The organism is Hyphomicrobium sp. 01T421, from assembly GCF_056398805.1.
Genome location: NZ_JBFTQC010000001.1, coordinates 572,628 through 687,970, shown reverse-complemented (window position 1 = coordinate 687,970; position 115,343 = coordinate 572,628). Strand labels below are relative to the sequence as shown.

The window sequence follows — 115,343 nt, the reverse complement described above, 5'->3', positions numbered from 1 at the left end:
CGCCCTCTTGGAGTCGTCCACATCTATGTGGGCGTGGACGATTTCCTGCTGAACCACGGCCGAGAAGAGTGCTTCCTTGGCTTCAAAGTAGCGATAGATCAGTCCTTTCGCGACGCCAGCGCGCTTCGCAACGCTTTCTATCGTGGCGTCGGCAAAACCCTTTTCGACGAACTCCGCCAGCGCCGCATCGACGATCGCTTGCCGCGTTTGAGCGGTCTTTTCCGGGCTCGCACCGCGGCGACGAACGGCCGTCCCACGGCGACGGTTCGCCGGACGCGTCTCCTGTTGTGCTGCCTTCTGCATGTAACCTCATGTTCTGCCCGAGCGAGCCTTGGCCGTCCAGCCCTTCGGTTTGTGATTGTGACCCATGCATTAGTTGCATGCTGAGCGTCACTGTACGCCTTGACAAAAGTGACTGTCGGGTCATTTATATGCAACCGCTGACGTATTCAAGATGTAATTTTGAGCCGCGAGGTATGCCCTTCGGTTTCCAGGAAATGCGATGGGCTTGCCCGCGACACAACAATGGCTATTCTCCATCAAGACGTTCGCGGCTGCCGTTCTTGCGCTGCTGATCAGTCTTTGGATTGCGCTCCCGAACCCGTACTGGGCCGTTGCCACGGTCTATATCGCGTCCAATCCGTTATCGGGCGCGACACGATCGAAGGCCATCTTTCGCGTTCTCGGAACGGTGATTGGTGCGACTGCCGCCGTCATCATGGTTCCCAACCTTTCAAACGCACCCGTGTTGCTGGTGCTCGCGATGGCAATCTGGACAACGGTTTGTCTCTATATTTCGCTGCTGGATCGTACGCCGAGAAGCTACGTGTTCATGCTTGCGGGCTATACCGCGGCTCTGATCGGGTTTCCGACAGTCGATGCTCCAGGCACTATTTTTGACGTGGCGCTATCGCGTGCAGAGGAAATCATTCTCGGCATCGTCTGCGCCGCCGTTGTCTCAAGCGTCGTCTTCCCCCGGCCTGTCGTTACGGCCGTCGCTCAAAGACTGAAGTCATGGCTGATGAGCGCCGACGCCAGTACGCGCGATGCTCTCGAAGCGAAGTCCGGACCCGAAGCCGACGCGCATCGGCTGCGTCTCGCGGCCGATACGGGCGAGATCGAAAATCTCGCGAGCCATCTCAACTACGATGCGGGCGGACATCCGGAACTGCCGTATCTCATCCAAGCCATCCGGCCGCGAATGCTAATGTTACTTCCGATATTGTCGTCCATTTCCGATGGGCTGCGCGAGCTTGCTTCGCTCGGCGGTGCGTCGCGTGCGGTACATGCACTTATCGAGCGCACGGAGCACTGGCTGACGCCGGAACATTCGGCCAAGTCGCAGGATGTCGACGCTCTGCGCAAAGATATCGATGCGCGCATTGAGGGCCATCCGGCATCACGGACGTGGCGAGATCTCATCGAGCTCACGCTCCTGATGCGCCTGCGCGATCTCGTTGCGATCCGCGGCGATTGCCAGCACGTGATGACTGCTATGGAAGGGAACACCGAGCCTCGTCCGAACGATTTCGCTTACCGGATCGCGGATCTTGCCGATCCAGTGCGCCATCGCGACCGCGGCTTGGCGCTCGCTTCCGCCATCGTCAGCTTCGCGACAATCATCGTGTGCTGCACCTTCTGGATTTTTCTTGCATGGCCAGAGGGCGGAGCGGCAGTCATGATGGCCGCCGTCGCGGGAGCACTGTTTGCGGCTCAGGACAATCCGGTGCCGTCCATTGTGGCCTTCGCCAAGTGGGCCGTGATCGCCGCGATCTTAGCCGGCGTCTACGTGTTCGGCATTCTTCCGCACGTGCACAATTTCGAAACTCTCGTTCTGGCGTTGGCGCCGGCGCTTTTGATGACGGGGTTGTTCATATCAAAGCCCGAAACGTTGCTGATCGGCCTTTCGCTGGGCATCAATTTTATGGCGACGCTCGGCCTCCAAGTCACCTTCAACGTCGATGCCGCCGCATTCATAAATTTAAGTATCGCGACGACTTTCGGTGTGGGACTCGCCGCCGTCATGACGTCTCTGCTGCGCACAGTCGGCGCCGAATGGAGCATTCGACGCCTCGAGAACGCGAACCGGGTCACGCTCTCGGAGATCGCAAATTCCGTTGACCCTTCCAATGATGGGCGTTTGACGGGACTGATGCTCGACCGGCTCGTGCTCTTGGCTCCGCGCGCAAAGGCCGCCGGTCACAGGCTTCCCGATGCGATCGGTCAATTGCGACAAGGCTTCAACATCGTCGACCTTCGGCGCGCGCGCGCAGATCTCACAACGTATTCGCGACGCAGAATCGATGCCGTCCTCATCAGGTTGAAGCGGCGCTATCGCGCTGGCCAAGAGGTTCAGGGGTCGGATCTTCTTCTGACCGCGATCAACAGCGCCATCGATGCCGTGCGCGACGAACAGGGCGTTTCGGCGCGTAAGGCGCTCCTTGGACTTGTCGGGTTGAGGCGCAGTCTCTTCCCGGGAGTTTTGCCACCGCCCGACTTGCCGCATACGCCCGAACTTTTGGAGGCCGCCGAATGAACGCCGAGATCAGCATCTTCGGTGTGCTCGTGCCATCCGTTCTCGTTTGCGCGGTCGTTGCCTATTTGGGGATGGCCATCGTTTCGCGCTGCCTGCGCTACGCCGGCGTCTACCGCTTCGTCTGGCATCAATCGCTTTTCAATCTCTCCGTTTTTGTTTGCCTGCTCGGCTTGAGCGTCCTGCTTCTTACGAAGGTTTACTAATGACTTCCCTATTGGCCAAACTCGGCCGCTTGATCGCTACACTCATGATTGTCGGGTTCGCCATATTCATCGGATGGCGGCTTTGGGTCCATTATGAACTCGAGCCGTGGACGCGCGATGGACGCGTCCGTGCCGATATCATTGAGATCGCCCCTGACGTCTCCGGCCTCGTCAGCGAGGTTCTCGTTCGTGACAATCAAGTCGTGAAAAAGGGAGACATCCTCTTCCGCATCGACCGCGACCGTTTTGAGCTGGCGCTGCGGCAGTCCGAAGCCAATGTCGAGGGCCAGAAGGCGACGCTCGACGCCGCCCAAAAGGACCTCGTCCGTTATCACAACATGAGCAACATCGCGGTCAGCCAGCAAAAGGTTGAGCAGGTGACCGCAACCGAGGCCAAAGCCGAAGCGGACTTACATCGCGCAGAGGCTGACAGAGACGTGGCGAAGCTCGATCTCGAGCGGTCCGAGGTTCGCGCGTCGGTCAACGGTCCGATCACGAACTTCGATTTGAAGCCCGGCAACTACGTTACCGCCGGCAAGGGTGTCGCTGCGCTCATCGATCAGGATTCTCTGCATGTCGACGGATATTTCGAAGAGACGAAATTGCCGCTGATCCACGTGGGCAACCGAGCGACGGTCCACATGATGGGTGAAGATCGCGACATCATCGGCCACGTCGAAAGCATCGCCGGCGGTATTGAAGATCGCGACAGAACCGATGGCACGAACATGCTCGCCAACGTTAATCCAACCTTCAGCTGGGTGCGCCTCGCGCAGCGTATTCCTGTGCGCATCGCACTGGACCATATTCCGGAAGGACTGAGGCTCGTGGCTGGCCGCACGTCGACAGTGGTTATCAATCCCTAACCAATCGGCTGAGACGGTTCGGCGCGACGACGCGTTATCGTTGCGCAGTTTTCGCCATTCTGGCCTTCGTCAGACCGCCTGTCGTCATTCCGCCGCCTCGCCGTCCAATATATCGTGAAAAGCCGAACGGCTAATATCGATGTAGACTGACTTTGTGTCGAAAGGGATGTTGATATGGCCGCTCACCCGCAAATCGCCTCGGACTTCATCGGACTCATTCGGCGCGCGTACCTTTCGAGACGGCGCTTTATGACAGCGTCTGCGGCTGCCGCAGCAGGCTATACGCTAGCGGCCGGCCCTGTGCGTGCGAACCCCATCACAACCAGCTCCAGCGGACTCGATACCGGGACCGCAAAGATCGACACGGCGGACGGTGTTATGCCGGTCTATTATGCGAAACCGGCGGGCGCGCATAATCCGCCCATTATTCTGGTCGCGATGGAGGTCTTCGGTCTTCACGAGTATATCAAGGACGTAACGCGGCGGCTCGCCAAGCTCGGTGCTTTTGCGGTCGCTCCGGACTATTACTTCCGGGTCGGCGACCTGACGAAAATCAGCGACATCAAAGACCTGATGCCGCTCGTCAATTCGAAGCCCGATGCACAGCTTATCTCCGACTTGGATGCGACCGTCCGCTGGGCCAAAGCCCAAGGCGGGGACGCAGAGAAGCTCGGCATTTTAGGCTTTTGCCGTGGTGGCCGGGCAGTATGGGTTTATTCCGCCGCCAATCCGAACGTGAAGGCCGGGGTCGCGTTCTACGGTTCCCTCGTCGACCCCGCCGCGCAAAAAGGGCTTTGGCCCAAAAGTCCGATCGAGCTTGCTTCAGAGATGAAGGCGCCGGTCTTGGGCCTCTACGGAGGCGACGACCAGGGAATTCCGCCGGCGCAAGTGGATATGATGAAGGCTGCCTTAGCGGCCGCGGGCAAAACTGCCGAATTCAAAATCTATCCGGGCGCACCTCATGGTTTCCATGCTGATTACCGTCCCAGTTACCATGAGGCGGCCGCGAAGGATGCCTGGATACAGGCTGAAAATTGGTTCAAGCGATGGAAGGTTCTGGCCTGAACCGTTTCATCTGAAATGGTGGTGCGCTGCCGGAACTTCGAAGTCAGGTCCCGGTTTTTCGAGATAGAGGCACAAACTGATGAGGTCAGACATGTGCGACTATTCTCTAGAGATGTTTCAGAGCAGGCCGGCGCGACAGGGCGAAGAGTACATCAGCAATAAGTTCCCGAGTGGTACCGTGGGTTTTGTGGCCCGCGGAGATCAGTCGGTCGCTATTTGCATGGCGTGCGATATGGAACTTCAGCTGTCCGGCATTTCTTCGTTCATTCAAGAGCATGCAGACGTATCGGACCGGGAACTGACGACGTTCACGCAGGTGGACGGTCCATTCCACCGGGACGCCGTCCGCTTCAGTAATGGCCGAGTGATAACACTTCAGGCCCTCGGACCAGGCGTCGTGGCGCGCGTTTGCGATACGCAAATCGAGCATCCGCTGACGTTGCCCACGAACGAAGCCGCCGAGAAGGAGGAAGCCCTCGTCTAGAGATAGACTCGGGGTTTCAACAAGTATTGCCGGGAGCACTCGAGCCATTCGGGTGCTCTCGTCGTTTCTGGTTTAAGTTCGGTATACGGAGATGACCGAATTTGCATAAACGCCGTACATCATTTCCAGGGCCAAAACGGCCAACCTGCGCCCCGGAGGCGTCAGCGGAAAAAGAACGGAATGACGTACGCGAGTTGTGATGGCGATAGGCCAGAAGGCGGCTCGCCGAATGGGGCTGCCCGGCGCACGGCATTCAGTGCAACTTCATCGAGCTTGGCGCTGCCGGACGATTCCGAAAGTCTCACGTAGCTCAATTCGCCCGTCGCATTGATGCCGAACGACACGCGGACTGTACCTCGTAAACCGTTCCCCGACGGTTTGTTGCGCTCAACCTGCGCGCGGACGCCAGCGGCGTAGCTCAGAGCATTACCGGCGCTCGCGGAAACGCGCCCGTCGACTGCGGCATGGGCGGTGCTCGACCGCGACGCCGAGCTGCCCGCGACCTGCTGATGCGATTGAGCCTGCTCGATCTTGCGCTCTTTTTCGACCTTCTTTTCCTGCTTCGCCTTTGCGGCGGCGTCCTCTTTGGTTTCGATCTCTTCGGGTGCTTCTTCGATCGGGTTTTCAGAGACCTCTTCGGCCTTGATGGCGCTGGCCGCGTCCGGCTCGCCGCCGCCGCGAAGAACGGGCAGCGGCTCGTCCGTTGGCGCGAGTGCCGACGGCGTCACGTCAGCAACCTTGATCGGCTTCGGCGGGGGCTGATCGGTGAGAGGCGTTTCCTTAACTTCTGTAAGTTCCTGAGGCGCGGATTCTGCCGCTTGCACGCTTCCGGCCTGGGAGTCCGCAGAAGAAGCGGACGCCATGTCGATGTCATGGGAAGAGATCGACTCGAGAACGATCGATTGGGTCGTGGAGAGACTGAACGTATCGGTTTTGCTCGACAGCATGCCGAACTGTTCGCCTGCATCGCCCGACATGACCGACGCGATCGCCGCCGCATGGACGGCCGCGGAAACGATGATCGTCGCAATCAGGATCTTGCGCGACTCGCGTTGCGTAGGCTGGGGATGAACCGGCGCCTTTGCCACTGCTACTGGTGGACGATCCTGTGCCCTCCGGTCGTGACCCGCGGCCTTCTCGAAAGCAAACGGGACGACGTTGCCTTGTATGGGCCAAGGTTCGAGCGTGCGGGATTGGAGGTCCGACGATCGCGTTTCGCGCGGCCGACGATCATGCCGTTCAAGGAACGTCAATTTCGCTCGTCTCCCTGGTTAACCCTGCTTTCCGCGAAACACCGGCGAGTAGAACCCGCCGGTGGGTCGTTTCTCGATGTCGTTCAACGGCAGATCAGAACTGCGCCTTGGCCGTCAGGAAGTAGGTTCGGCCCATTCCTGAGTCGTTGCAGCCCGGAAGGTTCGAGCCGTAGCAGTTCGGGCCATCGAAGAATGGGGTGGTCAGCGCCTCCGTGTATTCTTTGTCGAAGACGTTGTTGATGTTGAAGCCGACTTCGAAAGTTTCGGTGACCTTGTAGCTCGAGAACAAATCTACGAGCGTGTAGCCCGGCATGAATTGGCTCGCATAAAAGCCGCCGACATTCTGGGTACCGACATCGCTTTCGGAGAAGTGAGAGATTCGTCCGCCGAGCGTCAGCCTGCGGTCGAGCAGTCGTACGCCCCCGGAAGCGACAACCGTGTGCTCGGGAAGATTGCTATGAGCCCCGAGACCATCCGTTTGCGCGGGCAGGTCGGTATGTGTGTAGGTATAGCTCAGGCCCGCGAAGATATAGCCAGCATCGTATGTTCCCTGCAGTTCGACGCCCTGAACCGTCGAATTGCCGGGCGTATTGCAGAAATACATTTGGCCGCCAGTCGTGGCGCATGCGGCGATGTAGTCTTCGACATCCATGTGATAATAGTCTGCCTTCATGCGGAAGGCGTCGGCCGGCGTGAAAATTCCGTCGTGCTTGATGTTGGCGCCAATTTCGATGCCCCGCTGGCTTTCCGGAGCAAGAAACGGATTTGGCACGAAGGATATTCTTCCGGCGCCCGGATGGTTGCCGCCGATGAATAACTCCGCAGCGGTTGGCGACCGCATGGTCTCGGAATAGGTGATGTAAGGCTGCAGCCAATCGGTGACCTGTGCAGCAAGAGTGACCTTCGGGTCGAAGGCTCCGCCGTCTTTATCCACTTTGTATGGGCCAGGGTCGACGCCGGGCGGCAATGGGACGGCAGGTGCGGTGCCGCTGCCATTGATGCCGTACATATCGTACTTCAGCCCGACGATCAGATCGAAGATGCCCTTCGAAAATGTCGTCTCGGAGAATACAGCGCTCTTCGATTTGTAGCCCGACGGATTGACGCCGCCAGCCGCCGCAGGCTGAAAGCGATTGTAGGCTTCCACGTTGTCGCCGAAGAATTCGTAGCCATACTCCGACTTGACGCGAATGCCGCCAAGATGGAAGCGCGAGATATTCGAGACGTCGAAGCCAAGCCCCGTATCTTCCATGACACGGCCCCAAGCTGTTCCCTTCGGCGGGGTTCCGACGGTCGGGGTCGCATCGGTCCCGTATTTCATCGCGACGTCGTTGTAGTAGCCGTTGAGCCTGAAATCGATCAGGTCATTGCCTACCGGATTGTAGGCGTACTTGGCCGTGTAGGTTTGCTGGCGAACATTCTGGTTATAAGAGTTGGCGAAGAAGTCGTTGTCGTAGATCACGCCGCCGAAACGCAAAGTCTGGTCTTCGGTGGGCCGCAGGTTCACCTTGAACAGACCCGACGTGAGGTCCTGACCGGTTTCCGGAATTTCTACTCCGGCGCCATTTTGGTAATTACCAGGATCACGATGGCTGATTGCACCAGCGATGCCTATGCCGCGCGTTTGGACTGCGGCAGCAGCCGTTTCCGAGAACCCGACGTTGTTGCTTCCCCAGGTCGTCGTTACGAAGCCGCCGACATTCTGGCCCGGCCGAAGGATGTCTTCGACATCGAGCGTGCGGAGGTTTGCAACACCTGCAAGCGCGCCGGTACCGCCGGCTGTCGTCACGGCGCCACGCGCGACGTCTATGCCCGCGACAAGACCCGGATCGATATATGTGAAGCCCTGTGCTTCGTGGCCGGTGAATCCGAAGTTCTGCTGCACGCCGTCAATCAACGTATTCACGCGGCCCGATCCTTCGAAGCCGCGAATGTTGACAGCAAGACCTGCGTTCTGAGGGTTCATTCGCGTGTAGGTGCCCGGCTGTGAGCGGAGCGCGTTATCGAGATTCGTTCCGCCGTATGTGCTCAGGTCGCTTGCCGTTACGACGCTGATTCCAGCCGGTGTGTCATAGGGAACGTCTGAGGGCGCTACGCCTTGGCCCTGACTAGCGGCCAGCGGCGGCGAAACAGGCTCTGACTGAGCAGCCTGGACGGGCTTCGGCTTTGGCTTGCTCTTCGGCGCGCTGGCCTTTTTCGCCTGCGCTCCCTGGACGTTGATGCCGGGCAGCTGCGTTTCTTGCGCGAATGCCGTACCAGCCAGCGTCAGCGCTGCGGCCGATGCCGTTAGCGCGAGAGCGGCTTTACTGAATGATCCGCGAGTCTGAGATAGCCCCGAAGCCCCGACACCTATTGATCTCGAACTGAATACATCAAACCCACGCACAGCCATCGCCATAGTCCCCCGTGTTTCCAAATTGTTACGGGCTGGCTGGCTGGGCGCTGTTGCGCTCAATGGCGGGCTTGCCTCCTCCCTTGCGGAACCTCCCCCGGAGAGCACGCAAAGAAGACCCGGCCTCAGCCGGGATAAGCCACACTATTAAAGTGTACACCGTTAGTCAACAAATGACGAAAACGCCGGTTTATATGGGAAATTTCCGCACTCGGCGTCCCGCGAAGCTGGCTTGGCGGCGCTCATGCCGACTCGGAGCCAGCGGGGCGGTTCGAGATCGGCTAGTCCTTATGGCCTTCGGTCAGGAGAGATAGAAGCCGCCCGGTGCTGCCGCATAGACGCGTTGTAGGGCTCTGAACGTCTCTCTTTCGGTCATCCGTAAGAGGTAATTAAATCAAATCCTCAGCATAACGTTATCCATTTGCTTTTACCGTATGCGTCGCAACATCCAACTGGATCGCGTGGCCCATGTCGTCGAATCTCTCCCCAGGCAAAACCGTTAGCTCCCGGTCTCCAAGGCTGCTCGCGTCAGCTGTGCCCGAGTCGCCGGACGCCGCAGAGCTTGAAGCGGCGCGGGAGAGCGAGTTCACGGCGGATGTCCAAATCGCCTATCTCGAATCCGTCGTAAAAAGATGGCGGAGCGGCGGCCCGAGCGAAAATCCGGAACCCAGCGCCACACCCGTCATCGAACCCGCCGACGAGCCCGCCATAGCTTCCCGGACCGTTTCTCTGCCGGGCAATATCCGGCCCGCAACGATCGTCAAATCTCTATTGGCGGTCGCGATCGCGTTGGGGCTCGGCTGGCTTCCGGTTCAGCGCCTACTCGCAACGACAAGCGCCGAAGCGGTCGTCAATGCACGGGTGATTACGCTCAGGGCTCCGATCGAGGGCGAGGTCAGCATGGCGGATGCCGATACCGATGTCGGCAGCATGTTCCGTGTCGATCAAAGCATTCTCGTCGTCCGCAATCCGCGGGCCGACTCCTCGCATCTTGCGAACCTGATGAGAGATCGCAATCAACTCAGAACGACTATCGGCGCGCTCGAGGGAAAGAAGCAGCTTCTCCTTGCCAGCTTCGACGAACTCTCGATGCAGCAGGAGCGTTTTCGCATCGGGCGCATCGAGCAGCTCGAGCAGCGGTTACGCCAGGCGGACACGGATATGGCGGCCGCAGAGGCGCAATATTCCGTCGCGTCGGATGCGCTGAAAAGGGCCGAGACCCTGCGCAAGACAGACGCCGTCAGCCAGGCATTTCTCGATAAAGCCGCGGGCGAAGCTCATGTCGCTGAACAGACGGTCAAGGGACAAGTCGAGCGCCGCAAGGGCATGCTCGTCGAACTCGACGCCGCGAAAAGGGGAACCTACGTCGGCGACAGCTATAACGATACGCCTCAGTCCGCGCAGAGGAAGATGGAAGTTTCGCTCGAGCTGTCCGACGTGCAGGCGCGTCTTGTCGGCACCCGGGCCGAGCTCGAAAGTTTTGACGCGGAGCTCGTGAAGGAACAAGGGCGTCACGACGGACTTGCGAAAGTCGAGATCCGCTCGACCGTAAACGGGCGCGTGTGGGAAATGCTGACTGCTCCGGGCGAGCACGTCAACGCCGGTCAGGATCTCGTGAAACTTCTCGATTGCGGAAGCGCGCTGGTGACGGCGAGCGTCAGCGAAACTGCCTATCAACGACTGGCAGTCGGCCAAACGGCGACATTCAAACCGCGCGACGGCGGAGAAGAGTTGATGGGCACGGTCGTCAGCTTGAACGGCCTGGCGGCCGTCGCATCCAACAGCGCGATCCAGCAAAATGCGCTCACTCGCGAACCCTATCACGTCACCCTGCGCTTCCCGAACCTCTTGAAGCACGCCGACTGCCGCATCGGGCGATCGGGGCTCGTGCAATTCGACACCGCCAGCGCGGCCGCTTTTTCCAGCATGCATTGAGCGGGCGCCAGCATGACGTCCGCTTCTGGAATGAGCTATCTCGACGCTTTGATGCCGGCATTGATCATCGGCTTGCTCGCGACTGCGATACTTCCGTGGGTCAACCGAAACAATACGGTCGTCAGAACTGTCGCCATCGTGATCTGCGTCGGCCTCGGCTGGCGGTACATGACGTGGCGGATGTTCAGCACCATCCCTTCGGTGAACAATCCGGTCGACTTCATGGTCGGCTTCATCTTCACAGCCGTCGAAGCCATCACAATGGTTGGCGCCACGGCATCGCAAATCTTCCTGACACGCACGCGCAACCGCACCGCAGAAGCCAACCGGAACGTTCCGAAATTGCTTGCCCTGCCGAAGTTGCCGAAAGTCGACGTTCTCATCTGCACGTATAATGAAGACGAGAACATTCTCGAGCGTACGATCATCGGGACGCTGGCGATCAACTATCCCAACTTCCGGGTGTGGGTTTGCGACGATGGACGGCGCCCGTGGCTTCAGGCGCTTTGTGAGCGCCATCGCGTCGGCTATCTGACGCGAAGCGACAACGCGCACGCGAAGGCCGGCAACATCAACGCCGCATTGAAGAAGCTTGCCGCGCTCGACGAGAAACCGGATTTCATCTCGATCCTCGACGCGGATTTCGTGCCGCTCCCCGAATTTCTGATACGCGGGCTGTCTCTTGCGCTCAGCCCCGATGTGGGCGTCGTGCAGACGCCGCAGCACTTTTTCAATCCGGATCCGATCCAAAGCAATCTGGCATTGACCCGCGTGTGGCCGGACGAGCAGCGCTTTTTCTTCGATATCGTCATGGCGTCGAAAGACGCTTGGGGCGGCGCATTCTGCTGCGGAACTTCATCGATCATCAGGTTCGACGCGCTGCAAAGCATCGGCGGGTTTCCGACCGATTCCGTGACCGAGGATTATCTCGTGTCGCTGCGCCTGCGCGAGAAAGGTTTCGGCACGGTCTATTTGAACGAGGTTCTTTCGCTCGGTCTCGCACCAGAAGGGCTTGCGGAGTACACCGGTCAGCGCGCCCGCTGGTGCCTCGGCTTCGTGCAGATCTGCCGTGGTCCAAGCGGTCCCCTGAAAATCGGCAATGGGCTTCCTTTCGTCGATCGCATCATGCTTTGCGAGACGTTCTTGCACTGGTCGGCAACCCATCTGTTTCGCGTGCTCGGCGTCATCGTACCGGCGCTCTACCTGCTGTTCGGGATCGAAGCGGTTCACGCCAACGTCATCGATGCGATCTGGTATCTCGCACCGTTTCTTGCCGCCCAAATCGGCATCTTCCTATGGCTGACCGACGGGCGTGTGCTCCCGTTGATGTCAGATCTCTATCAAATGCTGTGCTCGACCGAAGTCTTGAAGGGCGTCATCTCGGGGCTTCTCAGACCGAAGGGTCAGAAGTTCAAAGTGACAGCGAAGGGGGGTGATCGGAGCAAGCAATTCATTCAATGGCCGCTTCTTAGAATCTTCGGTACTTTACTCGCCTTGACCGCGATCGGAATTGCCAACGCCTTTCTCATCGATCCAACTCGGCCGCTCGCTGAATCCAGCGCCATCGCGCTGTTCTGGAGCTGGTACAATATCGTTGTCCTCACTCTGTGCTGCTACGTTTGCAGCGAGCAGCAACAGCGACGCAAAGGCGAGCGGTTCGATGTTCGTGTGCCGGTGACGATAAGCGCCGGCGGTGTTTCGTACGCGTTTCGCGCTTCGGACGTTTCGGTCAGCGGCATCCATCTTCTCGGAGAACCGCCCTTACCTGTCGGAAGTCCCGTTCGCGCGCGCTTCGCGGACGTTTCGATCGACGCCTACATCCGGCGGAAGACCGAGCACGGATTTGGTCTCGAGTTCGAGAATTCCGCACAGTCGAAAGCGCATCTTCTCAGGTTCATTTTTTCTGGCAGAACCTCCACCACGGTCGGCAAGATCAAGCCCCATCTCGTGGCAACAGCATTGGCCGCACGCATTTTTCGATGAGCATCCACGGCTTCAGCGCTTTGAATTAAAAAGCTCAAATGCGAGGCATGCTGCCCGCCAATTAAAAATCAAATTGCTTAAACTCACGCCGTGCGTTTGCAGTGCACTCGCGCTAAGTGGCTGTTTTTATTCAGTCTATATACTGCGGTGCAGCATGATTTTGCGCACTGCATTATCGAATTCATGTTTCGTCTTACGAAAAAATGTTGACGCAAAGCTGCCTCCCTGCGTCACTAAATGTCGCAGAACGTAACCAACTCTAAGGGGCGAGCGGACCTCGGGCCGATCTCAGCATTGATCCAATCAATGCTTCGAAAGGGAACTCCTGCGGTCGGGAAGCGCCCCACGTTAAAAGGAGGGATAATGCAAAAGTTGAATACCGATCCTCGGATCGCCGGAAAATTTTCCGGTGATCGGACTTGGTCGCTGGCTGCTGTCGCGACTCTCTGGCTTCTCTACGCATTCGTTTTCTACGAGATCAAAGACTACGTCGGTTCGACGGAAGTATTTTGGGCTCTGGCTGTGGCCGGAGGCTTAGTGCTCTTGTTCAACACCGCGGCGATCTTCGCGATGGTCGCGCATCTCAGCGAAGAGCGCGACGAGATCTACGGTCTCGATTTGCATTATCTCGATTTATCCAAACGAAAATCCTGAAACCAACGGGTGGCATCGTGGAAAAACCTCATTATGAACCTCCGAAGCAATCCGCATTCGGGCAGCTATTCGACAGCCTATTCTTGCTGGTCCTCGTCTTCGCGGCGCTGTTCACGCCGCTTTATCTGAAGCTCGCCGGCGGCGGCAAAACCGATCTCGCGCTCGCCGACACAAAGACTTGGGAAGGGCTCGGCCAAAATGCCGTGCAGCAGGCCCAATGGGTGAAGTTGGGAATGACGCCCGAGACCGCGGCGCCAATGATCACTTCACGTTTCGACTACAGCTTCAACATGACCGAACTCGTCATCACGGCGGTCGTCGTGATCGGCTATTTCGCGTTGCTGTTCGCGTTTTCGAAACGTGAATATCGCGAAGTCCTCGAAGAACGCTTCGGCAGAAAGTGAGATCCAGCAATGAACAACTTTGAAATCATCGAATACGCTGCCTGGGCTTTGTCTGCCGCCCTCGGCCTGTGGATGCTCTTCGATATGATCAAAACCAACCTCGCATATAATGAGGACCTGCTGACGTCCTCAAAAGAAGGCGAAATCGACGACGCACTCGTCATCGACCCGACACATCAAGGGGGACACCGGTGAGCCAAACTACAGTTGTCCATGGCGAGAAAATCTCGCTTCTTCGCGTCCTCGGTCCAGCGCACGTCTGGGCTCTCGGCGTCGGCATCGTTCTCGTCGGCGAATACATGGGGTGGAACTTTGCCGTCGGCAAGGGCGGCGCCATCGCAGCGCTCATCGCATGCTGGGTGGCGGGCTTGCTCTACACATGCGTCGCAATGATCGACTCAGAAGTGACCTCGACGGTTGCGGCCGCCGGCGGTCAATACGCGCAGGCAAAACATATCGTCGGACCGCTTATGGCGTTCAACGTCGGTCTCTATCTTGTCTTCGCGTACACGATGCTTGAAGCGGCGAATGCCATCACGCTCGGGTATCTCGTCCAAACGGTCGGCCAGATGGCAGGCTTCGCGGAGGCGCACGACAAGCCGTTCATCGTTTTGTCGATCATGTTCCTGGCATGGCTAAATTACCGAGGTGTCTACGCGACGCTTACGGTCAACCTCGTGCTTACAGCAATCGCATTCATCGCGGTCGTCGTTCTCTTCGCCTGCGTCAAGCCGTGGTCGAATGAACTTCTAAACCATCGGGAACTGCTCACCGGTCTGCCTTATGGGTGGCTCGGGGTCGTGGCCTCGCTGCACTTTGGCCTTTGGTACTATCTCGGCATCGAGGGAACGTGCCAAGCGGCGGAAGAGGTGCGTTCGCCTGCGCGATCGCTGCCGCTCGGTACGATGACAGGCATCATCACGCTGCTTATTGCGGCGACGATGACTTGGTACCTGTGCACCGGTTTGATGCCGTGGGAATACCTCGGCCAAGCAACCACGCCTCTGTTTGACGCCGCCCGCCTGACGGACTCGATGCCGCTGATGGTGCTGCTGTTCGTTGGGACGATGTTCTCAACGCTGGCTTCGGCAAACGGCTGCATCAACGACGCATCGCGGGCATGGTTCTCAATGGGTCGCGACCGGTACCTGCCAACGTGGTTCGGCGCCGTGCATCCCAAGAATAGAACACCCTTCCGGTCGATCGTGTTTCTTGTTCCCGTGGCGCTCGTTTTTGCGTATTTCGCGCCACTCGATCAGGTGATCACGTTCTCGATCCTGTCGGGACTTCTTGGCTACACGTACATGTCAATCCAGGTGATCATGTTCCGCAAGCAGTGGCCGCTCAATACGATCAAACGCGGCTACATTCATCCCTTCCACCCATTGCCTGCACTCGTTCTCTTGGCGATCTGCTCGACGACGTATTTTGCGGTGTTCCTTGGTTACGGCACGCAGCTCGTTGCGATGATGATCTTCTTCGTCGTCGCTTCGCTCTGGTTCCATTTCCATCGATATAAATACGTGCGACGCGGCGATCAGTTCACGATGCAGTGGCCGCGGCCGGTAGGCTATTAAACCCCCGTGAAGAATGGCCGGCGACTCGTCGCTGGCCATTCTCTTTTCTCCTGCCGAAGGAAGACGATGTACTTATCCTTGACGTTTGCCGTCATCGGACTGGTGACGATCTTGATAGTCGCAATGCGCGAACACGCGAAGGTCTTGGCTTCGCGGCGGATCTTGCTCGACCGTTGCACGGGCATACTTTCGGAAGCGGTCATCACGCACGGAGGCGATGGATTTCCGAGCCTCGAAGGGTATCACGGCGACTGCTTCGTCCGCGTCGAACTCCTTCCCGATACAATGACCATCCGCAGGCTTCCTCAGCTCTGGCTGAAGATGACGCGAATTGAGAATCGCCCGGGGCTGCCGGAATTCTCGATGCTCACCCGGCCGACCGGAAATGAGTTCTATTCCCTGACGCACAATCACACGCGGGTTCTCGAACCACCTTCAGGGGTCCCGCAGGAAATCCTCGTAAAAGGCGGCGGTCCAGCCTCGCAGCAACTGCTCAATAGCCTCGCGCCGGTTATGCGGCGCATCTTTGCCGAGCCGCGCATGAAAGAAGCTGCCGTCACAGGCAAAGGCCTTCGCCTCGTTTGGCAGGCCGGCGAAGGGGACAGAGGTCAACATTTGATCCTACGGCAATCCCGTTTCGATAATGCTGCCGTCGCCCCAGAGGCGCTCGCGGCGAGACTGAAGGATTTCGACGATTTGAGCACTGCAATCGACAACACGCGGAACGCAAGGGCAGCATGAGCACCATCGTCCAACGCCCGCCATTAAACCCTTATCTGGTTCTGGCCATCGCCGTGGCGTTCCCGGGTGCTGGACACGTTGTGACCGGCTATCCGGAAAGAGGCTTAAGATTCGCTTTCTTTACGTTGCTGTTTGCGGCCTTCACCTGGCATTTCTCGACACCTGAACAGTCGTTCGTCGGACGTTCCGCCGGCGGCCTATTCGTCTGGGCTCTTTCGATCCCGGACGCCTACAAGCTCGCGCGTGTTCAATACGAAGTGTGGAAATCGAAAAGGTTTCGGGGCTAAATAACGGGCTCCGGCAAAGGAGCCTATCCGTGCCCGATTGTCTCCGCACTTCGGTGACCACCGCTCTTGTCGCTGCTTCCTGCTGCATTGCCTTGGCCAGCGATGCGCTCGCCAAAGTGCGCGTCTGTCAGGAACAGGAGCAACATTACGCTCAGATCAAGCAGGCGGCCGGACCGCTGGAAATCAACGCTGCACTTGCCGCTGCCGCCGACAAAGGTTGTATCGAACTCGCTCGCAGACTGCTCGACGATGGCGCTTCGCTCGCATCCCGCGATCGCTCCGGTGCGATGCCGCTCACCCACGCGGCAAGGACCGGGCATACGGATATTGTCGAGCTTTTCCTCGCACACGGCGCGGATAGCAATGCCCGCGACCTCGATGGAGGAACGGCACTCTTTGCGGCTTCCGAGCATGACAATCCTTCCGCAGTGCAAGCTCTCGTCGCGCATGGCGCGGCCGTGAACATTCCGGGTCGAACGGGTTTGACGCCAATCGCGGCAGCATCATTTGCGGGTAACGAGCGTGTTATCCGACTGCTGCTCGACAAAGGTGCCGATCCCAAAAAAGCCGACGCGACCGGCAAGGCGCCAATTTGCTACGCGGTCGCCCGCGGCTTCCCTCCCGTCGTGAATTTGCTTCTTGATCACGCCGTCGACGTCAATGCCCGATACGGCAACGACCTGACCGCCCTCATGTGGGCGGCGGGGCATGAAGATGCGGCGGGCTCGAACGACGTGGCGGACGTACTCGCGCTTCTGATCGATCACGGCGCGCGCATCAACGAAAAGGACAATCGCGGGCGCACGGCGTTGATGATCGCGGCTTCGCTCGGACACGACAAGGCCGTCGATGTTCTCCTCGCTCGCGGCGCAGACAAGACGTTGCGCGACTCTACCGGAAAGACTGCGGCCGACCTCGCCACCAGCGATGCGCTGCGCAGGAAACTAGCGGTCAGCTAGCTCTATCGGTCACTGTTGGCCGCCAATGACCTGAAGGCTCGCAAGATATTCGGCGATGGGCTTGAGGTCGGACGGCTGCACCGCTTTCATGAGATCCGACATGCCCGGATTATTGCCTCGTGATCCGTCACGAAATGCGGTCATGGTATTAAATAGATATTCAGACTGCTGGCCGGCAAGTCGTGCCGTCGTACCGTCACCTTGAAATTGATCGAGGTGGCACGAGGTGCAGCCTACCGAGCCGATGGCTGTCAGCGCCACCTTCGTCACATCCTTCGGCGGCGAAGGCTGGCCGAGGTTTGGCCACTTCAGGCCAGCGAAGTGAGCGGCCAAAGCCTTGAAGTCAGCCTTCTCTAGCCCGGCAACGACGGCGGCCATCTGCTCGTTTTTCCGCACACCGCTTTTGTAGTCTCGCAGCTGGAGATAGAGGTATCCTTCATTCTGACCCCAGATGATCGGGGTGGTTTTCTCTTGGGGGACACCGTTCTCGCCGTGGCAACCCGCACAGATCTGAGCGTTTTCCTCAACGCTCGCGGCGGACACTGCCGCCGGCATTAGCGGGAATACCGCAACGATGCCAGCAATCGCGATTCGGGCCGATCGCATCCAACTCATCATTTCTGATCTCCGGTTGACCGGTCTGGTCATGCATTTGAACGGAGGCTCGGGAGGGATCGTACGCGATCCTTCCGAGCCATCCTCGTTCGATCAGTCAAGCGTGAAGGCGATTATATTGTTGCCGCGCTTGAAATCGATCTGCGTGTTACCGCCTGCGCCAACGACGATGTACTCCTTGCCGTCGATCGCATACGCGGACGGCGGAGCGTTGACGCCGGCGCCCGCCTGGAACGACCACAGAATCTTCCCGCTGTCGGCGTTGTAGGCGCGGAACCAACCATCCGCCTCGCCGGTGAATACGAGATCACCTGCCGTTGCGAGCACGCCTCCCATCATCGGCTGCGGGGTTATCACCTTCCACTTGATCTTGCCGGTGTTGTAGTTCACCGCCGAGACATTGCCGAATTGCTCTTCACCCGGGATGACTTTGAATGCGCCGCCGAGCCAGAGCTTGCCATCCGGATAGGGGCTCGATTGCACCTGGTAAGTCATCGGCTGATGAAGGTTGACGGCGTAAGCAAGATTGAGCCTCTGATTGACCGCCATCGGCGACCATTCAACGCCGCCGTTTGCTCCGGGCAGCATCCGCGCGCCTTCCGGCGTCGGAAGCGTCCAGAAGTTCTCTTGAGCCACCATCGGTTCCGAGAAGCGGATCATGCTGCAGTCGTCGCGCTTGTTGACGTAGACGTATCCCGTCTTTCCGGCGTGGACCACGCCGGGTACGGTCTTCCCATCCTTGTCTTTGACGTCGATCAGGATAGGCGGACTAACGGAATCGAGATCCCATACGTCGTGCGGGATGTACTGGAAGTGGCAAATGTAATTGCCGGTATCGAGGTCGAGCGCAACGAGCGAGTCCGTATAGAGATTGTCGCCAGGGCGGAGCGAGCCGTCGAGATCAGGTGACGGGTTGCCGACCACAAAGTAGATGCGGTTCAGCTTGAGATCGACAGCCGGGTTCTGCCAGACACCGCCTCCGAGCGTTTTGTATGGATCGCCCGTCTTTGCGAGTTGCGCTTTTTCAGCCGCGATGTCGCGATGCATATCATGGCCGGTCGCATCCTTTGTCTCCCAAACGCCGACCGAATTTTCCGGGATCGTATCGAAATTCCAGAGCAGCTTGCCGTTGTTGGCGTCATACGCGCGGAAAAAGCCGCGGATACCGTATTCACCGCCGTTCGTGCCGATCAAAATCTTGCCGTTGACGGCCGTCGGCGCCATCGTTTCGCTGTAGCCCAATTCCGGATCTGCGATCTCCGTCTCCCAGACGAGGCTGCCCGTTTTTGCATCGAGGGCAACGAGCTTGGCGTCGAGCGTGGCGAAATATACTTTGTCACCGAGCACTGCGACGCCGCGATTGTTTGGACCGCAGCAGTACGTCGTGATCGGGCCCATCTTGTGCTTGTAGTGCCAGTGTTCCTCGCCGGTCTTTGCGTTGAGCGCGTAAACGTGATCAAACGACGTCGTGACGTACATGACATCGCCAACGATGATCGGCGATGTCTCGAGCGATTCCCTCACGTCCATCTGGAAGATCCATGCCGGACGCAGCTTCGATACGTTCGAGGCGTTGATCTGCTTGCCTGGATAGAAGCGCGTCTGCTCGTAGTTGGCGTTCGTGTGTAGAAACTGCTTGGCGTCGCTCCCGGCTTTCGTCAGCATTTCCTGAGTGACCGTTGGTGCGGGCGCGGCTGGTTTGACCTTCTCGTTCTTGTGGTGTTCGATTTCCTGGGCGGATGCGGGCAAAGCCGAAAATGCAAGCAACGTCGTCAGCGCCGCCGCATACGCGTGGCTACTTTTCATCCCGACCATATTGTCCTCGCTTGACAGGGGGCTCAGTTCGCGCGTCGACACCAAGCTTCGGGGGAAGCGAGAGCGGTGCCGGTCGTTTTGCTCAGTTCACGTTCCGATTAGTGCACTTGCCAGCTTTTCCCGGCAATCGGGCATGAAATTCTAGAGTATCAGGAATGTTATCGAGGCCTACATTCCGGCACACATAATGCCTACTGACTGTCCGTTAGCGGATCACAAGGTTAAAATAGACGGCTGCATGCTTGCCGAGCGAGCAATTCCCAAAGTCGCGGGAACTCAGTTTTTGATTGCTCTCAGCGTCCAGCGCAGCCCGTTGGAACTCAGCTCCACGACACTCAATGGCCCGATATCTATATGCCAAAACGATCCCGGCCCTGCCTTGATCGCCGCGAGGATGGCCGCTCGAATGACTGCCGGATGCGTAATTGCGATAACATTTTCCTGTCGCGGCAATACGTCGTTCAGCCAATTTGAAGATCGTGCGATGAGGCCGTCGACTGTTTCGCCGCCATGAGGGGCAGCGCCCGGATCGGACAGCCAGCTTTCGAGGGCCTCCGGCTCGGAGCCTGCAATACTATTCAGCGTGCGGCCGGCCCAGCGACCGAGATCCAGGTCCCGCAGCCCTGTGTCGATCGTTGCCTCGAATCCAAGCGCGGTTGCCGTTTCGACCGCGCGCGCGGCCGGGCTCGTCAGGACGATCCGCGAGCGGGGCATATCCTTCGCGCGCGCCGAGGCGTCTCGCCTTCCGAATTCGTCGATGCCCTCATCAAAGGGAAATGCGGCTGCCCTGACCGCCGGGGTCGAGGCGTTGGCGATGAGTGTGAGGCGAGACTGCATGCGGGCTGACTGCTTACATTGACAAAATTGCGGCCGGGCTTAATGTGACCGGCGCATCGTCATAGGCAGGAAACCGGTGAGATTCCGGCACGGTCGCGCCACTGTAATTTGGGGACGCTCATTGCGTCCATCGAAAGTCAGACCCTCCCTGTGATTACCGCAAAGCTTGAAACGGGACGCGTAATCCCAAGGAGGCATTTCCTCATGTCACAGTCTGCAATCATTTCGGGCACCTCGGCCGCGCCCATTCCTCTCAAAGAAATTTTGCCCTGGGCCGTTTTTGCCGGGTTGCTGTTCATTCTCGCCATGTACTTCGTCGGTGTCGAAGAAGGCGCTATGTCGATCTTCAATAGCATGTATGTGCACGAGTTCGTGCACGACGGACGCCATCTCCTCGGCTTCCCCTGCCATTAAGATCACCGGAGATTTGCAGCTATGGGAAATTTGCTCCTGCGCGGCATGATTGCCGGGCTGATCGCTAGCCTATTGGCATTTGGATTTGCGAGGATCGTCGGCGAACCACAGGTCGACCGCGCCATCGCGTTCGAGGAAGCGAATTCTGAGGGCGGCCACTCGCATTCCGCAGCGCCGGAGGCGCAGGCCGAGCATTCGCACGCCGCGGCGGCAGAAGAGCCGGAACTCGTCAGTCGCGAAATGCAGGCAAGCGTCGGACTTCTAACCGGCGTCGCGGTGTACGGGACTGCGCTCGGCGGCCTTTTCGCCCTTGCTTACGCGTTCATCAGCGGTCGCCTTCTTCATATGCCGCCGCGTAGCACGGCGCTCGTGCTCGCAGCGATCGGCTTTCTGGTGCTGTACTTTGTGCCCTACCTCAAATACCCGGCGAACCCGCCTGCGGTTGGACAAGGTGAGACGATCGGCTATCGCACGCAGCTTTATTTCGGGATGCTCGTCTTTTCGCTCATGGCGCTGGCGATTGCGGTGAGCTTCGGACGGCAGGCATTCGAGAAGCTCGGCGGCTGGAACGCATCGATCCTCGGGGTCGGCGTTTATCTGGTGTTGGTTGCTATTGCGGCCTACGCGCTGCCGGCGATCAACGAGGTGCCTGAGAAGTTTCCTGCAGATCTGCTTTGGAACTTCCGCATCGCTGCATTGGGCACGCAGGCTATCCTCTGGACTGCAATAGGATTGCTGTTCGGCTGGCTCGTGGTCGGCAGCCGCGAAAGATTTGCGCGCTGACTTTCGTGTCGATGTTCAGAATTCAAAGCGGAGGCGCGCAAAGTTTGCCGCCTCCGTTGCGATTTGATTTTCATCCCCTCTTCCGATCGAAAGCCGTTTGTCCTTGATACGTCACTCGCCATGTATTGGCATCTGCAAACTCGACGATGCCTCGGGTTACTGCCTCGGATGCGGCCGCACCAGCACCGAGATCGGCAATTGGATCTCGATGAGCGAAGGCCAGCGGGACGCGGTTTGGCTGACGCTGCCGGACCGGCTTTCGGCTCTCTCCGTTCGCGTGCGCTTGCTGCCGTGGACGCGTGACGAACTCATCAATTGGGTGGGCGATACCATCGAGGCGCGGCGCGGGACCTGGTGTACCGGTGCGCCGGGTGCCGTTGCGGAATTTCCCTGCACAAGGGGGCGCACGATAAGCGTGGCTCTCGAGCAAGATGAGCTCATCGCACGCGCGCCGGATGCTTCGTTCCGTTTGCGCGTCAGCGACAAGGTCAGGGCTTTTGCATTTTCCGAAGGCGGACCGATCGTTCTAGGTCTGCCCAAGGCGCGCGCCGCGATCCGTTCAACATCGGTGCTCACGCCGCTTGGTCCCGACTCAGATGCGATCGAAGCCGCGCACAAAACGGAGCAGCTTTTCGATTATGGCATCGGCCGGAAGAACAGCCGGTTCTGCGTTCGCACGAGCGACGATGCTCTTCTGTCCGCATTGTCGGATAACGCCGGCCGCCATTGGGCGGACGTGATGAAAGCGATCGGCATGCAGGTCCTTTCTGCCAGTCCGACACGCGTCGTCGAGAGTGCGGCGGCGCGCATCGAAGTATTCGCGAAAATACCTTCGCCGGGCGAGCAATCTCCGCCCGGAGCACACACGCATTTCCTTCCCGGTTACCTCGAGAGCGGCGAAGAAATTGCCTCGAGCCTTGCGCCGCCCGACTACGCCGCGCCGGTCGCTATATTTTATCCCGACGAAATGCGCCGTTAGAACGAAGCCAAGCTGCGGCCCCCGGGCATTCTTGTCCCCAAGTCTAAGGTCGCGCCAGGCGTTGTGTTATTGAGGGGGTTGCGGCGCCGTAGTAGTGACTTTTTTACGGACTACGGATGCCCAAAGACCAGTGAGGATCTCATGCGCAACATTGGCCCCGGACTCGCAATCGCCGCCATCACGTTTGCCGCCATTGGGGGATCGTTTTCTACCCAGGCTTCGGCGGACGAGCGCATGCAGTCCTCGTTTACTGCGCTCCTCAGCGAAGGCTTCGAGGTGAAGTCCGTAACGCTCATACCTCTCGAGGTCGCCAAACGGGTGACCGAGAAGGTCAAGACGGACAACGTGGTCGTCACACTCCAGAACAAAGACGCCGTCGCGGTGTGCTACGTCGCATTTGCGAATTGGGCCTTCATGAACAAGGCCTCACTCGACTCGGCGACGCTCTGTGAAGTCCGTTCAGCCGCAGTCGCCGAGAGCGCTGCTCCTCCGTCTGCGCCATCAGGCTCCGCCTCGAGCTCCGAACCTCCGGCGAGCGCGCCGCCGGCCGCTGAGCCGCCTGCCGCAACGACGCCGAACGCGCCGCCGCCCGGAACTACGCCTTAAGGCGCAGGTGGAAACCCGTTAGCCGCAAAATGTTCGTCGCGCGACTTTTCCAGGTCGTTTATGGGGTCGTTTGCCTTAGTCCCACCACGCACTATGGGCATATGCCGAAAACACTTCCCTTTCATCAGTGAGAGATCGTGAGAAAAGTGAAGAATTCGGGATTGCTCAACGCATCACTGGCCCTGGCGGGTTTCACGCTGATATTCGCAGTTGCGAGCGAGGGCTTCGCCCACAGCGGCACGCAGGAGGAGCAAGATGCGTGTACGCCGGACGTGTTCCGCTACTGCTCGGCGCAAATTCCCAATGAAGATCGCATCGTCGCGTGTTTGAACCGGCATCTTGCGAAGCTCAGCCCGGCTTGCCGCTCGGTGATGTCGGGCGGCCCGGCCACGCGGAAATCGCGTGAGGCACGATGAGCCCCGCTATTTGAGAAACGACAGTTCTTGCGAGGACGGAACCGTGCGAAGCAAAATTCTAATTCCGAACTTGCTCGTCGTCTGCATTGCGGGAGTGCTGATCACATTCGCTCACCCTCGCGCGGCCTTTGCTCACAGCGGAACAGCTGAAGAGCAATCTGCCTGCACCCCGGACGTGCTCAGTCTTTGCTTCTGGGACATCCCGAGCGAAGACCGCATCGTCGCGTGTCTCAATCGCAATATCAAGAAATTGAGCCCCGCTTGCCGCAAGGTCATCGAGGGACCGCCGGACGCTGCAGCCGACAAGAAACCCGATAAAACGAAGCGCTGAGCCGTTTCGTGCTGGCGCTGCCGTAATCCTTACAGCGAGCGCCCGCGTGTTCCGATAGAACTAGGCGCGACCGCGGACCGCCTTAGCCTTGTTCATTTGGAGCGCATCGCAGACCGTCTCGACGATTCCTTGGGCCGAGAGCCCCGCACGTTGATACATGACCTCGGGCTTGTCTTGATCCACGAAGACATCCGGCATGACCTTCGAGCGCACCTTAAGCCCGCGATCGAGCAGTCCATTCTCCGCCAGATAATGCAGGACATGGCTACCGAAGCCGCCAACTGATCCCTCTTCGATCGTCACGAGGACATCGTGATTTTCAGCAAGCTGCCGGATGAGTTCGGTATCCAGTGGCTTCATGAAGCGCGCGTCGGCAACCGTTGCGGAGAGGCCCAGCGCCGCCAGTTGATCGGCTGCTTTCAAGGTCTCTTGCAGGCGCGTGCCGAACGAGAGGAGCGCGATCGTCGTTCCCTCGCGTAAAACGCGGCCCTTGCCGATTTCGAGCGGGATACCGACTTCAGGCATGGCGATGCCCGTTCCCTCGCCGCGGGGATAACGGAATGCGCTCGGGCGATCGTCGATCGAAGCGGCGGTGGCGACCATGTGCATCAGCTCGGCTTCGTCAGCTGCCGCCATGATGACGAAATTCGGCAAGCAACCAAGGTAGGCCAGATCGAACGTTCCCGCGTGGGTCGCGCCATCCGCGCCGACGAAGCCAGCGCGGTCGATCGCAAATCTCACAGGCAGGCTCTGAAGCGCGACGTCATGCACGACCTGGTCATAGCCACGCTGCAAAAACGTCGAGTAGATCGCGGCGAACGGCTTCATTCCTTCGGTGGCGAGGCCCGCTGCAAAAGTTACAGCATGCTGCTCGGCAATGCCGACGTCGAACGTCCGATCCGGAAACTCGCGACCGAAGACGTCGAGGCCCGTGCCATCGGGCATTGCCGCGGTGATGGCGACGATCTTCTCGTCTTTCCTGGCTTCAGCGATCAAGCTGTCGGCAAAGACGCGCGTATAGGACGGTGCCGACGCTGCGGGCTTCGCCTGCACGCCAGTCACGACGTTGAATTTCGCAACGCCGTGATATTTGTCGGCCGATGCTTCGGCGGGCGCGTAGCCCTTGCCCTTCTGCGTCACGACGTGAACGAGGATCGGGCCCTCGCCGGCATCGCGAACGTTTTTCAAGACTGGCAACAGCTGGTTCAGATCGTGGCCATCGATGGGCCCGACGTAATGGAGTCCGAGTTCTTCGAACCAGGCGCCACCCTGCCAGAGGCTACGCGTATATTCCTCGACGCGCGCGGCGCGACGTTCCCAGCTTTTGGGCAGTCTCTTTGCCAGCTGCTTGGCGATATCGCGAACGTAAAAGTACGAGTCGCTCGAGCTAATCCGGGCAAGATATGACGACAGCGCGCCCGTCGGCGGGGCGATGGACATATCGTTGTCGTTCAGGATGACGATGAGCCGTTCGTTACGGGCGCCCGCGTTGTTCATCGCTTCGTAGGCCATGCCGGCGCTCATGGCACCGTCGCCTATCACGCAGACGACGTTGTTCGTGCCGCCTGACAATTCGCGCGCCACAGCCATGCCGAGGCCTGCGGAAATCGATGTCGATGAGTGAGCTGCGCCGAAAGGATCGTAATCGCTCTCGGTGCGCTTCGTGAATCCGGAAAGGCCGCCGGGCTGACGCAACGTCCGCATCCGGCTGCGACGGCCGGTCAGGATCTTATGCGGATACGATTGGTGGCTGACGTCCCAGATCAGGCGATCGTTCGGCGTATCGAAAAGATAGTGCAGCGCGACCGTCAGCTCGACGACGCCCAATCCCGCGCCGAGGTGGCCGCCCGTTTGCGATACGGCATCGATGAGTTCCGCGCGGAGTTCCGCAGCGAGCTGCGGAAGTTCCTGTTCGGACAGTTGCCGAAGATCGGCAGGCGTATCCACCTGGTCCAAAAGCGGTGTTTTGGATACCCGAGGTACTGCTGCATCCATAGACCGAACTCCCCCAAACCGTCTCTGCCCGAGTCCACAACCGTTCTAAATATGAACCCATGACACGGCGCAAAAAATGGAACATGCGAAACGGACCGGACTCTGCGGGGAAGTGTTGCAGCCAAGCCTCACAAATGGCAAACACCTGCGAGTGTAACGGCTAAATGCCGCCACCGTGTCCACCTAGGACACATTCCCGCCGCGGGAGACTCGCCGATGGCGAACGGTATTTGAAATCAATCAGGGGAGGGGCAATGGTCCCGGCCAGAAAATTACGTGTTTTGGGGGCGTCGATCGCCGCTTTGATGACGGCGCTTCTCGCCACACCTCAGTTTGCACACGCGCAAGCGGCCGACGCACCGGAGAAAACGATCAGCGGACTGAACGCCAAGCTTCTCGATACGATGAAGCAGGCGCAGGCCCTTGGCGTGCAGGGCCGCTATGACGCGCTCGCGCCGGTTCTGGCCACAACGTACGACATTGGATCGATGTCGCGCGTGGCAGTCGGGCGAAGCTGGGAGACGTTTCGGCCCGAGCAACAGGCGGCGGTTACCGAAGCATTCGGGCGCATGATGATCGCGACTTACGCGAAGCGATTTGACGGTTTTTCGGGCGAAACGTTCGAGATCGCCGAGATCACCGACCGGGCGCCGACCGATAAGATGGTGAAAACTCGGATCGTGCAGAGCAACGGCAAACCGGTCGCGATCAATTACTTGATGCGCAAGACGGGGCCGCAATGGAAGATCGTCGACGTCTATCTCGACGGCACAATCAGCGAACTCGCAAGCCGCCGCGCGGAGTTCACGTCGATACTGAACGCGGGCGGACCCGATGCCCTTATCGCCTCGCTCAAGAAGCAAGGCGACAGGCTGTTATCCGGAAGCTGATTTCGCGAATTCGTGGCCGGCCCGATTGCCATCGGGCCGGTCGCGCAAATTACTTTCGTTTATTACCTGGGCCTTCGTGCGCCGCTCTCTCGTCCGCCGCTCTACCCGAAGCTTCGAACGTTCGGCGAGCGCGCTATCCGAATCGGATCAAGCCTATTCACGTTGTGAAAACGGCGGGCCACATCGCTTCCGCGCGGTAAGTCCGGATCGACTTTAGCGCGTCTCGATCGGCGTCGGCGGGCCAACGACCACGATCGAACCGCCATGATCGGACGCACTCGACATTTTCGGTACGTCGGTCATCCGCCTCTTTTCGAGCATCGTCGGCGACGAGACGATCGTCATAACCGGCTCGATCGCGTTGGGATCGGGCGGGAGCGGCGTGCCCGTTAGAGCACTCGTTTCGAGCGCTTCCTGCAGCTCGGCCTGGCGCTTCTGATCCGTTACGCTGCGCAGCATCGAATAGAAGTCGATCGAGCTATCCTCGAGCGTCTGCATATCTTCGACTTTGCTCAAGTTCGAGAGCGGGCTGGTCACGCTGCCCGCGAGATTTACGCGGCTGGCAAGCGTTGCGGCCTTTGTCGGAATCAAAGCGCCCGCCGGTATTTGCGCGGCGAATTCGACGCCGGTGCCGATTGCGTCTCTGACGTTTGTCGGCCCGATAATCGGCAGCACCAGATAGGCGCTATCCCTGTAACCCCAGACATACATCGTTTGTCCGAAGTCACCGGACTGGTGAGTCATACCTTGCGTTACCGCAACGTCGAACAGGCCGCCGAGGCCCAGCGTCGAATTGACGGCGAAACGGCCGAATGTCGTTGCGGCGGCCTGGAGCCGGAGCTGCAAGATGTTATTCGCGAACGTCATCGGCTCGGAGAGGTTCGTCGTGAACGCGTCGATGCGATCGCGGACGTCCTCAGGCACGTTCTCGTTATAGGATTTCGCAGCCGGATACAGGACGTCGTGATTGAAGTCCTGGTTGGCGTCGAACACCGAGCGATTGAACTTCTCGTTGGGGTCGGCAATGGCTTTCGGCTCAGAGTCGTATTCGGCCGATGCCAGATGTTGCGCGGAAATTGAAGGCGCAGACGTGCTCGCGCAGGCCGACAGGCCCACACCGACTAAAATACAGCCGACCCAATTCAGGATAGCACTGACTTTCAAGTCCCGATATTCCCCCATGCTGGCCCCACGGCCGAGCAACCTCAGATCTATCGCAGCCACATGCAGAACGCTAGATTGCCCACCGATGCCAGTAGGCTTTCCCCCAGATCAAACCAGAAAGTAACGTCAGAATGACGTCCTGTCTGTGGCTTGTATGCACTCTCGTTGCCGTTATCGGCAGCGTTTACGCAATATTGGCTGCTTTCTTGGTGACACGATTTGCCTGCCGGCCCAAGTCGATTTTAGGGCGATCGGAAAATGTCGCGCTGATCAAGCCGCTTTACGGCGCTGAACCAGGGCTGTGCGCCAATCTCGGATCGTTCCTTCAGCAGAACTACCCTGGCGAAGTTAAAATAATATTCGGTGTTCAGAATGCCGCCGACCCGGCGATAGCCGTCGTGCGCAACCTTGAAGAGCGGTTTCCTGCAGCGGATATCGAACTTGTTGCATCCTCCCGGAATGCTGGCGGCAACCCGAAAATTTCCAACGTCCTCAACATTTTTCCGCGCGCGCCACACGACGTTCTGATCCTCAGCGACAGCGATATGCGCGTCGAAGATACCTACGTCCGGGATGTCGTCGCCACATTACAGCAACCCGAAGTTGGGCTCGTCACCTGCCTCTACCGCGGATGCGCGATCGGAGGGTTCTGGTCGCGACTCGCCGCCGCAGCAGTCGACCAGCATTTTCTTCCGAGCGTGCTCGTCGGCGTTCATTTCGGCCTCGCGAAGCCGTGTTTCGGATCGACGATCGCGATGCGCCGGAACACGCTCGCCGAGATCGGGGGATTCGAAGCTTTCGCGAACACGTTGGCCGATGACTACGCGATGGGCGACGCCGTCCGTCGAAAGGGCCTGAAAGTCGCGATTGCGCCTTTCACGGTCGGACATACTTTTTCGGAAGACTCATTTGCAGCACTTCTCGCGCATGAGCTTCGATGGGCGCGGACGATAAGGCTCGTCGACCCAATTGGTTATGCCGGTTCCGTCATTACTCATCCGCTGCCGTTCGCGCTGGCAGCGTTGCCTTTGAGTGGCTTCAGCGTCATAGCGTGGATGATGGTTTTTGGGACGCTTGCGTGCCGCCTTTTGGTTCCGTTACAAGTTGAGCGACTGCCTGGCGGGGGGAAGAGTTCGATTTGGCTCACACCTTTGCGCGATTTGTTGAGCTTTGCGATGTTCATCGCAAGCTACGCACCCGGAGCTGTCAGTTGGAGGGGCCGCCGCTACAGCGTCGGCGCCGATGGGACCGTTAAGCCGATATGAAAGGCGCCCACGATGCGCACACTATTTTTGCAGGCTCCTTCGTTCGACGGTTTCGACGGCGGAGCCGGATCACGATATCAAGCGCGTCGCGAAATACAGTCGTACTGGTACCCGACGTGGCTCGCGCAGCCGGCAGCTCTGGTCGAGAATTCCAAGCTCATCGACGCGCCGCCGCACCGTACCAGCCTGCAGGATGTTCTCGCCCAAGTGCGCGATTACGACCTCGCGGTGCTGCACACCTCGACGCCGTCGTTTGATTCCGACGTCAAGGTCATCGAGGCGATGAAGGCGACCAACCCGAACCTCAAGGTCGGATTGATCGGCGCCAAGGTCGCGGTGCAGTCCAACGAAAGCCTGGTGGACGCGCCGATTGTCGACTTCGTTGCCCGCAACGAGTTCGACTTCACGATCAAAGACGTCGCCGACGGCGTGGCCTGGAGTGACATCAAGGGTCTCTCTTACCGCAACGCGCAGGGCGTGATCGTGCACAACGAAGACCGCGCTGTGATGCACGATATGGACACGCTGCCCTTCGTTACGCCGGTCTACAAGCGCGACCTCGTGATGGAGAATTACTTCATCGGCTATCTGAAGCACCCGTACATCTCGTTCTACACGGGGCGCGGCTGCAAGAGCCGCTGCACGTTCTGCCTGTGGCCTCAGACCGTTGGCGGCCATCGCTATCGAACCCGCTCCGTTGGGCACGTCATCGAGGAGGTGCGATACATCCTCAAGGCGTTCCCGCAGATGAAAGAGCTGATGTTCGACGATGATACCTTCACCGACGACCTGCCGCGCGCGGAAGCAATCGCCAAGGAACTCGGCAAGCTCGGCGTCACGTGGTCGTGCAATGCCAAGGCCAACGTACCGCGCGAGACTCTGAAGGTGCTCAAGGACAACGGCCTGCGCCTGCTACTCGTCGGCTACGAGAGCGGCAACCAGCAGATCCTGCATAACATCAAGAAGGGCATGCGGGTCGAGGTCGCGGAGAAGTTCACGAAGGACTGCCACGAACTCGGCGTCAAGATCCACGGCACCTTCATCCTCGGCCTTCCGGGAGAGTCGAAGGAGACGATCGAGGAGACCATCAAGTTTGCGACGCGGATCAACCCGCACACGATCCAGGTCTCGCTCGCGGCGCCCTATCCGGGCACCTTCCTCTACCAGCAGGCGCTCGAAAACGGCTGGCTCGACGTCGACAATGCCGAACTCATCAATGCCAACGGCATCCAGATCGCGCCGCTGCATTATCCAGGTCTGTCGCACACCGAGATCTTCTCTTCGGTCGAGGACTTCTATCGCAAGTTCTACTTCCGGGTGCCGAAGATTGCTTCGATCGTCGGCGAGATGATAACGCAGCCCGACATGATGAAGCGCCGCCTCCGCGAGGGCGTCGAATTCTTCCAGTTCCTGCGTGAACGCCGCAACGTCGCATAGTTTGGGCTGCCGTCAGCTTGAATGGATCCCGGCCTTCGCCGGGATGACGGGGTGTGGGGCGACCTTTTTCCGAAAACGTCATCCCCGCGCAGGCGGGGATCCGCCCAAGTAGATAGTTCATCGCAAGGCTTGGCTTGAATGACTAGCTTGCGGGTTGGTTATGGCGCGGCTTGTTGGGCCGTTTCGTCTTCGTGCTTGGCCGCATTACGTGGCGGCCCCATCAGGATCGGCTGGAAGAGAACGGCCGCCGCGAGCGTCGTCACGAGCGACAGCGCCAGCAGCTCGCCCATGCTCGACGTTCCAGGATGACTTGAGAAGAACAAGCTGCCGAACGCGACGGCCGTCGTCATGGCGCTGAACATGACCGCGCGCGTCAGTGGTGACGCGAGCAAGCTTGTTTCGCCTTCGCGCCAAGCGAGCACGTAATAGATCTTGAAGGCGACACCGACGCCCAGCAGCACGGGCAGCGCGATGATGTTCGCGAAATTCAACGGCAGCTTGAGCAGCACGCACAGCTCGAGCGTGACGACGCCGGCGAGCAATAGCGGCACGAGCGTCAGCAGCACGTCCGAGACGCGGCGCAGGGCAACGAACAGGATGATCGTTATCGAAACGAGCGCCAGCAAGCCCGCCTGGATGAATGAGCGCACAACAGTCTTCGCCGATTCCTGGATGAGGATCGGCACGCCGGTCGCTTCGGGATCAACGGCGAGCACTGCTGACGCAAAGCGTCGAAGGTTCGCATTGTCGTTTCCATCGCCCTTCGGCCCGACTTCGACCCGCGCACGGCCATCGGCCGTTATCCAGTCGGCAATGATCTCCGGCGGCAGATTCTCAAGCGTTACCGGCTCAGCCTTGAGCGCCGCGCGAATTTGCGCGAGGCGCAGTTTGAGGCCGTCGAGCAGCGCTTTTTGAACCTTTGCCCGCACGCCGGCTGGCGCATCCGCGAGTTTGCGAAGCGTCGCCGCCATGTCGGTGGCCAGCGGCGGTGCGCCCGGCAATTTGGCGACGTCCTCGAACGCCTTGGCGGTATCTCGCAGCGTCGCCTGCGTTTCGGCGTCCGTCGGCGTCGCCGCAATTTCGTCGGGCTCGATGGTCGGGCCGAGCAGGTCCGCCGCGTCACTTATGATGGCCAGCTTTTCGTCCTGATGGTCGGGCACGAAGCTCGCCAGCGTTACCGTGTGGCCGACTTCCAGCAGCTTATCGAGCTTTGCTCCCAGCGCCTTCGCGTCGGTGAGGTTCGGCGCCAGGATCTCGATCGTGTTCGGAGCGGTCAACGGATCGCGCATCAGATCGTTGAAGGTCGAGACCGATTCGACCTTGTTGCTGCGCAAGTTGATCGGATTGAAATCGAACTCGAGCTTGGTGAGAAGTGGCAGTCCGGCTACGACGCCAATTGCCGTCAGCGCAAGAATGACGTGGCGGTGGCGCGCCATGAAGCGATCCACCGGCGCGAGAGACTGGTAACCGACGTCGTGCGGCTCGCCCGGAGGATTAAGAACGGAGAGCATCGCCGGCAAGAAAGTGATGCTCGTCAGGAACGCGATAATCATGCCGCTGCCGGCAATGAGGCCAAGCTCGGATACGCCGCGGTAATCGGTCGGCAGAAATGCGTAGAAGCCCGCTGTCGTCGCCGCGGCTGCGAGCGCCAAAGGCTTCCCGGCGTTCTTGCCCGCCGCGATCAAGGCGTCGCGGAGGCCATGTTTGTTGAAACGCTCGTGGCGGTATCTGACCGAGAACTGGATGCCGAAATCGACGCCGATGCCAACGAAAAGCACTGCGAACGCGACCGAGATAAGGTTCAGTGCGCCGACGAGGTAGAGACCCAGCGCGCCCGTCATCGCAAGTCCGGCGAAGAGGCTGACGAGAACGGCGAAGATGATGCGACCCGATCGGAGCGCCAGCCAAAGAATGAAAAGAACGGCTGCGATCGTGACGGCCGTGTTGATGGCTGCGCCTTCGGCAACGGTCCCGAATTCCTCATCCGCCATCGGGACGGATCCCGTCAGCCGAACCCGCACGCCGTTCTCGGGCGTCAATTCCAGGCGCTCCGCGGTTTTGCGGATCAACGCGGTTGCGTCGGCGCCGGGCTGCAAATCGGAATAATCGAGAACGGGCTTCACTTCGAGGAAGCGGCGAAGTTCGGAGGGGTTCGGGCGTCCGCCCGTCAAAAGTTGACCCCAGGAGAATGCCGTTTCCCGGCCCGCCATGAGGTCATCGATGGCGTTCGCCAGCGCGCCCAGCGGCTTGTCGAAGTCGGACCACTTGGCGCGGTCTTCCTTCACACCCAGAGGGACGAAAGAGAGCGCCTTCGCCAACCCGTTGAGCGTCGGATCGGCAGCGAGCGTGCCGAGCACGGGCTGCGCTTTGATCAGGCCTTCGGTCGTCTCCTTGAGCTCCGGCAGCGACAGATAAAGGAGGCCGTTCTTTTCGAAGAAGGGGCCGCCGTCACGCCGCCGGACGATTTGGAAAGGATCGGGCTTCGATTCGCTCAAGGCCGCCGCGAGACTGGCTGCGGCGGCTTCGGTCAGCTCCGGAGTTTTACCGTCAATGACTATATCGATGGTGTCGGTGTGCTGGGGAAAGGCGACGTCGAATTGGCGCTCGCGCTGCCGCCAATCGAGGTCGGATGCGATGAGCTGACTGGTATCGGTCGTGATGGCGAAATTGTTGACGACGTAGAAAATGGCGCCTGCCGTCAACGCCAAGCCCAGCAAAATGCTGGCCCAGCGCAGTCGCACAGAGATATCGACGATAGCGGAAACGACGCGCTCGATCATGTGCGCGCCGCCGGTCGTGCTGGACGGCGTTGGATATTGAGATCGCAATTGGACATTCTAGAACGGACTCATGGTACCCCGGGGGGGAGGGATCGTTTTCTCTCAACAGGCACCTACGATGTCGAACCTGTCGAGCGCATGAACAGATGACATCTTTCTGTGTGTTGCTTTTGAGACACGACACTTCAACAGCATGAACGGCGCGACGTTGCCTCGGCTGCCTATCGATTGAACTAGCGCATAAAGTCGTGGACGACCATGACCGACGCGCCGAACGTCATTAACGGGATGCGTTGATCCATTAGGTCTTTGACTGCGCGGAATATTGCGCATTCGCAGAACGGGGGTTTCTGCATGAAAGTGATTTTGGCGCAGCCCCGGGGTTTTTGCGCGGGCGTGGTTCGAGCAATCGACATCGTCGAACGCTCGCTCGCCCAACGAAACGGGCCTGTGTATGTGCGCCACGAAATCGTTCACAACCGTCATGTCGTCAACGACCTCAAAGCCAAGGGCGCCCGCTTCGTCGAAGATCTCGCGGAAGTCCCGAATGGCGCGCTCACGATCTTCAGCGCTCACGGCGTGTCGCGCGCCGTCGAAGCCGACGCGAAAACGCGCAGCCTCACGGTCGTCGACGCGACGTGCCCTCTCGTGTCCAAGGTCCACAAGCAAGGCCAGCGATATTCATCGCTCGGTCGGAGCGTGATTCTGATCGGACATGCCGGTCACCCGGAGATCGAAGGGACGCTCGGGCGCATTTCCGGGCCTGTTTACCTTGTCGAAAACCGCGATGACGTGGCGAAACTCGATATTCCGGACGATACGCCCGTCGCCTACATCACTCAGACGACGTTGAGCGTGGATGACACCCGAGCGACCATCGAGGCGGTGAAAGAACGTTTCACCGACGTAATTGGGCCGGAAACACGCGACATCTGCTACGCGACGCAAAACCGGCAAACGGCCGTTCGCGACCTGTGCCGCTTCGTCGAGGTTCTTCTGGTCGTTGGAGCGAGCAATAGCTCGAACTCGAACAGACTACGTGAAATCGGCGCCGAATGCGGTATTCCAAGCTATCTCGTCGCAGACGGGGGCGAGGTCGACCCGGTATGGCTTGCCGGAGTAAACCTAGTTGGCGTAACAGCAGGTGCTTCGGCGCCTGATGTGCTTGTCGAAGACGTCATCGCCGCCATCGGAAGGGTCTCACCGATCGAGATCGAAATCCTCGATGGCGTCGAAGAGAAAATAACATTCCGCCTGCCGCCTGAATTGCTCGAGGCATCATGATCGGGAATAATGCTGGTTCGAGCACCGCAAGAAGGAGCCCTGTCGGGTGGGAATTCCATTAAACCAAGCTTTGTCGGTAGGTGCCTACGTCATCAGACAGCACCTCATGGGGCGCAAACGCTATCCGCTCGTGCTGATGCTCGAGCCGCTCTTCCGCTGCAATCTCGCCTGCGCGGGCTGCGGAAAGATCGACTATCCCGACAAGATCCTCAACCAGCGCATCTCGGTCGCTGACGCGCTGCATTCGATGGACGAATGCGGAGCGCCGGTCGTCGTGCTGGCCGGCGGCGAGCCGCTGCTCCACAAGGAGCTGCCGGAGATCGTCGAAGGCGCGCTCAAAAAGGGCAAGTTCGTCACCGTCTGCACCAACGCGCTGCTGCTCGAAAAGAAGATCGATCTTTACAAGCCGCACAGCCGCTTCAACTGGTCGATTCATCTCGATGGCGACAAGGAGATGCACGACAGGTCGGTTTGCCAGAAGGGCGTCTACGACCGGGCAATCGAAGCGATCAAGGTCGCCAAGGCCAAGGGCTTCCGCGTCAACATCAACACGACGCTGTTTAGCGACGCTCAGCCCGAGCAGGTTGCAAACTTCCTCGACGAGATGAACAAGATCGGCATCGGCGGCATCACCATTTCGCCAGGCTATGCCTACGAGCGCGCGCCGGATCAGCAGCACTTCCTCAACCGCACGAAGACGAAGCAGCTTTTCCGCGACATCCTCAAGCGCGGTCGTGGCGGACGCGCATGGCCGTTCTTCCAGTCGGCCCTGTTCCTCGACTTCCTCGCGGGCAACCAGACCTATCAGTGCACGCCGTGGGGCAACCCCACGCGCACCGTGTTCGGCTGGCAGAAGCCCTGCTATCTGCTCGGCGAAGGTTATACGAAGACCTTCAAGGAGCTGATGGAAAGCACCGACTGGGACAAGTACGGCACGGGCAATTACGAGAAGTGCGCGGATTGCATGGTGCACTCGGGCTTCGAAGCGACAGCCGTTATGGATGCGGTGAAGAAGCCTTGGAAGATCGCGGCCGTCGCGCTGAGAGGCGTCAAGACGGACGGTCCGATGGCGCCTGAAATTCCGCTCGACAAGCAGCGTCCGGCCGAGTTCGTGTTCTCACGGCACGTCGAGAACAAGCTAACGGAGATCAGCGAAGCCGAGGCCAGGGCCAAGAAGCCGGTAGCAGCGGAATAATCCGCGCATCGCCCGGCGCGTTGCGTTGGCGGTCAGCAGCAGGCTCGGAAGCTGGCCCGGCCTAACCATCAATGACTTGAGGACGGCGGCAATGTCCGGCGTCCCATCCGGCTTCAGGCCGTTGACGGCTGCCGGCGGAAGCCGCTGCTTCGATGTATCGGCGATCACGCGGAGAACCGCGAACGGCAATTGATGCTCGGCGGCGAGGCGCGCAACGATGTGGCTTTCCATATCGGCCGCGAAGGCGCCGGTCGCCATGTAGAGCTTCTGCTTGTCGCCCGGTTCGGAGATGACCGCTTTCGCTCCGACGATTGCTCCGGATTCTGCGTTCGGCACCGCTTCGAAGAGACGATCGCTCCAGCGTTCGTCCGCCATGTAGGGCGTCCCGCCGCTGACGACGGACGTGCCGACGACAATCGTTCCGGACGCCAGGCCCGGCCTTAGGCCGCCTGCGATCCCGAAACTGATGAGACCGCGGATGCCGCCATTGGCGATGGACCGCTCGATCAGCGATGCGAGGCGCTGCTCATCGCCGCCGCCGGCCAAAGCTTTCACGAACCCAGATCGTTGCGCGACCCGAGCTTCGGCCCTCAGCCCTGTTGCTGCGACGACGACCCCCCTCATCCCCTCACATCATCCCCCAGATTGTCCCCTCAGCTTAGCTTATCCTCTCACATTCCAACCATAACTGATCGGGTATTTGAGGCTTTTAGATTGCGATAGCGCGCCAAAGCCCACATCGGGAAGAATTTCGGGTAGCCGTGGTAGCGAAGATAGAAGACGCGGGGGAAGCCGGTCGCCGTAAAGCGCTTCTCGTCCCAGAAGCCGTCCGAGCCTTGGGTCGCGGCGAGGTAGGCGATGCCTTTCTGGACGGCGGGATGATCGACTTCACCGGCCGCCATCAGCCCCATGAGCGCCCATGACGTTTGCGAGGCGGTGCTCGGTGCCGGGTTGTAGCCCTTGTAATCGAGGCGATAGCTTTCGCCGTCCTCGCCCCAGCCGCCGTCGCTGTTCTGGATCGCAAGAAGCCAGGCGACAGCTTTGCGGACGACGCTCGATGCCGGGTCGACGCCAGCGGCGTTGAGCGCGCACAACACCGACCACGTGCCATAGATGTAGTTCATTCCCCACCGGCCGTACCAGCTGCCGTCTTTTTCCTGCGTCCGCTCGAGGTAGGCGACCGCGTTATCGAGAACGTAGCTTTGGCCACGGCGTTCGCCGAGTTGTGCCAACATTGAAACGCAGCGCGCGGCGACGTCGGCAGTCGGCGGGTCGAGCAGCGCGCCGTGATCGGAAAACGGAATCTGGTTGAGGTATTCGTAGTTGTTGTCGGCGTCGAAGGCGCCCCAGCCGCCGTTCTTGCTCTGCATGCCTTCGATCCACTCGCGGCCGCGCGCGATCGACTCGCGATAAGCTTCCCCGTTTGGCTCTAAGCGGCCCTGGGCGCGGTCCATCGCCATCACGACCACGGCCGTGTCGTCGGTATCGGGATAGTGAGGATTTGCGTACTGGAACGCCCAGCCGCCTGGACGAATGCCCGGACGGCTCGCCGCCCAATCGCCGACAGTGTCGAGCACCTGCAACGGCTTCAGCCATTCGAGTGCGCGCGCCGCCGCAGCCTCGGCCTGCGGGTCGCCAACTTCCATAAGTGCGTGAGACGAAAGCGCCGTGTCCCAGACAGGCGACAGGCATGGCTGACAGTAGGCCTCGTCATCCTTGATCATCAGCAGCTTTTCGATCGAGCCGCGCGCGGTGAGGTAATTGGGATGATCCTGGGAATATCCCAGCGCGTCATAGACCAGCAAGGAATTGACCATCGCGGGGAAGATCGCGCCCAAGCCATCTTCGCCATTCAGCCGCTCGTCCACGAACGCCACGGCCTTGTCGATGGAGCGCTTGCGTAGCGACTTTGGAAAATACGGCTCGAAGAAGCGGAGCACGCGATCTATTGCGCCGAAGATTTCCGACCACGGCGATTTCTGATGCGGGCCTTTCGGCCAGACTTTGACGTCCTCCGGCGGGATCGTGAATAGCTCGGAGATGCCGACAGCTTTCGGATTCCGCGCCCTCGGCTTCAAGGCGTTCAGCACCGTCAGCGGCACCACAACGGTGCGTGCCCAGTAGGAGATCTTGTCGAGATGGAACGGGAACCATCGCGGCAGCACCATGATCTCCACGGGCATCACAGGGACGCCGGTCCAGGGAATGGCTCCGAAAAGCGCGAGCAGGTTGCGCGTGAAAACATTGGCGTGAGAGGCGCCGCCCTGGGAGAGGATCCAACCGCGCGCCTTCTTCATGTAAGGCTCTTCGGTGCCGACGCCGATCATCTTCAGCGCATAGTAGGCTTTCACGCTCGCGCTGATATTCGACGCGCCATCATGAAACAGCGGCCAGCCGCCATTCTCGGACTGGATGCGGCGGAGATAGTTGGCGATCTTGGCTTCGAGAGCGGCGTCTACTGGCTCGGCAAGATAGTGGCGCATCAAAACGTATTCTGCGGGGATCGTCGCGTCCGCCTCGAGTTCGAAAACGAAATGACCGTCGTCCCGCTGCAGCGCCAGCAGCGCCTTTTTGGCGGCGGTGATCGCGTTTTCGATGTCAGGCGTCGAGATCTCGCGCATCGCGCTATCGGACGGCAGGCGAGCGGAATGCGTCGCAGAGTCGAAATTCATAGAGGCTCTCCCAGAAGTTCGAGCGTCCTATCAGAAGTGCGCCGATGCCGCTAGTTTTGCGGCCCCTTCCCCCGACCTTATCGCGCCTTCAATCGTTGCCGGAAGACCGGTGTCTGTCCAATCACCCGCGAGAAGCACGTTTTTCCAACGTGTTTGCGCTTTCGGCCGCAGGGCATTCTGTCCGGGCGTTGCGGCGAAAGTTGCACGCCGCTCCTTCACGATCTGCCAGCGCGGAAGTTCCATTTCGAGGCCCGCAATTTTCGCAACCTCGGCCCAGATCTGGCGTGCAAGAGGTTCTCTCTCGGCCTCATTGAAACGATCCGCGGCGCTGACGGTGACGGACAGCCGGTTGGCGAATGCGAACAACCATTCCGTCGTCGCGTTGACGACGCCCGTGATCTTCGGAAGTCCGGCCGGGGGCGCGACAGCAAAATGAGCGTTCAAGATTGAACGGTATTCGTTCGGCGCGACCAAATCCGGTATCAGGGTGCGCGCAACCCATCCAGGCACGGCGAGGATGACATCGTCGGTGCTGTTCAGTTCGACGGCGCCGTCCGCGAATTGCAGCATGCGGGCACGCCCGTCCGAGAATTCAATCGCCCTCAACGGATGGTCAAACCGGACTTCGGCCCCGCGCTTTCCGAGAAACTGAAGGGCGGGATCGACCAGAGCCGGTCCCAGTCCGTTGGCTGCGAACAACGGGCGGCAGGCTTTGCCGCCACGTCCGAGCGTTTCGCGGATGATCGTGGCGGCGAGCTTTGCCGAGCCTTCCGACGGATCGCAGTTCAGAGCCGCGACCAACACCGGATTCATGAGACGAGCGAAGACCAACGAACCGGTATCCACTCGTTGAGCAATCGTATCGCTGTTTTTCGCTTGGAGCAGACTTGCAAGGCGAACGTAGTCGAGGGCGTGCGTGCCCGGCACGCGCCGGCGTTCTGAAAAAATCCACCACGGTAGCGGCCCGTCGTTCGGCCTCAGCGTCCATCGCTCGCCGGATGCGAAATCGCAGAATGCGAACTCGGCGTGCCGCGGATCATCGAGCAGATGCCTGCCGCCGATCGCGTTCAGATAGCCGAGCGCGCTCGCGTTGCCCGATAGGAGAAGATGGTTGCCGTTGTCGATCGTCAGTCCGAGGGCTGACTCGAAATACGAGCGGCAGCGTCCGCCGGCGTGGCGTGCGAGCTCGTGGACGACGACCTTGCGTCCTCGGCCGACAAGCGTGACCGCCGCCGAAAGACCGGCAAGGCCGGCCCCGACTATGTGAACAGTGCCGTCGCTCATTTAAAAAATGCCGTCACGCAGAACCGCCCAGAGGACGGTGCGCTTCGAACGGCGCACATCAACGCGCGGCGCGCCCCATCCTCGTGCGATCAGCTTCTCGAGAATGCCCCGATAGACCGTTGCCATCATGCGCGGCGATCTCACGGAGCGCCGCGATGAGCGCGCCATGATGGCTTCCGACCTTTCGTAGTATTTCCGCGCCTTGTCCGCGATGCCGCGGCACACGCGATCGAGGCGCGGATCAACGAGAACATCGGCGATGGAAAGTTCTGCGAGGCCGCACTCGCGCAAAGCCTCTTTGGGGAGATAAAGCCGGCCCATTGCTGCATCTTCATCGATGTCGCGCAGGATATTGGTCAGCTGGAGCGCGCGGCCGAGGTTGTAGGAAAGCTCGATCCCAGGCGTTTCCTCCATGCCAAAAATCCGTACCGACAATCTTCCGACTGCGGAGGCGGCGCGGTCGCAATAAAGGTCGAGAACCTTCCATTCAGGAGCGCGCAGGTCGCGAACGATATCCATTTCCATGCCGTCGATGACGGCGATGAAGTCTTCCTTCAGGAGACCGTATTGCGCAATCGGGCCCGCGAGATCACGCGTGCGCGATGTGCGGTGGCCCGTTGCGTAGAGCTGTTCGATGTCGTCGCGATATTGCACAAGGTCAGCGAGGCGCACATCTCTCGAGCCCCCGTTATCGGCGACGTCGTCAACTGCCCTGCAAAATGCATAGACGTGATACATCGCTTCGCGCTGCTCACGCGGCAGAACGCGCATCGCCGCGTAAAACGAGCTGCTGGCCGCGGCTGGCGTTTCGTCAGCGATCAGGGTGTCGACATTAGCGCTCATGCGGCATCATCCTTGACGACTTCGTAAACGCAGAGCGTGTGAAAGTGCGACCCGCAATAGTGGCAGCGGCCGTGCGTGCAGCAATCACCGCAGCGTATGGTTTTGAAAGGTGGACCGGCTCCGAGAGCGGATCGCGCGTCTTCAGGAGGCCAATGATCTTGCGCGCGAGCGCGACGATTACCGACGTTTCGACCGCAAGGCGCAAATCCGTGACGCTTGAGGGCAACCGCGCCGCTTCGGGAAGCATCGCCTCGGTCTTCGCGGCCAACGACTGCAGGCAAGCCCGCAGCTCCGGAGACGCCTTCGGCTCGCCCAGATCGCGAACGCCGAGCCCGCGGGAAGAAAGATCGTCGAGCGGAATGTAGACCCGGTCGATGTTGCGATAGTCCTTACCGCAATCCTGGAGATGATTGATTATCTGCAAAGCCGTGCACAATGCATCCGAGTGCTGCCATGTGGACTTCGGTTCGCCGTGGACATCGAGGACGAACCGGCCGACCGGCATTGCCGAATAGCGGCAATAGTCGAGAAGCTCGTCCCACGTGCCGTAACGGTTCTTCGTGACATCCTGGCGAAAGGCCTTGAGAAGATCGAGAGCGTGTTGCGCGCTGAGATTTCTCAAGCGCAGCTGTTCGCGAAGCGCGAGTGCGTCGACTGCGGCGTCGGACCGGCCGAGCAGCGTCGCTTCGAGCGCATCGAGGATCGAAAGTTTCGATTGTGCATCGAGGGTCGGATGATCGGCTGCATCATCGGCCGCCCGGGCAAAGCGATAGAATGCGAGGATCGGCGCGCGGTGACGCGAGGCAATGACTCGGGACGCGACAGGAAAGTTCTCGTCACGCTCCGACTTGCCGGATTTGTACTTTCCGTCGACCGTCATTGCCTTCCTACTTCGGCCTGAACCCGGCCCTTCCAGAGACCTCCACGACCGCGCATATGCTGATACGCCGAATCTAGCGTGAAACCCACATAGGCCGTCGCGATAACTGGTAGCGCAAGGCCCCAAAGTGGAGAACGGTTGTAAAAGCGCAACGTCGGTTGAAAGGCGATAACCATCAACGTGTATGTTGCGGCCGCGATCACGTTTGCCGGATAGTTCGAAAACAAGGCAAATGCGAGCGGCGCCAAGTAAATAAGGCCCATTCCGATGACAGTTCCGACCAGCAGCACGGGCGAATAGTACAGTTGGGCATACGCCGATCGCGCAACCATCCGGCGAATATCGTCAAACGCAGGATAAACGCGAAGACTGGTCACGCCGTTTGAAAGTCCGAGCCAAATCGGGCCCTGCTTTTTCAACAGTTTTCCGAGAGCACAATCGTCGATGAGCGCGCCGCGGATGGCGGCGATCCCGCCAGCGCGCTCGAGCGCGGCACGCTCGACCAACATGCAGCCGCCCGCTGCGGCCGCGGTCGCCGCCGTTTTGCTGTTTACCCACCGAAACGGATAGAGCATCTGAAAGAAAAAAATGAAGGCTGGGACAAGCGCTCGCTCGGCCCAGCTTTCGCATTTGAGCTTGGCCATCACGGATGTCATGGCGCGGCCGTTCGCGCGCGAACTCGTCACCAGCGATGTCAGCATTTCCGGCGCGTATCCGATGTCGGCGTCCGTCAGGAGAAGATAATCGGGCGCCTTCGATGACGTCGCCGCGGCTATCCCCTGATGCATGGCCCACACCTTGCCCGTCCAAGCGGCAGGAAGCGGCACGCCGTCGATGATGGTTACTTCCCTCGTCGAACTCGCGGCGATCTTTCGCGCAATTTCGGCTGTGCCGTCGGTGCTTTGGTCATCGACAAGCACGATTGAGAATTCGCCTGGATAGTCCTGAGCGACGAGCGATGTGAGAGACAGAGGAAGCATATCGGCTTCGTTGCGCGCGGGAATCACGGCTGTCACTGGCGGCCAACTGCCCGGGCCAGAGAATTTTCCGCGCTCGAACTCTTCGCGCTCGCTGGTGAGCCAAAACCCGCCGTTGAGCAGCAGCAGGTAGATCCACGCAACAAGGCCGATCGCGGCGACGAGATCGACCGCGGTCACTTCAGATACCCCGCGTCGCGAAACCAGCGATAGGCTTCTGCCAGAGCGTCAGCGGCGGGACGCGCGCGGTACCCGAGCTCGCGATCAGCTTTGGTGGACGAAAAAAACATTTTGTATTTGGCCATGCGCAGACCGTCGACAGTCGCGAAGGGTTCGCGTCCCGTGAAGCGGGCCATGGCTTCCGCGCCATAGGCAATTGGGTAGATCAGTTGGCGCGGGAGTTTGATCGACGGTGGTCTTCGGCCTGCCAGGCGCGCGATTACGGTGAGCATTTCTCCGAGCGTCATGTCCTGCCCCCCCAGAATATAACGCTCACCAATTCGCCCGCGCTTCAAGGCAGCAACGTGACCGTTCGCGACATCATCGACATGTACGAGATTTAGGCCCGTATCGACGTAGGCGGGCATTCGGCCCGACGCTGCCTCGACGACGATGCGTCCGGTCGGCGTCGGCCGGACGTCGCGCGGACCGATCGGTGTCGAAGGGTTAACGATGACTGCCGGCAGCGCCTCTTCCGCGATCATCCGTTCGACCAGCCGCTCAGCGAGAACCTTGCTTTTCTTGTAGGCGCCGATCGCATGCGCTTCATCGAGCGGCATGGTCTCATCCGAAGGCGAGCCATCACCGGTTAATCTCAGCGTCGCGACGCTGGATGTGTAAACGACGCGTTCGACGCCTGCCTTCCGCGCCGCCGCCATGACGGCGCGCGTGCCGTTCGTATTCGTTGCGATGATTTCTTGCGGGTCCGGTGCCCAGAGGCGGTAGTCCGCCGCGACAYGAAAAACGTAACGCGCGCCGCTCACCGCTTTGTCCAGCAGGGCGGCGTCGCGAATGTCGCCTTCAACGATTTCGAGGTCGAGCCCTGAGAGGTTCGCGCGATTGCTGGTTCGGCGAACGAGCGCGCGAACCGACATTCCTTCCTCGATGAGGCGACGCGCGACAGCCGTGCCCACGAAGCCCGAGGCGCCAGTCAGAAACGCGATGTCTTTTGCGGCCAATGTTCTCGCGCCCCCGATGCGTCGAAAGTATCGTCACCCCTTGTAAGCGATCCGCCAGATACGGCCAGCCGCGTCGTCGCTGACGTAAAGCGCGCCATCGGGTCCGACCGCAAGTCCTGTCGGACGATGCTCGGTTCCTGTTTTATCTCCGTCGCGGAAACCGTCGGCAAAGATGCTGTAAGGGCCTGATGCCTTGCCGCCTTCGAGCGGCTGAAACACGATGTTGTAGCCTTCCTGCGGGCCCTCGGAGCGGTTCCAGGAACCATGAAAGGCGATGAAAGCGCCGCCGCGATAGGTTTCCGGAAACGCCTTCCCTTTGTAGATCGTGAGATCGTTCGGTCCCCAATGTCCGGGGAATGCAGCGACGGGCGGAAGCTTTTCTGCGCATCGGCCTACGGCCTTGCCACCGTCGCCGCCGTACTCGGGCGCGAGAACGTTTTTTTGCTGAATGCCGTCGTAATAACAGTAGGGCCAGCCATAGTCGCCGCCTTGTTGAAGCGCGACGAGGACTTCAGCCGGCTGATCCGTACCTTGCTTCGAGGAATACAGCTTCGGCCAGTTCTCGTAGAGCTGATCGCGGCCGTGTTGGGTCGCGAAGATCCGGCCGGCATCGTCGAAGTCGATGCCTGCGGCGTTGCGAAGTCCGGTCGCGTACCGCTCGGCGGGTGAGAAGACCTGTCCTGTTTTGTTTGCGTCGAAGCGCCAGATTCCAGCGTGCGTTTTCAGTTCTTCGCAGGGATCGATGCCCGGCGATTCTTCCGCGCGATTGTCTTGCTGGCAGGAATTCGTTGCCGAGCCGAGATCGACGAAGAGGTTGCCCTTCGGATCGATTGAGAATGGCCGGGATTTATGATCCCCGTTGACCGGGATATCGGACACGACTGTTTCAGGTTTGCCCTTGGGTGCAATGTCGCCGGGCGCGAGATCGTAGCGAACGATTTTATCGCCCAGGTCTACGAAGAGGCCATTTTTATAGATGGCGATGCCGGTTCCGCCGCCGTCCGCCGGTCCGAACCGTTCGATGATGTCGGCGTTGCCGTCGCCGTTGCTGTCTTTCAAGGCGAGTAGCGAGCCGCCAGGCGACGGTTTGCGGTTGCGATTGTTGACGTAGACGGTGCCGTCGGGCGCGACGGCCATGTGACGCGGTGCGCCGACGTGATCCGCGAAGATCGTGGCGCAGAAGCCTTTAGGCAAAGTGGGGCCCGCATTGCCGTCGCAGGACTTCGCGTCGGCTGCGTGAGCGCGACTTTCGATCGGCAGCTGCATGAGGGCGAAGAAAGCGAACGAGAGGCCGAGAGTTCTCGCGATCAAGCCGCTGCCTAGTTTCCTGGCGACGCCAGTGCTTTGCAAGTAAGCCATCGAGGAACTCCGCAATGTAATCTCCACCAGATGATCGCGCTCACGGGAACGACTTGAGCATGCTCGTTGCCGAGCGTTCGCGGACGCCAGCTACAGGACCGCACGCGTGTCGACAACCCCGTGCCGCGGATTAGTTTTCCGCGGCCGCTAGACCTCTGATCGCCATGTCGGCGACAGCGTGGAGATCGGCGCGCGACGCTCCGCTGGCGGCCTGCACGGCCATGCCTTGCATTACGGCCATGACGTAGCGCGCGAGACTGTCGGGACCGGATGATCCTGGCCGAAGATCACCTTCGGCCTTGGCGCGCTCGAAACGCTCGCGAAGCGCCTGTTCTGCTTGCGCCCGACGCTGGCAGAGTTCCTTCTTGATCGATTCTGCAGCGTCGCCACACGAGAGCGCACCCTGCACAGCCAGGCAGCCCGGCGGGTTGGCCGGGTCCGTCAGACCGTCCGCCGTGGATTTCAACAGGCGCTCAACCACGGCTTTTGCGGTCGGCTCGGCGAGTGCCTCGCGATGGACCGCGCCCGGGCCCTTTTCGGCGTAGCGATCGAGCGCCAGGCGAAAAAGCTCTTCCTTGTTACCGAATGCCGCATAGAGGCTCGGGCGGTTGATGCCCATCGCCTCCGTCAAATCGGAGAGCGACGTTCCTTCGTAACCCCGCTCCCAAAACACGTGGAGGGCCTTGTCCAGCACCTGCTCCTTGTCGAATTCCCGTGGGCGGCCTTTTTGCACCGCTTCTCTCCCAGCGTTCGTTCTTTCCGTCTTACACCTATACATTTTCATACTCATCGATACAGATAGCAGTTGACAGCCCCGATCACCACCCTATATCGGTACCAATCAGTACATATATAGGGAAGTAGCGCATGATGAAAAGCTCCTTCAATAGCGCGACTGCGATCCTCAGGGGATTTGCGGGATGGGTTTCGAGCCGATCCTCCGACGATGTGGACGACGAGCGCCATGTTCCGTTTGTTGTATCTGCTTGTGGGTACCAATCGCGGCGCGAAGGAGACACTGCGGAAAATCCCGGGCAGTTCGACACATTGCGCGACCGATGGCCGCCAGGGCTCAGTCTCGACAACTTCTCCTAACGACGAGTAGCGCGGCCGGCGCCGCGTAAAGGCTCGCCGCTCTGTCACTTCCACTTCCACCACACGCTTCACGCTCCCCGCCAGCGACATCGCCGGCGAAACGGCAAGCGTTTGCCGCGAACATCCGAGGGGTTGACCATGAGATTTCACGCACCATCCCAATCTTCAAAAGGTTTGCTGGCTTCAAGAGGTTTGCTGGCTTCGGCAGCAATCGCGGCACTACTTGTGACAGCGCACGCTGGCGCGGCCCTTGCCCAGGAGCATGCAGCGGTACCCGTATCCATCGCGACCGTCGAGGCGCATGAGGTCGATACCTGGGACGAGTTCTCCGGCCGGCTCGAAGCGATCGAGCGTGTCGACCTTCGTCCTCGTGTTGCGGGCCAGATCGTTGCTATCCATTTCCGCGAAGGCTCGCTGGTGAAGGCGGGCGACGCGCTGGTGACGATCGATCCGGCGCCCTACGCTGCCGAAGTCGAGCGTCTGGAGGGCCTCGTCGGCGCGGCGCAGGCTCAGGTCGTATTCACGAAGGCGGACGTCGCTCGCGCACGCCAGATCATCGGCAACGCGCTTTCGGAACGAGAGCTCGATACCCGCGCGAACGCTTATGACGCGGCTGTCGCCAACCTGAAGAGCGCGCAGGCCGCGCTTCAAACCGCCAAGCTCAATCTCGCGTGGACCGATGTGCGTGCACCCGTGTCGGGGCGCGTCGGCCGGCACGAGATCACAGTCGGCAACCTCGTCGAAGGCGGCTCCAGCGCGCCGGTATTGACGACGATCGTATCGGTCAATCCGATTTACGCGAGCTTCAATGCGGACGAGAACGTCGTTGCCCGCGCGTTGGCCACGCTTTCGCCCGAAGCGAACGCAACGGCTCGTATCGAGCAAATCCCCGTGTCGATGTCGACAGCTGCGAATGAGGGCCAGTGGCGCCGCGGCACGCTCCAGCTGATCGACAATAAGGTCGACGTGGCGAGCGGCACGGTGCGGCTCCGCGCGACGTTCGACAACACCGACGGGCTTCTCATCGCCGGGCAATTCGTTCGCGTGCGGATGGCAAAACCGCGTACGGCTCCGATCATTGCGATCAGCGAGCGCGCCATCGGGACCGATCAAGACAAAAAGTACGTGATCGTCGTCGGCAAGGATAACAAGTCCGCTTATCGCGAGGTGAAACTCGGCGCGATGGCCGACGATCTGCGCATCGTCACGAGCGGGCTCGCGGCGGGCGACCGCATCATCGTCGCCGGCCTACAGCACGTGAGGCCGGGCGATGAAGTCACGCCGGAACCGGTGGCGATGAACGGGCGGCCATTGCCGGAGGAACATGCCGCCGCCGACAAGCCGTCGCCCGCCACGCCGCAATAGACTTTCACGCGAGAAGCCACCAGCGCGAGCCCGGACATGAATATCTCGAAATTTTTCATCGATCGTCCGATTTTCGCGGGCGTGCTCTCCACCCTGATTTTCCTGGGCGGCCTGTTGGCACTGCCTGCGATGCCGATTTCCGAGTATCCGGAAGTCGTGCCGCCGCAGGTCGTCGTGCGGGCGAACTATCCGGGCGCCAACCCTAAAGTTATCGCCGAAACGGTTGCGACCCCGATCGAGGAGCAGATCAACGGTGTCGAAGGCATGCTCTACATGAGCAGCCAGGCGACGACCGATGGTTTGATGACGCTTACCGTCACGTTCCGGCTCGGTACCGATCCTGACAAGGCCCAGCAGCTCGTTCAGAATCGCGTCTCTCAGGCCGAGCCCCGCTTGCCCGAAGACGTGCGCGCACTCGGCATCACGACGGTCAAGAGTTCACCTGACCTGACGATGGTCGTGCACTTGCTGTCGCCGAACGACCGCTATGACATGACGTACCTGCGCAATTACGCGGTGATCAACGTCAAGGACCGGCTTGCGCGCATCAACGGCGTCGGCGATGTGCAGATCTTCGGATCAGGCGACTATTCGATGCGGGTCTGGGTTGATCCGGCGAAGGCGGCTGAACTCGGACTTTCGGCAAGCGACATCGTCAACGCGGTTCGCGCTGAAAACGTGCAGGCCGCCGTCGGCGTCGTCGGGTCGTCTCCCTCGCTTCCTAATCTCGATTTCCAGCTCTCCGTCAACGCGCAAGGCCGCCTCGCGAGCGAAGAGGAATTCGGCGACATCGTCGTCAAGGCCGGCGCGAACAATCAGGTCACGCGCTTGCGCGATGTCGCGCGCATCGAACTCGGCGCGGCCGACTATTCGCTGCGTTCTCTGCTCAACAACAAGCAGGCGGTCGCGATCCCGATCTTCCAGGCTCCCGGATCGAACGCGATTGAGATCTCGGACAACGTCCGCGCGACGATGGCAGAGCTCAAGCAGTACATGCCGGAAGGCGTCGATTACAGCATCGTCTACGATCCGACGCAGTTCGTGCGTGCTTCGATCGAGGCGGTCATTCACACGCTTCTCGAAGCCGTGGCGCTGGTCGTGCTCGTCGTCATCGTCTTCCTGCAGACGTGGCGCGCGTCGATCATTCCGCTGATCGCGGTGCCGGTTTCGATCGTCGGCACGTTCGCGGTGATGCATGTTTTCGGATTCTCTATCAACGCGCTGACGCTGTTCGGTCTCGTGCTCGCGATCGGCATCGTCGTCGACGACGCGATCGTCGTCGTCGAGAACGTCGAGCGCAACATTGAAAACGGCCTAGCTCCGCGCGAGGCGACCATTCAAGCGATGCGCGAGGTTTCCGGCCCGATCATTGCTATCGCGCTGGTGCTGGTCGCGGTCTTCGTGCCGCTTGCTCTCATCACCGGCCTGACCGGCCAGTTTTACAAGCAGTTCGCGCTGACGATCGCGATTTCGACGGTGATATCGGCGATCAACTCGCTGACGCTATCGCCCGCGCTCGCTGCAGTTCTCTTGAAAGGTCATGACGCGCCCAAGGATCGGCTGACGCGGGGTATGGACTTTGCATTCGGCTGGTTCTTCCGCGGATTCAACCGCGCGTTCACCAGGGGATCGAATGCCTACAGCGGCGGCGTCAAACGCATCCTATCGCACAAGGCAGCGGCGTTTCTCATTTATCTGGTCTTGATCGGAGCGGCCGCTGCGATGTTCAAGGCTGTTCCTGGCGGCTTCGTGCCGGGCCAAGACAAGCAATATCTCGTCGGCTTTGCGCAGCTTCCGGACGGCGCCACGCTCGATCGCACCGAAGAGGTCATTCGGCAAATGGGCGACATCATGCTCAAGACGCCGGGCGTCAAGGACGCGGTGCAGTTTCCCGGGTTGTCGATCAATGGTTTCACCAACAGCTCCAATTCCGGAATCGTTTTCGCCGGCTTGAAGTCGTTCGAAGAACGGCGCTCGCCGGAACTCAGCGGTCCGGCAATCGCGATGAGCCTCAATCAGCAATTCGCGGGCATCAAAGACGCATTCATCGTGATGTTTCCGCCGCCGCCCGTTCAGGGTCTCGGCACGATCGGCGGCTTCAAACTGCAGGTCGAGGACCGTGCCGGACTTGGCTATGACGCCTTGAGCGATGCGATGCAGGCTTTCACTGGCGCGCTCTACAAGGCGCCGGAGCTTGCCGGGATTTTCACGTCGTATCAGGTGAACGTACCGCAGCTTTTTGCTGCAATCGACCGGACGAAGGCGCGCCAGCTCGGGGTCGCCGTGACCGATGTTTTCGCGACGATGCAAATCTATCTCGGATCGCTTTACGTCAACGACTTCAATAAATTCGGCCGGACGTACTCCGTTCGTGTGCAAGCCGATGCCAAGTATCGGGCGCGTCCCGAAGATATCGGGCTGTTGAAGGTTCGCTCCAACACCGGCGCCATGATCCAGCTTTCGGCGCTGCTCAACGTGAAGCAGGTCGCCGGGCCCGAGCGCGCCATGCGCTACAACGGCTTCCTGACGGCCGACGTCAACGGCGGCGCTGCTCCCGGATACTCGTCGGGACAAGCGAAGGCAGCGGTTGAACGCATAGCGGCGCAAGTCTTGCCGAAGGGCATAGGCTTTGAGTGGACCGAGCTAACGTACCAGGAGATCCTTGCGGGCAATTCCGGCGTTTGGGTATTCCCGCTGTCGATCTTCCTCGTGTTCCTCGTGCTTGCCGCACAGTACGAAAGTCTCGTGCTGCCGCTTTCGATCATCATGATCGTGCCGATGGGCCTGCTCGCGGCCATGACGGGCGTGTATCTCTCGCATGGCGACAACAACGTCTTTACGCAGATCGGTTTGATCGTTCTTGTCGGGTTGTCTGCGAAGAATGCCATTTTGATCGTCGAGTTTGCGCGCGAGCTCGAACTCGCGGGCCGTAATCCGGTGCAGGCAGCAATCGAAGCGAGCCGCTTGCGTCTCCGGCCGATCCTGATGACGTCGATGGCGTTCATCATGGGTGTCGTTCCGCTCGTGACCTCGATCGGCGCTGGTGCAGAGATGCGCCAAGCCATGGGCATCGCCGTCTTCTCGGGCATGATCGGCGTCACGATTTTCGGCATTTTCCTGACGCCGGTCTTCTACGTGATCTTGCGAAAACTCAGCGGCAACAAACCTCTCAAACATACTGGCGAGGTCATCTCGCCAGTCGTCGCGGCGCCCGGATCCCATGGCCACCTGGCACCAACAGCCGCGGAATAACACGGCCGAAACTTGGCGCTTCCACCCGAAGTCCAAATATGGAGAGAAAGAATGTCTGATCTCAAAGGTAAAGTTGCAATCGTAACGGGCGCTTCGAAAGGTATCGGCGCTGAAATCGCAAGAGCCCTAGCGGCTGCTGGCGCGGCCGTCGCCGTGAACTATGCCTCGAGCAAAGAAGGGGCCGAAAAGGTCGTCGCCGATATCAAGGGCAACGGCGGCAAGGCGATTGCTGTCAAAGGCAGCGTCGCTAATGCCTACGACATCAAAAATATATTTGCAGAGACGAAGAAAGCTTTCGGCTCCCTCGACATCCTCGTCAACAATGCCGGCGTCTACGCGTTTCAGCCACTCGAAGCCGTGACCGACGGCGAGTTTCAACGGCAATTCAACACGAACGTTCTCGGCACGATCCTGGCGGCACAGGAAGCCGCAAAGCATTTCGGTCCTGAAGGCGGCAGCATCATCAACGTCAGTTCGGTCGTCAGTCTGGCTGCGTTTCCTAACACCGTGGTCTACTCTGCGACCAAGGGCGCGGTCGATGCCGTAACGCGGGTGCTGGCCGCAGAGCTTGGGCCGAAGAAAATCCGCGTGAACACCATTGCTCCGGGTCTCGTCGAAACTGAAGGCGTTCATACGATGGGCGTTTTGGGAACTGATTTTGAAAAATCTGCAGTCGCGCAAACGCCGCTGGGACGCGTTGGCCAACCGGACGACATTGCGAAGGTCGCCGTTTTTCTTGCGTCCGACGAGTCCGGCTGGATTACCGGCGATAGACTGACGGTTTCCGGCGGAGCCCGTTGACAACGATAGCAGACGCTGCGATGCGTGCCCAATTAATGCCCGTCATCAGACAGAGTCTTATTGATGCCAGCAGTTATCCGTGTCGAACATCTTTCCAAGACGTACGCTTCGGGATTCACGGCTCTCAAGGACATCAATCTCGAGATAAGCCACGGCGAGATCTTCGCGCTCCTCGGCCCTAACGGCGCGGGCAAGACGACGCTGATCGGCTGCGTCTGCGGGATCGTCAATCCCACAGCGGGGAAAATCACCGTCGACGGGAAGGATATCGTTGCCGATTATCGCGCAGTGCGCGCGATGATCGGCCTCGTGCCGCAGGAACTCGCGACGGATATGTTCGAAACTCCGTGGGCGACGGTCAACTTCAGCCGCGGGCTGTTCGGTAAGCCGCGGAACCATGAATACGTCGAGAAGGTGCTGCGTTCGCTTTCGCTTTGGGACAAGAAAGACAGCCGGATCATGACGCTGTCGGGCGGCATGAAGCGCCGGCTGTTGATCGCGAAAGCGTTAGCGCACGAACCGCGCATTTTGTTTCTCGATGAGCCAACCGCTGGCGTCGATGTGGAGCTTCGGCGCGAGATGTGGGAGATCGTGCGGAAACTCCGCGCGGAAGGCGTGACGATCATCCTGACGACGCACTACATCGAAGAAGCCGAGGAGATGGCTGACCGCGTCGGCGTCATCGCCAAGGGTGAGATCATTCTCGTCGAAGAAAAGAACGAGCTGATGCGCAAGCTCGGCAAGAAGCAGCTCGTGCTCCAGTTGTCCGCCCCGCTGACGGAGATACCGGCAGGGCTCGGCGCCTACGATTTGCACCTCGGTGCCGACGGCAACGAGCTGACCTACACTTACGACACGCGGGCCGAGCGGACGGGTATCACCGCGCTCTTGAACGACATGCGAGCGGCCGGCGTAACATTCAAAGATCTCTCGACCATGCAAAGTTCGCTTGAAGACATTTTCGTCGATCTCGTGAGGGAAAAACGATGAACATCGAGGCTGTCCGCGCAATATACGGTTTCGAGATGTCCCGCTGGGGACGCACGCTGATGCAGAGCATCGTCTCGCCCGTGCTCTCGACGTGTCTTTATTTTATCGTCTTCGGCTCGGCGATCGGTTCGCGCATTTCGCAGGTCGATGGCATCGACTACGGAGCGTTCATCGTTCCCGGCCTCGTGATGATGCTGCTGTTGACGCAGAGCACTCTCAACGCCTCGTTTGGCATCTACTTCCCGCGCTTCACCGGGACCATATACGAGCATCTTTCCGCTCCGGTTTCAGCTTTCGAGATCGTTCTCGGATATGTCGGCGCCGCGGCGACAAAATCGGTCATCCTCGGGCTGCTCGTATTGATCACGGCGAGCCTCTTCGTGCCGCTTCGCATCGCACATCCCTTCTGGATGATCCTATTCTTGCTGCTGACCGCGATAACCTTCAGCATGCTCGGTTTCATCATCGGGATCTGGGCCGACGGGTTCGAGAAGCTTCAGATCATCCCGCTTCTCGTCATCACGCCGCTGACGTTTCTCGGCGGCACTTTCTATTCGATAAAGATGCTACCGCCTTTTTGGCAAACCGTGACGCTCTTCAATCCCGTCGTCTATTTGATCAGCGGCTTTCGCTGGAGCTTCTTTGAAATCTCCGACGTGAATGTCGGGGTCAGCCTTCTGATGACCTCGTTGTTCCTTGCTGTCTGCATGGCTGTCGCCTGGTGGATCTTCAGGACGGGATACCGTCTCAAGGCGTAACCCGGTTCGTCAGCCGCCGCCGCCCTTCAGATACCAGCCCCATGGCTCGCGGGTTGTGTAGGCGGTGATCTGCTTCGCCTCGAGGAAGTTGTTCAGGCCCCACGTTCCAAGCTCGCGACCGACGCCGCTTTTTTTCACGCCGCCCCAAGGTGGCTCGAGGAAATTCGGTTGCGAGCAATTGATCCAGATGACGCCGGCCTCGAAAGCGTCGGCGACGCGCTCCGCCCTCTTCAAATCGCCCGACATAACTGCTGCGGCCAAGCCGAACTCGCTATCATTGGCCAAGGCCAAAGCTTCGCCTTCCGTATCGAACGTCGTGACGGCGAGGACGGGGCCGAAAATCTCCTCGCGCCAAATTCGCGCTGAGGGTGCCACATCCGCGAATATCGTCGGCTCCACAAAGTAGCCAACGTTGAGATGCGCGGGCCGGGCGCCGCCGGTTACGAGCGTTGCCTCGCTCTTTCCGGCATCGATATAGCCACGCACCTTGTCGTATTGGTTTTCGCTGACGAGCGGTCCCAGTAGTGTGCCCGGTGCCATGCCGTCGCCGATCGTGATCTTCTTGGCTTCCACCGAAAGCCTGTCGATGAGCTTCGGCGCGATGCCCTTCTCGACGATCATCCGCGATGTGGCGCTGCAGACTTGTCCCTGGTTCCAGAAGATTCCGAACATCACCCATTCGACGGCCTGCTCGATGTCGGCGTCGTCGAAGATGATGATCGGCGATTTACCTCCAAGCTCCAGGCTGATGCTTTTGACGTCGCGCGCCGCAGCAGACGCAACGGCGATGCCCGTCGGGACGGAGCCTGTGAAAGCCAGCTTGCGGACATCGGGGTGCGACGCGAGACGCGCGCCGGCGTCGGCTCCATATCCCGTGACGACGTTCAAGACGCCATTGGGCAGGCCCGCTTCCGCTGCCATGCGCGCGAGTTCCAGCGCGCTCAGAGGCGTGTACTCGGACGGCTTCAGCACGACCGCGCAGCCTGCCGCGATCGCGGGCGCGACCTTCCATGCCGCCATCAACAGGGGATAGTTCCACGGCACGATGAGCCCGGCGACGCCTGCGGGCATGTATTTGACGCGCGACTGAAAACGCGCGTCGGGCACGCCGATGATTTCGCCCTGGCGTCCGTCCAATTCCTCCGCGTACGTTGCGTAGAGATTGAAGCAATAGGCGGCGTCACCGATATCCCATAGGGCCTCGGGCAGCGGCTTGCCGTTGTCTCTCACCTCTATCTCGGCGAGCGCCTGCTTTTGCTCTTCGATCGCCGCGCCTATGGCGCGAAGGAATACGGCCCGATCACGGCCGGTCGTGCGCGACCATGGGCCGGCCATCGCGGCTTTCGCGGCGGCGACCGCAGCGTCGATGTCCGATGCTGTTCCGGCAGCGCAGCGGTGGAAGGTTCGTTCGTTTGCCGGGTTGACGACGTCGAGCGTGGCGCCGCCCAGCGCGTCACACCACTTTCCGTCGACGAAAAGTTTCGATTGCATCATAGTTCCAGAAAAGCGTTTGCCCGATCGGGTTTCAGATGACCTTCGCCAATGTGCTTCTGAAGCCATCGATGAAGATATCGGCATGCTCCCGAGTAAAGCAGAGCGGCGGACGGATCTTCAAGACGTTGCCGTGACCGCCTGCTATCCCGATGAGGATATTGCGCTCGCGCATGCCGTTGACGATTCTTTCGGCAAGGGCGCGGTCGGGCTCGGCCGACGCCTTATCCCTCACAAGCTCGACGCCGATGTAGAGGCCGGAGCCGCGAACATCGCCGACCCGATCACCGTTTCCTCCGGCAATGCGAAGCTCCGAGCGCAGATAGGCACCAGTATCAAAGGCGTTTTCCTGTAAGCCTTCCTCGTTCAAGACATCCAAGACTGCCAACCCCGCAGCAGCCGCGACCGGATTGCCGCCGAATGTGTTGAAGTAACCCGACTTCGATCCGAATACTGCGAGCATCTCGGGCTTGACCGCGACGCCGCCCATCGGGAAGCCGTTGCCCATCGGCTTTCCCATCACGATCATGTCAGGCACCACGCCGTGGCGATCGAAGCCCCACATTTTATCGCCCGTTCGGCCGAAGCCCGGTTGCACCTCGTCGGCGATGTAAACGCCTCCCGCGTCGCGCACCGCCGAGACCGCTTCGGCAAGAAATCCGGGCTCGCCCGGGTAGACGCCGTCGCTCGAAAAAATGCTGTCGGCGATGAACCCCGCGAGGCGAATGCCAGCTGCCTTCATGCCCGCGATGGCTTTGCGAATATCCTCGGCGAACTGGTGTCCGACGGCTTCGCTCTTCTGGCGGTAGGTATCCGGCGCGGGCACGAGGAACACGCAGGGCGGCCGCGGCTCGGCGCTCGCGGAGGATGGCGATATCTCCGTCACGGCAGTGGTGTTGCCGTGATAGGCGTTCTCGGTAACGATAAAGCCGGTGCCGCCCGTAACCGCGCGGGCGATGCGAAGAGCAAGATCGCCGCTTTCGCTGCCTGTGCACGTAAACACGATATTCGAGATGGGCTCCGGCATCGTGGCCAGAAGGCGTTCGGCGTACGTGTAGATGTTGTCGTAGAGATAACGTGTGTGCGTATTCAGCGTGCCGAGCTGCCGCGATATGGCTTCGACGACGCGGGGATGGCAGTGCCCGACGGACGGCACGTTGTTGTAAGCGTCGAGATAGCGCGTGCCATCGGCATCGTGGAGCCAGACGCCCTCGGCCCTGACGAGGTTCAACGGCCGTTCGTAAAACAGCATCGAGGTCGGCCCGAATGTCTGCTTCCGGCGTTTGACGAGGCTCGTGACCGCGGGCGGCAACTTGTCGGCTGAGTTCATGTCGAAGGCGTTGAGATCGAGAATTTTTTGCGTAGCTTCCATAGGGCCCCTTGGGCATGCTCCTTGGCAGATGGGCTGCGTCTTCGCATCGGTTTCGTTTAATATAGGGCACGCCGCGGACTACAGCTTGACCCTTGGAAGCGGGGCCTGTTCAGTTTGACAGGAGCCCCGGCCGGTGAACCCCGTCAACTTCGGGGCCGCTCTGGTCAAATCCCGCGAGGGCACTCAGAGTAACGTCAGTTCCGATTGCAATCGGACTTTCCATCGTCGAGAACACAAGCATGACTGATGAAACGCAGGCACGGCCAAATCGCTGGAAGCGATTTTCCGATTGGGACGAGCGCCCGCTCAGGCTCGACAAATTCGCCGCCGAAGATCCTGCCAGCGGTTTTTCGGCGTTCAAGAGCCCCTTCGATCCTAAGCCGGGGTTGTCTCTTGGCGCTGGCGTCGTCGAGTCCATGGATGGCATCGCCGTCCGCGACTTCGATATGATCGACGTTTTCATTGCCCGCTATCATCTCGATCCCGAAATCGCGCCGGAAGCGATGGCGATGCCGTCTCTCGAAGTGGCGCGCATGCTCGTCGACATGAACGTGCCGCGAACGACGCTGGTTCGGCTCGCGCACGGCATGACGCCCGCCAAGCTCGCCGATGTCGTCAGTCATCTTTCATCCCTCGAGATCGCTTTCGCCTACAGCAAGATGCGGGCACGGCAGACGCCCGGCAATCAAGCGCACGTCACGAACGCGAAAGACGACCCGCTACAGATGGCGGCCGATGCCGCAACTGCCGTGGCATTCGGCTTCGACGAAATCGAGACGACGATGCGGGTTGCACGCAACTCCTGGTCAAACGCCGTTGCCTGCGCCGTCGGGGCTGCCGTCGGACGGTGGGGTGCGCTCTTTCAGTGCTCCAGCGAAGAAGCGGAAGAACTCAAGATCGGCATGGCGGGCTTCACGTCCTACGCCGAGACCGTGTCGGTCTACGGCACCGAGAAAAGCTTCATCGACGGCGACGATACGCCTTGGTCGAAAGCATTTCTCGCGGCAGCCTACGCTTCGCGCGGCATCAAGATGCGGTGTACATCGGGTGCGGGCTCCGAGTTGCTGATGGGCTTTCACGACCGCAAATCGCTGCTCTATCTGGAGGCGCGGTGCCTTTGCCTGCAGCGCGCGATGGGCGTGCAGGGCACGCAGAACGGCGGCATCGACGGGGCGCCCGTTACCTGCACCGTTCCCGGCGGCATGCGCGAATTGATGGCCGAGAACCTGATCGCCGTCTGGCTCGATCTCGAATGCGCGTCCGGCAACGACGCTCGCGCGACGGAATCGGAAATCCGCGTCGGCGCGAAGATCCTGCCGTATCTCATCGCGGGCTCCGATCTCATCTGTTCCGGCTTTGGCTCTATCCTCAAGTACGATAATTCGTTCAACGCCTCGCTGCTCAACGGCGAGGAACTCGAGGATTATCTGGTTCTGCAGCGCGACTTCGAGGCCGACGGCGGGCTTACTCCGGTCGGCGAGACGCGCGTCATGGAGCTTCGCTCGCGGGCCGTCGATGCGATCAGCGCGGTGCTGGAAGAACTCGGGCTCGCGAAGCCGACTGCCGACATGAAGCTCTCGGTCGTTGCCGCGTCCGGCTCGGATGAAACGCGGACGTTTTCGGGCCGCGACGTGGCGCTGATCAGCGAAGCCATCTACGAGCGGTCGATCACGGTCATCGACGTCATCAAGGCGCTTGCGGCTCGCGGATTCGCCGAAGAAGCGGAAAACCTGCTGAAGCTCGTAAGGCTCCGCGTTTCCGGCGATTACCTGCAGACATCGGCGGTCGTTCGTGACGGGCGCATCGTCAGCGCCGTCAACAATCCCAACGATTATCAGGGCCCTGGCACGGGCTACCGTCTCACTGCCGAGCGTCGCGAGGAAATCGTCGCCATTCGCGATGTGCTGACGCGCCAGGAAGTGCTGCGGGTCGAAGCGGCTTTCAGGCCTGGGGAGGTCACCCGCGTCGCCTACCGGCCGGCAGGACCTGCCGCCGCGACCCACAATCCGAAAGAGGTCGTGATCGGCATCAGCCCCGCCTTCGGCCTAAAGCTCTTTCAAACGGTCGCGGGGCATCCCCTCTCGGCCATTCTGCGGGTGCTGATCGGCGGGATAACGGAAGGCGGCTGTACGGCCCGCGTCGTCCGGATGCGCCATACGGCAGATACCTCGTTCCTCGGGCTTAGCGCGGCGCGGCTCGCGGGCTCCGGCATCGGGATCGGCATTCAGGCAAAGGGCACCGCCGTCATTCATCAGAAAGACCGGCTGCCGCACAACAATCTCGAGCTCTTCTCGAACTCGCCGATCACCAAGATCGAGCATTACAAGCGAATGGGGCTCAATGCGGCCGCCTATGCGCTTGGCGAAATGCCCGAGCCCGTCATCGTGCCGACACGCGGCGAGGCCATGGGCTCACGCTACCATGCCAGGGTTTCGCTCATCTACGCGATCGAGACGGAGATGACGTCCGAGGGCGCCGAACCAGAAGAGATCGATGTGATGTTCCTCGGAGCCGCCGCATGACCGGGAAGCCGCTCACCGTTGCCGATTATCCGCTCGCCGAGAACCGGCCCGACGTGGTCGAGACAAAAGCCGGCAAGAAGCTCGATGACATTACGCTCGAGGGCGTGCTGTCCGACCGTGTGTCGCTCGAAGATCTTCGCATCACAGACCGCGCGCTCCGCCAGCAGGCTGAAATCTCGACGGCGGCGGGGCGGCCGACCCTCGCCGCGAATTTCGAGCGCGGCGCCGAGCTCGTGGACGTTCCGCAGGACGTGATCATGCGGGTCTACGAGCTGCTGCGTCCCGGCCGAGCAGGGTCAAGGCAAGAGTTAATCGCGGTCGCGACGGATCTTCGCGAAACCTATGGCGCCGAGGGCGTTGCGGCCTTCATCGAGGAGGCGGCCGACGTCTACGAGCGCCGCAATCTCTACAAAAAGCGTTTCTGAAAGGGCGGGCATGAGCTGGAAGACGGGTTATCGATCCATCTATTACGACGGCGCTCCGGAGCCAGACGACCCGGATCTCTCCAAGTCTCACACCGCCCTCCTCGTCATCGACGTCCAAAACACTTACCTCTCCCGGCCGGACCGCGCGTCGCTTTCGCCGGAGGATCAACGTCGGTATGACGCTTGGACGCCTTTTCACAAGCGTATGCATGAAATCGTTCTGCCGAGAACGAAGGACCTTCTCGAAAGGTTTCGGCGGAACGGAATTGAATGCCTGTTCGCGCGCATCGCCTGCCATACCAAGGACGGCCGGGACCGCTCGCTGTCGCAGAAGATGCCGGGCTGGAACAACCTTCTTTTGCCTAAAGACGAGTTGCCGTCCCAGATTGTCCCGGAGCTTCAGCCCATCGGGGACGAGATCGTCGTTACAAAGACGACAGACAGTGCACTGACGGGTACCAACTTGCGGCTGATCCTAACCAACCTCGGCATCAAAACCGTGGTTTGCTGTGGTATTTTCACGGACCAGTGCGTCTCGTCGACTGTCCGGAGCCTCGCCGACGAGAGCTTCGCCGTCGTCGTGGTCGAAGATTGCTGCGCCGCCGGGTCCGACGAGCTGCACCACAAAGAACTCGAGATCATGAATATGATCTATGGGCACGTCATGTCGAGCGAAGAACTCAACGCCCTGATGAAGCTGGCGTAAACCGGCTTGACGGCGCTCAGAAGGTCAAGTTTCCATAGGGGACGGTCAAATCGACTTGGCCGCCGCAGCATACACTGATGCCATCAAAGAGGGGGAATCTTCCGTTACCGCGAACGACTGGCTGCATCGCTCCTTCCTACTCGTTTTTGTCCGTGGCCGGGCCCCGTCGATCGCTTTCGTTTCGCCCTGATAGTTTACGGGCAAAAACCTCATCATCCGCTCACCAGGAGTGACAGGCATGTTCGATAGCAAATTCTCACGCCGCGACTTCTTGAAAACGTCGGCGTCCGCGGCGGCCACGCTGGCCGCCACCCAGATGGGTCCGTTCGCAGGCCCCGCCCGCGCGGCCCGTGACAAGGAACTGAATATCCTCTGTTGGGAAGGTTACAACTCGGCTCAGGTGCTCGACCCCTTCCGTTCGAGCAAGGGCGCGACGGTCAAGGCCGAAAGCCTGACCAACGATCCGACGATGATCAACCGTCTGCGCGCAGGCGAGATCAACGTTTGGGATCTCATCAACGTCAACAATCCCTGGGCACGCAAAATCATGCTGCCCGAGAAGCTGATCAAGCCGCTCGATCGTGCGAAGTTCGAGCCATACTTCGAGAAGATGATGCCGCAGTTCAAGCCGCCCTATAAGTGGGCGATGGACGACTCCGGCAAAGATCTGCTCGGCATGGCCCAGCGGTTCGGGCCCTACTCGTTCGTCGTCAACACCGACAAGATCAGCCGAAAAACTGCAGAAGACCAGGGCTGGGATCTCTTCAACGATCCGAAGCTCGCCGGCCGCTTCGGCATTCTGGAGTCCGACGACTGGAACGTGTTCGGCATCTGCTGCATCGCCGGCTTCGATCCGTACAAGGCGCACACCGCCGAAGAAGTCGCCAAGTTCGAGGAAACAGCAAAGCGCATTCTGAAGAACAAGAAGGTCGTGGGCGACATCGCCACCATGAACCAAGCGATGATTTCCGGCGAAATCGATTGCCATCTCACGGGCGGCACGTATTCGGCGTCTCCCGCGCGAGCGGACGGACATTTGAATTTGCGTGGCATCACGCCAAACAAGGGACCTCTGGCCGGCGGCAAGGGCGGCATTGCCTGGATCGAAATTACCTCGGTCGTCAACAATCCGCAGGGCTCTCCGCTCGCCGAGGAGTTCCTGGAATACGTGCAGAGTCCCGAGGTCGCGCATTCCGTGGCGTTTGCCGAGGGCACGTTCAATCCGGTCGCTCAGATGGGCAACCCGGAATGCTTCAAGCTCTTCAGCAAAGACCAGCTCGAGGCCATTCAGTGGGACAGCCTCGAAGAAGAGATGGCGCGCTCGGCCGAGTACGATATCGTTCCCGACTACGACAAGCTGCTCGACATCTGGAATGCTGCGAAGAAATCCTGAGCCGCATGACGTTTGCGTCGTGACCTCAGTGAACGGCATGTAACGCTTCGGCCTTCCGCCGCTCGATAGGCGGAAGGCCCGATGCGTTTCTCATTAGCTTTCAAAGAAGTTGGAACTCCTACGTGACCGGAACTTCCGAACCTATTCTGCGATTAAAGAACGTACGCAAAGCGTTCGGCAATCTAGCCGCCGTCGACGATGTCAATCTTACCATCGGCGAAGGCGAGTTCTTCACGATCGTCGGACCTTCCGGTAGCGGTAAGACGACCTTGATCCGTATGCTTGCCGGTATGGACCGTCCGACCTCGGGCGACATCCTGCTGCGCGACAAGCGCATCAACGATACTCCGGCCAACGAACGGCCGACGTGCATGGTGTTTCAGTCGCTCGCACTCTTTCCGCATCGGACGGTTGGGCAGAACATCGAATTCGCCCTCAAGATTCGGGGCGTCGATCCGGCGACGCGCGAGAAGCGCGCACGCGAGTTGATGGGGCAATTGCAACTCCCGGCCGACTACTATTCGAAGAACGTCACTTTGTGTTCGGGCGGCGAGCGCCAACGCGTGGCCCTTGCCCGTGCGCTCGCGTTCGATCCGCAGATCCTGTTTTTCGACGAACCTCTGTCGGCGATCGACTACAAGCTGCGCAAGACGCTCGAAAAAGAGCTGAAGGACATTCACCGCCAGACGGGCAAGACGTTCGTCTACATCACGCACAGCCTCGAAGAGGCTATGGTGATGAGCGACCGGATCGGCGTGATGCGACGCGGCAAGCTCATCCAGGTGGGCTCGCCCAACGAAATCTATTCGACGCCCCGCTCTCGCTTCGTCTCGGAGTTCATGGGGGACGTCAACGTGATACCCGTCGAGGCCAACGGCGCAGGCTCGGTGCGTTCGCAGACACTCGGCGCAAGCTTCAAGGTGCCGCCGGCATCCATCGAAGGCAAAGCGCAGTGCCTGGTCGTCAGACCGGAGTTCCTTCGCTTCCTCGATTCTCCCAGCGACGCGCAGAACAGCCTCAAAGGCATCGTTTATAACGAGTACGCGCTCGGATCGCGCATCCAATACCAGGTGCGCGTCGGCGAAAAGGTGTTCCTCGTCGAAAAGCTTCGCCAGCAGCCGTTCAAGGGCTCGCTCGACGATGAAGTGCTGATTGGTTGGGATCCGGAAAATTCAATTCTGGTGGCCGACGAATGATCGAAAAGACCTCCGTCCTCGCCGAACCAGGACGGCGTGCGGCAATACCGATTATGGTATTGCTGGCGCTCGGGTTCGTTGCACCTCTGCTCGCGGTCGTGGGCTTCAGCTTCATGCCGGCCCGAACGTTCGGGCTTTGGCACGAACCCACTCTCGAAAATTACGAAAGAATCTTCAGCGACAACACCTATGTCTCGTTGCTGTGGTCGTTGGGGCTGGCTTCGGCCACCGTCGTACTTCTCGCGCTCATCTGCTATCCGGTCGCTTACGGTCTCGTTCGCGTCTTCGGCCGATGGTCGACGGTTTTGACGCTGCTCTTCACCATCCCGCTGGTGGTTTCGGAGAACATCCGCCTCTACGGCTGGGTGCTCTTCTTCATCAAGGGGGGCATCCTTCCCGGAACCTTGCGAACGCTCTTTGGCGTGGAGATGGGAGATTTCCTTTTCACTCCGGCCGCCGTCTTGTTCGGCATGGTCTACGTCTATCTGCCGTTCATGCTGTTTCCAATGACGCTCGGAATCGCGATGGTTCCGAACCAGATGCGCGAAGCCGCGAGGGACCTCGGCGCTTCGCGCTGGCAGGTTTTCCGCGAAGTTGAACTGCCGCTATCGACACCGGGTTTGATGATCGGCTCGCTGCTGACGTTCGTACTCGCGGTCGGCGCCATTGCCGAGGCAAAGGTTCTTGGCGGCCAGCGCATCATCCCGATCACGCACGACATCGAAATTGCCTTCACGTATGCGCAGAACTGGCCTCTCGGGGCTGCGCTCGCGGTGCTGCTGATGCTGGTCGTCAGCGTGCTCGTCCTCATCGTGCTCAGGCGCTTCGATCTCGATCAAATACTTGGAAAGCGGTGACGTAATGTCTGAGAACAATGGCAGCATTCGCCACATCCTTATCGGCGTCTGGACTGCAGCGGTCCTGCTCTTCGTGTTTCTTCCCAGCGCGACGATCTTCCTCGCGTCGATGACCTCCAGCCGCTACTTCACCTTCCCGATTTCGTCGTTCGGCCTCGATTGGTGGTCCAAGGTCCTCAACTCGCTCGAAGTCAGGGCGCTGGCCTACACGTCTCTGTCGATCGCGCTGACGGTAACCGTCATCGCAGTCGTGCTCGGCTTCTTCGGTGCGCTGGCCTTTGCCCGTTACGATTGGAAGGGCCGTAAGCTCTACCAAAAGTTCATTCTGCTCCCGATCTTCTTTCCTCAGTCGGTACTTGGGCTCGCCCTACTGCTTTGGTTCAACGCCTTGGGCTTCACCCTATCCTGGAAGACGGCCGTGCTCGCGCACCTCGTCTGGATCGCGCCGGTCGTAACGCTGGTCATGGCCATCCAGGTCTATTCCTTCGATCCGTCTCTCGAGGAAGCGGCGACGGATCTCGGCGCATCGCGTTGGCAGACTTTCCGTGAGGTGACGCTGCCTGTTCTCATGCCCGGGATCTTTTCGGGAAGTCTGTTTGCCTTCCTATTGTCGTGGGGCAACTTCCCCCTGTCGCTCTACACAACGGGCGCTGACAACACTTTGCCCAAGTATCTCTACGCAAAGATGGTCGCGGGCTACACGCCGGGCGTCCCAGTCCTCGGCACGATTTCGACGGCGGCCGCCGCAGTCCTCCTCTTTGGCGGTTACGCGGCAATGCTCTTTCTGACACGGAAGCGGAACGCGGCAGCCTAAAACAAACTCTCAATCTCTGAATTCGAACAAGAGCAACAACGCGGCCCCTAGGGAGGTTATGTCCATGTTCACGTCTATCGCAGGCCGGTCCGTCATCGTTACGGGCGGAAGCAAGGGGATCGGCAAGGGGATCGCGCGCGTCTTTGCAAAGAGCGGTGCAAAGGTCGTCGTCGTCTCGCGGAATCTCGCTGAAGCAAAGGCTACGGCGGAAGAGTTGTGCCGCGACGGTGGCACCGCAATGGGCCTCGCCGCAGACGTCACGAGCATGGGCGACTTGCAGGTTCTCGCCGATGCGACTGCCACGGCTTACGGCGGCATCGATATCCTGTGCGCCAACGCCGGCATTTTTCCTCAGACAAAGATCGAGGAATTGTCGCCCGAAGATTGGGACTTCGTTTCCGATACGAACCTCAAGGGAACGTTCCTGTCCGTCAAAGCCTGCCTGCCGTATCTGAAGAAATCCGCCCAGGGGCGCATCATCATCACGTCGTCGATCACGGGCCCGGTGACGGGATTTCCGGGATGGTCGCATTACGCTGCGACCAAAGCCGGTCAGCTCGGCTTCATGCGGACGGCGTGCATGGAGTTCGCGAAATATGGCATCACCGTCAACGCGGTTTTACCGGGCAACATCGCAACGGAAGGTCTCGCGGCGCTCGGGCCTGAGTACGAAAGATCGGCGGCCGCTTCCATCCCGCTGCAGAAGCTCGGAAAGGTCGAGGATATCGGTTACGCGGCGCTGTTTTTCGCGTCCAAGGAAGCCGCCTACGTCACCGGACAGACGATTATCGTCGACGGCGGTCAAATCCTGCCCGAAAGCATGGATGCGCTGGCGCAGGCCTAGCGCATTGCCTAGCGAGGCGAATTCCGGTCAGCTTTGATTGTGCAATACCTCCGCGCGCAGCGCGCGCGGAGAAAGGCCGGTCCATCGCCGGACGGCACGGCTGAAAGCCGAGAGTTCGGAATAGCCGACGAGGAAGGCTATTTCAGAGAACGACAGCTGGCGCTGGCGCACATAGGACAGCGCCAAGTCGCGGCGCGTGCTTTCGACGAGGGTGCTGTAGCTCAGTCCGTCGTAATGAAGCTCGCGCTGAATGGCGCTGAGCGGAAGCCGCAGCTCGGCGGCCACGCATTCGATTTGCGGAAAGCCTTCAGGCAGTCTCGCGCGCACGGCGCTGCGAACGCGATCAGTAATGCTGAAGCGCACATCGCGGCGCTCGGAGAGCCTATCGAGACAAAGCTTCATTGCGCACATGAGGCGTGGATCGGCTGAGGGCATTGCCTGCTTGAGGATTTGCGGCCGGAACACGATCGCGTTGGTCGGCTGCGAGAAGAAAGCCGGTGCCGCGAATGCGCGCTCGTGCTCGCGCCAGCCTTCGGGCTTTGGATGCTCGAAATGAACTTCCTCGGGGGCCCAGCTCTGGCCCATCGCTTCGCGAATGAGATTGAGGAACATGCCAAGCGACAGTTCCGCGTCTTGCCGACGTTCGATGATTTGCGGCGCGTCGATGCGATATTCGAGCCGGGCGAGGCCATCGGGCGTCGTCTGGAGCCCCATCGACGACGATTGCTGGTGCAGCGGAAAGAGCTCCACGAGCGTTTCGAGAGCGACGCCCAGTGATGGAGCGGAGAGCGAGGCATACCCCCAAAGACCGAGGTCTCGCGGATCGAACGCATTGCCGAACCACAAGCCGAAATTGTCGTTTCGGGTTATTCGGGCGCTTTCCTCGAACAGGCGGCAATAGGAGCTGAGGCTCAACTGCAGAGTCGGAGAGCCGGCCATTTCAGGCGAGATGCCGACGCTGCCAAAAATACGATCGACGTCGCCTCGCTGTCGCTCGATGAAGTTCACGATCCCGGTGGCTGCCGAGGCTAGAACAGAAGGGTCGGTTCCCCGGCCGATAGTGCTACCGGCGCCGCTCGCTCCGAAGTCGCTAATGCCGAGTGCCATCGTTTCCTGGTGAGCAGATGCCAATATTCCAGAGAAAAAAGGCTAGCAGAAGCGTCCCGCCGGTCAACCCGTCATGCGCGATGAATTATTCGGCAGCCGCCGAAAATACCGGCATAATTGCGGTGCAACATTCAGCCAAAAAGGCGTTTCAGGAGACCCTTCTTCGGCGGTGCAGCAACGTCTTTTCCGGCGGCGCCACCATACGAAGAGAGGTACTGCTCGCAGAGCGGGATGGAACCCTGCGTGTACTCGACGCCCATCGATTTCGCCAGTTCGGTTTCCGAATGCGATCCGATCCACGCAACGAGGAGAAGTCTCCGCAGCATGACAAACGTCGCGATTTCGCTTTCTTCCGCCTCGCTCAAATTGCCGATGCGGCGATAGCCTCGGACCCAGGCTTTGAGCAGATCCGGCACCTCGGGCAAATGCTCGAAGAACGACACCGTCGTCGCGCAATCATAAAGGAGCCAGGAAAAACCGCAGTCGTCGAAATCGATGGCCTTAACGGTGGACCCGTCCATCAGCAGGTTGGCGAGACGCATATCGCCGTGCACGAGATTGAAGCGATCGGGCGATTTGCCGAAGTTCTCGAGACGCCGTCCGATCAACGCGACGGCTTCGGTGATGGCCGCCGTCGCCTCCGGCGTCATCCCCATGCCGTCCTTCCAGTAGCCCCAATGGGGACGACTTCCGAGGCTGGTCTCGAAGTCCCAGGTGAAGCGTTCGAACCAGGCCGGCCGCTGCCACTTGCGAACATGGGCGTGCATGCGGGCCGCCGTTTCGCCAAGCATCTCGAAGCCAGCAACGTCGGTACTCGATGGCTCCGAGCCATTCTCCCATTGGAACAGCACGACGTTGCGCGCGTTTGGCAGCCCCGGGGCCGCAACCGTCTGGATGTATTCGCCGTCGAGGCCTCTCAGCGCCGTCGGCGTGGCAACGCCGCCATTTTCGCGGAGTGCCGAAAGCCACGCGAGCTCGGAAGCTATGGCTGTCCGCGAATGATAGTTTTCGCGATGGACGCGCAGCGCCCACCTTTGCCCGGTGCTGCTATCGACGCGATACGTTGCATTCTCGGAGACGTTTATGAGCTTGACCGTGCAGTCGCCCGGAAGGCCGTAGCGCCTTACCGCGCGCTCGGCCAGGAGCTGCAAGCGCTGCAACAGCTCTTCGTGTGTCGCCTCATGGGTACCCGTCATGCCTGCTGCCTTGACTCCCGTGCGCTTCATTGAGAGGCGGCCTTTCGACCGCTTCTCTTTTTGCAAACACTACGGGGCGACGGGAAAGCGAACTTGACCTCGCCGCCGTGTCAGTTGACAGGGCGAGCCGCGTGCTTTGGCGGTGCTCTTCGCAACTCGGGCTAGAGCTTCACCATCACGTGACGCGGTACGGTGTAATCCTCGAGCGCGTACATCGAGAGATCCTTGCCGTAGCCCGACATCTTCATGCCGCCGTGCGGCATCTCGCTGACGAGCATGAAATGGGTGTTGACCCACGTGCAGCCGTACTGCAGCTGGGACGCGACCTTCATGCCCCGGGCAATGTCCGACGTCCAAACCGAGGACGCCAGCCCGTAATCGCTGTCGTTGGCCCAGGCGATCGCTTCATCCGTGTCGTCGAACGGCGTGATCGAGACGACGGGACCGAAAACTTCCTTGCGGACGATCTCATCGTTCTGCGTGGCGCCCGCGACGACCGTCGGCTCGAAGAAGAAGCCCTTCCCTGCGGGGGCCTTGCCGCCGGCTGCCATCACGATATGGTTTTGCAGGCTTGCCCGTTCGACGAACGACTTCACCCGCTCCTTTTGAGCCGACGAGATCAACGGCCCGAGGTCGTTGTCGTCGTCGTTGGCTTGGTTGTACTTGAGTTCCTTCACCGCGCTCGAAAGATCGGCGACAAGGTTGTCGTAGACTTTCTTACCCGCATAGATGCGGCACGCCGCAGTGCAATCCTGGCCCGCGTTGTAGAAGCCGAAGATCTTCACGCCCTCGACGACCGATGCGATGTCGGCGTCGTCGAAAACGATGACGGGCGCTTTGCCGCCGAGTTCAAGATGCGTGCGCTTGATGTTCGTGGATGCTGCCTGCAGGACCTTCTGGCCGGTTCCTATGCTTCCCGTGAGCGAAACCATGGAAACCTTCGGATGGTTGATCAGCGCGGAACCCGTTGTCGAACCTTTGCCGACGACGATGTTGACGACGCCTTCGGGGAAAATATCGGCGATGATCTTGCCGAGCTTCAGAAGCGTCAGAGGCGTCTGCTCGGACGGCTTCAGCACGATCGTGTTGCCGCCTGCGAGCGCCGGGGCAAGCTTCCACGCCGCCATCATCAGCGGATAGTTCCACGGTGCGATAGAGCCGACGACGCCGACGGGATCACGGCGGATCATCGACGTGTGGCCGGCCATGTATTCACCGGCGACGGGGCCGTGCATGTTGCGAACCGCGCCTGCGAAGAAACGGAAGCAATCGACAATCGCCGGCATTTCATCCTGCAGAACGCGAATGCGCGGCTTGCCGGTATTCAAGGCCTCGAGCGTGGCGAAGCTTTCGGCGTCACGTTCGATTGCGTCGGCGAGCTTTAAGAGCAGCGTCGAGCGTTCACCGACAGTCGTTTGCGACCAAGCCTTAAATGCCTTGTCCGCAGCATTGACTGCCGCATCGACCTGGGCTGCGGACGCGTCCGGCAGATTGGTGATGACGTCTTCCGTCTTCGGGTTGACGACTGGCTCCGGCGCATCTGTCCCGGCAACGAAGTCAGAGCCGATCAGCATGTTGGTGTCGAGCATCTTATCCTCCAGCATTTAAGTCCGTTACTTTGAAGAGCCGCCGGTGTGTTCGCCTTCTCGCGTCAGATAATAGGCTGCGAGGATCGGCAACAGCGTTACGATGAACACGAATACGGCGACGACGTTCGTCACCGGCCTTTGACGTGGCCGGATGAGTTCGGAAAGCATCCAGATCGGCAGAGTCGTTTGCTGACCGGCGGTGAACGTGGTGACGATCACCTCGTCAAATGAGAGCGCAAATGCGAGCATGCCGCCGGCGAGCAACGCCGTCCCGATTTGCGGAAGGATGACGTGGCGGAAGGTCTGGAACGAGTTGGCGCCAAGGTCCATCGAGGCCTCGACGAGATTGCCGTTCAGCCTCCGAAATCGCGCGACCGCGTTGTTATAGACGACGACGATGCAGAACGTCGCGTGGCCAAGAATGATCGTCCAGACCGAGAACGGTATGGTCATGATGTCGAAGGCGGAACGAAGCGCGATGCCCGTGATGATGCCGGGCAGCGCAATCGGCAGGATGAAAAGAAGCGAGATTGTTTCGCGGCCGAAAAACCGCGTTCGGGAGAGGGCGGCCGCGGCCAGCGTTCCGAATATCAGAGCGAGCGCCGTCGCAATGGCTGCGACCTGCAGGGATAAATAGAGCGGTCCCCAAATATCCGGCCGCGACGACCACGCCACTCCAAACCACTTCGTGGTGAGCCCCGGGGGCGGAAACTCGAAGCTCTTTTCCTCGGTCGTGAACGCGTAGAGGAAGATCAACGCGAGCGGAAGATGAAGGAATAAAAGCCCCGCAATCGCCGAGATCCGCAAGCCGAGCGGGGTCTTGCTGTTCGCGTTAGAGGACATCGAACGCCCCCATGCGTTTCGCCATCCAGAGATAGACAGCCATGATCAGCATCGGCACGACGGTAAAGGCCGCGGCGAGCGGGATGTTTCCGGCGGTTCCCTGAAGCGTGTAGACGGCCTGCCCGATCATCAGGCGCGAATTGCCGACGATCTGCGGGATAATGTAATCGCCGAGCGTCAGGGAAAACGTGAAGATCGATCCGGCGACGATCCCGGGAAGCGCGAGCGGAAAGATCACTGTCCGGAACGTCTGACGGGGATCGGCGCCGAGGTCGGCCGACGCCTCGATGAAGTTCGCCGGCACGCGCTCGAGCGCTGCTTGCGTCGGCAGGATCATGTACGGCAGCCAGATATAGACGAAGACGAGAAACGTGCCGATATAGCTGAACGAAAGCGACGGGCCGCCTACTACGGGCAACGCCAGAATGCCGTCAAGCAGCCACCTGAGGTGCAGTTCGTTCGCGAACCAGGTGATGATCCCCTCCTTGGCGAGGATCAGCTTCCAGGCATAGACCTTGACCAGGTAGCTCGACCAGAGCGGCATCATGACGGCGAGATAGAAGAGAGCCTTCGTCCAGCCGCGCGCGTACCGCGCCGCATAGTACGCGATGGGGAATGCGATGATCGCGCTCGCGACCGTCACGAGCGCCGCCATGGTGACGGTGCGCAGAATGATCTGGGCGTTCGACGTTTCGAAAAGCTGTTCGTAGGTCGCGAGGGTGAACTCGTGAACGACGAGGCCGGAGAAATCGTCGAGCGAATAGAAGCTCTGAAGCAGAAGCGCGAACAGCGAGCCGATGTAGACGACACCGATCCATAGCAGCGGCGGCGTCAGCAACAGGAACGTCACGAGCTGCGGGCGCGCGAAGAACAGGTCCGAGATCGCGCCGCCGATCCCTCTCTGCCTTTCTGCTACGGCCACGGTCACGCGCCCTCTCCCATCGCCACCATTGCGGACTTCGGCCAGATGAGAGAGACGCTGTCGCCCTTGCGCACATTAGTTCCTGCGGGCGTCGACGCGATGAGCGCCAGTTTTTCCGTCGCGACCGTGATGCGCGTTACCGCACCTTGATAGCTGATCGCGGTGACTATTCCTTTGGCGTGCGCGCAGGCGGCGGGCACCAGCGCATTTTGAGACGCGATCTGGATTTTCTCGGGCCGGAGACTCGTCCACCTGGCGCTGCCGCCGTGAGCGGCTGCAAATTCAGGTGGCAACACGTTCGACGAGCCGACGAAATCGGCGACGAAGCGCGAGGTCGGACGTTCGTAGACGTCGGATGGCGTGCCGACCTGGACGATCTTGCCGTCGTTGAAGATCGCGACCCTGTTGGCCATCGACAGCGCCTCGCCCTGATCGTGCGTCACAAACACGAACGTGATGCCGAGGCTCATCTGCAGCGTTTTCAATTCTTCCTGCATCTGCTCGCGTAGCTTCAGGTCGAGCGCGCCGAGCGGCTCGTCGAGCAAAAGCACTTTCGGCCCGTTGACCAGGGCGCGGGCGAGCGCAACGCGCTGGCGCTGACCGCCTGAAAGCTGCGCCGTGCGGCGGCTTTCGTAGCCCGCGAGCTTAACCATGGCGAGCGCGCTTTTCGCTTTCTCTTCGCGCTCGGCTTTGCCGACGCCCTTGATCATCAGACCGTAGGCGACGTTTTCGCCGACCGTCATGTGCGGAAACAGAGCGTAGTCCTGAAACACGGTGTTGACGTTGCGCCGGTAGGGCGGCACGCCGTCGGCGATCTCGCCGAATATTTCGATGTGGCCCTCGTCCGGCTGCTCGAAGCCGGCGACGAGGCGGAGGCACGTCGTCTTTCCGGAGCCCGATGGACCGAGAAGGGCGAAGAATTCTCCCGGCTCAATGTCGAGAGACACGTTGTCGACGGCGCGCACAGAGCCGAAGCGACGCGATACGTTTTGAAAGCGAACTGCTGGAGACATGAAACTCATCGGATGCCTGCGGCCGACCGGCTGGCCGGCCGACCGCAGGGAGTGTCGATTACTTGCCGAGAATGGCGATGTAGTCTTTCGCCCATTGCGAATAGGGCACGCAAGAGCTTTCCTTCTCGCACTTTGCCGTCGGCGTGCGCCAGAACCAGATTTTGTCGAAATTTTCGAAGCCGTTCGTCGAACAGCCCGTTTCCGTCAAGAGTTCGTTGCCTTTGCAGGCGGACGGAACCGTCGGTACCGAACCAAACCACGAAGCCAGATCGCCCTGAAGCTTCGGGTTCAAGGAGTGCTCGAGCCACTTGTACGCGCAGTTCGGATGCTTGGCGTCGACGTGCATCATCGTCGTATCGGCCCAACCGGTCGCGCCTTCTTCGGGAATCGTCGAGGCGATGGGCTTCTTGTCGGCCTGCAGCAGGTTCACCTGATAGGGCCACGAAGACGATGCGACGACCCCCTCGTTCTTGAAGTCATCGACCTGCACGGTCGCATCGTGCCAATAACGGCCGATGAGAGCGCGTTGTGCCTGTAGCAGCGCAACGGCGGCGGCATACTGCTCCTTGTTCAGCTCATAAGGATTCTTGATGCCGAGCTCCGGCTTCTTCTTGCTGAGGTAGAGCGCTGCGTCCGCGATGTAGATCGGGCCGTCATAAGCCTGTACACGGCCTTTGTTGCTCTTGCCGTCGGGAAGGTTCTGTTCCTCGAACACCACCGCCCAGCTCTTCGGGGCTTCCTTGAAGACGTTCGTGTTATAGGCGAGCACGTTCGGACCCCACTGATAGGGAACGCCGTAATGGACGCCGTCAACGGTATGCCAAGGCGCTTCCTGCAGCCGCGGATCGATCTTCATCCAGCTCGGGATCAGCTGAATGTTGATCGGCTGGACCTTCTTGCCGGCGACGAGCCGCAGCGATGCGTCGCCCGATGCGGTGACGAGGTCGAAGCCACCCTGGTTCATCAGCGTGACCATCTCATCGGAGGTCGCTGCTGTCTTGACGTTGACCTTGCAGCCGGTTTCTTTTTCGAAACCCGTCACCCAGTCGTAATTCTTGTCGGATTCTCCCCGCTCGATGTAGCCGGGCCAAGCTACGATATCGAGCTGTCCTTCTCCTTCGCCGACGGATTTGAGCGGATCGCCCGAGACGGCGAAGCTGCCCATAAAAAGAAGCGCTCCGGCAGTAACAAGTGTCTTCCGACTGGGCATCATGTGTGCTTACTCCTCCGATTGCCACCCCACGGCGAAGGCTCGGAGATGCACCCCTCGCGCCCCGTCACGGATACCTTGTTGATGTTAGTTCAGGAATGGGCGACACGCTAGGGAAGCATGATCGGTTCGTTCAAATGGCGCCGGAGCAAGCGGCGTGCCGGACCAGATGCACAGAGTTTGATCAGCACAGGGTCGAGGGGATTGCATTTCCGGTCCCAATTCGTAAAGGGGAACAGCAGATTGGTCACCGGTCGCGATTGGTTTGAACCGAAGGTTTTACCAATGCCGCCCGGCAGACGGGCGGAAACATCCCTGAGAGAGCACCCGGCGCAAGGGACCGCCAAAACTGGTTTTTGAAAAAGCGGAGCGGGAACGAATGACGGTCATCAAAATCCGCATCGACTTTGAAGGCGAGCGCTATATCGGTCACGGACGCATCCAACTTCTCGAATTGATCGGGGAGCATGGATCCATCGCTCAGGCCGCCAAGGCCATGGGCATGTCCTACAAACGCGCCTGGTATTTGATGGATGAGTTCGGCGCGATGTTCGCCGATCCGCTGATCGAACGCCAGCACGGCGGCCGTGGCGGCGGCGCTGCGAAGCTGACGCCGTTCGGCGCCGACCTCGTTCGGCAGTATCGCAATATGGAGGCTCAGGCACTCAGCGTTTTCGCCAAGCCGCTGGCGTCGATCGAGAAGCATCTTGCGCGCCCCGGCAAGAGCGATCCCAAACCAGGCAAGAAACCGCCTCAATCCGCACGCGCATGATCGCGCGCTCAGCTCATCGCGGAGCTATGAGCCCAGAACCTCGGCGGCGGTTCCGGTGGAGACGACACGCCCGGCGTTGATCCGCACAACGCGCAATGCGAGGCGGCGCACTTCTTCGACATTGTGGGTGACGTAAACGATCGGCACTCTGAACTCGTCACGGATCCGTTCGATCAGGCTCATGATCTCGCCTCGGCGCGCATCGTCGAGTGCAGCCAGCGGTTCGTCCATCAGCAGGATGCGTGGCGCGGATAACAGGGCCCGCGCCAACGCAACGCGATGCCTTTCGCCGCCCGAGAGCGTCGCCGGGCGCCGCTTCATCAGTGAACCGATGCCGAGAACTTCGACGATCACTTCAAGCGGAAGGCCTTGATCGTGCGTACGCGTGAACCATTGCCCGAACTTAATGTTCTGCTGGACCGTCAAATGCGGAAAGAGTTGCGCGTCCTGAAAAACAACTCCAACGCGGCGCCGGTGCATCGGGATGAAAATTCCGGCGTCCGTATCCGTCAGCACGTTGCCCGCGACGACGATGCGCCCGCGAGCGGGCCGCTGGACGCCAGCAATCAAATTGAGAATGCTCGTCTTGCCCGAGCCCGAGGGACCGAACAGCGCGGTCAGAGTGCTGTTGCTTTCGAAGGCAACGTCGAGGGTGAAATCCGGCCGCTTTTGCAAAGCCCGGAAACTGAGCAGTGGTGACTTTTCCTTCATTCGAATACGGCAATGCGCCTTTGAATGCGGCGGTTCAACACTTCCGACAGGATGAGCGCCACCATGGCGATGGCGACCGATACCAACGATAGCCGAAGTGCTTCCGTCTCGCCGCCCGGAACTTGCGTATAGGTGTAGATCGCCGACGGGATCGTCTGCGTCTCGCCGGGGATGTTCGAGACGAACGTGATCGTCGCGCCGAATTCGCCCAGCGCCTTGGCGAAACAAAGAATTGCGCCAACCAGAACGCCTGGAAGGGCCAACGGCAACGTCACGAGAAGGAACGTCCAGTACGGGTTGGCGCCGAGCGTACCGGCCGCCGTCTCGAGCCGCCGGTCGATCGCTTCGAACGAAAGCCGTATCGCTCGCAGCATCAGCGGGAAGCCCATGATACCGCAAGCGAGCGCTGCACCCGTCCACCGAAACGAGAACGTGATGCCGAAGATATCGTAGAAAAACTTTCCGAAGGCGCCCTGCCGTCCGAACGTCAGCAACAGGAAGTAGCCGGTTACGACGGGCGGCAAAACGAGGGGCAAGTGCAGGATGCCGTCAAGGATGATCTTCCCGGGAAAGCGCCAGCGCGCCAGCGCATAGGCGGCGAGAAGCGCGATGGGAAGACCGACCAGCGTTCCGACGGTAGCGACGCGTAGACTGAGTTCTATCGCCATCCACGCCTCGGGAGAAAATCCGAACACTGATCTGCCTTTCGGTTCGCCGCTACCCGCCGTTCGCCTTGTGGTGCGACGTCGTTACTTGACGATCGTGAACCCTTGCTTCGTGAAGAATGCCTGCGCTTCAGCGGACTTCAGATAGTCAAGGAAAACCTTGGCCGCATCACCATTCTTGGTCGCGCCGATAACGGCAACGGGATAGATGATCGGCGGGTGCGTGTCTTCAGGGAACACGTCGACAATCTTAACTTTGGGTTCGGCGCTTGCGTCCGTCTCGTAGACGATGCCAAGCGGCGCTTCGCCCGTCGCGACGAGAGCGAGCGCTGCACGTACGTTGTCGGCCTGGGCGACTTTCGATTCAACGGCGCTCCATACGCCGAGCTTCTCGAGTGCGGCCGAGCCATATTTTCCGGCCGGAACCGACTTCACGTTCGCCATAGCAAGATGRTTATCGCCGAGGGCTGCGGCGAGCGGGAAATCCTTGCCGATTTTCAGGGAAACCGTGCTCGACTGCGGTGCGATCAAGACGAGGCGATTGCCTAAGAGATTGCTGCGCGTGTCGTCCTTGATGAGCTTTGCCTTTTGGACGTAGTCCATCCAGTCGAGGTCGGCCGAAACGAAGATGTCGGCGGGCGCGCCCTGCTCGATCTGCTTCGCGAGCGCGGACGACGCGGCGTAGGAGATTACGACTTTATTGCCCGTGCTTTTTTCATACGCTGCGGCCGCGCCGTCCAAGGCGTTCTTGAGGCTGGCCGCCGCGAAGATCGTGACCGTGGTCGCGTCTGTCTTCTGGGCCTGAGCCTCGACGAAAAGCGCCGAGACCAGCATCATTCCTGCCAGCGCTATCTTGAGAGATAGCCGCGAAAAATTGAACGCTGCGTGCATTGCGACCGGTTCCTTTATCGGATTCGATATAGTCGGAAGGATATCTAGCTTGAAACCGTTTGCAACGGGCTGTTTGAAGGCCGGACGAGGGCCGCGCGTGACACATTGGCGGAAAGACGACATCCGACGGCCGGCGCAGCCGCTCCGGCCTCGATCATACGCGCCTCGTAACCGTGATAGCGGCGGAGATGAACTCGCGTTGCCGTCGCTAGACGATTGCCTTCGCGGTGACCGGAGGCTGGGAGAGAAGCCCGGCAAGCTGCTTCAAAGCATGAAGAAGCGCGTCGCGATCGGGTGCGACGCCGAGCGACAGGCGCAGAGCTTCGGGCTCCTTGGAGCCGATGGCGAAGGCGGCTCCCGGCACAACCGAGATCCCCAGACGCCCTGCTTGATCAACAAAATTGGTGGCGCGCCATTGAGCGGGCATGCGCATCCAGATGTGGGAACCGCATTTATCCGCTGCGATGTGCGCGTCCCCGAGCGCCGACTTTGCGAGCTTTTGGCGGGCGATGTTTTCTTCGCGGATTGCGAGGGCGACGTCATCGAGGATGCCGGTCGCGATCCAACGCGATGCAAGGGCCGCATTCAGCGGCGGCACCATGAGGTTGACGGCCCTGATGACAGCTGCAAGCCGCGTCGCCTCAGCCGCCCCTGGCGCAACGACATAGGCGATGCGCAAAGCAGGGCTTGCGCATTTCGATAACGTCGCGATGTGCCAAGTGATGTCCGGCGCCAAAGCCGCAATGGGCATCAACGGATCGATTTGCACCGGCGAATAGGGATCATCTTCGATGATCGTTACGTTGTACCTGCGTGCGATCGCGATGATTTCGTGACGCCGCTCTTCCGATAGCGTCGCCGTCGTCGGATTGTCTATCGCGGGTATGACGTAGAGAAGTTTTGGCGGCGCAGTCGCGCAGCATGCTTCGAACGACTGCGGATCGATGCCTTGCTCGTCCATCTCCAATGGCGTCAGCGCGAACCCGCGTTGCTGCGCGATGGCTTTCAGGCCGGGATAGGTCACAAAGCCAGCAGCAATGGAATCTCCCGGCGACGCGAGACATTCGCAGATCGCGAAAAGCGCGTTTTGAGCGCCGTTGGTTAGAACGATCGACGCCGGTATCAGGTCGGGAATACGCTGTCTCAGCCACACCGCGGCTGCAGCGCGATCGGACTCGCTGCCCGTGCTCTCCTGATAATGAAGGTTCAGCATCCCGCCCTCCTCAGAGAGGAGATTGGCGATGGTTTCGGGAATGAGGCGTTTGAGGTTAGCGGCGGCCGGCTGCGGTGGGATATTCATGCTGAGGTCAACGGCCGGCGCAGAGGCGGCGCCTAGAATACGGCCGTCGTCTATGCGCCGTCGAATGAAAGTGCCGCGTCCGGCATTTGCCTCGACGAGGCCCCGGCGCCGCGCCTCGTTGAATGCGCGCGTGACGGTCGTCAGGTCGACACCGAGGATTTCCGCAATCATTCGCTGCGGCGGCAGCCGGTCACCCGGCTGAATACGCCCCGACTTGAGGTCGACCTCGATGGCTTCGACGATGCCGCGGTATTTGAGCTGTCCGCCCTCCGCCAACCAGGGCTCCCAAGATGACATAGCTGGAGGGTTCTCCTTCGATGATCCATACATTAAATAACATGTATGGCCATGCAGGGATAGGTAGATTTTGTCGATCCCTTTATGGCGGCGGCGGATGTTATCGTAAGTCTTTGATATAATCTTATAATGTCGCGAAAATCGCCATTGTGGCGCAGGACGCATACAATGCTTTTCCTGCCCGCCAAGTTGCCATACAATGGCCAGACATTCATTAATGAAAGGAAACATCATGTGCGGGGAACATAAGTGGCCGAAACTATCTCCGCTGAAGACGGGGATACGCGGCCTCTGCCCCCGATGCGGCAAGGGCAAGATCTTCGACGGCTTTCTGACGCTGAAGAAAGAATGTCCTGCCTGCGGACTGAGTTTCTCGTTCGCCGATCCGGCGGATGGCCCTGCGTTTTTTGTGATCTGTTTCGGGTGCATCCCGAGCGCGGCTTTTGCCTGCTGGTTCGAGGTCGTCTACGGCCCTCCATTCTGGCTGCACTTGCTGACCAGCCTCCCCATTATCCTGCTGACGTGCATTCCGCCGCTGCGGCCATTGAAGGGATGGCTCGTCAATTGCCAGTACTTCCACAAGGCCGAGGAAGGCCGTCTCGTCTTCGACAAACGAGAACAGCTGCGTCAACGTCAGGCGAGCTTGTAGCATCACGCCGCTCCCTCCCCGTTGGGTCAACGGCATCGGCCGCCTATAATAGGGCCGATGCCAAGACGAGTGGATTCACGTCCGACCGTACTGCTGACCGGGTTCGGCCCTTTTCCGGGCGTTCCGATTAATGCTTCGGGCGAACTCGTCCGGAAGCTCGCGCGGACTGCGCGCAGGGCTCTTCCAGAATTTTGCTTCACCGTCGCAATCCTTCCGACGGAGTGGAATAAAGCGACACGGCTCATCGCCAACCTGCATGAGCGCCACCGGCCTCTCCTTGCCTTGCACTTCGGCGTCGCCGGTGCGGCCAAGACCATTCGGCTCGAGACTGAAGCGGCCAACATTTGCCGAGCGGCTCCCGACGCCGCAGGCACGCTCCCCGCTTCAGCGCAATTGACGGAGGATGGTCCTGCGGTACGCCGATCGTCGATCGCCGCTCCGGCAATAGCTGCGGCGTTGAACGCGAAGGGCTATCCCTCCTCCATTTCGAACGACGCCGGTGGCTATCTCTGCAATGCCGTCCTCTATCACTCACTGGCGGCGGCGGAAGCGCGAGGAAATCACCGCGTCGGATTCGTGCATATCCCTCAGGATCTTTCCGAGCCGCCGCTCGACATTACGACCGTGTCGGCGGCCGCGCTCGAAATCATCAAAATCGCGCTGGATACTGCCCCGGCCAAGATTTCGTTAACCCTGGCTTAACGACTCTCACCGCTCGCTCATTTCATTATTTTATTCGATGCGAAGCCGGGAACGGGGAGCCGCCTATGACCTTCGATCGTCGTTCCGTCTTGGGAGCCGGACTTGGATTGGGTGCGGCGGCGACAGTCGTTCACGCGGCAGACAAGCGCCCAGTTGCGTCTCCTGGCGCGCCGCCTGCTGCCGCGAGCGATCTTGCGCCTCGCCTCGTACCCAATGACGTTCAGGATCAGACCGCCGCGCTGCAGGCTGTCATCGACGCTGCGGCCAACACGGATACGCCGATCATCCTGCCGTCCGGGACCTTCATCGTCAGCGACCTAAGGCTTCGCATGGGAACGCGGCTCATCGGCAGTGCGCGGACGACGATCCTCGCCTACGGCGGCGGCGACGCCTTCGTGACGGCAGACAACGCTGACGGTCTCGCTATCAAAGGCATCGTCTTCGACTGCGCGTATAAGACCTTCGACAGGACGCGTGCGGATGGCGCCGTCACGATCTCGCGTTCAAAGGACCTCCGCCTGAGCGAACTCGAAATCCGCAACAGTGCCGGCAACGGGCTTTCGCTCTTCGCGTGCAGCGGACATATCAACGACGTCACGATAACGGGCGCCCTCGACGCCGGACTGAAAAGCCTCGACGCCCTTGGGCTCGACATCAAAGGCAACACGATCTCGGACTGCGGGAACAACGGCATTCTCGTCTGGCGGTCCGCTGCCGGCGAAGACGGCTCGATCGTTTCCGGCAATCGCATCTCGAAAATTCGCAGCGCTTCGGGCGGCACGGGCGAATACGGGAACGGCATCAACGTGTTTCGCGCCGGCAGCGTGCTCGTCAGCGGCAACCGCATTTCGGATTGCGCGTACACGGCCGTCCGAGGCAATTCCGCCTCGAATATCCAGATCATCGCCAACAGTTGCGAGCGGCTCGGCGAGGTCGCTCTCTACGCCGAATTCGGGTTCCAGGGCGCCATCATTGCCAACAACGTCGTGGATACCGCCGCGACGGGCATTTCGGTGACGAATTTCAACGAGGGTGGCCGCCTTGCGGTCATTCAAGGCAACCTCATTCGCAACCTCTTCCGGCGCGAACAGGAACCGCAAGACAAGCGCGGCGAGGGCATCGGTGTCGAGGCCGATGCGGTGGTCTCGGGCAATACCATCGAGAATGCTCCGACCGTCGGCATTCAGATCGGCTGGGGCCCGTTCATGCGCGACGTCGCGGCGACCGGGAACGTCATCCGCCATGCGCGCGTCGGCATATCGGTCACCGGCGCGGGCGACGCCGGGAAATGCCTCATCGCGAACAATCTGATTTCAAACGCCCAGGACGGCGCCATCCGTGAAATGGAATTTGGCAAGATGATGGGGCCGGATCTCATCGATCGGCAGGGGGCCAGCAATCGCGTGCAGCTCGCGGGCAACATCGCCGTGTAATGGCGACGGGCGGCGGAAAAGCGCGCCGCAGGTTCGAACGATTTTTTGACTGGATTTGTTCTTAGGGCTGGCCCGGCCAAGGGGAAGACGGGGGGATGTCTTGGGGCTTGGCCGGGCTCAGCAGGTTCTGGTGTTGCACGGGGGGAAGTGTCATCACCAGCTTGAGGACACACTAGCCCAACAAAGATGAACTCATTCTGAACGTGGGATTAAAAAGTCGCAACGTTCAGTTGTTTGAAACCTCCCAATTGAATCAACGGGTTTTTCGTGTTGCAGCGGCGGAAGCTGCAACTGCCACAGTCGAATCAGGCTAGCGTCCCGGCATCGACGTTCTGAGCATAGGTTTTCCCGATGCCGGCCACTGCCGAGCCGCTTTCCCTGCCCTTTTCGCCAGTTGCAGATAACGACATGGCGACGGCGCGCGCGACGCTCGAAGAGGTGTTCGGATACAAGGGCTTCCGGTCGCTTCAGAGCGACATTATCGCGACACTGCTTTCCGGCCGCGACTGCCTGGCTCTTATGCCGACGGGCGGGGGTAAATCGCTTTGCTATCAGATCCCGGCTCTCATCCGCCGCGGCACCGGCATTGTCGTCTCGCCGCTCATCGCGTTGATGCAGGATCAGGTCGACGCGCTGCTCGACCTCGGCGTCAAGGCAGCCTTCCTCAACTCGACACAGGATCGCGCGACGCAGGACAAAATCGAGCGTCAATTCGCGGCCGGCGCGCTCGATCTTCTGTACGTCGCGCCGGAACGACTGGTGCAGGAGCGCACGCTCAATCTCTTCGAGCGCAGCGATATTGCGATTTTCGCGATCGACGAGGCGCATTGCGTTTCGCAATGGGGACATGATTTCCGGCCCGAGTATCGCCAGCTGAAGGTTCTCGCGAAACGGTTCCCGAACGTGCCGCGCGTCGCGCTGACGGCAACGGCCGATGAACGCACGCGCCAAGATATCATCTCGGAGCTGTCGCTCCAGGATGCGGCTTGCTTCATTGCGAGCTTCGATCGGCCGAACATCCGCTACACCATCGCAGAACTCGGCAGCTTGAGCGCGAAAGAGAAGCTTTGGCAGTTCATCGAAACCGAACATCCGACGGACGCGGGGATCGTTTATTGTCTTTCGCGCAAGTCAGTCGAGGAAACAGCTGCGTGGCTATCTTCCAAGGGGCGTAAGGCGCTCGCCTATCACGCGGGTCTCGACGCTCCGATCCGCGCCGCGGCACAGACGAAGTTTCTGTCCGATGACGGACTTATCATCGTTGCGACGATTGCCTTCGGCATGGGCATCGATAAGCCGGACGTGCGCTTCGTTGCGCATCTCAATTTGCCGAAGTCGATCGAGTCCTACTATCAGGAGACGGGCCGCGCGGGGCGCGATGGCGAACCCGCAAACGCCTGGATGGCGTATGGCTTTCAGGACATCGTGCAGCTTCGGCAATGGATTTCGCAATCCGACGGCGCGGAGGCGTTCAAGAAAGTTCAGCGCCAAAAGCTCGATGCGCTGATCGGGCTCGCCGAGATGCCCGGTTGCCGGCGGCAAGCTCTGCTTGCCTATTTCGGCGAAACGCGGCCCGAGCCTTGCGGCAACTGCGATAACTGCCTCAACCCGCCGCATACGGAAGACGGATCGGTCCTCGCGCAGAAGGCGCTCTCGGCTGTCTATCGCACGGGTCAGCGGTTCGGCGTCACGTATCTCGCTGACGTCTTGGGCGGGAGCGCCGACGAACGGATCATCCGCAACGGTCATGACCGGCTCACCGTCTACGGCATCGGTAAAGATGTTCCGCAGACGACGTGGAAGGGGCTTTTCCGTCAGCTTACCGCGCAAGGGTATCTCAGCATCGATGACGAGGGCATGGGCTCGCTCGTTTTGACGGAACGGGCGCGGCCGCTGCTCCGCGGCGAAGAGCGTTTCCTTTTGCGCGTGACGCGGCAAGTTTCGAAGGGCTCAAAGCGCGCGGCGTCCTCTGCTGCATCGCGGGTGGCACGTGAAAACCAGCCGCTGTTTGATGCGCTTCGCGCGCTCCGGCAGAAGCTCGCGGCCTCGGCGAAGCTTCCGCCTTACGTTGTCGCTCAGGACAAAACGCTGATCGAGCTTGCTGAAAAGCAGCCGACGACGGAAAGCGCGCTGCACGACATTCTCGGGCTCGGCGCCAGCAAGATCGCGCGCTATGGCGTGGCTTTCCTCGACGTCATCGGGCAATTCAAGAAGCATCCGGCGCTCAACAACCGGCTGTCCGCGACCGTGAACGCGACGCTTGCGGCGCACTTACGCGGCCTCGATGCCGAGGCGATTGCCACCGAGAGAAGCCTCGAGATATCGACTGTATACGGCCACTTGGCAGAGGCGATCGAAGCCGGACTGATCACGGCCGAGGACGCGTTGAAGCTCGACGCTGCGGATTACGACGAGATCGAAGAGGCGTTCGAGCGATGCCAGACGCGCGAAACGGGTAAACTCGGGCCCGCTTTTTCGGCGCTTGGCGGACGCTACGACTACGGCATCCTGAAGTGTCATCTCGCCGATAGCATATAGCTACACGCGAGACGTTGCTTTCACTGGCACGGATGCCGAGAGTGCTGCGGTGAGCTCGGCGCAGATCTTCTCGAATTCCGGCGTCCAAGCGGCGGCGTTCGAGGCGCAGAGGTTCGCCTGCGATTTCAGAATGACACCGTCGTCGAGGATTTTGAGGCCGTTGGCGCGCAGCGTTTCGCCAGTCGTCGTTATATCGACGATCAGCTCGGCCATGCCTGCCGCCGGTGCGCCTTCCGTTGCGCCCGCACTCTCGATGATACGGTAGTCGCCGAAACCTTTGGAGCCGAAAAACCGCCGCGTCAGGTTCACGTATTTCGTGGCGACGCGCGGCCACCGCCCATGCAGGCGGCGAAACGGCAACGCGATGTCCTCGAGGTCGTGCACCGTCGCGACGTCAACCCAACACGCCGGCACCGCCACGATGACGTCGGCGAAGCCGAAGCCGAGCGCTTGCAGAAAACGTATGCGGGTCGCTGCGTCGGAAATGTTCTCGCGGATCAGATCTTCGCCCGTGATGCCGAGGTGCACGCTTCCGGCCTTCAGGGCGGCCGCGATCTCGCCTGACGAAACGTAGGCGACGTCGATCTCCGGAAGGCCGTCGATCTCGCCGCGATAGCCACGCACGTGACCGACTTTGCGCACAACCAATCCGGCGCGCGCAAACATATCGGTCGTCTGCTCCATCAAGCGGCCCTTCGAGGGTATCGCGAGTGTGAGCTTGCTCATTGCGCCCCCTTGACGGTCGCGGCGAGCAGACGCTCGGAATGGATAGCTGCGCCGACGGCCGGAACTTCGGCTTGCGCTCCGGCGGCGCGCATCAGCCCATCGTACCGGCCACCGCCTGCGATTGGACTTTTTTCTTCGAGCGACGCTGAATTCACCTCGAACACGAGCCCCGAGTAATAGGCGAGCGTGCGACCGAATTCGGCTGAAAACGTTACGCGATTGAGATCGATGCCCGCGTTGGCAAGGAGGGCCAGACGCCGGTCGTACGTTTCCAAAGCGGCGCCCGCACCGTTCGCCGCGCCTTCGAGGAGAGCTGCGATCTTTTCGCCGGCCGTCGTCGCCGGACCCGTGACGCCGACATAGCGTTCGATCAACTCGATGGCGCTCGCGTCGAGAGGCTTTTCCTTGCGATCCTCGGCTATCACCATGAGGTGTTCCGTGATGTCTGCAAGCGAGCGCGTGCCGAGCAGCTCGATAGCATTTTCTTCGAGGTAGACGGCGACAGCGGCTTCGCTCTTTTCCCATTCGTCGCGCCGCATGGCGGAAAGCAATTCTTCCGGAACGCCGGGAGACGCGACGCGCGCGGCCGACGCGAAGTCTTTCAAGGCTTTGCGAAACGAGAGCGGCTTCAGGAACGCATCGTCGAGCCGTTTTTTCCAATTGGGAGAGACGTCGGCCGCGTCGAGAACACTCGAGAACAATCCGAGGTCGCCGAGCTTCAGCGTCCAGTCCCTGAGGCCGACTTTTTCGATTGCCTTGACGACGATGGCGACGGTTTCCGCTTCGGCTGCTTCGCGCGACTTGTCGCCGAAACGCTCGATGCCGGCCTGGCGAAATTCGCGCGGATGCGAAGCCGTCGCGCCTTGCGGCTGAAAGCGGAATGCGGGGCCGTTATAGCAATAGCGTGCCGGCGTCACCGGATCGGCGTGGCGTTCCAAGTGGAGGCGGCACGTCGGCACCGTGATGTCCGGCCGGAGGCATAGCTCGGCTCCGTCCTGGTCGGTGAAGACATACGTCCGCGCGCGCAGGCCTTCGCCGATGACGTCGAGGAACACGTCAGCCGGCTGAATGATGGAGGGTGCAACGGCCTCGTAGCCGGCTTTGGTGAAAACCGACATCATCGTCTGCGCTTGCGCTGCCAGCGCCTCGAGGTTCCGCGTCGTCTCCACGGTCATTGCGTGTCTCCCGAGCGCAGGTATTTCGCCACCCCCACCCCTAACCCCTCCCCGCGGAGGGGGAGGGGAACAGAAGAGAGCGCAAGGCAACCTCGACCCCGTGTGACGGGAAGATAAGAAAATGGCCCACTTCCCCCCTCCCCTTGACGGGGAGGGGTCGGGGGTGGGGTGAAGACCGACAATGAGATCAGCACCACGCTAGGCCTCATGCCGCTGGATGAGCTTGTGAACTTCCTGGATGAGGTTTGCCTCGGAGACGGAGAACTGCGCCGGGCGCGCCTCCTTCCATTCTTTATTGTCCTTGATCGCGGCTGCGGCTTTCGCGCCTTCGATCAGGTCCTTGATCGTCACCTCGCCTTTGGCGCGCTCGTCGGAGCCTTGGATGATGACGCACGGGCTGTTGCGCTTGTCGGCGTATTTCATCTGCGCCTTCATGCCGGACGAGCCGAGGTACATCTCGGCGCGGATGCCGGCGTTGCGCAGCGCTTGCGTCATTTTCTGGTAGGTCGCGATCTCCGCCTTGTCCATCACGAGGACGACGACGGGGCCGAGAGCTTTGGCTTTCTTGTCGCCGATCAGAGACAGAGCCGCCTGCAGGCGCGAGACGCCGATCGAGAAGCCGGTCGCCGGAACTTTTTCGCCCGTGAAGCGCGCGACGAGATCGTCATAGCGACCGCCGCCGCCGACGGAACCGAAGCGCACGGGCTTGCCGTCATCGTCTTTGACTTCGAACGTCAGCTCGGCTTCGAAAACGGGACCGGTGTAATATTCGAGGCCGCGAACGACCGAAAAATCAACGCGGATCCGATCCTCATAGCCTGCCGCTGTGACAAGCGAGTTCAGCTCAATGAGTTCGGCGGAGCCATCATCATAGAGAGCTGTTGTTTTCAAACCCTTTTTCTTCGCGTAGTCATCGAACGTGGGTGTGGTGACAAAGATGATCAATGCCTCAATCTGATCACTATTGAGACCGGCGCCCTTAGTGAAATCGCCGGACTCGTCCTTGCGGCCCGGCCCCAGGAGAAGCGCGACATCTTCCTTAGAAAATTTGTCGAGCTTATCAAGCGAACGGAGCACGGCTAAGCGGCGCGTGTCATCAGTGAGATCGATGCCGACCGTCTCCAGGATACCATCGAGTATTTTGCGATTATTGACCTTGATCACGTAGTCGCCGCGTTTCACGCCGAGGGCTTCGAGCGTGTCGGCAGCGAGCATGCACATCTCGGCATCGGCTGCCACGCCTTCAGCGCCGACCGTATCGGCGTCGAACTGCATGAACTGGCGGAAGCGGCCCGGACCCGGCTTTTCGTTGCGATAGACGTTGCCGAACGCGTAGCGGCGGAAGGGTTTGGGCAGGAATTGGAAATTCTGCGCCACGTAGCGGGCGAGCGGCGCGGTCAGATCGTAGCGCAGGCTCATCCACTGCTCGTCCTCGTCCTGGAACGAGAAGACCCCGGCGTTGGGGCGGTCCTGGTCGGGGAGGAATTTGCCGAGCGCGTCGGTGTACTCGATTGCGGGCGTCTCGAGCGCTTCGAAGCCGTAGCGCTCATAGACCTCACGGATCTTACCCGTCATGTCGGTGAGGCCCCGGAGCTCTGCCGCCTCGATATCGCGGAAGCCTTTGGCGAGGCGCGCTTCGGGGCGCGTGCTTGTATTCACTTTGGACATGAGGATGTTGGGGACCAGACCGCAAATAGAAAAGTTGCCGTGACACCTTACGGCGCCCGGCGTGCGAGCCAGCCTTATATCGGATGGACCGGCATCAGGAAAGTCGCCCTAAAATCCCTAAAATCAACGCAACTCAGCCACTTGGTCTATCCCGGCTGCGGCCCGGCGAGCCCGTTTGCCCCGGAAGTGTCCCTTGAGGACGTGTAGGAGAGCCGCCGGGAGGGCAATCCCGTCCGTCGGCACGACCAGATCGTAGAGCGGCACGGGCTTCGCACCGAAGCCGCGCGCGAGGGGGTGCTCGGCCACACCCATATCGAAGCGGCGCACGCCCCGGGCGGCGAAATATTTCATGGCTTCGATCACGACGAGCCGGCCCGGCGAGAGGTGGCCCCACTCTTCTCCGCCCGTCGAAATGGCGAGGCGTGTGAATGCGCCGTCATGGACGATGCCGAAAAGGGTGGCGACGATCTCGCCGTTTGCTTTGAGCGCGAAGAGGGCGCTCAAGCCTGCATCGGAGCCGTCGATCGCCAAGCGTTCGTAAAAAGAGCCATAAGCCGGTTCGTCGAGGATGTTTTTGCCATGGAGTGCAGCGCGCCGCCGCGTCCGCTGTTCTTCGAGCGCCAGATAGACGTGGGCGATTTCCTCGGCGGTCGTCGCCCGATAAAAGCGCGGCGCAGGTTCCTTCCTCCACAGGCGATAACAGCGTTCGACTTCCTTGCGATATTTCTTGCCGATACCCCGAGGGAACGCATCCGGAGTGTCCGTCACGAATAGCTCGGTTCCGGAACGCAACGCGGGCGAAACGCCTAAACGCGTGAGGAGCGGATTCGGGCGGCTGCCGATTTCGGCTGGCATGCGTTCGAAGCGGATAAGATCGATATCGCGCATGGCGCTGCGCACCTGACGCCACACGCGACGGATCGAACGTTTATCGGTGAGGCGCACGGGGCCCAAAATAGGGCCGCCGTAATCGGAAACGCCGAGGTCAGCGAAGCTCGCGACGCGCAGCATTCCTTCTTTCGCGACAACGAGCGGGAGAACGAGCGCAACATCGCCGCTGGCCTGTTCGGTCACGACCACGAGACGCGGCATCGCTTTCCGCGCGGGCGCCAATTCTTCGTAGAGGACCGTCAGCCAATCGAGCGTTTGAAAACCGTTGGAGACGAGGCCGGTCTCGACGGCTTCGAATGCCGCGAGCGCTTCGTCGGCGCCGTCGAAGATTTCGGTAATGAAACGGCCACCGCGCGAGTTGAGCACTCGCGACCAGCCACCCCCGGCGCGCAATATCGCGCCGCTCCCTGTTTCCACCGTCGCCATACGCAATACACTCTGCGGCGAGCTTCTTATTTTCGGGAATATTATCCCGGACCGGCGATTATGGCCACGGCGATTATAAAGAACGCCGTTTCGTAAATCTGTTCGACCGCGCCCAGGACGTCGCCGGTGTAGCCTCCGATTTTCTGGTGGGCAATCAACGCGACGATGGTTGCTGCTACGCCTGCAAACAGGGCCGACGCCAAGAAAACGACGGGGCTCAAACAAAGAAATCCGAAAATCAGAGCGGTTATAACCGTTACCGCGATCTCGTTTCCGGTCATTTCCGAGGTCGTTCGGCTGACCTTTGCCGCTTCGCCGCCCGCATAAGAGAGACTTGCCAGGGCCAGCACCGCCGCCGCGCGCGCACCCGCGAACCCAGCGATCACGACCTTCGCGGCAGAGAGCGGATCGACCTGTGTAAGCGCCGTCGCCTTGAGCGCCAGAGTGACGATCAGGGCGAGCACGCCGTATGTGCCGATGCGGCTATCTTTCATGATTTCGAGGCAGCGTTCGCGGGTGTATCCGCCGCCGAATGCGTCGGCGGTGTCCGCCAAACCATCCTCGTGTAGCCCACCGGTCAGCAGAATTGCGAACGCCAGACCCAGTATGATCGGTAGCGGCTGCGGGAAGACGAACGACGTCAACAGAATGACACCGCCCGTGAAAACGCCGACGAGACCGCCAACCAGCGGCAAATATTTCGCGGCCCGCACAAGCCAATCGCCCGGCAAGGGATCGATGTGCTTCAGTGGAATGCGCGTCAGGAATTGCAACGCAACGAAGAAGCGCATCCGTTCAAGCGAGATCATTCGGGATGTTCGCCCGGCAGGTCCGCCATTTCGCGGAGCATGAGTTCGGCCGCTCGAATGATCGGCATTGCGAGCGCGGCGCCGGTACCCTCTCCGAGGCGCATTTCCAATTCGAGCAGCGGCTTGACGCTCAGATGCTTCAGCAAAGCCGCGTGTCCGGGTTCGGCCGAGCAATGAGCGAAAACGCAATTATCGATCGTTCCCGGAACGAGCGCTTCCGCGGCGATGGCTCCGGCGGTTGAAATGAAGCCATCGACGACGATCACGCGTCCGGCAGCGGCCGCCGCCGTCATTGCGCCTGCCATCATCACGATCTCGAACCCGCCGAACTGGCGAAGCACTTCGAACGTGCGCTTCTCCGAGGTCGACGGCGCGATCGCGGCGCGGGCGATCGTATCGCTGAGGATCTGATATTTATGTTCGAGGCCGAGTGCCGGTGCGCCCGCTCCCGGACCGACGAGCGATTTGAGATCGAGGCCAGTCAACGCGTGGGCGACCAAGGCGGCGGCGCTCGTGTTGCCAATGCCGATTTCGCCGTAGCCGACGATACCGACGTTTTCAGCGCCCAAGTGCGCGTCGACGGCGCGGCCGGTTTCCAGCGCCGCTGCGCATTCCTCGATCGACATTGCTGGCTCGCGCCGGGCGTTCTTCGTGCCGTTTGCTATGCGGCGGTCGAGAAGGAGATCGTGCGGCGGCAATGGTTCGAGCATTCCAGCATCAACGAGTTCGACGCCGACGCCTGCGGCGCGCGCCAGCACGTTGACGCCCGCGGTGCCCGCCAAAACGAATTTGGCGATCTCGCGCGTCACAACGGAGGGATAGGCCGTCACGCCTTCGGCGGTAATGCCGTGATCGCCCGCGAAAACCAGAATTTTCGCGAGGCCGAGGTCGGGGTTCGTCGAGCCCGCGATCAAGCCGATTTGGACTGCGAGATCCTCGAGCCGCCCAAGCGAGCCGACCGGCTTCGCCTTGCCGCGAAGGCGGGCGCGAAGCTCATCGGCGAGCAAAGTCTGGGATTGTTTGACACCGGATTGGACTGTCATGCGCCTATGTAGTCCTCAACGCTGTGTTTGGGTTGCGGCACGTTTGTCGAATATTGAGCGTAGTTTTCGAGACCCGGCGGAATAGGACCACCATGCGCCCAATCGAGCAACTCGACCGTATGGACGACCGGCACATCGAGCGCCCGCTGGAGCTGGTTGATGCAGCCGATGTTGCCGGCCGCCACGATATCCGGCCGCAATGATTTGATGTTTGCGGCCTTGCGATCGCGCAGCGCGCACGAGATTTCGGGCTGAAGTATATTATAGACGCCGGCCGAACCGCAGCAGAGATGCGCTTCCGGCACATCCATGACGGTGAAGCCGGCTTTCTTCAGCAACGACTTCGGCTGGCTCGTGACGCGCTGGCCATGCTGCAGCGAGCACGCCGAATGATAGGCGACCTTGAGGCTCGACCAGCGTTTCGGCGCGCCGATGTCGTACTGATCGAGGAACTCGCTGACATCCTTGGTCATCGCCGCGATGTCCTTGGCGCGCTTGGCGTACTCCGTCTCGTGTTTCAGGAGATGACCGTAGTCTTTCACCGTCGTGCCGCAGCCGGACGTGTTGATGATGATGGCGTCGACGCCGCCTTTGGCAATTTCCTTGCTCCAGGCGTCGACGTTGATCTTGGCGGCCTTGATCGCTTCTTCCTCGCGGCCGATGTGCTGGCTCAAGGCTCCGCAGCAGGCGGCGCCGGCCGACACGATCACATCGATGCCGCCGCGCGCGAAAAGCCGGATCGTCGCGTCGTTGATCTCGGGCCTCAGAACTTGCTGGGCGCAACCCGCAAGCATGATGACCCGGCCAGTTCGAACGCCCGTCGGAGACGCGCGGCCCGGCCCGCGGAAGCGGCCGGCGCGAGGCGCCTCGGGGGGGGCCAGATCCACCATCGCGGCAAGCTCGGGAAGATTGAGCGCCTTGAATGCGCCAGCCATCCGCCGGCCCAGAGGCGCGGCCTTCATTGCCCACCGGAAGCGGCGCGGATAAGGCACGATTTCCGCCAAGGCGCGCCGGATGAGCCGATCCTTCAGACTGCGGCTGCCGGTTTTTTCGATGTGCTTCCGCGCGATCTCGACGAGATGCATATAGTCGACGCCCGAGGGGCAGGTCGTCATGCACGAGAAGCACGACAGGCAACGGTCGATGTGAACCGAAACCTCGGGCTTCGCATCGAGCCCTTTCTCGAGCATGTCCTTTATGGCGTAGATGCGCCCGCGCGGACTATCGCGCTCGTCGCCCAGCACGACGTATGTCGGGCACGTCGCGGTGCAGAACCCGCAGTGCACGCAGCGTCGAAGGATTCGCTCGGCTTCCCTGATCTCCGGATCGTCGAGCTGCGATTTCGAAAAATTGGTTTGCATTGCGCCTTATGTCGAACTGACGTGTCTAGAAATTGGCGTACATGCGCCCGCGGTTGAGCAGGCCGCTCGGATCGAAGGCCGACTTGATCCCGCGTGTCAATCTTTCGATCTCGGGCTTCAAGGGTTCGAAAACTTCGACGGTGTTGCGAATTTCCCGCTCTGCACGGATCAACGTCGCGTGGCCGCCACGAACGGCAACGGCGCGGCGCACGTCGGCTGCACCGGCATCGGCTGCTGCCGGAACTTCCAGCCAGACGAGCGCTCCCGACCAATCGTAGAGCGCAACCACATCCATGAACTTTTGGATCGCGGCGACGATTTCAGGCGCCTTCGTCGGAAGGGTGGAAATCCGCCACAGGCTCGTCTCGGTGGAGAACGGCATCATCGAAAGCGTGCGGAATTCGCTCCAAAGACTGAAGGTGTCCTCTGCATCGAGTTCGATCGGCTTGCCGTAAACCTTGAGCGCGGTCTTGAGCTTCTCCCTGCGCTCGTCGATCGACGTTGCAAACGTCTCGAGACGCAGAAGCGTCAGCGATTGTCCGACGCCTTTGAGCTTCGGCACTTTGAGCCTGTCGACGCAATTCTTCGGGAGATGGACCGCGCCTGAAATTTCGAGCGGCGTCGCCATCGCGATGCTGAGCGCTTCGATCGCCAAATCGTCAGGCAGGCCGACGAAGGCCAGCGTCTGCATGGTTTGCGGGAGCGGCGCGACCTTGAAGGTCACTTCAGTCATGACGGCAAGCGTTCCCCAGCTGCCGGTTAATCCGCGGGCGACGTCGAGGCCGGCGACATTTTTCATCACGCGGCCGCCGGATTTGAAAAGCTCTCCGCGGCCGTTCACGGCGCGGACGCCCAAGAGGTTATCCCGGGCGCTTCCTGCCGAAATGCGCCGGGAACCCGAAAAATTCGTCGCGAAGACGCCGCCGATGGAGAGCGCGCCGCCCGGCGCGCCGGTCGCCGGTCCGAGATCGACGGGCTCGAAGCTCAGCATCTGACCGCGCGCCGCGAGGATCGCCTCGATTTCATAGACGGGCGTGCCGGACCTGGCCGACATGACGAGTTCCGTCGGCTCATAGAGCGTCACGCCCTTGAGGCCGGAGGTCGTCAATACGACGTCCGCTGTCGCGACGCGGCCGGTATTGCGAAGGGCGCCATGCCCCACGACCTCGATGCCACGCTTCTCGCGCGCAAGCCTCGCAATCATGGACTGCAATTCCCACTCGGCGGCGGGGCGAAAAAGCTCAGTCATGATCGCACCATCTGCTAAGCAGCCTCCGGTGTGCTGGCGGCGTCGCCAGCGCGCATGACGTTGGTAATGGCGAGCGGGAACACCTTCGCCGGGTTCAGCCGCCACGTCGGATCGAAAACGGTTTTTATCCGCATCTGGACGGCTAGATCCGTCGGCGTGAACTGCGTCGTCATCAGCTCGCGTTTTTCGATGCCGACACCATGCTCGCCGGTGAGGCAGCCGCCGAGCTCGACGCACAGCTTCAGAATAGTTTCGCCCGCAAGCTCGGCGCGTTCCGCTTCCTCGGGACTGTTCGCATCATAAAGGATGAGCGGGTGCAGGTTGCCGTCGCCGGCGTGGAAGATGTTGGCGACCTTCAGACCGTACTCGGCGCAGATCTGGCTGATCCGGGTCAATGCGTGTGGCAACTGCGCGAGCGGGATGGTGCCGTCCATGCAGAGGTAATCGGAGATGCGCCCAATCGCGCCGAACGCCGCCTTGCGACCCGCCCAAATCCGCGCGCTCTGGTCGGCGTCCGCACTGATCTGCACCGTTTTCGGATCGAAGCGAGCGGCGATTTCGGCAATGCGTCCGAGGAGGATGCCGATTTCGCTTTCGGAGCCTTCGACCTCGACGATCAGCAATGCTTCCGCATCGAGCGGATAGCCTGCGCCGGCGAATGCCTCGCAGACTTCGACCGCCGCGTGGTCCATATATTCGATCGCTACAGGGATAATACCGGCCGCTATGATCGCCGAGACGCAACTGCCCGCTGCCTCCGGCGAACGAAAGCCAATCATCATTGGCCGCGCGCCTTCCGGCGCCGGGACGAGCTTCACAGTTGCTTCGGTGATGACGCCAAGCTGGCCTTCGGAGCCGATGACCAAGCTCAAGAGATCGTAGCCGTTGCGTTCCAGCGACGAGCCGCCGATCTCGACGACGGTGCCGTCGATCAGCACCATTTTGACGCCCAAGACGTTGTGCGTCGTCACTCCGTATTTGAGGCAGTGCGCGCCGCCGGAATTCATCGCGAGATTGCCTGCGAGCGTGCACGCAAGTTGCGATGATGGATCGGGCGCATAGAAAAAGCCGCCCGCCGCGACCTCTGCCGTGATCTGGAGATTTGTTATTCCGGCTTCGAGCCGCGCCAAGCGATTGGCATAATCGATTTCGATGACGCGGTTCATCTTCGAGATGCAGAGAACGATGGCGTCCTCGGTCGGCAACGACCCGCCGCAGAGAGACGTGCCCGCGCCGCGGGGAATGACCTTGACGTCGTTCTCGTGGCAATACTTCAAGATCTTGGAGACTTCTTCGGTCGTGCGCGGGAGAACGACCAGCATGGGCACGCGGCGGTAAGCCGTGAACGCGTCCGTCTCGTAGGCCCGGCGTCCATCTTCGTCGACGATCAGAAGATCCTGACCGACACGGCTTTTCAGGCCTTCGATCAGAATGGGTAGCCGCCGCAAGACGCCAACATCGGGCTCAGGCAGCTCGATATGCGGCATCGTCTTCAGTCTCCAAGCCAATAATCATGTCGGCTGTTTCGCTCTTAGGCCGTCAGCTTACATCGCTCGCGACGCGGCGGCCCAAATTCGATCGCGCCTGCGGCAACCTCGGCGCGTAGCCGCGGGCGTTAATCATCCTCGCACGTGCGCCGGTGACCGGCAATATGGGCGCCGTCGTTGCACATGTGAAGAAAGCGCGCTCTTCAGTGGCGGTCGCCGGCGCCGAGCCAGCGCTGGCCGCCCTGATCACGAGGATCGTGAAAATCACGAGGCGGGGGGCCGCGCTTATCGCGGGGGTCGCCCATGCCGCCGCCTGCGCCTCGCGGCTCGTTCATGCCGCGGGGGTCTGGTCGCATATCGGGTCGCATCTCGCGCGAACTGCGGCTGTCGCGGTCGCGGTCGCGGTCCCGGGACCGCGCTCCAGAGAAGCATTGGGTGATGCAGCTCTGCAACTGAGCGTCGCAATGTGCCGAATATAGGAGTTTTGCGGCCATCCGGCAGGAATTGTGCTGGGACCGGCAGGAATCGGCGCAGGGATCGGCGCTTGCGTCACCGGCAGCAAAAGCCAACACCGCCAGAACAGCCAGCACGGCCATTCCAAACGATTTTATCGACACTGATGCAGCCTGAAACAACTACCGCCTCCTCATCCCCGGGCCGTGCTGGGCGGCTGAGCCTAGGCAAGCGGCGGAAGCTACTCGCGCGACCATGAACACGGCCTGAACCGGTGGTTGAACCCGGGGCAACGGGCTCGCCTGGGAATGGGCGCCATCAGAATGCAAACTCCTCGAAGATCCGATCAACGTTGCCGTTCCACTCCCCGGAATAACGCCGCAGCAATTCGTCCGCCACGGTCTGGCCGTTGCCTGCAATCTTCTCAAGCGGGGCCAGAAATACCGTCTCGTCCTGGTTTTTGGCGTTGATGCGGGCGCGGTTCTTGAGACCGTGGCGCGAGATGCGCAATGCTTGGCGGGCGATGCTGGCCACCGTCGCCGTGCGGAAAGGCGTCGCGAGTGCCGTTTTCGGAACGGCCGCGCGCAGATTTTCACGCTCTTCGCTGGTCCAGTCGCGGACCAGCGTCCAAGCCTGGTCCAGCGCGGCCTCGTCGTAAAGAATACCGGTCCAGAAAGCCGAGAGCGCCGTGATCGTTCCCCAGCGCCCCGCATCGGCGCCGCGCATCTCCAGGAACCGTTTGAGGCGGACTTCCGGAAAGAGCGTGGTGAGGTGGTCCGACCAATCATCGGCGGTCGGCAGCTCGCCTTTCAATCCCGGCAGGCGGCCTGCCAGAAAATCGCGAAACGACGAGCCCGCGACGTCGATGTAATTGCCGTCGCGGTAGACGAAATACATCGGCACATCGAGCGCGTAATCGACGTAGCGCTCGTAGCCCATGCCGTCTTCGAACGCGAACGGGAGCATGCCGGTCCGGCGCTTGTCGGTGTCGAGCCAGACTTCGCTTCGCATCGACTGGAAGCCGTTGGGGCGATCCTCGGCGAACGGCGACGAGGCGAACAGCGCGGTCGCGATCGGCTGCAGCGCGAGCGATACGCGGAGCTTCTTCACCATGTCGGCTTCGCTCGAAAAATCGAGGTTCACCTGGATCGTAGCGGTCCGGTACATCATGTCGAGACCGCGGCTGCCGACGGTCGGCATATAGCGGGTCATCACCTGATAGCGCTTCTTCGGCATGTGCGGGATCTGGTCGAGCCGCCACTTCGGAGAAAATCCGACGCCCAGAAAACCGATGGCGAGATCCTCGCCGACGTCGATGACTTCGCGCAGATGCTCGTCAGTTTCGGCTGCCGTTTCGTGCAGCGTTTCGAGTGGCGCGCCGGAAAGCTCGAACTGGCCGCCGGGCTCAAGGCTGATCGTGCCGCCCTTTTCGCCATCGGGGCGCTTCAGGGCGATGACGTTGTCGCCTTCCTTGATGGCGACCCAGCCGTAGCGGCGGATGAGTTCTTCCATCAAGGCGCGGATGCCATCGGTACCGCCGTATGGCACAGGATCCAACGTGACAGTGCGAAAGACGAACTTCTCGTGCTCGGTGCCGATACGCCAATCCGCTTTCGGCTTCTCGCCAGCCGCAATCCAGCGCACGAGATCATCTCGTGTCTCGATCATCGCGCTCGCAGCGCCTTGTTCTCGCGTGGACATTACCGAGCGACCCAGCCTTGCTTAACCGGCGCGGGTGCGCCCCGCGGCCTGAGCCTTATGGCGAGGACCGGCGGGAACGGCAAGCGTCCCCAACAACCGGGACTAACGGCGGCGCCAATCGCCGAGAACGGCATTGACGATCGCAAGCGCGGCAACGGCTGCGGTATCGGCGCGCATGATTCGGGGCCCGAGCGACAGCGGCACGACATATGGCTTGCCGACGAGGCGTGCGCGCTCGCGCGGGGAAAAGCCACCTTCGGGTCCGATAAGGACTGCCAGGGGCCCGGCTGAGAGCTTATCCAAAGCCCTGATCGGGTCAGACAGTTGCTCGTGCTCATCGCAGTAGATCAGGCGTCGCGCTTCGTCCCAGTCGTCAAGAACGTCATCGAGTTTGGCGGGTGGCTCGACGGCCGGCACTTGCAAAATCCCGCACTGCTCCGCCGCCTCGATCACGTTGGCGCGCATCCGCTCGCTGTTAACTCTTTCCGCGACCGTTCTTTCGGTGATTACGGGCCGGAGGCGCGCGGCGCCCATTTCGGTCGCCTTCTGCACCATGTAATCGAGCCGCGACCGTTTGAGCGGCGCGAACAGGTAGTCGATGTCGGGCCCACTTTCCTGGGGACGCGTCTGTTCCTCGACTTGCAGCGTGACGCGCCGCTTGTGCGTCTCGGCGAGGGTCGCAACCCACTCGCCATCCCGGCCGTTGAATACCAACAGCTTTGCCCCCGCCCGCAGGCGCAGGACGCCGGTCAGGTAGTGCGAGTGCGGCGGCTCAAGCTCCAAGAGCTTGGCGGCTGCAAGATCGTCGTCGACAAACAGTCGTTCTGAAGTCAGGTCACGGATAGCCATGATGCGGTCTTATCGAAGCCGCGCTTGCAGTCAAACGTATGTCGCATCCATGGGCCGGTATTGCGTCTTCCCCCAGTATTGCGTCGGGGCGACGGGCCGGATAGGTCTTTGCCAAAGTTGCCGGAGAAACATCAATTGACGACGGGTGCCGAGATTTCGCCCAAGCCGACATTGCGTGTTGCGGATGCACTGCCGTCGAACTGGGTCGATCGATGGGCGCCGGTATCGTGGCAGCCGTACCTTCGGCTCGGGCGATTGGACCGGCCGATCGGCGCGTGGCTGTTACTGTTTCCCTGCTGGTGGTCGCAGACCCTCGCCCAGGTCAACTCCGGCGATCACCTGCCGGATGTCGGCTATCTCGTGCTTTTCGCCATCGGCGCTCTCGCGATGCGCGCCTGCGGCTGCGCCTATAACGACTGGGTCGACCGCGACATCGACGGCCGTGTCGAGCGGACGGTCAATCGTCCTCTGCCGTCAGGGCAAGTTTCGCCGGAAGCCGCGCTTGGCTTCGTCGTTGCGACGGCCCTCGTCGGGTTGGTCGTCCTCCTGAACTTCAACAGCTTTACGATCTGGCTGGCGATCGCGTCGCTTTTCATCGTCGCGGCTTATCCTTTTGCGAAGCGCTTCACATCGTATCCGCAGCTGGTCTTGGGCCTCGCGTTCAACTGGGGCGCCCTCGTCGGATGGGCCGCGATCAAGGGATCTATCGGCCTTCCGGCGCTCGCCCTTTACGCGGGCTGCGTGTTCTGGACGGTCGGCTACGACACGATCTACGCGCACCAGGACAAAGAGGACGATGCGCTTCTGGGGCTCGGCTCGACGGCGCTGCATTTCGGCGAAGACACAGTCTCATTCGTCGGCGCGATGTACGGGCTCGCCGGAATTCTGTGGCTTGCGGCTGGCGCGCTTGCGGGCGCCCACCTCGTCTATTTCCTAGCGGTCGTCCTGGTGTTCCTGCAAATGTCGTGGCAGGTCGCGACGCTCGATATTCACAATTCCGCCAACTGTCTCTGGCGATTCAAGTCGAACCGGGACGTCGGCCTCGCCGTCTTCGCGGGCCTTGTGGCGGATATGGCGCTGTCGTGGTTTGCCGGGCTCAGTTAAGAGGCGCGGCACAGACGAGAACGCGGCCCGAGAGGTCCCGTGCCGCGCTGTTCCGTCTCACTGTCGAACTTCCGAGCCGCTTTCCGCGGCTTTGTATGAGATCTTGGCAGAATTCTCTTCCGATGAGCTTAAGAAATAGCGTAAACAAATGCTTACGCGGAAGTTATGCCATTCCTGGATTGGCCCGAGGACGCTTTGCGCCGTTGACGGCCGTCACACACGCGGTTTTTAAAAAATCGCTCGGAGCATTTGTTCAGGAGACGAACAGTCGTCCATGTCCCAGACCTCATCTTCATCCGATTCAAAACCGCAGCTCCTGCATCTCGTTTTCGGGGGCGAACTCGAAACGCTCGAGGGCCACGAATTTCGCGATCTCGAGGGACTTGATATAGTCGGCATCTATCCGGACTATCAGTCCGCTTATGCAGCCTGGAAGAACGCAGCCCAGCGCTCGGTCGACAACGCGATGATGCGGTATTTCATCGTGCATCTGCACAGGCTGCTCGAGCCGAATGGCCTGAAGTCTGCTCAGCCGGCAACATCCGCCACGTGACGGCTAATCTTCTCAAACCCGAAAAGAAACGGCGGCCGACTCTTCGGCTCGATGCGGCTTCGCGCGCGCTGCTTCGCCGTTTCGTCGTCGACTGGGTTTGGCCGCGTCGATTGGAGCTCGGCTGGACACTTTTTCTGACGGCGTGCCTTGCCGCGGTGACCGGCGGCTATCCGGCCGTCATCAAGAAATCATTCGACATGCTGATGGGCAATCAGCACGGCGCGCTACCGTTCGTGCTGACGGCGATCGTCGGCATAACGATTGCGCGCGCGACATTGCTTTTTGCGCAATCCGTCGCGACGAACCGTTTCATTCTGCGCCTCACCTCCGACATGCAGAAGGTCGCGTTCCGGCATCTGATCAGCGCCGATTTCGCGCGGCTGTCGCGGGAGACGCCCGGCCGGCTGATGTCGCGGCTGACGAACGACATCGGCTTCGTGCAAGGCGCGATGATGGCGGCGCTGAACTCGATTTTCCGCGACACCTTCTCGGTCATCGCGCTCGTGATCGCGATGCTTTATCTCGACTGGGCGATGACGCTCGTGGTCTTGAGCGTCTATCCGCTCGCGGCTTTGCCCGTCGCCGCGATCAGTCAACGGCTCCGCCGTGTCGCCAAGCAGACGCAGAGCGGCCTCGGCGATATGACGTCCCTTCTCGCGGAGAAGCTCGCCGGCGCGCGCTTGATCAAGTCGTTTCAGCTCGAGAATTACGCGGCCGACCGCCTCGACAACAGCTTCGAGCAGATCTACTCGCTGAAGCTGAAGTCGGTGCGGACGCGGGCGCGGATGGATCCGATCCTCGAAGTGCTCGGCGGCATTGCGATCGCCGGCGTCGTCGGATTTGCCTACTTGCGCATTTCCAACGGCATTTCGACCGTCGGCGATTTCATGGGGTTTATCACCGCGTTGCTCATGGCGGCGCAGCCCATTCGCGCGCTTGGAAACCTTGCCGGCCGGCTTCAAGAGGGCCTTGCTGCCGCTGAAAGTTTCTACGGCTTGCTCGACGAGATGCCGACGATCGGCGACAAGCCGGACGCGAAGCGTCTCAGCGTTTCGAAAGGCCAGATCTCTTTCCGCGGGGTCGGGTTCGCCTACGACGCGGCGTCGGAAGAACGCGCTGTGCACGACGTCACGCTCGACGTTCCGGGCGGATCGACCGTCGCCCTCGTCGGCCGCTCGGGCGCGGGCAAGTCGACGATCATCAATCTCGTGCCGAGGCTTTTCGATGTTACCGAAGGCCAGATCCTAATCGATGGCGAGGATGTTCGGGACGTCACGCTCTCGTCGCTGCGCGATCAGATCGCGATCGTCAGTCAGGACATCACGCTGTTCGACGACACGATCGAAGCGAATATCGCGCTTGGGCGCCTTGGCGCTAGTTCAGAAGACATCATCGAGGCTGCGAAAGCGGCGGCGGCTCACGACTTCATCATGGGGTTGCCTCGCGGCTATCAGACGATGATCGGCGATCGCGGCAGCCGACTCTCGGGCGGGCAGCGCCAGCGTGTCGCGCTCGCGCGGGCCATCCTGAAGGACGCGCCGATCCTGCTTCTCGACGAGGCGACGAGCGCGCTCGACAACGAAAGCGAGCAACTCGTTCAGGAGGCGCTTGCAAAGTTCACGCGCACGCGCACGACGCTCGTCATCGCGCATCGGCTTTCGACGATCCAGAACGCGGACATGATTTGCGTGATGGATGGCGGCCGCATCGTTGAGCGCGGGAAACATTTCGAGCTGATCGACCGCAACGGCGCCTATGCCCGGCTGAACCGGTCTGCGCACGGGCCTCAGGCGATGATCGCCAATTGAAGATTGCCGGCTGAATAGCCGACGGTCGCTCGCGCGGGCTTCGGCTATTCGCGGTTAAGGATGTTGTTCACGAGCCTGTTGGCCCAACCGCGCGCCTTGAACGTCGAGTTCACTTCGCGGGCATCGTAAACCGTTTCGACCCAATCCCAGAACGCGATGCCGGTGCGGGCCTCATCAGCCAGATAGCGGTGGAAGACGGCATCCAGCACGCCCGTGTCGGCGCTGCGGACGTGACCGTAGCGCAGGGACAGCTGCTTCAGCGCCTCTCGGATCGGCTGCCCATCGTGCAGATGACTGATCATCACGCTCATCAAACCGGCGCGGTCGGCGCCCGATTTGCAATGAACGAGGATGGGATATTCGGCTTTTGCCAGCACATCTTTCATTGCCTGAAATTCGGCGAGCGAGGGCGCGGCGCGCGATCGCAAGGTCAGATCGACGAGCGTGAGCCCATGGCGAGCGCACGCCTGCTGCTCGAGCCAGCGCGTGCCGTAGGACTGCTCGCCGCGCAGATTGATGACTGTCTTTATGCCCCGCCTGCCGGCCCAGGCGATGTGATGGGGGGCAGGCTGCGCCGAGCGCCACGCATCCCTGCCCACGCGATGGCGATTATTGTAAACAGTCCGCACGAGGCCATAATCGATCAGCAGCATTTCGGCGTAGCAAAGGGCCGATGCGAATCGCGTTCCAAGCCAGGATGGGGGAGAATGCACTGCACTGTGCAAAAGTGCACCGCTCGTACGGCGTAATCCACGCTTTGCTTCTTTGAGAGGGCTTGCCATCAGGAGTTGTCTCGATGCTCCCGATTCGCGGGCAGCCTTGCGGATAGGGCCAGCTTTAATCCTACTCGTTGTTCACAAGAAGCCGCGGTCCATCGTGATTGAACTTGCTAGTTATTAGCTATAGCAACGACCCGCAAGGGGCTAAACACAATCGAGCTTCGTCCTGCACTTTCTCGCGTTACAACGATAAGGCAGCCATTGCCGCATGGCAGAAATTAAGAAGAGGCTTGTGCGACTTGGCGGCTTGACGCTGGCGCGCCTTATCCGCCACGTGGCCAATTCGTCTCAGGTTATTCACGAGCCGCCGGACCTGATGGACCGGCTTAGCGATACCCACCCCTGTATCGTCGCGTGCTGGCACGGCCAGTTCATGATGGTCGCGACGCTTCGTCCTGAAAACGTCAGGATCTCCGCAATGGTCGCGCGGCACGGCGACGCCGAGATCATCAGCGAAACATTGCAAGCCATCGACGTTGAACTCATTCGCGGCGCGGGGGCCGGCTGGCGCAAGAAGGATCGCGGCGGCGCGGCGGCTCTTCGCGCATCGCTGCAGGCACTTTCCGAGGGCTCGTCACTCGTCATGACGGCCGACGTCCCGCCGGGTCCGGCGCGGGTTGCGGGCGCGGGCATCGTCACGATCGCGCGCATGTCGGGGCGGCCGATCGTACCGGTCGCGCTCGCCACGAAACGTTTCGCATCGTTCGATACCTGGAGCCGGCTGACGATCAATCTGCCGTACTCGAAACTTGCAGCCGTCGTCGGCGAACCAATTCATGTTCCGAGCGAGGCGGACGCGGAGCTGCTCGAATCAAAACGCGTCGAGCTCGAGACCGCGCTCAACACCGCGACGCTCCGGGCGTACGAACTTGCGGGTGCCGATATCAAGCGAGCGACACCGCTCGATGTGCTTGCGGCGGCCTCGGCGCCGACGCCAGGCCTCGTGCTCAAGGCTTATCGCGCCGGAACGGCAGCGTTGCGGCCAGCGGTGCCGCTGCTTCTCAACATGCGCGGACAGCAGGGGAAGGAAGATCCGAACCGCCGCGGCGAACGATTGGGCTTTGCGGGCCGGCCGCGCCCCGCGGGACAGGTGGTGTGGGTTCATGCGGCAAGCGTCGGCGAGACGAACGCAATCCTTCCGCTCATCGACAGCCTGCTCGACGCCAATCCGCACATTCACATTCTGCTGACGACGGGGACGAAAACATCTGCGGAGATTGCGGCGCATCGCTTGCCGCCGCGAGCATTGCATCAGTACGTGCCTCTCGATGTGCCGCACTACGTCGCTCGCTTTCTCGATCACTGGAAGCCGTCGATATCGATCTTTACGGAATCCGACATCTGGCCGAATCTCATTCTCGGAACGGCGGAGCGGGGAATTCCTCTCGTGCTCGTCAACGCGCGAATGTCACCACGCAGCATCAACCGCTGGCGCAAATATGCGGCCGTCGGCCGGCCGCTGTTTTCGCGCTTCGCGGCGGTGCTGTCGCAGAATTCGCAGATAACGCGGGCCATGAAGCGTCTCGGCGCCCCGAACGTCATCACGGCCGGTAACTTGAAAATCGATTCACCGCCGCCTCCGGTCAACGCGGATCTGTTGGCGTCGCTGAAGAACGCCGTTGGCCAGCGTCCGCTGTTCCTCGCGGCCAGCACCCATCCCGGTGAAGACACGGTCATCGCCGCGGCGCATTCGCTGATGCGACGCGATATCGAGGGACTGCTGACGATCATCGTCCCACGTCATCCCGAACGCGGCGGCGGCCTTGCGGCGTCACTCGGCGGGCTCGGACTGAGGACGCAGCTGCGCTCTCGCTCCTCCGCACCCGAGACCGATACCGAGATCTACGTCGCCGACACGATTGGCGAGCTTGGAACTTTCTATTCGATCTCGCCGGTTGCGCTCGTCGGCGGATCCCTGGTCGAGCATGGTGGTCAAAACCCGATCGAAGCCGTTCGTCTCGGTTCGTGCGTTTTGACTGGTCCGTTCACGCACAATTTCCGCGATGCGTATGCTGCGCTCTTCCGCGAGGGCGGCGCCGTCGAAGTCAGATCGTCCGACGACATCGCGCGGCAGGTCACGCTGCTGCTTGCCGATCAAGCCGCGGCCAAGCGCATGCGGCAGGGAGCAGACTTGGCGCTTCAGTCGATGGGCGGCGCGCTCGCCAAGACGCTCGGCGCCATCCAGCCATTGCTTGAAAAACAGCGAGCGTGATGCGTGCCCATCTCTGAACCGAGCTGGTGGTACGGGCCGGGCAGCGGATGGCAGACAGCGCTTCTCTCTCCAATCGGCAGCATCGTCGGCCGGATCGCAAGCCGCCGCATTCAAAACGCAAATCCCTATCGCTCGGCCCTTCCCGTCATCTGCGCCGGTAACTTCACCGCGGGTGGCTCGGGCAAGACTCCGCTAGCTTTGTTCATTGCCRAGCTTGTCGCAGAAGATGATCGCGAGCCATGGTTTCTCTCGCGCGGATACGGTGGAAGCCTTGAAGGTCCGGTGCGCGTCATCGCGGGTCTCCATACGGCGCGCGACGTCGGGGATGAGCCGCTGCTTCTTGCCCGCGCTGCGCCGACGGTCGTCTCGCGCGATCGCCGCAAAGGCGCGGAAGCGATCGAGGGCATGGCCTCGAAACGCGCCGTCATCATCATGGACGACGGCTTGCAAAATCCGGCGCTCGCGAAGGATCTTGCTATCGCACTCGTCGATGCGAAGCGCGGCGTTGGCAACGGGCTCGTCATTCCCGCGGGACCGCTTAGGGCGCCGCTCGATGTTCAAACGGCGCTTGCAAACCTGATCGTGCTCACCGGAGGCGATGCAGCGGGCAACCGTTCCTTCGTTGATCGGCTCAAAGGGATGACGCGCGCACCGATCATTTCCGCCGAGACGCGCGCTGAAGACGACAACGCGACGTTTCGTGGCCGGCGCGTGTTGGCGTTTGCGGGCATCGCCAATCCCGACCGTTTTTTTGCGACGCTTAGTTCACTTGGAGCCGACATCATCGCGCGAAGGGCATTCGCCGATCACCACATGTTCAGCGAGGCGGAGGCCCGCGATCTGATGGAAGCAGCCGAACGCGGCAACGCGGCTCTCGTGACTACGGAAAAAGATATCGCGCGTCTTTCCGGAGCATCAGGCGCTCGCGGGGCGCTCAAAGAGCGTGCAGAAACGGTCTCGATCAGAACGTCTCTCGAAGGCGAGGATCTCGACGTGATGCGCCGGCTGATCCGAGAAGCAATCGCTCGCTAGCGCGAGCTGCCTCGCTCAACGAGCGGGCGCGTTCGAACGTTCGATGGCGTTAAGCTCAAGGTAACGCTGCACGGAGATTTCCGCCGAGGCATATGCCTCCTGCGCGTCGACGCTCCAATAACGAAGATCGGGAAGCGCGATGGGCTGGCCCGTTACCGCGCAGCGCACGAAATCTCCCGGAGACATCACTTCGAACTCGCCATCCAGATAGCGAATCTTGGCTTCGTTACGCAGGCCAAAAAATTTCTCAATTCGATTCATCAGCTTCCAAGCCGTGCTGTTTTTTTACTGTCGGGCATCATCCGACATCAGATGATATGAATGCCGCATTTCCGGCGGCGCGCCAATTTCCAATTTAGCCCAAGCGTATCAAAAAAGTGAGCCTTGTCCGCCGCGTCCGCCCGGCATTTGGCGCGGCGTTTTACCCGCTCCTTGATCGGCTTTAGCGGGTCCTGATTTTAGCGGGCCTTCGGCTCTCGCTGCAATCTGCCCGTCTGACAACTCGATGTTCAGCATCGCTCCCGCGACAACGGACGCCGCTTGCCGGATGGTTTGACCGGCCTCGTTCCTGACGAGTGCAAAGCCGCGAGACAGGATGCTGTGATAGCCCAACGAGTTGAGCAGCGCCGCTTTACCATCGAGAACCCTGCGACTGACCGCCACGCGGTTAAGAAGTGCGCGGCCGGCGCGCCGTTCGAGTGTCTGAAGCCGCTCGCCGCAGCGGGAGTGTTTCTGAAGTATCGGCGCCGGAGACAAACGTCCGCTGACGCGCGCGAGCCGTGTTGCATGTGCGCGCGTGTTGGCGAGAAGCGCACGCGAGAGGCGGCGATCGGCCTCGTCGAAGCGCTGGCGCGGCAGCGCAACCAGATCCTGCAGCTTCGGCAGGCCGCGCGACGATGCCTTCAAGTGTGTTTTCGCGCCCTCCAGCGAGCGGCGAACCGCTGTTCGCTTGCGCAGCATGAGCTTTTCGAGACCGTCGATCAGCTCGGAATACTTTGGCACGGCCCATTCGGCGGCTTTCGTCGGCGTCGGCGCGCGGGCATCCGCGACAAGGTCGATGAGCGTCCAATCCGTCTCGTGGCCGACTGCGGAAATCAGCGGAATGCGGCTCTCGGCTGCCGCTCTGACAACGATCTCTTCGTTGAAACTCCAGAGGTCTTCGAGACTGCCGCCGCCGCGCGCGACGATCAGCACGTCGGGCCGGGGAATTTTGCCGCCGGTTTCGAGCGCGTTGAAGCCGCGGATTGCGGCGGCCACTTCAGCCGCGCTTCCCTCGCCTTGCACGCGCACCGGCCAGAGGAGAACGCGCGCCGGATAGCGCTCGTTGAAGCCGTGCAGCATATCGCGAATGACCGCGCCCGTCGGCGATGTGACGATGCCGACGACTTTCGGCAAAAACGGACGCGGCTTCTTGCGGGCTTCGTCGAACAGGCCTTCGGCCGCGAATTTGCGCTTGCGCTCTTCGAGTAGCGCCATCAGCGCACCGGCGCCCGCGGGCTCCAGAGCTTCGATGACGATTTGATATTTCGACGAACCGGGGAACGTCGTGATCTTTCCTTGGGCGATGACTTCCATGCCCTCTTCGGGCTTGAAGCGGAGCCGGCCGAACGATCCTTTCCAGATCACGGCCTCTATCTTCGCCTTGTCGTCCTTCAGCGCGAAGTAGCAGTGTCCCGACGCATGGGGCCCGCGATAACCCGAGATCTCGCCCTTGAGGCGGACGTAGCCGAAGCCGTCCTCGAGGGCGCGCTTTATCGCGCCCGAAAGTTCGGACACCGAGAACTCCGGGGCATTGGCGCCGGGGCGGGCTTCGCTGGTGTTGGGAATTGAATTCAATAGCTTACTGTTCTGTTTCGCAGACTTGCTTGTTTCACGTTCGATGCTACACCCGGATGCTACACCAAGGCACGGATTGCAACAGGCGACCTGATGAACGTCTTACTCCTCGGCTCGGGCGGCCGCGAGCATGCTCTCGCCTGGGCCCTGAGCGCGAGCCCAATTCTGACAAAACTCTTCTGCGCTCCCGGCAATGCCGGCATTGCGGACGTGGCCCAATGTATCCCTATCGATCCGACCGACCAAGAGAGCATCATTCAATTCTGCCGCGATGAGCGGATCCAACTCGTCGTTATCGGCCCCGAAGCGCCGCTCGTCGCCGGTCTTGGAGATGCCCTCGGTGCGGCCGGGATTCGTTATTTCGGACCGACAAAGAGCGCCGCGCAGCTCGAAGGTTCGAAGGGCTTCACCAAGGATCTTTGCCGGACCGCGGGCATTCCGACAGCCGCCTATGGCCGTTTCATGGACCCGGCGGCGGCAAAGACGTATCTCGCCGCCCAGAGCCTTCCTATCGTCGTGAAAGCGGACGGTCTGGCGGCGGGGAAAGGCGTCATCATCGCCACGACGCGCGAAGAAGCCGAGGCCGCCGTCGATGCGTGCCTGTCCGGTGCATTCGGCTCGGCTGGAGCCGAAGTCGTCATCGAAGAATTCATGCACGGGGAAGAAGCGAGCTTCTTTGCGCTGTGCGACGGCGTCGCCGCGTTGGCGCTCGCGTCGGCTCAGGATCACAAGCGCGTCGGCGATGGCGACACGGGACCGAACACCGGCGGCATGGGCGCCTATTCGCCAGCGCCCATCGTCACGCCCGAAATGAGCGACCGCGTGATGCGGGAGATCATCGAGCCGACGATCAAGGAAATGGCAGCGCGCGGCACGCCGTTCAAGGGCGTGCTGTTCGCCGGACTGATGATCACGGCGACCGGGCCAAAGCTCATCGAATACAACGTTCGCTTCGGCGATCCCGAGACGCAGGTTTTGATGATGCGGCTCAAATCGGATTTGCTCGCGGCCCTCATCGCGACGACCGACGGCGTGCTGTCGAACTTCGATCTCCGATGGAGCGACGACGCGGCGCTGACGGTCGTGATGGCCGCCAACGGATATCCCGGCACGCCTCAAAAAGGCACGGAGATCAAGGGCCTGGAACTTGCGCAGGCGACCCCGAATGTAGAGATCTTCCACGCCGGTACGCGCCGCGAGGACCAACGTCTTATTGCGGACGGCGGCCGCGTGCTAAACGTCACCGGCCGCGGCAAGACGATCGCGGAGGCGCGCGACGCGGCTTACGCGGCGATTGCGAAGATCGATTGGCCGGGCGGCTTCTACCGCAAGGACATCGGCTGGCGCGCGTTGCAGCGAAACGAGACGTGAGCAACCTTATGCTCTAGCGGACAACGGGATACCGGGAACGCATGACCGTCGAGACGCCCAAAGCATCGCCGTTGAATGGGTCCCTTCCGGCCAAGCGGCCGACGATCGGGCTCGCTCTTGGCGGCGGCGGCGCGCGCGGTCTCGCCCATGTCGCCATGATCGAGGCCTTCGATGAACTCGGCATCAAGCCTGACGTGATCGCGGGAACTTCGATCGGTGCGGTCTATGGGGCCGGCTATGCGTCGGGATTATCAGGCCGCGAATTGCGCGATCATACGCGGTTCATCCTTTCGCAGCGCTTCGGTCTGATCCGCGATCTGTTCACTAAGACGGCACAACCCTTTCAAAAGCTCCTCAGCGTCTTCGGCGCTAGAAACGCCATTCTCGATCCTTTCGTCGTCCTCGACGTCATTCTGCCGAAAGAGGTGAAGGAGACTTTCGCCGATTGCAAAATCCCGTTGAAGATCGTCGCCTCCGATTTCTACGATCAGGAACCGAGGATCTTTACCGAGGGCTCACTCAGAACTGCCGTGGCTGCGAGCATGGCGCTGCCGGTGCTCTTTCAGCCTGTTGTCATCGACGGCCACGCTTTCATCGACGGCGGGCTGACAAACCCGTTGCCGTTCGACCTCTTGCTGCCTGAAACGGATATCGTCGTTGCCATCGACGTTTCCGGGTCACCGGTTCCAGATCCGCGACGCTTGGCGCCGACTGCATTTGCGGCTCTCTTTTCGAGCGCGTTTTTATTTGAGCGGTCCATCGTCAAGGAAAAGCTGAAGATCAGTCAGCCGGACATTCTGATCAGCGCCGGAACGAGCCAATTTCAAGTTCTCGACTTCCTGAAATACGACGACATTCTCGCGGCCGCGCAACCTGCGAAAGAACGGCTGAAGCAGCAGCTTTCGCGCATTTTGTCGGTCGAGACTTTGCCTGTGCTCGATCGAGCGGATCACGACCAGCAGGTCGTTGCGATCGCCAAGCGGCCGAAGCGCCGGCTGCTGCCGCGTCCCCGGAGAAACGGCGAGGCTGAGTAGACGGGCCCCGCAATTCCTGCGAAATTCCGGCCCTCACCGGGAGCTGCGAAAATGATGACTGCTGCTGTACCAGATCGCTCGCGGCGAATTGGCATCATTGCTGCAAGCAATCCCGTTGGCTGCGATGCGCCAGACAATGTCACGATCAATACCTTGGGGGTTTATCAGGCGAGCGCAACAGAGGCGCTCTCCGTTATCGAACTCATCTCCGAAGCTTTTCTCAACGACCCCACGTGGTCTTGGGCATTTCCTGATCCCGCGGCCCGCCGTCAGTGGTGGACGTTCTGCATCACTGAGGCGCTTCACTATCCTTGGACGTTCAGGACCGAAGGCTTCGAAACTGTGTCTGTTTGGATTCCGCCGTCGTGCGCCGAGTTTTCGGACGACGGAGTTCAGAGTATCCCTGGGAAGCTGACTGATCTCGTGGGGGCTCGGGCGCCTGATGTCGCGGAACTCTTGCACCGTTTTGAGCAAGCGCACCCTCACAGCGAACCTCACTACTACCTCAGCCTCTTGGGCACGAGCACGGAGCATCGAGGGCGCAGCCTCGGCATGGCACTTTTCGAGGAGAATCTCGCTCGAATTGATGCCGAACACATGCCGGCTTATTTGGAATCGTCCAATCCGGCCAACAATCACAGGTATGAATCGGTTGGATTCGTGCCGGTTGCCTCTTTTCAGGCTCCAGGCGATGGCCCGGTCGTCACGGGTATGTGGAGGAAGAGCCGATAAGGAGAAATTCTCATCAGCCCTGGCGCCGCTCGGAAAAAAAATCTTTCAGTAGCGCGCTCGCCTCGGCTTCGCCGATGCCGGGATATATTTCGGGGACGTGGTGACAGGTCGGCTGGCTGAATACCCGTGCGCCCTGCTCGATGCCGCCGCCTTTGGGGTCGCTCGCGGCATAGTAAAGGCGCTTCAGGCGGGCGAAGGAGACCGCGGCCGCGCACATCGGGCACGGTTCGAGCGTGACATATAGACTGCAGCCGACGAGGCGCTCGTCAGCCAGTTCGGCGCAGGCGGTCCGTATCGCCAGAATTTCCGCGTGGGCGGTCGGATCGCAAAGCTCGCGCGTCCGGTTGCCCGCCGCCGCCAGAACCTTGCCATCGAGCGAGACGATGACGGCGCCGACAGGCACTTCCCCGCGCTTTGCCGCCGCTTTCGCCTCTTCGAGCGCAAGGGACATATGGCTTACGGCGTCCTTCGATGTCATAAGCGCGCTTCGCTCCCGAAAGCTCAGTGTTACCGATGGCCAGACCACCAAGAACTAAAGTCGCCGAAACCGCCGCTCGCGCGCCTGCTCCCTCTACCGAGAAGCGGGACGGGCCCATGCGCATCGCCAAAGCCATGGCGCGCGCCGGGCTTTGCTCCCGCCGCGAGGCCGAGCGCTGGATTGCCGATGGCCGCGTCAGCGTCAACGGCAAGTTGCTCAGAACACCGGCCGTCGAAGTCAGTCCGAGCGACAAGGTTTTCGTCGACGGCAAACCGCTGCCTTCGGCCGAGCCGCCGCAGCTCTGGCGTTATCATAAGCCGAAAGGCATCGTCACTACGCATTCCGATCCCGAAGGGCGCCCGACCGTTTTCGACAAGATGCCCCCTGAGATGCCGCGCGTCATCTCCGTCGGGCGGCTCGACTACAATACCGAAGGGTTGCTGCTGCTGACCAACGACGGCGCGCTTGCCCGCCATCTGGAGCTGCCCGCGAACGGTTGGGTGCGCCGGTATCGCGTGCGCGCCAAGGGCCGGGTATCGCCGGTCGATCTTGCCAACCTCAAGGACGGCATCACGATCGACGGCATCATCTACGGGCCCATCGAGGTCACCATCGACAGTGTGCAGGGCGCCAACACCTGGCTGACGATCGCAATCCGCGAAGGGAAAAACCGCGAAGTCCGGAATGTGCTCGCGCACCTCGGGCTGGTCGTGAACCGCCTCATTCGTATTTCGTTCGGGCCGTTCCAGCTTCTCGATCTTGCCCCCGGCGGGGTCGAAGCCGTGCGGCGGCGCATCCTCGTTCAGCAGCTGGGGCCGAGGGCTTCCGAAGCGCTCGGGTTTTCCGAAAGTCAGGCGGACCGCAAGGCGCGGCACGCGCGCGGCAAGGCCGCGAGCGAGGCGGACGATTGATGCGAGTCGTTGCCGGACGGTTCCGCGGCCGCGCTCTGCAAGCGCCTGAGGACATGAAAATTCGCCCGACGTCGGATCGCGTGCGGGAGAGCCTGTTCAATATTCTCGCGCACGGCATCGAGAATTTCTCGCTCAACGGCGCGCGCGTCATCGATCTTTTCGCCGGCACAGGCGCGCTCGGCATCGAAGCCGTGTCGCGGGGCGCTGCCTACTGTCTCTTCGTCGAAGAGGCACCTGAGGCCCGCGCGCTCATTCGCACGAATGTTGAAGCTCTCGGGCTGACGGGCGAGACGCGCATCTTCCGCCGCGACGCGACGGACCTCGGTCCGGCGGGCAGTACGAGCAATGCGGGCCGGTACGATCTCGCGTTTTTAGATCCGCCCTATGGCAAGGGCCTGGGTGAAAAAGCATTGGACGCGCTCGCTCAGGGTAACTGGCTGACGCCGGGCGCAATCTGCGTGCTCGAAGAACGCGCAGGCGTGCCGCTGACGTTTTCCGATGGATTCACGGTGCTCGATGCCCGCACCTACGGCGATACCGAGATTTCGATCCTGAGGTTCGGCGAGCCGAGCTAAGGCGCCCTCTTACCGAACGGCATTTTCGACCTCGGGCCCGAAAGCGCCGCCGGCCAGACTGTGCGTGTAATCGCGAACATCGGCCGCCCATTTCGCGGTGAGTTTTTCGAACCGCTCGCGGTCGCCGGCGAAGAGTGCGCGCGTCGCTTCTTCGAAGCCCGCGAGGTCTCCTGCCATCGCCGACATGAAGCGATAAGCCCGTTCCCTGGCCGTGCGAATGATCTCCGCATCCGCATTCTTGCGGCGCGCGTCGTCGACAAGTTTGCGTAGCGTCACCGACGCGCCGCCCGGCTGCGCCGCCAACCATTCCCAATGGCGAGGCAACAGCGTCACTTCGCGGGACACCACGCCGAGTTTCGGCCGTCCGGGGCTGCGCGGCTCTTCTCCGCCCGCCGATGGCGTCGGAGACTTCTGAAGACGCGCGGCGGGGACATCCGCCGATTCCCGCAAGTCGAAATCAATCTGGCTGCCGGTGCTGTCATCGAAGATCAAAAGCGACATGTCCGGCTGCTTGGCCGAGCGCGTTCGAATTGCCTCGATCACCTCAGGGCGCGAACCCGAGACAAAGCGGCGGCGGCCGTCGAATGCAGTGAACTTCTGGTCCATCTTCTTTTGCTCCAGCATCAGCTGCAGCAATATTACCCGGATAAAATCCGCCGTCAATATACCCGGGTAAAATTATTCAACGCGCCATCCCTTCGCGCCGAAATACAAAATGTACAGATAGCTCGGGACGGCGAGTAGCGCGTACGCGAGCTGAAAGTCGACGTGCTCCTTCAGCAGCCCGAACGCGTAAGGCATCAGCGCGCCGCCGCAGATCGCCATGATCAAGAGCGCCGAGCCCGTTTCGGTATGAGAGCCGAGGCCCCGGATCGCGAGGGGAAAGATCGCGGGCCACATCATTGCGTTGGCGAAGCCGAGCGCGGCGATGAACGCGACCGAGGCATATCCCGTCGTGAGGTAAGCGCCGATCGTCAGCACAACGCCCAGCGCCGCCGAGACGGCGAGGTACGTTTGCTGCGAGAAAAAGCGCGGAATGACGAGAAGGCCGGCGACGTAGCCGACGAGCATGGCGAAGAGCGTATACGATGTGAATAGTCGCGTTGCGTTGAGCGGCAGGCCGAAACCCGCTCCATAGAGACCGATCGCATCGGCGGCCATCACCTCGACGCCGACGTAAAGGAAGAGGCAGAGCACACCGAGCCAGAGGTGCGGAAATGCGAATATGCTCGATGAGGGACGTTCTTCGATTTGATCTCCGCCGTCGGCGGGCGTGGCGCTGAGGTCAGGCAGCCCTGAGCGCACGATCCATATACCGAGCATCGCAAGCAATGCCGCCATCAGCATGTAGGGCGCGTGCACGCGGGCGGCGAATGCATCGAGCAATGCTTTGCGGGCCTCAGCGGTCGGCGCGCTCGCGACGTCAGCCTCGAAGCTATCGACGCCCTTCAGCACGAGTGCTGCAAAAATGAAGGGTGCGAGAAAGCCCGCGAACTTGTGACAGATGCCCATGAGGGCGACGCGGCGCGCGGCGGTCTCATGCGGTCCGAGGATGCATACGTAGGGGTTTGACGCCGTCTGCAGAAGCGACAGTCCCGCTCCGATGACGAAGAGACCGGCGAGCGTGCCGGAATATTGGCGCATCGTCGTGAACTCGCCGAACAAGACCGAGCCGATCGCCATCACGAAGAGACCGATCGCCATGCCTTGCTTCATGCCCGTTCGACGCAAAATCGCCGATGCGGGGAGCGCTAAGAAAAAATACGAGAGATAGAACGCCATCGGCACGAGGAAGGCGTTCACGTCGTCGAGATTGAAGGCCAGCTTGACGAAGGTGATCAACGGCCCGTTGAGCCACGTCACGGAGCCGAAGATGAAGAAAAGCACGCCGATGGCGATGACGCCGCCCGTTTCGTCCGCCGGGGTCCGAAGGCTCGGCGAGCTCAAGGCGGGCTCTGGCAAAGGCTAAATCCCAAGTCGGACCAATCTGGAAAACCACGAGTACTGCCGAGTGCGCGCGGAAATCGTCGCCCGGACCACATTGAGGCGACGCCCGGTCGCAGGCAAAGCCTACCTCCACAGCGCGATTTTACTCAGATTATTTTGATTCCGCTCGCCCGGCGTACTATCTGGAAAGGGCAAAAAGGGTGCTTGACGAAAGTATACTTTTTTGACCAACTTACGCTCGATATCCCTACCGGGTGTCCGATGCCGGGGCCTTGAACCCCGTTTGATTGGAGCCGAAATTGATCGTCTGCTCGTGCGCCGTAATATCTGACCGCGATATCGATGTCGCCGTCACCGAAATCATGAGCGCGGGCCCCGGCCTGTTGCCGACTCCGGGCGTCGTATTCCGGCACCTCAACAAAAAGATGAACTGCTGCACGTGTGCGCCTGTAACGGTCGCGGTCATTTATGAGGCCATGGACCGCTTAGAGAAGACGACGCGTGTTTGCCCGTTCGTTCTTGCTGAAGCGCGCGCCAAACTCATCCGCATCGAAGAACGGCGGGTGCAGCGGCAGAACCGCATCAATGCTGAAATCGCACGCCGCAGCCGGCAGCCTCGCCGCGCAATCGCGTAGAACTCTGAAAAACTTTATCTATTTCTTCCGGCCAACTTTGGCGGAAAGCCTCTAGTTAAGCCCGTCCTAATCCGCTACTTGTCTACTTTAGAATGCTTCTGGACTTCGAGACCAGGAGTGCGAGGCAAGTATTTGGGAGCGGCATATGAAGGGCAACGACGAAGTCATCACCCGGTTGAACGAGGCGCTGAAACTCGAATTGGGTGCCGTAAACCAATATTGGTTGCACTTCCGGCTGCTCGATAACTGGGGCTACAAAAAGCTCGCCAAGAAAGAGCGCAAGGAATCCATCGAGGAAATGCACCATGCCGATCGGCTCATCGATCGCATCATCTTCCTCGAAGGCCATCCAAACCTGCAGTACGTCGCGCCGCTGATGATTGGCGAGAACATTAAGGAAGTTCTCGAATGCGATCTCAAGGGCGAAAACATCGCCCGCGACTACTATAAGACGTCGCGCGAAATCTGCTTCAATGTCGGCGATTACGTATCGATGATGCTCTTCGACGATCTCCTGAAGGACGAGGAGAGCCACATCGATTTCCTCGAGACGCAGCTCGAGCTTCTGAACTCCATCGGCGTCGCGCTTTACAGCCAGCTCAATGCCGAGAGCGGCGACGAGTCGGACTGATCAAATCGGCGCTGGTGGCACGCGCTCTGCGCGCCGGCCGGATTCTTTGATTGCCCCTGGCGACACGCGTTCCGCGAGCCGGCCGCCAGGGGCGGGAAATCACCTTCGCCCGAACAGGCGTTCGATATCGGTGAGCTTCAGCGCCACGTATGTCGGGCGGCCGTGGTTGCACTGGCCCGAATAGGGCGTCGCCTCCATCTGGCGCAGCAGCGCGTTCATCTCTTCGACCGTCAGCCTGCGTCCCGAGCGGACACTGCCGTGGCAAGCCATGCGTGATGCCACGCTGTCGAGGCGGTCCTTCAGCGCTCGTGCCGTGCCGTCGCTGCGAAGCTCCGCTGCGAGATCCTTGACGAGGCCTTCGACGTCAGTTTCGCCGAGAAGTGCCGGAACTTCGCGAACCGCGACTGCACCTTCCCCAAAGCTTTCGATCACGAGGCCAAGCTCCGTCAGCTCGTCGCTGCGCGCGACAAGCGTGACCGCGTCGTCATCGTCGAGTTCGACGATGGCCGGGATCAGAAGCCCTTGCCGCGCTACGCCACCATTGGCGAGCGCCGCCTTGAGCTTCTCGTAAACAAGGCGTTCGTGCGCCGCGTGCTGATCGACGATGACGAGCCCGTCGCGCGTCTGGGCCACGATATAGTTTTCGTGGACTTGCGCTCTGACTGCACCGAGTGGCTTGTCGACGGTCTGTTCCGCCACCGGCTCGGCAAACGTTCGCGCGTCCGCGCTCGGCGCGTCGAACACGGCAAACGGCGTCTGCGCCGCTGCAGCAAAGCTTCCGGAGACGACTGGCGACGCGCGCGGCGGCAC

At 60.7% G+C, this 115,343-nt stretch carries 105 protein-coding genes (2 of these 105 cut by a window edge); 55 read left to right on the top strand and 50 right to left on the bottom strand.

The window, feature by feature from the left end; genetic code table 11:
• A protein-coding gene (locus tag AC1DK3_RS03185) for a TetR/AcrR family transcriptional regulator (RefSeq protein WP_477190842.1) crosses the window boundary here: on the bottom strand, window positions 1–303 show its 5' portion. 369 nt of this gene lie to the left of the window's left edge; the window shows 303 of its 672 coding nt (coding positions 1–303); the start codon lies at window positions 301–303; the stop codon falls past the left edge of the window.
• Between the two features lie 199 nt (window positions 304–502).
• Here AC1DK3_RS03185 and AC1DK3_RS03180 point away from each other — a divergent pair, with 199 nt between their 5' ends.
• From AC1DK3_RS03180 to AC1DK3_RS03160, 5 genes are all read left to right on the top strand, one after another.
• Entirely contained in the window at window positions 503–2,536 is a 2,034-nt protein-coding gene (locus AC1DK3_RS03180) for an FUSC family protein (protein ID WP_477190841.1), read from the top strand.
• Window positions 2,533–2,739, top strand: a complete 207-nt coding sequence (locus AC1DK3_RS03175) for a DUF1656 domain-containing protein (RefSeq protein WP_477190840.1) — start codon at window positions 2,533–2,535, stop codon at window positions 2,737–2,739. Before AC1DK3_RS03180 ends, AC1DK3_RS03175 begins: the two co-directional genes overlap by 4 nt.
• Window positions 2,739–3,605 carry an efflux RND transporter periplasmic adaptor subunit gene (locus AC1DK3_RS03170; RefSeq protein ID WP_477190839.1) on the top strand — a complete coding sequence of 289 codons (867 nt, stop codon included), beginning with the start codon at window positions 2,739–2,741 and terminating at the stop codon, window positions 3,603–3,605. The genes AC1DK3_RS03175 and AC1DK3_RS03170 overlap by 1 nt, the downstream gene beginning before the upstream one ends.
• Window positions 3,606–3,779: 174 nt before the next feature.
• Window positions 3,780–4,670 carry a dienelactone hydrolase family protein gene (locus AC1DK3_RS03165; protein WP_477190838.1) on the top strand — a complete coding sequence of 297 codons (891 nt, stop codon included), beginning with the start codon at window positions 3,780–3,782 and terminating at the stop codon, window positions 4,668–4,670.
• 91 nt (window positions 4,671–4,761) lie between these two features.
• Window positions 4,762–5,154 (top strand): hypothetical protein, encoded by a 393-nt coding sequence (locus AC1DK3_RS03160; protein WP_477190837.1) that lies wholly within the window; start codon window positions 4,762–4,764, stop codon window positions 5,152–5,154.
• Between the two features lie 161 nt (window positions 5,155–5,315).
• Here AC1DK3_RS03160 and tolA read toward each other — a convergent pair whose 3' ends face one another.
• Together tolA and AC1DK3_RS03150 are read right to left on the bottom strand one after the other, a co-directional pair.
• On the bottom strand, window positions 5,316–6,407 hold the full coding sequence (gene tolA, locus AC1DK3_RS03155) for a cell envelope integrity protein TolA (protein ID WP_477190836.1): 1,092 nt from the start codon (window positions 6,405–6,407) through the stop codon (window positions 5,316–5,318).
• A gap of 94 nt (window positions 6,408–6,501) precedes the next feature.
• Window positions 6,502–8,799, bottom strand: a complete 2,298-nt coding sequence (locus AC1DK3_RS03150; RefSeq protein WP_477190835.1) for a TonB-dependent receptor domain-containing protein — start codon at window positions 8,797–8,799, stop codon at window positions 6,502–6,504.
• Between the two features lie 468 nt (window positions 8,800–9,267).
• Between AC1DK3_RS03150 and AC1DK3_RS03145 the strand changes: the two genes are divergently transcribed.
• From AC1DK3_RS03145 to AC1DK3_RS03105, 9 genes are all read left to right on the top strand, one after another.
• Window positions 9,268–10,734 (top strand): HlyD family secretion protein, encoded by a 1,467-nt coding sequence (locus AC1DK3_RS03145; RefSeq protein ID WP_477190834.1) that lies wholly within the window; start codon window positions 9,268–9,270, stop codon window positions 10,732–10,734.
• 12 nt (window positions 10,735–10,746) lie between these two features.
• Window positions 10,747–12,717, top strand: a complete 1,971-nt coding sequence (locus AC1DK3_RS03140) for a glycosyltransferase (RefSeq protein WP_477190833.1) — start codon at window positions 10,747–10,749, stop codon at window positions 12,715–12,717.
• Window positions 12,718–13,080: 363 nt separating this feature from the next.
• The gene (locus AC1DK3_RS03135) at window positions 13,081–13,371 is read left to right on the top strand and encodes a hypothetical protein (RefSeq protein ID WP_477190832.1); all 291 of its coding nucleotides are present in this window, start codon (window positions 13,081–13,083) and stop codon (window positions 13,369–13,371) included.
• 17 nt (window positions 13,372–13,388) lie between these two features.
• Window positions 13,389–13,775: a hypothetical protein gene (locus AC1DK3_RS03130; RefSeq protein WP_477190831.1), complete on the top strand. Its 387-nt coding sequence runs from the start codon at window positions 13,389–13,391 to the stop codon at window positions 13,773–13,775.
• Window positions 13,776–13,784: 9 nt separating this feature from the next.
• Window positions 13,785–13,970, top strand: a complete 186-nt coding sequence (locus tag AC1DK3_RS03125) for a hypothetical protein (RefSeq protein WP_092867989.1) — start codon at window positions 13,785–13,787, stop codon at window positions 13,968–13,970.
• Window positions 13,967–15,352, top strand: a complete 1,386-nt coding sequence (locus tag AC1DK3_RS03120) for an APC family permease (RefSeq protein WP_477190830.1) — start codon at window positions 13,967–13,969, stop codon at window positions 15,350–15,352. The genes AC1DK3_RS03125 and AC1DK3_RS03120 overlap by 4 nt, the downstream gene beginning before the upstream one ends.
• A gap of 66 nt (window positions 15,353–15,418) precedes the next feature.
• The gene (locus AC1DK3_RS03115) at window positions 15,419–16,093 is read left to right on the top strand and encodes a hypothetical protein (protein WP_477190829.1); all 675 of its coding nucleotides are present in this window, start codon (window positions 15,419–15,421) and stop codon (window positions 16,091–16,093) included.
• Window positions 16,090–16,380, top strand: a complete 291-nt coding sequence (locus AC1DK3_RS03110; RefSeq protein ID WP_477190828.1) for a hypothetical protein — start codon at window positions 16,090–16,092, stop codon at window positions 16,378–16,380. The genes AC1DK3_RS03115 and AC1DK3_RS03110 overlap by 4 nt, the downstream gene beginning before the upstream one ends.
• Before the next feature lie 29 nt (window positions 16,381–16,409).
• Complete coding sequence (locus AC1DK3_RS03105; protein WP_477190827.1) at window positions 16,410–17,339, top strand: ankyrin repeat domain-containing protein; 930 nt, start codon at window positions 16,410–16,412, stop codon at window positions 17,337–17,339.
• Window positions 17,340–17,348: 9 nt separating this feature from the next.
• Here the strand turns inward: AC1DK3_RS03105 and AC1DK3_RS03100 are convergent, their stop codons facing one another.
• From AC1DK3_RS03100 to AC1DK3_RS03090, 3 genes are all read right to left on the bottom strand, one after another.
• Entirely contained in the window at window positions 17,349–17,957 is a 609-nt protein-coding gene (locus AC1DK3_RS03100) for a c-type cytochrome (protein WP_477190826.1), read from the bottom strand.
• 90 nt (window positions 17,958–18,047) lie between these two features.
• A complete protein-coding gene (locus AC1DK3_RS03095) occupies window positions 18,048–19,760 on the bottom strand; it encodes an outer membrane protein assembly factor BamB family protein (RefSeq protein ID WP_477190825.1) in 1,713 nt (570 codons plus the stop codon).
• Between the two features lie 285 nt (window positions 19,761–20,045).
• A complete protein-coding gene (locus AC1DK3_RS03090) occupies window positions 20,046–20,606 on the bottom strand; it encodes a histidine phosphatase family protein (RefSeq protein ID WP_477190824.1) in 561 nt (186 codons plus the stop codon).
• A 204-nt stretch (window positions 20,607–20,810) separates the two neighbouring features.
• Between AC1DK3_RS03090 and AC1DK3_RS03085 the strand changes: the two genes are divergently transcribed.
• The 6 genes from AC1DK3_RS03085 to AC1DK3_RS03060 all read left to right on the top strand — a co-directional run bounded on the left by AC1DK3_RS03085 (window position 20,811) and on the right by AC1DK3_RS03060 (window position 24,135).
• Window positions 20,811–21,020: a CbtB domain-containing protein gene (locus tag AC1DK3_RS03085; protein ID WP_477190823.1), complete on the top strand. Its 210-nt coding sequence runs from the start codon at window positions 20,811–20,813 to the stop codon at window positions 21,018–21,020.
• 21 nt (window positions 21,021–21,041) lie between these two features.
• Window positions 21,042–21,803 (top strand): CbtA family protein, encoded by a 762-nt coding sequence (locus AC1DK3_RS03080; protein WP_477190822.1) that lies wholly within the window; start codon window positions 21,042–21,044, stop codon window positions 21,801–21,803.
• Between the two features lie 97 nt (window positions 21,804–21,900).
• Window positions 21,901–22,782, top strand: coding sequence for a DUF1289 domain-containing protein (locus AC1DK3_RS03075; protein WP_477190821.1), 882 nt, complete (start codon window positions 21,901–21,903; stop codon window positions 22,780–22,782).
• 141 nt (window positions 22,783–22,923) lie between these two features.
• Window positions 22,924–23,388 (top strand): hypothetical protein, encoded by a 465-nt coding sequence (locus AC1DK3_RS03070; protein ID WP_477190820.1) that lies wholly within the window; start codon window positions 22,924–22,926, stop codon window positions 23,386–23,388.
• A 137-nt stretch (window positions 23,389–23,525) separates the two neighbouring features.
• Complete coding sequence (locus AC1DK3_RS03065; RefSeq protein ID WP_477190819.1) at window positions 23,526–23,804, top strand: hypothetical protein; 279 nt, start codon at window positions 23,526–23,528, stop codon at window positions 23,802–23,804.
• 43 nt (window positions 23,805–23,847) lie between these two features.
• A complete protein-coding gene (locus AC1DK3_RS03060; RefSeq protein WP_477190818.1) occupies window positions 23,848–24,135 on the top strand; it encodes a hypothetical protein in 288 nt (95 codons plus the stop codon).
• Window positions 24,136–24,195: 60 nt separating this feature from the next.
• Here the strand turns inward: AC1DK3_RS03060 and dxs are convergent, their stop codons facing one another.
• The gene (gene dxs / locus AC1DK3_RS03055; RefSeq protein ID WP_477190817.1) at window positions 24,196–26,130 is read right to left on the bottom strand and encodes a 1-deoxy-D-xylulose-5-phosphate synthase; all 1,935 of its coding nucleotides are present in this window, start codon (window positions 26,128–26,130) and stop codon (window positions 24,196–24,198) included.
• A 254-nt stretch (window positions 26,131–26,384) separates the two neighbouring features.
• On the opposite strand from dxs, the gene AC1DK3_RS03050 reads away from it, so the two are divergent.
• On the top strand, window positions 26,385–27,020 hold the full coding sequence (locus AC1DK3_RS03050; protein WP_477190816.1) for an ABC transporter substrate-binding protein: 636 nt from the start codon (window positions 26,385–26,387) through the stop codon (window positions 27,018–27,020).
• 213 nt (window positions 27,021–27,233) lie between these two features.
• On the opposite strand, the gene AC1DK3_RS03045 is transcribed toward AC1DK3_RS03050, so the two are convergent.
• Window positions 27,234–28,184 (bottom strand): MlaA family lipoprotein, encoded by a 951-nt coding sequence (locus tag AC1DK3_RS03045; protein WP_477190815.1) that lies wholly within the window; start codon window positions 28,182–28,184, stop codon window positions 27,234–27,236.
• Window positions 28,185–28,315: 131 nt separating this feature from the next.
• Between AC1DK3_RS03045 and hpnI the strand changes: the two genes are divergently transcribed.
• Together hpnI and hpnJ are read left to right on the top strand one after the other, a co-directional pair.
• Window positions 28,316–29,449: a bacteriohopanetetrol glucosamine biosynthesis glycosyltransferase HpnI gene (hpnI, locus tag AC1DK3_RS03040; RefSeq protein WP_477190814.1), complete on the top strand. Its 1,134-nt coding sequence runs from the start codon at window positions 28,316–28,318 to the stop codon at window positions 29,447–29,449.
• Between the two features lie 12 nt (window positions 29,450–29,461).
• Window positions 29,462–30,886, top strand: a complete 1,425-nt coding sequence (gene hpnJ, locus AC1DK3_RS03035; protein WP_477190813.1) for a hopanoid biosynthesis associated radical SAM protein HpnJ — start codon at window positions 29,462–29,464, stop codon at window positions 30,884–30,886.
• 158 nt (window positions 30,887–31,044) lie between these two features.
• Here the strand turns inward: hpnJ and hpnN are convergent, their stop codons facing one another.
• Window positions 31,045–33,666, bottom strand: coding sequence for a hopanoid transporter HpnN (hpnN, locus tag AC1DK3_RS03030; RefSeq protein ID WP_477192855.1), 2,622 nt, complete (start codon window positions 33,664–33,666; stop codon window positions 31,045–31,047).
• Between the two features lie 354 nt (window positions 33,667–34,020).
• Here hpnN and ispH point away from each other — a divergent pair, with 354 nt between their 5' ends.
• Window positions 34,021–34,950 carry a 4-hydroxy-3-methylbut-2-enyl diphosphate reductase gene (gene ispH / locus AC1DK3_RS03025; protein WP_477190812.1) on the top strand — a complete coding sequence of 310 codons (930 nt, stop codon included), beginning with the start codon at window positions 34,021–34,023 and terminating at the stop codon, window positions 34,948–34,950.
• Between the two features lie 46 nt (window positions 34,951–34,996).
• Entirely contained in the window at window positions 34,997–36,145 is a 1,149-nt protein-coding gene (gene hpnH / locus AC1DK3_RS03020; protein ID WP_477190811.1) for an adenosyl-hopene transferase HpnH, read from the top strand.
• Here the strand turns inward: hpnH and AC1DK3_RS03015 are convergent.
• From AC1DK3_RS03015 to AC1DK3_RS02975, 9 genes are all read right to left on the bottom strand, one after another.
• Window positions 36,089–36,769: a phosphorylase family protein gene (locus AC1DK3_RS03015; protein WP_092868006.1), complete on the bottom strand. Its 681-nt coding sequence runs from the start codon at window positions 36,767–36,769 to the stop codon at window positions 36,089–36,091. The genes hpnH and AC1DK3_RS03015 overlap by 57 nt on opposite strands.
• A 47-nt stretch (window positions 36,770–36,816) precedes the next feature.
• Entirely contained in the window at window positions 36,817–38,766 is a 1,950-nt protein-coding gene (gene shc / locus AC1DK3_RS03010) for a squalene--hopene cyclase (protein WP_477192854.1), read from the bottom strand.
• A gap of 81 nt (window positions 38,767–38,847) precedes the next feature.
• Complete coding sequence (hpnE, locus tag AC1DK3_RS03005; protein WP_477190810.1) at window positions 38,848–40,101, bottom strand: hydroxysqualene dehydroxylase HpnE; 1,254 nt, start codon at window positions 40,099–40,101, stop codon at window positions 38,848–38,850.
• Entirely contained in the window at window positions 40,102–40,944 is an 843-nt protein-coding gene (gene hpnD / locus AC1DK3_RS03000; protein ID WP_477190809.1) for a presqualene diphosphate synthase HpnD, read from the bottom strand.
• Entirely contained in the window at window positions 40,934–41,824 is an 891-nt protein-coding gene (gene hpnC, locus AC1DK3_RS02995) for a squalene synthase HpnC (RefSeq protein ID WP_477190808.1), read from the bottom strand. The genes hpnD and hpnC overlap by 11 nt, the downstream gene beginning before the upstream one ends.
• Entirely contained in the window at window positions 41,821–42,981 is a 1,161-nt protein-coding gene (locus tag AC1DK3_RS02990) for a glycosyltransferase (protein WP_477190807.1), read from the bottom strand. The genes hpnC and AC1DK3_RS02990 overlap by 4 nt, the downstream gene beginning before the upstream one ends.
• Entirely contained in the window at window positions 42,978–43,979 is a 1,002-nt protein-coding gene (gene hpnA / locus AC1DK3_RS02985; RefSeq protein WP_477190806.1) for a hopanoid-associated sugar epimerase, read from the bottom strand. Before hpnA ends, AC1DK3_RS02990 begins: the two co-directional genes overlap by 4 nt.
• A 33-nt stretch (window positions 43,980–44,012) precedes the next feature.
• On the bottom strand, window positions 44,013–45,338 hold the full coding sequence (locus AC1DK3_RS02980; protein ID WP_477190805.1) for a PQQ-dependent sugar dehydrogenase: 1,326 nt from the start codon (window positions 45,336–45,338) through the stop codon (window positions 44,013–44,015).
• Between the two features lie 130 nt (window positions 45,339–45,468).
• On the bottom strand, window positions 45,469–46,071 hold the full coding sequence (locus AC1DK3_RS02975) for a TetR/AcrR family transcriptional regulator (protein WP_477190804.1): 603 nt from the start codon (window positions 46,069–46,071) through the stop codon (window positions 45,469–45,471).
• 500 nt (window positions 46,072–46,571) lie between these two features.
• Between AC1DK3_RS02975 and AC1DK3_RS02970 the strand changes: the two genes are divergently transcribed.
• The 5 genes from AC1DK3_RS02970 (at window position 46,572) to AC1DK3_RS02950 (ending at window position 53,599) form a co-directional block, all read left to right on the top strand.
• A complete protein-coding gene (locus tag AC1DK3_RS02970; RefSeq protein ID WP_477190803.1) occupies window positions 46,572–47,798 on the top strand; it encodes an efflux RND transporter periplasmic adaptor subunit in 1,227 nt (408 codons plus the stop codon).
• Between the two features lie 36 nt (window positions 47,799–47,834).
• On the top strand, window positions 47,835–51,050 hold the full coding sequence (locus AC1DK3_RS02965; RefSeq protein ID WP_477190802.1) for an efflux RND transporter permease subunit: 3,216 nt from the start codon (window positions 47,835–47,837) through the stop codon (window positions 51,048–51,050).
• Between the two features lie 51 nt (window positions 51,051–51,101).
• Complete coding sequence (locus AC1DK3_RS02960) at window positions 51,102–51,851, top strand: SDR family NAD(P)-dependent oxidoreductase (RefSeq protein ID WP_477190801.1); 750 nt, start codon at window positions 51,102–51,104, stop codon at window positions 51,849–51,851.
• A gap of 63 nt (window positions 51,852–51,914) precedes the next feature.
• Window positions 51,915–52,841 (top strand): ABC transporter ATP-binding protein, encoded by a 927-nt coding sequence (locus AC1DK3_RS02955; protein ID WP_477190800.1) that lies wholly within the window; start codon window positions 51,915–51,917, stop codon window positions 52,839–52,841.
• Window positions 52,838–53,599 (top strand): ABC transporter permease, encoded by a 762-nt coding sequence (locus AC1DK3_RS02950; RefSeq protein ID WP_477190799.1) that lies wholly within the window; start codon window positions 52,838–52,840, stop codon window positions 53,597–53,599. Before AC1DK3_RS02955 ends, AC1DK3_RS02950 begins: the two co-directional genes overlap by 4 nt.
• 9 nt (window positions 53,600–53,608) lie before the next feature.
• Here the strand turns inward: AC1DK3_RS02950 and AC1DK3_RS02945 are convergent, their stop codons facing one another.
• Together AC1DK3_RS02945 and AC1DK3_RS02940 are read right to left on the bottom strand one after the other, a co-directional pair.
• Window positions 53,609–55,090 carry an aldehyde dehydrogenase family protein gene (locus tag AC1DK3_RS02945; protein WP_477190798.1) on the bottom strand — a complete coding sequence of 494 codons (1,482 nt, stop codon included), beginning with the start codon at window positions 55,088–55,090 and terminating at the stop codon, window positions 53,609–53,611.
• Between the two features lie 34 nt (window positions 55,091–55,124).
• Window positions 55,125–56,462, bottom strand: coding sequence for an aspartate aminotransferase family protein (locus tag AC1DK3_RS02940; RefSeq protein ID WP_477190797.1), 1,338 nt, complete (start codon window positions 56,460–56,462; stop codon window positions 55,125–55,127).
• Between the two features lie 239 nt (window positions 56,463–56,701).
• Between AC1DK3_RS02940 and AC1DK3_RS02935 the strand changes: the two genes are divergently transcribed.
• The 8 genes from AC1DK3_RS02935 (at window position 56,702) to fabG (ending at window position 65,219) form a co-directional block, all read left to right on the top strand.
• The gene (locus AC1DK3_RS02935; protein WP_477190796.1) at window positions 56,702–58,984 is read left to right on the top strand and encodes a propanediol/glycerol family dehydratase large subunit; all 2,283 of its coding nucleotides are present in this window, start codon (window positions 56,702–56,704) and stop codon (window positions 58,982–58,984) included.
• On the top strand, window positions 58,981–59,409 hold the full coding sequence (locus AC1DK3_RS02930; protein ID WP_477190795.1) for a diol dehydratase small subunit: 429 nt from the start codon (window positions 58,981–58,983) through the stop codon (window positions 59,407–59,409). The genes AC1DK3_RS02935 and AC1DK3_RS02930 overlap by 4 nt, the downstream gene beginning before the upstream one ends.
• Before the next feature lie 10 nt (window positions 59,410–59,419).
• Entirely contained in the window at window positions 59,420–60,115 is a 696-nt protein-coding gene (locus AC1DK3_RS02925; RefSeq protein WP_477190794.1) for a cysteine hydrolase family protein, read from the top strand.
• A gap of 238 nt (window positions 60,116–60,353) precedes the next feature.
• Window positions 60,354–61,508 carry an ABC transporter substrate-binding protein gene (locus AC1DK3_RS02920; protein ID WP_477190793.1) on the top strand — a complete coding sequence of 385 codons (1,155 nt, stop codon included), beginning with the start codon at window positions 60,354–60,356 and terminating at the stop codon, window positions 61,506–61,508.
• Between the two features lie 122 nt (window positions 61,509–61,630).
• Entirely contained in the window at window positions 61,631–62,704 is a 1,074-nt protein-coding gene (locus tag AC1DK3_RS02915; RefSeq protein ID WP_477190792.1) for an ABC transporter ATP-binding protein, read from the top strand.
• Complete coding sequence (locus AC1DK3_RS02910; protein ID WP_477190791.1) at window positions 62,701–63,561, top strand: ABC transporter permease; 861 nt, start codon at window positions 62,701–62,703, stop codon at window positions 63,559–63,561. The genes AC1DK3_RS02915 and AC1DK3_RS02910 overlap by 4 nt, the downstream gene beginning before the upstream one ends.
• 4 nt (window positions 63,562–63,565) lie before the next feature.
• Complete coding sequence (locus tag AC1DK3_RS02905) at window positions 63,566–64,375, top strand: ABC transporter permease (protein WP_477190790.1); 810 nt, start codon at window positions 63,566–63,568, stop codon at window positions 64,373–64,375.
• Window positions 64,376–64,439: 64 nt separating this feature from the next.
• Complete coding sequence (gene fabG, locus AC1DK3_RS02900; RefSeq protein ID WP_477190789.1) at window positions 64,440–65,219, top strand: 3-oxoacyl-ACP reductase FabG; 780 nt, start codon at window positions 64,440–64,442, stop codon at window positions 65,217–65,219.
• A gap of 27 nt (window positions 65,220–65,246) precedes the next feature.
• Here fabG and qhpR read toward each other — a convergent pair whose 3' ends face one another.
• The 7 genes from qhpR to AC1DK3_RS02865 form a co-directional block, all read right to left on the bottom strand.
• Window positions 65,247–66,326, bottom strand: coding sequence for an AraC-like transcriptional regulator QhpR (gene qhpR, locus AC1DK3_RS02895; RefSeq protein ID WP_477190788.1), 1,080 nt, complete (start codon window positions 66,324–66,326; stop codon window positions 65,247–65,249).
• 131 nt (window positions 66,327–66,457) lie between these two features.
• Window positions 66,458–67,552 (bottom strand): phosphotransferase enzyme family protein, encoded by a 1,095-nt coding sequence (locus AC1DK3_RS02890; protein ID WP_477190787.1) that lies wholly within the window; start codon window positions 67,550–67,552, stop codon window positions 66,458–66,460.
• Between the two features lie 131 nt (window positions 67,553–67,683).
• Window positions 67,684–69,111 (bottom strand): gamma-aminobutyraldehyde dehydrogenase, encoded by a 1,428-nt coding sequence (locus AC1DK3_RS02885; protein WP_477190786.1) that lies wholly within the window; start codon window positions 69,109–69,111, stop codon window positions 67,684–67,686.
• A 24-nt stretch (window positions 69,112–69,135) separates the two neighbouring features.
• A complete protein-coding gene (locus tag AC1DK3_RS02880) occupies window positions 69,136–69,954 on the bottom strand; it encodes an ABC transporter permease (protein WP_339085570.1) in 819 nt (272 codons plus the stop codon).
• A complete protein-coding gene (locus AC1DK3_RS02875; protein ID WP_477190785.1) occupies window positions 69,944–70,882 on the bottom strand; it encodes an ABC transporter permease in 939 nt (312 codons plus the stop codon). The genes AC1DK3_RS02880 and AC1DK3_RS02875 overlap by 11 nt, the downstream gene beginning before the upstream one ends.
• Window positions 70,879–71,889, bottom strand: a complete 1,011-nt coding sequence (locus AC1DK3_RS02870) for an ABC transporter ATP-binding protein (protein WP_477190784.1) — start codon at window positions 71,887–71,889, stop codon at window positions 70,879–70,881. Before AC1DK3_RS02870 ends, AC1DK3_RS02875 begins: the two co-directional genes overlap by 4 nt.
• Before the next feature lie 58 nt (window positions 71,890–71,947).
• Window positions 71,948–73,054 carry an ABC transporter substrate-binding protein gene (locus tag AC1DK3_RS02865; RefSeq protein WP_477192853.1) on the bottom strand — a complete coding sequence of 369 codons (1,107 nt, stop codon included), beginning with the start codon at window positions 73,052–73,054 and terminating at the stop codon, window positions 71,948–71,950.
• 424 nt (window positions 73,055–73,478) lie between these two features.
• Between AC1DK3_RS02865 and AC1DK3_RS02860 the strand changes: the two genes are divergently transcribed.
• Window positions 73,479–73,871 carry a winged helix-turn-helix domain-containing protein gene (locus tag AC1DK3_RS02860; protein WP_477190783.1) on the top strand — a complete coding sequence of 131 codons (393 nt, stop codon included), beginning with the start codon at window positions 73,479–73,481 and terminating at the stop codon, window positions 73,869–73,871.
• A gap of 24 nt (window positions 73,872–73,895) precedes the next feature.
• Here the strand turns inward: AC1DK3_RS02860 and modC are convergent, their stop codons facing one another.
• The 4 genes from modC to AC1DK3_RS02840 form a co-directional block, all read right to left on the bottom strand.
• Entirely contained in the window at window positions 73,896–74,582 is a 687-nt protein-coding gene (gene modC, locus AC1DK3_RS02855; RefSeq protein WP_477190782.1) for a molybdenum ABC transporter ATP-binding protein, read from the bottom strand.
• On the bottom strand, window positions 74,579–75,277 hold the full coding sequence (gene modB / locus AC1DK3_RS02850) for a molybdate ABC transporter permease subunit (RefSeq protein WP_477190781.1): 699 nt from the start codon (window positions 75,275–75,277) through the stop codon (window positions 74,579–74,581). Before modB ends, modC begins: the two co-directional genes overlap by 4 nt.
• Window positions 75,278–75,331: 54 nt before the next feature.
• Entirely contained in the window at window positions 75,332–76,138 is an 807-nt protein-coding gene (gene modA, locus AC1DK3_RS02845) for a molybdate ABC transporter substrate-binding protein (protein WP_477190780.1), read from the bottom strand.
• A 208-nt stretch (window positions 76,139–76,346) separates the two neighbouring features.
• A complete protein-coding gene (locus AC1DK3_RS02840; RefSeq protein ID WP_477190779.1) occupies window positions 76,347–77,735 on the bottom strand; it encodes an aminotransferase-like domain-containing protein in 1,389 nt (462 codons plus the stop codon).
• A 232-nt stretch (window positions 77,736–77,967) separates the two neighbouring features.
• Between AC1DK3_RS02840 and AC1DK3_RS02835 the strand changes: the two genes are divergently transcribed.
• The 4 genes from AC1DK3_RS02835 (at window position 77,968) to recQ (ending at window position 83,057) form a co-directional block, all read left to right on the top strand.
• Window positions 77,968–78,384 (top strand): DUF983 domain-containing protein, encoded by a 417-nt coding sequence (locus AC1DK3_RS02835; RefSeq protein WP_477190778.1) that lies wholly within the window; start codon window positions 77,968–77,970, stop codon window positions 78,382–78,384.
• 69 nt (window positions 78,385–78,453) lie between these two features.
• The gene (locus AC1DK3_RS02830; protein WP_477190777.1) at window positions 78,454–79,086 is read left to right on the top strand and encodes a pyroglutamyl-peptidase I; all 633 of its coding nucleotides are present in this window, start codon (window positions 78,454–78,456) and stop codon (window positions 79,084–79,086) included.
• A 65-nt stretch (window positions 79,087–79,151) separates the two neighbouring features.
• Window positions 79,152–80,519, top strand: coding sequence for a TIGR03808 family TAT-translocated repetitive protein (locus AC1DK3_RS02825; RefSeq protein ID WP_477190776.1), 1,368 nt, complete (start codon window positions 79,152–79,154; stop codon window positions 80,517–80,519).
• Between the two features lie 351 nt (window positions 80,520–80,870).
• Complete coding sequence (gene recQ / locus AC1DK3_RS02820) at window positions 80,871–83,057, top strand: DNA helicase RecQ (RefSeq protein WP_477190775.1); 2,187 nt, start codon at window positions 80,871–80,873, stop codon at window positions 83,055–83,057.
• Here the strand turns inward: recQ and hisG are convergent, their stop codons facing one another.
• From hisG to AC1DK3_RS02760, 12 genes are all read right to left on the bottom strand, one after another.
• On the bottom strand, window positions 83,058–83,783 hold the full coding sequence (gene hisG, locus AC1DK3_RS02815) for an ATP phosphoribosyltransferase (protein WP_477190774.1): 726 nt from the start codon (window positions 83,781–83,783) through the stop codon (window positions 83,058–83,060).
• The gene (locus AC1DK3_RS02810; RefSeq protein ID WP_477190773.1) at window positions 83,780–84,958 is read right to left on the bottom strand and encodes an ATP phosphoribosyltransferase regulatory subunit; all 1,179 of its coding nucleotides are present in this window, start codon (window positions 84,956–84,958) and stop codon (window positions 83,780–83,782) included. The genes hisG and AC1DK3_RS02810 overlap by 4 nt, the downstream gene beginning before the upstream one ends.
• Before the next feature lie 198 nt (window positions 84,959–85,156).
• Entirely contained in the window at window positions 85,157–86,626 is a 1,470-nt protein-coding gene (gene hisS, locus AC1DK3_RS02805; RefSeq protein ID WP_477190772.1) for a histidine--tRNA ligase, read from the bottom strand.
• Window positions 86,627–86,749: 123 nt separating this feature from the next.
• The gene (locus tag AC1DK3_RS02800; RefSeq protein ID WP_477190771.1) at window positions 86,750–87,943 is read right to left on the bottom strand and encodes a GNAT family N-acetyltransferase; all 1,194 of its coding nucleotides are present in this window, start codon (window positions 87,941–87,943) and stop codon (window positions 86,750–86,752) included.
• Window positions 87,944–87,984: 41 nt separating this feature from the next.
• Window positions 87,985–88,752: an adenosylcobinamide-GDP ribazoletransferase gene (cobS, locus tag AC1DK3_RS02795; protein ID WP_477190770.1), complete on the bottom strand. Its 768-nt coding sequence runs from the start codon at window positions 88,750–88,752 to the stop codon at window positions 87,985–87,987.
• Complete coding sequence (cobT, locus tag AC1DK3_RS02790; RefSeq protein WP_477190769.1) at window positions 88,749–89,795, bottom strand: nicotinate-nucleotide--dimethylbenzimidazole phosphoribosyltransferase; 1,047 nt, start codon at window positions 89,793–89,795, stop codon at window positions 88,749–88,751. The genes cobS and cobT overlap by 4 nt, the downstream gene beginning before the upstream one ends.
• Complete coding sequence (glcF, locus tag AC1DK3_RS02785) at window positions 89,792–91,156, bottom strand: glycolate oxidase subunit GlcF (RefSeq protein ID WP_477190768.1); 1,365 nt, start codon at window positions 91,154–91,156, stop codon at window positions 89,792–89,794. Before glcF ends, cobT begins: the two co-directional genes overlap by 4 nt.
• 25 nt (window positions 91,157–91,181) lie before the next feature.
• On the bottom strand, window positions 91,182–92,405 hold the full coding sequence (locus tag AC1DK3_RS02780; protein ID WP_477190767.1) for an FAD-binding protein: 1,224 nt from the start codon (window positions 92,403–92,405) through the stop codon (window positions 91,182–91,184).
• A gap of 14 nt (window positions 92,406–92,419) precedes the next feature.
• A complete protein-coding gene (locus tag AC1DK3_RS02775; RefSeq protein ID WP_477190766.1) occupies window positions 92,420–93,892 on the bottom strand; it encodes an FAD-binding oxidoreductase in 1,473 nt (490 codons plus the stop codon).
• A gap of 203 nt (window positions 93,893–94,095) precedes the next feature.
• Entirely contained in the window at window positions 94,096–94,248 is a 153-nt protein-coding gene (locus AC1DK3_RS02770) for a hypothetical protein (protein ID WP_477190765.1), read from the bottom strand.
• A 415-nt stretch (window positions 94,249–94,663) separates the two neighbouring features.
• Window positions 94,664–96,046, bottom strand: coding sequence for a glutamate--cysteine ligase (locus AC1DK3_RS02765; protein WP_477190764.1), 1,383 nt, complete (start codon window positions 96,044–96,046; stop codon window positions 94,664–94,666).
• 102 nt (window positions 96,047–96,148) lie between these two features.
• A complete protein-coding gene (locus tag AC1DK3_RS02760) occupies window positions 96,149–96,895 on the bottom strand; it encodes a 16S rRNA (uracil(1498)-N(3))-methyltransferase (RefSeq protein WP_477190763.1) in 747 nt (248 codons plus the stop codon).
• A 135-nt stretch (window positions 96,896–97,030) separates the two neighbouring features.
• On the opposite strand from AC1DK3_RS02760, the gene ubiA reads away from it, so the two are divergent.
• From ubiA to AC1DK3_RS02745, 3 genes are all read left to right on the top strand, one after another.
• The gene (gene ubiA, locus AC1DK3_RS02755; RefSeq protein WP_477190762.1) at window positions 97,031–97,999 is read left to right on the top strand and encodes a 4-hydroxybenzoate octaprenyltransferase; all 969 of its coding nucleotides are present in this window, start codon (window positions 97,031–97,033) and stop codon (window positions 97,997–97,999) included.
• A 274-nt stretch (window positions 98,000–98,273) separates the two neighbouring features.
• Window positions 98,274–98,552, top strand: coding sequence for a DUF4170 domain-containing protein (locus AC1DK3_RS02750; protein ID WP_477190761.1), 279 nt, complete (start codon window positions 98,274–98,276; stop codon window positions 98,550–98,552).
• Window positions 98,549–100,360 (top strand): ABC transporter ATP-binding protein, encoded by a 1,812-nt coding sequence (locus AC1DK3_RS02745; RefSeq protein WP_477190760.1) that lies wholly within the window; start codon window positions 98,549–98,551, stop codon window positions 100,358–100,360. Before AC1DK3_RS02750 ends, AC1DK3_RS02745 begins: the two co-directional genes overlap by 4 nt.
• A 44-nt stretch (window positions 100,361–100,404) precedes the next feature.
• Here the strand turns inward: AC1DK3_RS02745 and AC1DK3_RS02740 are convergent, their stop codons facing one another.
• Entirely contained in the window at window positions 100,405–101,013 is a 609-nt protein-coding gene (locus AC1DK3_RS02740; protein ID WP_477190759.1) for a fused DSP-PTPase phosphatase/NAD kinase-like protein, read from the bottom strand.
• A gap of 334 nt (window positions 101,014–101,347) precedes the next feature.
• Here AC1DK3_RS02740 and AC1DK3_RS02735 point away from each other — a divergent pair, with 334 nt between their 5' ends.
• Window positions 101,348–103,351, top strand: a complete 2,004-nt coding sequence (locus AC1DK3_RS02735; protein WP_477190758.1) for a glycosyltransferase N-terminal domain-containing protein — start codon at window positions 101,348–101,350, stop codon at window positions 103,349–103,351.
• A 3-nt stretch (window positions 103,352–103,354) separates the two neighbouring features.
• On the top strand, window positions 103,355–104,383 hold the full coding sequence (gene lpxK / locus AC1DK3_RS02730; protein ID WP_477190757.1) for a tetraacyldisaccharide 4'-kinase: 1,029 nt from the start codon (window positions 103,355–103,357) through the stop codon (window positions 104,381–104,383).
• A gap of 15 nt (window positions 104,384–104,398) precedes the next feature.
• On the opposite strand, the gene AC1DK3_RS02725 is transcribed toward lpxK, so the two are convergent.
• Window positions 104,399–104,644 carry a DUF2093 domain-containing protein gene (locus AC1DK3_RS02725; RefSeq protein ID WP_339085598.1) on the bottom strand — a complete coding sequence of 82 codons (246 nt, stop codon included), beginning with the start codon at window positions 104,642–104,644 and terminating at the stop codon, window positions 104,399–104,401.
• A 108-nt stretch (window positions 104,645–104,752) separates the two neighbouring features.
• Window positions 104,753–106,219, bottom strand: a complete 1,467-nt coding sequence (gene xseA, locus AC1DK3_RS02720; protein WP_477190756.1) for an exodeoxyribonuclease VII large subunit — start codon at window positions 106,217–106,219, stop codon at window positions 104,753–104,755.
• Window positions 106,220–106,312: 93 nt separating this feature from the next.
• On the opposite strand from xseA, the gene purD reads away from it, so the two are divergent.
• The 3 genes from purD to AC1DK3_RS02705 are packed head-to-tail and all read left to right on the top strand — an operon-like array spanning window position 106,313 to window position 109,356.
• Complete coding sequence (purD, locus tag AC1DK3_RS02715) at window positions 106,313–107,590, top strand: phosphoribosylamine--glycine ligase (protein ID WP_477190755.1); 1,278 nt, start codon at window positions 106,313–106,315, stop codon at window positions 107,588–107,590.
• 41 nt (window positions 107,591–107,631) lie between these two features.
• Window positions 107,632–108,624: a patatin-like phospholipase family protein gene (locus AC1DK3_RS02710; RefSeq protein WP_477190754.1), complete on the top strand. Its 993-nt coding sequence runs from the start codon at window positions 107,632–107,634 to the stop codon at window positions 108,622–108,624.
• A gap of 51 nt (window positions 108,625–108,675) precedes the next feature.
• Window positions 108,676–109,356, top strand: coding sequence for a GNAT family N-acetyltransferase (locus AC1DK3_RS02705; protein WP_477190753.1), 681 nt, complete (start codon window positions 108,676–108,678; stop codon window positions 109,354–109,356).
• Between the two features lie 13 nt (window positions 109,357–109,369).
• On the opposite strand, the gene AC1DK3_RS02700 is transcribed toward AC1DK3_RS02705, so the two are convergent.
• Window positions 109,370–109,834 (bottom strand): nucleoside deaminase, encoded by a 465-nt coding sequence (locus AC1DK3_RS02700; RefSeq protein ID WP_477190752.1) that lies wholly within the window; start codon window positions 109,832–109,834, stop codon window positions 109,370–109,372.
• Between the two features lie 116 nt (window positions 109,835–109,950).
• On the opposite strand from AC1DK3_RS02700, the gene AC1DK3_RS02695 reads away from it, so the two are divergent.
• On the top strand, window positions 109,951–110,745 hold the full coding sequence (locus tag AC1DK3_RS02695; RefSeq protein WP_477190751.1) for a pseudouridine synthase: 795 nt from the start codon (window positions 109,951–109,953) through the stop codon (window positions 110,743–110,745).
• A complete protein-coding gene (gene rsmD, locus AC1DK3_RS02690) occupies window positions 110,745–111,320 on the top strand; it encodes a 16S rRNA (guanine(966)-N(2))-methyltransferase RsmD (protein ID WP_477190750.1) in 576 nt (191 codons plus the stop codon). Before AC1DK3_RS02695 ends, rsmD begins: the two co-directional genes overlap by 1 nt.
• Window positions 111,321–111,329: 9 nt before the next feature.
• Here the strand turns inward: rsmD and AC1DK3_RS02685 are convergent, their stop codons facing one another.
• Together AC1DK3_RS02685 and AC1DK3_RS02680 are read right to left on the bottom strand one after the other, a co-directional pair.
• Window positions 111,330–111,926 carry a DUF2239 family protein gene (locus AC1DK3_RS02685; RefSeq protein WP_477190749.1) on the bottom strand — a complete coding sequence of 199 codons (597 nt, stop codon included), beginning with the start codon at window positions 111,924–111,926 and terminating at the stop codon, window positions 111,330–111,332.
• A 72-nt stretch (window positions 111,927–111,998) separates the two neighbouring features.
• On the bottom strand, window positions 111,999–113,267 hold the full coding sequence (locus tag AC1DK3_RS02680; RefSeq protein ID WP_477190748.1) for a sugar MFS transporter: 1,269 nt from the start codon (window positions 113,265–113,267) through the stop codon (window positions 111,999–112,001).
• A 299-nt stretch (window positions 113,268–113,566) separates the two neighbouring features.
• Between AC1DK3_RS02680 and AC1DK3_RS02675 the strand changes: the two genes are divergently transcribed.
• Both AC1DK3_RS02675 and bfr read left to right on the top strand, forming a co-directional pair.
• Complete coding sequence (locus AC1DK3_RS02675; RefSeq protein ID WP_477190747.1) at window positions 113,567–113,902, top strand: (2Fe-2S)-binding protein; 336 nt, start codon at window positions 113,567–113,569, stop codon at window positions 113,900–113,902.
• Between the two features lie 145 nt (window positions 113,903–114,047).
• Complete coding sequence (gene bfr / locus AC1DK3_RS02670; protein WP_477190746.1) at window positions 114,048–114,533, top strand: bacterioferritin; 486 nt, start codon at window positions 114,048–114,050, stop codon at window positions 114,531–114,533.
• 99 nt (window positions 114,534–114,632) lie between these two features.
• On the opposite strand, the gene mutL is transcribed toward bfr, so the two are convergent.
• Window positions 114,633–115,343 carry the 3' portion of a DNA mismatch repair endonuclease MutL gene (gene mutL, locus AC1DK3_RS02665; protein ID WP_477190745.1) on the bottom strand. Its footprint extends 1,119 nt past the window's final position, so only the last 711 of its 1,830 coding nucleotides appear in the window; the start codon falls outside the window, past its right edge; the stop codon is at window positions 114,633–114,635.

Excerpts from the sequence above, each read along its gene's own strand:
- AC1DK3_RS03180 (WP_477190841.1), top strand. The coding sequence starts at position 503 with ATGGGCTTGCCCGCGACACAACAATGGCTATTCTCCATCAAGACGTTC.
- AC1DK3_RS03175 (WP_477190840.1), top strand. The coding sequence starts at position 2,533 with ATGAACGCCGAGATCAGCATCTTCGGTGTGCTCGTGCCATCCGTTCTC.
- AC1DK3_RS03170 (WP_477190839.1), top strand. The coding sequence starts at position 2,739 with ATGACTTCCCTATTGGCCAAACTCGGCCGCTTGATCGCTACACTCATG.
- AC1DK3_RS03165 (WP_477190838.1), top strand. The coding sequence starts at position 3,780 with ATGGCCGCTCACCCGCAAATCGCCTCGGACTTCATCGGACTCATTCGG.
- AC1DK3_RS03160 (WP_477190837.1), top strand. The coding sequence starts at position 4,762 with ATGTGCGACTATTCTCTAGAGATGTTTCAGAGCAGGCCGGCGCGACAG.
- AC1DK3_RS03150 (WP_477190835.1), bottom strand. The coding sequence starts at position 8,799 with ATGGCTGTGCGTGGGTTTGATGTATTCAGTTCGAGATCAATAGGTGTC.
- AC1DK3_RS03145 (WP_477190834.1), top strand. The coding sequence starts at position 9,268 with ATGTCGTCGAATCTCTCCCCAGGCAAAACCGTTAGCTCCCGGTCTCCA.
- AC1DK3_RS03140 (WP_477190833.1), top strand. The coding sequence starts at position 10,747 with ATGACGTCCGCTTCTGGAATGAGCTATCTCGACGCTTTGATGCCGGCA.
- AC1DK3_RS03135 (WP_477190832.1), top strand. The coding sequence starts at position 13,081 with ATGCAAAAGTTGAATACCGATCCTCGGATCGCCGGAAAATTTTCCGGT.
- AC1DK3_RS03125 (WP_092867989.1), top strand. The coding sequence starts at position 13,785 with ATGAACAACTTTGAAATCATCGAATACGCTGCCTGGGCTTTGTCTGCC.
- AC1DK3_RS03115 (WP_477190829.1), top strand. The coding sequence starts at position 15,419 with ATGTACTTATCCTTGACGTTTGCCGTCATCGGACTGGTGACGATCTTG.
- AC1DK3_RS03110 (WP_477190828.1), top strand. The coding sequence starts at position 16,090 with ATGAGCACCATCGTCCAACGCCCGCCATTAAACCCTTATCTGGTTCTG.
- AC1DK3_RS03100 (WP_477190826.1), bottom strand. The coding sequence starts at position 17,957 with ATGATGAGTTGGATGCGATCGGCCCGAATCGCGATTGCTGGCATCGTT.
- AC1DK3_RS03095 (WP_477190825.1), bottom strand. The coding sequence starts at position 19,760 with ATGAAAAGTAGCCACGCGTATGCGGCGGCGCTGACGACGTTGCTTGCA.
- AC1DK3_RS03090 (WP_477190824.1), bottom strand. The coding sequence starts at position 20,606 with ATGCAGTCTCGCCTCACACTCATCGCCAACGCCTCGACCCCGGCGGTC.
- AC1DK3_RS03085 (WP_477190823.1), top strand. The coding sequence starts at position 20,811 with ATGTCACAGTCTGCAATCATTTCGGGCACCTCGGCCGCGCCCATTCCT.
- AC1DK3_RS03080 (WP_477190822.1), top strand. The coding sequence starts at position 21,042 with ATGGGAAATTTGCTCCTGCGCGGCATGATTGCCGGGCTGATCGCTAGC.
- AC1DK3_RS03070 (WP_477190820.1), top strand. The coding sequence starts at position 22,924 with ATGCGCAACATTGGCCCCGGACTCGCAATCGCCGCCATCACGTTTGCC.
- dxs (WP_477190817.1), bottom strand. The coding sequence starts at position 26,130 with ATGGATGCAGCAGTACCTCGGGTATCCAAAACACCGCTTTTGGACCAG.
- AC1DK3_RS03050 (WP_477190816.1), top strand. The coding sequence starts at position 26,385 with ATGGTCCCGGCCAGAAAATTACGTGTTTTGGGGGCGTCGATCGCCGCT.
- hpnI (WP_477190814.1), top strand. The coding sequence starts at position 28,316 with ATGACGTCCTGTCTGTGGCTTGTATGCACTCTCGTTGCCGTTATCGGC.
- hpnJ (WP_477190813.1), top strand. The coding sequence starts at position 29,462 with ATGCGCACACTATTTTTGCAGGCTCCTTCGTTCGACGGTTTCGACGGC.
- hpnN (WP_477192855.1), bottom strand. The coding sequence starts at position 33,666 with ATGATCGAGCGCGTCGTTTCCGCTATCGTCGATATCTCTGTGCGACTG.
- ispH (WP_477190812.1), top strand. The coding sequence starts at position 34,021 with ATGAAAGTGATTTTGGCGCAGCCCCGGGGTTTTTGCGCGGGCGTGGTT.
- AC1DK3_RS03015 (WP_092868006.1), bottom strand. The coding sequence starts at position 36,769 with ATGAGGGGGGTCGTCGTCGCAGCAACAGGGCTGAGGGCCGAAGCTCGG.
- shc (WP_477192854.1), bottom strand. The coding sequence starts at position 38,766 with ATGCGCGAGATCTCGACGCCTGACATCGAAAACGCGATCACCGCCGCC.
- hpnE (WP_477190810.1), bottom strand. The coding sequence starts at position 40,101 with ATGAGCGACGGCACTGTTCACATAGTCGGGGCCGGCCTTGCCGGTCTT.
- hpnD (WP_477190809.1), bottom strand. The coding sequence starts at position 40,944 with ATGAGCGCTAATGTCGACACCCTGATCGCTGACGAAACGCCAGCCGCG.
- hpnC (WP_477190808.1), bottom strand. The coding sequence starts at position 41,824 with ATGACGGTCGACGGAAAGTACAAATCCGGCAAGTCGGAGCGTGACGAG.
- AC1DK3_RS02980 (WP_477190805.1), bottom strand. The coding sequence starts at position 45,338 with ATGGCTTACTTGCAAAGCACTGGCGTCGCCAGGAAACTAGGCAGCGGC.
- AC1DK3_RS02970 (WP_477190803.1), top strand. The coding sequence starts at position 46,572 with ATGAGATTTCACGCACCATCCCAATCTTCAAAAGGTTTGCTGGCTTCA.
- AC1DK3_RS02965 (WP_477190802.1), top strand. The coding sequence starts at position 47,835 with ATGAATATCTCGAAATTTTTCATCGATCGTCCGATTTTCGCGGGCGTG.
- AC1DK3_RS02960 (WP_477190801.1), top strand. The coding sequence starts at position 51,102 with ATGTCTGATCTCAAAGGTAAAGTTGCAATCGTAACGGGCGCTTCGAAA.
- AC1DK3_RS02955 (WP_477190800.1), top strand. The coding sequence starts at position 51,915 with ATGCCAGCAGTTATCCGTGTCGAACATCTTTCCAAGACGTACGCTTCG.
- AC1DK3_RS02950 (WP_477190799.1), top strand. The coding sequence starts at position 52,838 with ATGAACATCGAGGCTGTCCGCGCAATATACGGTTTCGAGATGTCCCGC.
- AC1DK3_RS02945 (WP_477190798.1), bottom strand. The coding sequence starts at position 55,090 with ATGCAATCGAAACTTTTCGTCGACGGAAAGTGGTGTGACGCGCTGGGC.
- AC1DK3_RS02940 (WP_477190797.1), bottom strand. The coding sequence starts at position 56,462 with ATGGAAGCTACGCAAAAAATTCTCGATCTCAACGCCTTCGACATGAAC.
- AC1DK3_RS02935 (WP_477190796.1), top strand. The coding sequence starts at position 56,702 with ATGACTGATGAAACGCAGGCACGGCCAAATCGCTGGAAGCGATTTTCC.
- AC1DK3_RS02930 (WP_477190795.1), top strand. The coding sequence starts at position 58,981 with ATGACCGGGAAGCCGCTCACCGTTGCCGATTATCCGCTCGCCGAGAAC.
- AC1DK3_RS02925 (WP_477190794.1), top strand. The coding sequence starts at position 59,420 with ATGAGCTGGAAGACGGGTTATCGATCCATCTATTACGACGGCGCTCCG.
- AC1DK3_RS02920 (WP_477190793.1), top strand. The coding sequence starts at position 60,354 with ATGTTCGATAGCAAATTCTCACGCCGCGACTTCTTGAAAACGTCGGCG.
- AC1DK3_RS02910 (WP_477190791.1), top strand. The coding sequence starts at position 62,701 with ATGATCGAAAAGACCTCCGTCCTCGCCGAACCAGGACGGCGTGCGGCA.
- AC1DK3_RS02905 (WP_477190790.1), top strand. The coding sequence starts at position 63,566 with ATGTCTGAGAACAATGGCAGCATTCGCCACATCCTTATCGGCGTCTGG.
- fabG (WP_477190789.1), top strand. The coding sequence starts at position 64,440 with ATGTTCACGTCTATCGCAGGCCGGTCCGTCATCGTTACGGGCGGAAGC.
- qhpR (WP_477190788.1), bottom strand. The coding sequence starts at position 66,326 with ATGGCACTCGGCATTAGCGACTTCGGAGCGAGCGGCGCCGGTAGCACT.
- AC1DK3_RS02890 (WP_477190787.1), bottom strand. The coding sequence starts at position 67,552 with ATGAAGCGCACGGGAGTCAAGGCAGCAGGCATGACGGGTACCCATGAG.
- AC1DK3_RS02885 (WP_477190786.1), bottom strand. The coding sequence starts at position 69,111 with ATGCTCGACACCAACATGCTGATCGGCTCTGACTTCGTTGCCGGGACA.
- AC1DK3_RS02880 (WP_339085570.1), bottom strand. The coding sequence starts at position 69,954 with ATGTCCTCTAACGCGAACAGCAAGACCCCGCTCGGCTTGCGGATCTCG.
- AC1DK3_RS02870 (WP_477190784.1), bottom strand. The coding sequence starts at position 71,889 with ATGTCTCCAGCAGTTCGCTTTCAAAACGTATCGCGTCGCTTCGGCTCT.
- AC1DK3_RS02865 (WP_477192853.1), bottom strand. The coding sequence starts at position 73,054 with ATGGGCAGCTTCGCCGTCTCGGGCGATCCGCTCAAATCCGTCGGCGAA.
- AC1DK3_RS02860 (WP_477190783.1), top strand. The coding sequence starts at position 73,479 with ATGACGGTCATCAAAATCCGCATCGACTTTGAAGGCGAGCGCTATATC.
- modC (WP_477190782.1), bottom strand. The coding sequence starts at position 74,582 with ATGAAGGAAAAGTCACCACTGCTCAGTTTCCGGGCTTTGCAAAAGCGG.
- AC1DK3_RS02840 (WP_477190779.1), bottom strand. The coding sequence starts at position 77,735 with ATGTCATCTTGGGAGCCCTGGTTGGCGGAGGGCGGACAGCTCAAATAC.
- AC1DK3_RS02835 (WP_477190778.1), top strand. The coding sequence starts at position 77,968 with ATGTGCGGGGAACATAAGTGGCCGAAACTATCTCCGCTGAAGACGGGG.
- AC1DK3_RS02825 (WP_477190776.1), top strand. The coding sequence starts at position 79,152 with ATGACCTTCGATCGTCGTTCCGTCTTGGGAGCCGGACTTGGATTGGGT.
- recQ (WP_477190775.1), top strand. The coding sequence starts at position 80,871 with ATGCCGGCCACTGCCGAGCCGCTTTCCCTGCCCTTTTCGCCAGTTGCA.
- hisG (WP_477190774.1), bottom strand. The coding sequence starts at position 83,783 with ATGAGCAAGCTCACACTCGCGATACCCTCGAAGGGCCGCTTGATGGAG.
- AC1DK3_RS02810 (WP_477190773.1), bottom strand. The coding sequence starts at position 84,958 with ATGACCGTGGAGACGACGCGGAACCTCGAGGCGCTGGCAGCGCAAGCG.
- hisS (WP_477190772.1), bottom strand. The coding sequence starts at position 86,626 with ATGTCCAAAGTGAATACAAGCACGCGCCCCGAAGCGCGCCTCGCCAAA.
- AC1DK3_RS02800 (WP_477190771.1), bottom strand. The coding sequence starts at position 87,943 with ATGGCGACGGTGGAAACAGGGAGCGGCGCGATATTGCGCGCCGGGGGT.
- cobS (WP_477190770.1), bottom strand. The coding sequence starts at position 88,752 with ATGATCTCGCTTGAACGGATGCGCTTCTTCGTTGCGTTGCAATTCCTG.
- cobT (WP_477190769.1), bottom strand. The coding sequence starts at position 89,795 with ATGACAGTCCAATCCGGTGTCAAACAATCCCAGACTTTGCTCGCCGAT.
- glcF (WP_477190768.1), bottom strand. The coding sequence starts at position 91,156 with ATGCAAACCAATTTTTCGAAATCGCAGCTCGACGATCCGGAGATCAGG.
- AC1DK3_RS02780 (WP_477190767.1), bottom strand. The coding sequence starts at position 92,405 with ATGACTGAGCTTTTTCGCCCCGCCGCCGAGTGGGAATTGCAGTCCATG.
- AC1DK3_RS02775 (WP_477190766.1), bottom strand. The coding sequence starts at position 93,892 with ATGCCGCATATCGAGCTGCCTGAGCCCGATGTTGGCGTCTTGCGGCGG.
- AC1DK3_RS02770 (WP_477190765.1), bottom strand. The coding sequence starts at position 94,248 with ATGCGACCAGACCCCCGCGGCATGAACGAGCCGCGAGGCGCAGGCGGC.
- AC1DK3_RS02765 (WP_477190764.1), bottom strand. The coding sequence starts at position 96,046 with ATGTCCACGCGAGAACAAGGCGCTGCGAGCGCGATGATCGAGACACGA.
- AC1DK3_RS02760 (WP_477190763.1), bottom strand. The coding sequence starts at position 96,895 with ATGGCTATCCGTGACCTGACTTCAGAACGACTGTTTGTCGACGACGAT.
- AC1DK3_RS02750 (WP_477190761.1), top strand. The coding sequence starts at position 98,274 with ATGTCCCAGACCTCATCTTCATCCGATTCAAAACCGCAGCTCCTGCAT.
- AC1DK3_RS02740 (WP_477190759.1), bottom strand. The coding sequence starts at position 101,013 with ATGCTGCTGATCGATTATGGCCTCGTGCGGACTGTTTACAATAATCGC.
- AC1DK3_RS02735 (WP_477190758.1), top strand. The coding sequence starts at position 101,348 with ATGGCAGAAATTAAGAAGAGGCTTGTGCGACTTGGCGGCTTGACGCTG.
- AC1DK3_RS02725 (WP_339085598.1), bottom strand. The coding sequence starts at position 104,644 with ATGAATCGAATTGAGAAATTTTTTGGCCTGCGTAACGAAGCCAAGATT.
- purD (WP_477190755.1), top strand. The coding sequence starts at position 106,313 with ATGAACGTCTTACTCCTCGGCTCGGGCGGCCGCGAGCATGCTCTCGCC.
- AC1DK3_RS02710 (WP_477190754.1), top strand. The coding sequence starts at position 107,632 with ATGACCGTCGAGACGCCCAAAGCATCGCCGTTGAATGGGTCCCTTCCG.
- AC1DK3_RS02705 (WP_477190753.1), top strand. The coding sequence starts at position 108,676 with ATGATGACTGCTGCTGTACCAGATCGCTCGCGGCGAATTGGCATCATT.
- AC1DK3_RS02700 (WP_477190752.1), bottom strand. The coding sequence starts at position 109,834 with ATGACATCGAAGGACGCCGTAAGCCATATGTCCCTTGCGCTCGAAGAG.
- AC1DK3_RS02695 (WP_477190751.1), top strand. The coding sequence starts at position 109,951 with ATGCGCATCGCCAAAGCCATGGCGCGCGCCGGGCTTTGCTCCCGCCGC.
- rsmD (WP_477190750.1), top strand. The coding sequence starts at position 110,745 with ATGCGAGTCGTTGCCGGACGGTTCCGCGGCCGCGCTCTGCAAGCGCCT.
- AC1DK3_RS02685 (WP_477190749.1), bottom strand. The coding sequence starts at position 111,926 with ATGGACCAGAAGTTCACTGCATTCGACGGCCGCCGCCGCTTTGTCTCG.
- bfr (WP_477190746.1), top strand. The coding sequence starts at position 114,048 with ATGAAGGGCAACGACGAAGTCATCACCCGGTTGAACGAGGCGCTGAAA.